Origin of the sequence: Paraburkholderia sp. SARCC-3016 (assembly GCF_031119615.1) — a bacterium.
Taxonomy (GTDB): domain Bacteria; phylum Pseudomonadota; class Gammaproteobacteria; order Burkholderiales; family Burkholderiaceae; genus Paraburkholderia.
This window is the reverse complement of record NZ_JAVHZD010000031.1, coordinates 1-108,073: the sequence shown is the minus strand read 5'-3', so window position 1 is coordinate 108,073 and position 108,073 is coordinate 1. Positions and strand designations below refer to the sequence as shown.

The window sequence follows — 108,073 nt, the reverse complement described above, 5'->3', positions numbered from 1 at the left end:
TGATTCGCGTTGATCGCGCCGACGACCTGCAGCGGCTTTTCGGCGGCGACTGCGGCGCGGAAGCGCGCGCCGGCGCTCGAGAGGGTCGAGGCTTTGCTAGTTGAGTTCATTGTTGATATCTCCGTGACGAACGACGGCTACGCAAGTAGTGGGCCAAACAATCTCGAAGACCCAACCCAATGATTTTTTTGAGATTTTTTGTTGTCCGTGTGAGATGTGGTTTCAAATATGAAATTTGGCTATTTCATAAGTGAATTCGTGCCGCGCGTCGAGTGTGTGTCATCGGATTTGCGATGACGCGACGAACACCCGCTACCCGATTGCCAGAAAGCGATCTTCCCGACTACCTCTCACGCAGGAAGCTTCATCCGGAAAAGCAGAATCGGATAGCGCACGGTGGACTTCCCGTGATGAAATACCGCCGCACCGTCAAGTTGCGGTACTGGTAAATAAATGTTTCCCAGGCCGTCGAGGAATGGAGCATCGACCCAGCGCAGACGTGCATCGCGCACAATCGTGCTGATCGTACCGTTGGCACTTCGCCGCTTTAACGAATTGTCGGCGAGGACGGTGTAGTAGAGATTGCCCTCGTCATCCATCGCCGTGCCGCCGACTGGCGGTAGATCGAACCACCGTCTGACGTGCCGTGCGAGGTCCGCGTCGCTTGTTTCGGCGTCGTCGAGATAGCGAGTTTCGATCTGGTACATCGGGCCGGAGAGCGGTCCGAAGTAAAGGTACTTCCCGTCGGGACTCAGTTCCAACGGATCGGCGTTGACATGGAGCGGCGTGTCGTCCGGCCCACGCACAACACGACCCTCCACGACGATCAGATCACCAGGCCTTGCGCGCGCAAAGCCCCTTCCATCGAAGCGGCGCTGCACGGTTCCTGTCTTTAGATCGAGCACAAGTATCGCGCCTTCGCCGGCATCGGTCAGATAGGCGCGTGTGCCGTTGATGCGGATATCGTCGATGTACGTGTGCTCGCGAATTGCACTGGCGGGAAAGCGGTAGATTCGTACCACGGCATCGGTACGCGGGTCGAGTCTGACGACTTTCGCGCCATTCTTTACCGGCCTCGCGCCAAACACCGGCGAACCCGTATCGACGATCCAAAGATCGCCATCGGTGCCGCGATGGATTGCGTTCACGCTCACGAACGCTTGCGCCGGGTCGCTGCCTGGCGTCCAGTTATTCCATTGAGCGGAAGGGTAAGGCACGAGATCGCCGCGTGGTCCAACGATTGCCACCTGAGGTCCGCGATTGCCGGTCCAGCGAGGAGAACTGACGAATGTCCGGCCCCGGCCGTCGAGAACTACGGCATTCCAGGGCATCTGGTCTGATCGCGCTACCGTAACGAGTGGACTATCTTCAGCGACCATAGGTTCTGCCTGACCGGGTCGCGCACCGATAGCGAGGTTCGCAGCTACGAGGAATGCCAAGGCCAATCGGCCCACAGTACTGTGCAATCGAGCCGTCATCCAATTCCCTTTCTGGGTCGCAGATAAGTGATGTGCAGGAACTCTACGCGAACCGGCCGGGCGCGTCTTCCGCTGGCGGCTGACGAGCATACGCGATCGTTCATCCACGATAGGACCGCATGCTTTCACGCAAGGATCGCCCCATCGATGCCTCAAACAAAACGTCGCTCGAGGACATTTTCACTCATGCAGTGAAACTTCTATCCGGCTGGATTGATTTTTCAATCGGCTCGTGCGGTGGACTATTCGACTACCGTTCTTGATGCCACGGCCCGGGTGGGCCGCAACCATGCTGAATTCCCTCTCCACACTGCTGATATGCCAGATGACCGGCGAACTCGTGGCACGAGCTGCGCACATTTCAATCCCGGGGCCGCTAATTGGAATGCTTCTGCTATTCGCGTGGCTGTTGCTAAGGGACGGCCCGTCGCAGGAGCTCGATCGTTTTAGTCGGGACCTGTTGTCCTGGCTCGCCCTGTTGTTCGTACCCGCAGCCACTGGCCTGGTCGCCGGTCTGAATCAACTCGCGGCCGACTGGTGGCGAATTGCTCTTGCCATCGTTGGATCGACGGTCGCAGGACTTGCGACGACGGCATGGGTGATGACTTCGCTCGACAGCATATTTTCCAGATCCGACAAGCAACCATGAAGACTGAAATTGCCGCTGCTATTCAAGACATCGCACATGTTCCCCTTTGGGGCCTGCTGGCTACGCTCGTAGCCTACCGCGCAGGATTAGGCGCTCAGCGTTTAGCAAGAGGCCATCCGCTCGCGAATCCCGTTCTCGTTGCCGTGCTCATGCTCGTCATCTTGCTGGCGACGTTGCACATTCCTTATTCGCTGTATTTCGACAGCGCGCAATACGTTCATCTGCTGCTGGGCCCGGCGACGGTTGCGCTCGCAGTTCCGATGTATCGCAACTTGCGTCACATACAGAGCAAGGCGCGTTCACTTGTTCCCGCTCTGGTTACCGGCTCGGTCGCAACCGCCGCTACGGCGATGCTGATCAGCAGATGGTCCGGTGCCGCGCCCGTGGTGACGTCCTCGCTTATCGCTCATTCGGCGACTACGCCGATCGCCATGAGCATTTCCCGGAACATTGGGGGCGATCCCGCATTGACGGCCACTTTTACGCTTTTCACTGGTATAAGCGGCGCATTGCTGGTTGGCGCGGTAATGAAGCTTCTGCGAGTTGCCGACATGCGGGCGCACGGACTTGCAGCGGGCACAGTCGGCCATGGCCTCGCCACCGCCAGGATGCTGATGGTCAGCGAGACGGCAGGCGCTTTCGGCGGTCTCGCGATCGGTCTCAATGGGGTACTGACAGCGGTGATTGCACCGTTGCTCGAACACGCATCGCGATGATGAAAGACGCGACATGGTATGGATTCCGCCCGGGCGATTAGCTTGGCTTAAGAACGCATTGGATGCGCTCTTACCCATGAATCAGCTAAAGGAAGACCATCTTCACTCTAAAAATGAAAGAGATATCTGGCCATTCCGATTACTTTGTCGGCCGTACCAGGACATGATGGAAGTGTGGATTGAATTGAATGCTTGCTGCGCAAGTGTGAAGGAGCTATACGATGAATCTCGCAGATACGGTCCAAACGAGACATACCGTCAAGGCTTTTGAACCTGGACGCGTCCTGCCACAAGCTGCTGTCGATCAACTGCTGGCGGTCTTGCAAAACAGTCCTTCTTCCGTCAATTCGCAGCCATGGCACTATGTCGTCGCATCAAGCCCGGAAGGGCGTGCTCGAATCGCCGCGGCGGCGCAGGGTCAATATGCGTACAACAGCCCGAAGATACTGCATGCATCCCACGTGGTAGTTCTGTGCATGAGCGTGGAGATGGACAACACGCATCTCGAGACGATCCTCCAGCAGGAGGACCGTGACGGGCGCTTTCATAACGCTGAGTCGAAAGCGCGCCAGGACCAAAGCCGCCGAACATACGTGGACCTCCACCGCTACGAACTGCGCGACATTCCGCAGTGGCTCGAAAAACAGGTCTATCTTGCACTCGGCGGACTGTTGCTCGGAGCAGCGGTATTGGGAATTGACGCGACACCGATGGAAGGATTTGATTCAGGCGTGCTCGATCATGAGCTCGGGCTTCGGCAACGGGGGCTGACGAGCGTCGTTCTTGCGGCCTTCGGTTATCGAAGCGATCAGGACTTCAACGCGACTTTGCCGAAGTCGAGATTGTCTCGCGAGAAGATTTTCACCTTCATATGATGCGTAAGGCGGTCGCTTGCAGCCTCAGCGAAGATATGAAAGGCGACGAGTAACTGTCCGAACACGAGCGAGATCTTCGATAGGGTACGCTCTACAGTGTGTAACGTACCCTAGCGGAAACTCTGTTTCGTCGTGCGTTTCTCTCGCACGCTTCGCTGGAGATCGGTCGGACTTTCCCCAAATTGCCGCTTGAATGCTCTGCTGAAGTGCGAAGCACTGACGAATCCGCACTGCCATGCAACGTCGCCTATGCGGAGGTCGTCGCCTCCATGAATCAGCATGCCTTTCGCTTTTTCGAGGCGCTGCTGTAAAAGGTAACGCATTACCGACGAGCCGTCCTGTTCGAACAGTCTCATCAATTGACGAGCGGACATTCCCATCGCGCTCGCCACCGAGTCCGGGTCGATATCCTCGTTTCCCAGGTTTCGCGCAATAAAACGCTTGACCTTTCTCAATCTGTCATGCGACCTCATCAGGCGCTTCGATGCTGTCAGGCTGTCTGTGAGTATCTCCAGAAGGTCGATGAAGTGCTCCGCGAACATTCTGCCGCCGTACGAACTACACTGCTCGCCATAAGCGGTGGCGCCTGCAAGCCATGACATGAGCAACGCAACGTCTGGTGACGAAGGATCGGGCGTCAAAATCTCGCGACTGGATAGCAACTTTCCCTTTCCCTCCAGCGCCGATCTCGGCAGGCGAATGATAACTGCGCGGGTGTCGGGTCCCGATGTCTGGGTATATTCGATGTTGGCGTCAAGTATAAGCAGGCCTTGTGCCTCCAGCTCGATGACCTCTCCCTGTTGTTCGATCTGGAGAAGTCCGCTTTCTGACATGAACAGGAGCAGCGTATGTTTTCTCCAGTCATCTACCCCGGAACCTGGCTGCCATTTCCACTGCTGTCTGGACAGATCCAGAGCATCAAACCGCAAATCCCCCATAGACCATGACGCCGTGCGTAGTTCGCGCTCAATTTCTCCGTCGAATTCACACTCCATGCTCCAGCTCCTTCCTACAAGTTCGGACCATTCCTCCTTCGAAATTTCCGGCTTGTTTTCAAGTGCACGTTTGACGAAATGGATCATGACTAGTAATAGCTTGGACTTCTGGCGTGTGGAGTAGTGAGTAAACGTTTTTGCTCGAAAGTCATTCCATTCTTCTTTCGCCAAGAGCAGTAGTCGGCGTTGTGAGAGCAAAGTGCCGTTCAAGCCTCGCAGTGCAACGTGCCTGCAAGCCTGCCGCGCGAGCGGTCACGCTTCTTTCTGTATCTGGAAGGTGGAAGTCGTCGGGACCTTGTGAAGGGGCGCTTCAGTACGAACTCGTGTGTACCCGGATTCGTTGAAGTATCTGCGTGGCCGCCTTCGTAAAGATATCGTCTGTATTCCAGACCGATAACAGTTCCAGACAAACCTGCGCATATATGTGATGGGGCGGAGAAAAAAGCGCGTCGTCCGTCAATATTCGCTTTGCCAGCCGCTTCGCTGCTTCGTGGCAAACGTTTTCGCTCTGAAAGCTCGATAGCGCTCTTAAGCATTCCGTGGCCCCACTGCCATCGAATTGTTTGAGCAACAGATCGTCGGCTAAGAGCCGATGAGATAGCCGTATTACCGCTCGGTAAGCAGTATTGCCGCCCAGGTTATGTAGAGCAATAAAACAGTTGATCACGTGCTTGGCGGTGAGCCGATTGCATACCGATGCATCCGACGCGAGGCGTCGCGAGAGCTTGGTTGCAGCGCTACGGCATAAGTCGTCCGATTTCCATCTTGCCAGTGCATCAAGGCAAACGGCTAAGTGCCTTCCGTTCAGATGATCCCGCAATTCTCCGTCATCACATACGCGCTTTGCGAGCCTTCGCCCTGCGACGCGGCACGCGTGCTCTGTACTCCATTTGCTCAAGGCGCCGAGGCAACTTGCTAGCCGGGTTCCATTTAATTGTCGTATCAGCCCTTCGTCGGTTGCGAGGCGATTTGCCAGACGCGTGACCGCGTCGAAACATACCCGATGCTTGTGCCACAAGCCAAGCGCCTTCATGGCGCCGGCCACCGCACTTCCATTGAGTCCGTCAAGCAGCGGTCGATCCGACGCAATGCGGCGCGTGAGCGCGATCCCCGCTCGCGTGCACGAATCGTCGTCATGCCATGTACTCAAGGCGTTCAAGCATATCGAAAGCTCGTGTCCGCTCAAACTGTTGCGAAGATTTGCGTCTGCTTCCAGTGTCTTTGCCAGTTCCATCGCCGCAGTTCGGCAGGCCAATTCCTTGTTCCATTTGCTTAACGTGCTGAGGCAGGTTGCAATGTCCGCGCCATCGAGCGAGTCGCGCAACGATTGATCGTTGCCGATCCGGGTGGCCAAAACCAATCCTAAGCTCTGGCATGCGTCTTCTCGATACCACTCGCGCAGTGTCGCCATGCAGTCAATCACCTGTCGACCGCTTAATGTGCTGGATGACTGTCTGGCTATCTCGAGAAGACGCTTGCTGAGGGTCACCGCAGCCTTTCGAGACGAGTCGCCGCTCTGCTTGCCAATCGCGTCCCAGCGTTCAGTCGATCCGGTTGCGTTGGATCCGCTGCGTTGATCGCGCTTGCTGAGACTTACTTCATCGTCATTCGCTAACAGCGATGGAAAAGCACTGTCGCCGCCATTCATCTGTCTTCCTCGTACGATATTCCGGACGACATGTTGTCCCAGCGATTTTCGCTGCGTTTGCTTATAGGCGACTTTCTTTTGCTCTTTGCCGACAACGAAGCTCTTTGATCTAAAGCGGCCCGCCTCGTTGCCGTCAATGCAGCCTGAGGCGGCGAGCAACGAATAAGTGTTCGGCCCTGCTCAATGTCGCCTTGTTCAGGATTAACCATTCTATGGAGCAGCTCATGCTTAGCATCAATAGCAATATTCCGTCGCTGGTCGCTCAGGAGAACCTGAACGCCTCGGGTAGCGCCTTATCGCAAGCCATTACTCGCCTGTCGTCGGGCAAGCGCATCAACAGCGCGGCGGACGACGCAGCGGGCCTCGCCATTTCCACCTCGCTGCAAACGCAGATCAACGGCCTGAGCCAGGGTGTATCGAACGCGAACAACGGCGTGTCGCTGGTGCAAACGGCCAGCACGGGCCTCTCCCAGATCACGGCAAGTCTGCAGCGTATTCGCCAACTGGCTGGGGAAGCAGCGGGCGGTACGTTGACGCCGGCGAACCAGGCAGCACTGCAGCAGGAAGTGAAGCAGCAGGAGAGCGAGATCAACCGTATCGCTTCTCAGACGCAGTTCAACGGCATTGGCCTGCTGAACGGCCAGGCCGGTATCGTCAACGTTCAGGTCGGCGCAAACGTCGGCCAGACCGTGGCGCTAGACCTGAGCCAGGGCGTTTCGGCGGCGTCGATCGGCGGCGGTGTCGTCGCAGCGGGCAACACGCTCGGCACGATCTCGGGCCTGAATCTGACCGCGTCAGGTGCGGTCAACACGAGTGGTAACCCGGGCGCGATCACGTCGATCAACATCATCTCGAACGGCAGCGGTGGCTTCACGTTCGAGGATCAGAACGGTGATGCGATCTCATCGGCGGCATCGGCGGCTCTGTTTACGACCACGACGACCAATGGCGTCTCGTCGCTTTCGGTACTCGGCACGGGCGCGCTCTCGCCTACGACGGAACTCACCGCGATCTCGAGCGTGGTCGCCGCTGGCGGCACGAACGCTGCATCGGGCACGGTCTTCGGCACGATCTCCGGCATTAACGTTGATCCGACGACTGGATCGAACGCTGCGGCCGACACACCAAATGCGGTCACCTCGATCAACATCGAATCGAACGGTAGCGGGGGTGTTAAGTTCGTCGATCAGAACGGAAACCAGCTTAGTGCGTCGGCGGCAGGGGCTCTCTTTAACGTCACTTCCGCAAATGGCGTGGTTTCGGGCATTGCGTTCGTGGGAGGGGCGCCAACCAGCACGATCGGTTCGGCGGTCGCGGGGGCACAGCCTGCCGGCAGCGCGCTCGCGAACATCAATTCGCTGAACGTGCCAACCGCTGTGTCGCAGATCGACGTCAGTACGACACTCGGTGCGAACAACGCGTTGCTGTCGATCGACAATGCGCTTGCCACGATCAACAACATTCAGGCATCCCTCGGCGCAGCGCAGAACCGCTTTACCGCGATCTCCCAATCGCAGCAGAACGAGTCGACCGACCTGTCGAGTGCCCAGTCGCAAATCACGGACGCTGACTTCGCGGCAACCACGGCGTCCCTGAGCAGCGCGCAAGTGCTGCAGCAAGCCGGTATCGCGGTGCTCGCGACAGCGAATGCGCAGCCGCAACAAGTGCTCAAGCTTTTGCAATAAGGTTGCCCTCCAACTAGTTCAGGCGCCATAGCGCTCCCGAATGAGCCGAATGCCTTTCAGCACGGCTCGTTCGCGGGCGCTCGTTGACAGGTCGACCCACTTGCGTGCACTGGCGCCGTGCGGGCATACGCCGACGTCCCTCTAGCAGGGCCATCGGACCGGTGAGGTATGGCCGCGGTCTGAAACGACTGAGACCGGCACAGCGCGACGCAGAAATCCCGATGTTCGAACCTTCGCCGGCTTGACCGGCCGCATGGAGCCTTTTGGATGAGTTCACCCGTTACCGCGACGGCTGCAGCCGCGGCAGCCGCCGCAGCAGCATCCGTCAAGCAGGCCGCTCAATCGTTGATTGCCGGCGCGACCGGCAGTCCGCTGGACGTCAGTTCACTCGTGTCCGCACTGGTGAAAGCGAAGACCGCCGGTCCCGCAGCCGCGATTACCGCGCAGGCCGGGAACGACAACACCGAAATTACCGGCCTCGCGACGCTATCCGCTGCAATGTCGGGCCTGCAGTCGGCCATCGCCCCGTTTCTGAACGGCAACGCGCTCTCGTCGTTCACTGCGACGATGAGCGGCGAAGGCATCACCGCGAAAGCGGGCGACGGCGCATCGGAGGCTAGCTACCTGCTCAACGTCACGCAAGTCGCGCAGGCTCAATCGATCACGTCCGGTTCGTTTTCGAATGCCGACGCCGCCGCGATGGGCACCGGCACGTTGACCATATCGCTGGGCGGCGACTCCGGCTCAAAGTCGTTTCAGGTCAGCGTCGATTCGTCGAACGACAGCCTGCAAGAAATTGCGGACGCGATCAATTCGGCATCCGGCAATCCCGGCGTCAAGGCAACCGTCATTACGGGCGCGAATGGCCAATCGATCTCGCTGCAGTCCGCAGCGGCTGGCGCGTCGAGAACGATCGGCGTCAACGTGGACACGACGAGCGGAAGCCCGCTGTCGAAACTGGCGGTCACGTCGTCGACCAGCACGGATCCCAATGCTCCGGCCGGCTCGTCGACGATCAGCTCCGCCGGCGCCTTCTGGTCGCAGACGACCGCCGCGCAGGACGCGCAGTTGACCGTCAATGGCCAGCTCGTCACGGCTTCGACCAACACGGTTAGCGGCGCGATCCCCGGCGTCACGTTGACGCTCGATCCCAACAACGTGACGACGCTCGGCAAGCAAACGCTTACGATTGCATCGGACGACAGTTCTGTCGAAGACGACCTGTCCGCTTTCGTCTCAGCCTACAACGCGGTGATCGACCAGTTGAATACGCTTGCTGCGCCGGGCGCTGCGGGCGTTCAGGGCAGCGGCGGCACGCTGCTCGGCGACGAGATGATCAACCAGATCGGCGCGTCGCTCGGCAGTATCGTGGGTAGCACAGTGTCGAGCGGCGGCTTGCAGGGCACGCTCGCTTCGCTCGGCATCACGTTCCAGTCCGATACCGGTGGCCAGCCATTCGCAGAGCTGCAAATCGATGCGGATGCAAACTTCCCCACGCTTGACGACGCCGTGACGAACAATCAGGCGCTGATCGGCGCGCTGTTCAACGATACGGGCGGTATTGCACAGCAGCTGAACGCGGTACTCGACGCGTACACGTCCAGTACCGGTATCATCGCGACGCGCACGACTTCGCTGACCGACGACATCACTGCACTTTCCAAACAGCAGGACGATCTGAACGATTTCGCCGCGCAACTGACGTCGATGTTTAATGATCAATTCACCGCGCTCAATACGCTGATGGCTCAGGCGCAACAGAATCAGAGCTTTCTGACGCAACTATTCGGCGGCGCCAACAGCAGCGGTACGCTCGCGCAGAACAGCAAGTGAGCGCTCCCAAGCACGCGAGTGCGACTAGAACCTCGATGTGCCCGGTTCGAATCCGAATAGCGCGCGGCCGACGAGTTCGAAGTTCGTGGTCGCTGCGATAGCGAGATGCTGTCCTGCGGCGTTGATGTCGCGAAAACAACGTTCCAGATGGTTGCCCTCGAAGAGTGCCGCACCGCCGACGAGACGGCGTGCGAGCGTGACCGCGTCGATTGCGCATTCGGTCGCATGAGTCGATGCGAGCCGGACTGCAGCGCGTTCTTCGAGTGACATCCTGCCCCCAGCTTGCGCGCACTCCCACAGCCTTGTGACCTCATCGAAAAGATAAGCGCGCGCCGCGCGCAGCAGTGCTTCCGCACGCGCCATATCCACCTGTGCGACGGCTTTCTCGCTTAGCAGCGTTGACGTTCCGCCAGCTCTTCTGGTCCGCGCGATCTCATGTGCGTCGTCGAGTGCGGCCCGTGCAATTCCCAGCACGACCGCTGCAATGCAGGTGACGAACAGACTCGGCATGGGAAGCGAGTACAGCGGGCCCGGGTCGCGAGGTATAGGGCTGAATCCCGGTATTTTCAACGTGTGTGTCTCGGGCACGAGGAGATCGTGCACCATGTAGTCGTTGCTTCCGGTTGCACGCAGACCGCTGACATGCCACACATCGATGATCTGCACATCGCGGCGAGGGAAAAGACAGATGCGGTATTCGGGCGCGCCGTCCGAACCGGCGAGGGGTACATCGCCTTCGTATGTCGTGCAATTGCCGAGTACCCAGTCGCTATAACCAATGAAACTGCCATAACTCCAGCGTCCGCTTACGCGATAACCACCGTCTGCTCGAGTGGCCCGGCCTGTTGGATTGAGCGTACCGGCGAGCACCGCTTGCCCGGTGAACACTTCTCTCGCGAAGCTTTCGTCGAGCATCCCGGCCAGCCAGGCATAGCCGGCGGATATCACCGCACACCAGCCGATGGAGCCGTCAAGCCGCGCAAGCGCTTCGACTACTGTCAGAAACGATCGGGGGTCAAGCTGCTGTCCGCCTAGGGCGAGCGGTACCAGCATGCTGAAGATTCGTGCTTCTTTTAGTGCGTCAACCAGTTCGACCGGCAACTGGCGTTCAGTGTCGAAACGATCTCGAGATGCGTCGACCAGCGGTTTGAGGCGATGCACGGCGGCGAGAAGTCCAGGTAGTTCTGAAGTGCTAAGCATGATAGATCGATGTCATTCGATGAAGAGACCTGCTGGTTATTCGAAGAGGTCACGTATTACCTGGATCTCTCAGTCTGTTCTGGCCAGGTTATGGATGCGGACCGATACTCCCTCTCTTTTTAGTGTCGCGTTGTTTCCGGTTTATGCGCGCGCTCCTTCCAATGGAAGAACGTCCAGGATCAACCGACTATTCCAATTCGTTTCGATAAGCTAAGTGTTGGTCACTCGAACACTTTCGACCTCGTTGAAGTCAGTCTAAATCACGCGCCATCATCCAGAATTGGACTTTCGATGCCTAAGAGTCGTGAAAGCCGATGTTCAGATTCGGCGCCGCGGCTTGACGCTCTGGCAGAGATTGGCGAGTTGTTTGTCGTTCCTGGTAAACAGGTTTCTGCACAATTTGAGTATGCTTATGTCATGCGTTGCCTCACCTCGTGCGTAACCGGTAATGTCATCAATGAACAATGACTTCTCGTTCCGGGATCACCTCTTGTCGTCCATCGGGCAAGCGCCGCAGTTCGATCCGCTAAGTGGGTTTCAGCGACAAACGCAATCGGAAATGGAGTCGCGCGCCCGAACGTTCTACGAAAGCATTGCGCGGCGACGTACGGTGCGCGACTTTTCAGCGGAGCCGGTTCCTGACGAGGTGATCAGGCTGGCATTGCGAGCGGCGGGCACGGCGCCCTCAGGCGCTAACCTTCAGCCGTGGCATTTTGTTGTGGTCAAGAGCCCGCTTCTGAAGCGTCGTATAAGATTGGCCGCCGAAGAAGAAGAGAGGACGTTTTACGACACGCGAGCGCCGCAGGAATGGCTCGATGCGTTGAAGCCGCTCGGAACCGATGCAAGAAAGCCGTTTCTCGAAATAGCACCGGTGCTGATTGCGATTTTTTCCCAGAACCATACTGAGTTGGAGGAGGATACACGTGTCAAACATTATTACGTGTCGCACTCCACGGGCATTGCGACAGGCTTCCTGATCACGGCCCTCCATGAGGCAGGGCTGGTGACGCTTACGCATACGCCGAGTCCGATGGGATTTCTCAACGAAATCTGCCAAAGGCCCGCCACCGAAAAGCCGTTCCTGCTTCTGGTCACCGGGTTCCCTGCCGACGACTGCCAGGTACCGCGATTCGGAGGTGTAAAAAAATCCGACGAGGAATTCTCGAGCTGGCTATAACGGAAAGATCCGTCTGCAGCCCGCGGCAGTTTCATCGCATCAGGTCGAGTTCGCTTTGCTTCAGCATCCTGTGCCGTGCGGAAAAAACAGGCGGTGCGTATTGCACGCGAACGTCTGACCATCGACAGGATCCTGACGCCCGAGGCGTTCGAGAATGCGATGCGCGTGCTGCTTGCGATCGGCGGTTCGACGAACGGCATTATCCATCTCGCGGCCATCGCGGGGCGCTGCGGACTCGAGATCGACATGAAGGCGCTCGATAGAATGGGCCGCGAAACGCCAGTGCTTGTCGATCTGAAGCCTTCCGGCCAGCACTATATGGAAGATTTCCATCACTCGGGCGGCATGGCGACCTTGCTTCGCGAACTGAAGCCCTTGCTCAATCTGAATGCCCTCACCGTGACGGGGCGCACGCTCGGGGAAGAAATCGAGCGCGCGGGCGAGGGTTCGCGCAGGACGTCGTCAAACCGTTCGACCAGCCGATCTATCCGCAGGGCGGTATCGCCGTACTCGAGGGCAATCTGGCGCCCGGCGGCGCGATCATCAAGCAATCCGCGGCCGATCCGGCTTTGATGGAGCACACCGGGCGCGCCGTTGTCTTCGAGAACGCCGAGGATATGGCCAATCGCATCGACCTCGACGATCTCGATGTCACCGCCGACGACATCCTCGTGCTGAAGAACATCGGCCCGAAAGGCGCACCGGGTATGCCGGAGGCCGGCTACATTCCGATTCCGCGCAAGCTTGCGCGTGCGGGAGTAAAAGACATCGTGCGCATTTCGGATGGCCGCATGAGCGGCACGGCGTTCGGCACCATCGTTCTGCACGTAACGCCTGAAGCGGCGGTCGGCGGCCCGCTAGCCTATGTGAAGACGGGAGACCGCATCCGGCTAAGCGTCGCGCAACGCAAGCTCGAATGGATGGTGTCCGGGGCGGAACTCGCCGAGCGCATGCGCGCCGAGCCGGTCGTGGCACCTACCGCCGGACGCGGTTATCGCAAGTTGTTCCTCGAAACGGTCACGCAGGCGGATCAGGGTGTGGATTTCGATTTCCTTCGAGCGGAAGAGGTGAAAGCGAAAATACCGCGCTCGTCATAAAAAGGCCGGCCTAAGGCCCGTTTAGCCGAGTCTCCACCGAGTTTCCATGATCTGTTAGCCGCGCACTCGGCCGCGGGCGATCGGATTCGTCGAAAACCTGCGCCTGTTGAGGGACGTTTTTTGACACGCTGATCTTCCCAACACGATGACCGGGGAGCTCGGCATCGGGTATGCGCCCGGCCTGAGCATTACTTCCGAAGGGCGATCTCGGCAGCCTTGCTGGCGTACCGGACGACGCACGTTGGCGGCTGTTCAATCGCTCGCGCCGCCGGCGGCGAGCCGTACCCTGCGTGCGGCATCATCGTCGATGCCGAGGTGGCAGCCGGCCGTTTCGGGTGCCATGAGAAGCGTGACGAACGTGATCGTCGACACCAGCATCAGCCACAGCGCAATTGGCCAGGGCTCGCCGCCCGACCAGGCGAGCCCCGCGGTCGCGATCAGCGGCGACGGTCCGCCAGCGACGATAGCCACCAGCTGAGCGCCGATCGACATGCCCGAGTAACGCACCTGCGGCTCGAACAGTTCGGCGAAATACGCTGCTTGCGGCGCATACATCGCTGCCCAGCCTATGGCCAGCGCGAGCACCAGGGCGAGCGCGACCAGCATCGGCTCTCCGGTGCGCAGCAGCGAGAAGAACGGAAACGCGAACGCCAGCGTAAACAGGCTGCCGCCGATGAATATCGGGCGCCGGCCGAAGCGGTCAGTCATCAGCCCGAACAACGGAATGGTCACAGTGGTGGCGAGCGCGCCCAACACGACCGCGCCGAGTATCACGCCACGCGGCACGTGAAGGTGCTGCGTCGCATACGAGAGGCTGAACACGCTGAAAATGAAAAACGATCCGTTTTCGGCAAAGCGCGCACCGATAGCAATCAGGATGCGCTTTTTTCTGCGCCGGAAAACTTCGATCACTGGAAAACGCGCAACCTGCTTCTTTCTTTCGATCGCCGCGAATACCGGCGTCTCTTCCACCGCGATCCGGATGAACAGGCCGACAGCCACCAGCACGATGCTCAGGACAAACGGCACGCGCCAGCCCCAGCTTTCGAACTCGCTTCCCGACAGCGCAGCCACCAGCGTGATCACGCCGGTCGACAGCAACAGTCCGACCGGCACACCCATTTGCGGCCACGCGCTATGCCAGCCACGGCGATGCGCCGGTGCATGCTCGACTACCATCAGCACGGCGCCGCCCCATTCTCCACCAAGCGCGATACCTTGCACGAGGCGCAACAACGTGAGCAGCACAGGCGCCCAGATGCCGATGGTTGCATATGTGGGCAACAAACCGACAAGGCAGGTGGATAGACCCATGATGCCGAGTGTGGCCACCAGCACCGTCTTTCTACCGAGGCGATCGCCAAAGTGCCCGAAGATGATGCCGCCCACAGGCCGCGCGACGAAGCCCACCGCGAAGGTACCGAAGCTCGCCATGGTCGCCGCGAACGGACTGGTGTTGGGGAAAAACAGATGTCCGAACACCAGCGCGGCGGCGGTGCCGTAGATGAAGAAGTCGTACCATTCAATCACGCTGCCGATCAGACTCGACAGACGTGCACGCCTGAGCGTAGTGGAGGGCAGCCGGATGCTGCCGAGCGATTCACCGTGGACATCCATTGCGCGCTCCTTCATGCGGATGCACCGCTTGTCGGGCCGGCACGCGCATACCGCCGCGCGACACCGGCGCCGTACGGGCCCTAGACCGGGAACTTGTTTTCCGTTGCGTCCTGAGCACCGCCGAACGCCTGTTTCAGGCGAATCACCGCGATCGTAATGTCGGCGATGAAGCGGTTGTACATGAACAGCAGGCCGGTCAAGCCCGCGATCTGCTCCGCCGTGAGCTGTTCGGTCATATCGCGCCACGCAACTCCGCCCGGCTTTGCAAACCCGCGAATGTGCTCGCGGGCGATCTTGCGGATTCGCCATGAAGTCTTGTCGTATTCGGCGCTCAACGCGACAGGTTTGAGCGCATCCTCATAGGCGATTTCGAGGTAGTCGGGCCATGCGGCGAGTACCCGGTAATCGCTCGCTGGCCCGTGATGCAGCGACGCATCGCGGATGTCCCGCAACACACGTTGCACCCGCTCGCCCGCAACGTCCGGATCGATCAGATGGAATTTATCGACCCCTTCGGGCAATCCGTACGGCAGCAACCGCGCGTCCGCGCCGCTCAACTGCCTGTCGGATCGGCCGCCGGCGTCGCGTTCATGCCATGCCTCGTTCCATGCGCTAATCAGAATCAGATACTTCGGATTCCCATAGTTCAGGGCGTCGAGCGCTGCCTTCAGCTTGTCGATATCCTGCATGCTCCAGCCGTTCTTCAACAACTTCGGCGTCGGGTCGGGCGGCGCGTCGCCGGGAATGATTGACGCCTCGCGAACCTTGTCGGCCCCCTGTTCCGCATACCGGGTCGAGATCTGCGGCTTGAGCGCCTCCCATGCGGCCGGGACGAAATGTTGGAACTGCGACATGACGCGGATACCGAATGCAACCCATGGTACCCGCAACGTGTTGTGAATATCTTCATACACTTCGGCAAGTTTGCCGCTCGCCTGATGGTGATCGACTTGTGGAAACTTCTGCAGAACCGGCCGCTGCGACATACAAACCTCCTCGTCAGTAGGTCTCGCTCAATTACGAGACTTATTGGTATCGTAATTGAGCGCGCGCGAATTTCAAGGCAATGTTGTGCGTCGACGAGGAGGGAACGCGACCGCAATGCAGCACGCCGGGTCGTTAAGAAGGATATCGAAGCGATCTTGATTTGCCGCGCAGAAGCCTGTCGAAGCGGCTGCGCAGCGTGTTGCTGTCCGTCGGTTTTCGCGCTGCTGCAGCGCGACGCCTCCACACGCGGAACATCAAAGCCGAACCACCTGGGACTTTCCCGCATCGGCGGGCTCTGCTTGTCCGGGTCGACAGCCCACCAGTGTTAAGCTGATGCATGAAAGGCGCGTCGGGCAGCGGCTATGCGCAAGGCGGCCGCGCGTTGGCGAACAGACATCGTCTATCGGACACACTGACCACCATGGCACATGGAACTGCATCCGCGCTGGAACAGGACGCCCCGCGCGCTGGCCGGCCGCGCAATCCCGAAACGGAGAAGCAGATCGTCCGCGCGGCGGCGCAGATTCTGTGCGATGAGGGCTACGACGGCTTGACGATGGAAAAAGTCGCGGCGCGTGCGAACGTCAGCAAGATGACCGTATACCGCCGCTGGAAGTCGCGTGCCGATCTTATCGCCGCCGTGCTCGATGAAGCGAACCTCGCATGGCCGATGCCGAACCCGCAGTCCAGCAGCCTCGCCGATGATCTCAGCATCCTGTATCGCAACTGGGTAAATGGCATGAAAGGGGCGGGCCGCGTTATTCCCGCGCTGATCGCCGAGGCGGTGCAGAATCCGGATCTCGCCACACTGCTGCACGAGCGCTTCATTCTGCCGCGACGGTTACTGGCGGTCGCAATCGTCGAACAAGCAATCCGGCGCGGTGAAATACCGGCCGGCGCCGACGCGCAAACCGCCATCGACATGTTCATGGGACGCATGTGGTACCGTCAACTCGTGACAGGGGCGAGTATTCGCGTGGCCGACGAGCAGAAAGTCGTCACGTTGCTGCTGAACGGCTTGCGCAACAGCGGCTAGTGTCGCGCGACTGCAGCGGCGTCACCGCATTCGTCAATGCCCGCTCGATGACGAACCGCAGATCAAGGTTAGCGATGGTGCTAAACCAGGCTGTCCGGTAACGCCGGCCGCGCGTAATGCGTTTCCCTAGCGCATGCGGTAGCGTGAGCCACGGAAAAACTGGATCGAAAAATCGATGAACTGGCGTACCCGGACCTGTTGTCTGGTCCGCCCTGAATAAACGATCGATACTCCATTTGCAAAGCTGGCGGGCGGCATATGAGACGGCAGCACACGTACTAACGTGCCGTGATGCAGTTCCTCGCTAATCATGTCCAAGGGGAGGAGGGCGATGCCCATTCCCTGCACGGCTGCGATGCGGGCGGACGAGTAACTGGGCACTCTTAGCACGCTGCGCAGCGGTTCGATCCGGAACATATCGCTACCGTCGGTCAGGTCCCATGTTCGTTGCGTCCGGTCCGCGACCATCAACAGGCGATGAACGGCAAGTGACGTCGGCGTGGTCGGAACGCCATGGTTGGCTAAATAGTCGCGAGACGCGGTGAGTCCTTCGTCGAACGTCAACAGCGTACGGGATATCTGCGACGAAGCAGGTTGATAACGCCTGTCGGTGAAGCTGACATCAAAGCGGTCAGCCCGGAAGTCGTCGGACGAATAATGGGAGCGTACATCGAAAGTCACCGGTGCCTGCGTTGCATGATAAGCCGCGAGCACATCGCATACGTGCGACGACGCCGACGCGGCAGATATGCCGATGCGCAGTACGCCCTGCTTCGCCCTGCTAGTCCGGATCAGTTTCGCGTCCATGTCATCGAGCATTCGGACCAGTTTCCGACAATCGTCGAGATACTGTTCTCCGATATCGGTCAACGAGACCGAACGGGTAGACCGGTTGAGCAGGCGGACATTAAGATGCGCTTCAAGCATATTGACGCTGCGAGTAACCGCCGCGGCCGACATGCCGAGTTCCTTCGCGGCTATCGAAAACCCTTTCGATTCGACTACGCGTATGAATACGCGCATTCCCAGTAGCTGATCCATTTGAGTAGCCTAGAGCGCCGACTCCACATCGAACGACATTGATTTGGATAAGGGAAGCGCCGGTCAATGCCCGCACCGTTGTCGACTTCCGGTTAGGGCGATGGCCAGGCGATCTCTGTAGTTCAATATTGTTAGTTCGGGTGGGCGCGTTGTCCGGTTACATCGAAACACGAAGAATCGCCAGGGCGCAGGCGTTGTCGCCAAGGCATCGGGCTTACGGTTGGGAGGGCCTCGAGGCGCTTCGCTGGTTGCGAGCGGTACGTGCACAAATTACCGGGCCTCAGACGCGCGGTGCGACGGTGCGTGCGCCGTCGCTGCGCCGTTTCTAACGATGGGACGATTGCTTGAATTCGACGCGCGTCGACGAGCGTACCCGCTCACCGGGCGATTGCAACCGATGTGTCAGCACCGAGGCCGTCTCATTCATCGTGCGGGCCCGATTTCTTTCGCCCCGGTTCGAATGGGCGACAACTCCATACCGCTGTGGCCGCGCCCGTGCCCGTCACCACCGGCCCCAGTAACCGAAGCGGAACGACACTGACGGCCCCCACCAGCCCGGCCAGCCATACCATGGGTAGGGGCCGTAGTACGGAGAGTAATAGGCGGGCGCGACGTAGACCGGCACCGGATAAACGTACGCGGCGCCACCCTGCGACGCCGGCGGGATGTTCTGTGCGTCGGCGCCGTTGGCGAGGCCAGAGCCTGGGACGGGCACCTCGCGCTGCGTAGCGTAGGCAGGCACGGCGGGATAGTAGCCGTACGGGTAATACCCGTATGGATAGTAGCCTGGGCCGACGTAGTAGCAGCCATACAGTGCAAGCAGTGCGGCAGCGCTACCTGCACGCACCGCCGCCGCGAAGGGTCCCATGACATGTTCCTGAATAGTCGCGATAGCTGGCGACGTCTTTCAAGCTTAGCCTGGCCGAATGTTGGCTGCCTGCTTTCCCTTCGGACCTTGCTTGATGTCAAATGTCACCTTCTGATTTTCCTGCAATGGTTTGAAGCCTTGTGACTGGATTTCGGAGAAGGTGCAAAGAGATTTTCACCGCCGTCGTCCGGCGTGATGAAGCCGTAGCCCCTTGCATCGTTAAACCATTTCACGGTGCCAGTTGCCCATTCTTTTCCTTTGATTCAAAGCGGGCAGGTCGTTAAACGACGCGCAACCCCAGCATTTCCCGTGCCCGGCCGGACGTGTGCCGCCACACGATTTTTCACCGTGTACGCTAGCGCTAACGCGAACGCGCGCCACAGATCGCACTCCCTCCGCGTCAAGCATCGCAAAGCGCCGGAGCAACTAGTGGTCGATCCGATTCTCGCGGCTGTCGACACGCGACCCAATCGATGCGTGGCTTGAGATCAGCAGATAGCGGATGTCGCGCAGCACATTCACGATGCCGTCGGCACACATGCAGCGGCATCGCCATCGTTTTGAAGGGAGTGGTACATGGACTGCACCAGAGAAAAGGTCGAAATTCCGGAGATCAGCGCCAGGCTACGGGAACGCGTCGCGGTGCTGGCCGACGAACCTTCAAGCCTCATCGACCGCTGCTACGGCGAGGTGTTGAGGATCGGCGAGTACGCAGACCTGAGCCGATCTGCGCGCGAGGACGTGCGCGACGTGATCGGCCTGTTCGTCGGGCGCTGGTGTGGTTCGATGCTCGAGCAACCGTCGCTCACGCATGCAGACCTGGAAGATTTCGGCGTCTGGGTCAGACGGCGCGTCCATCAGGGTATATCGCTCAATTCCATTTTGCGTGCATTGCGTCGCGCCATCGAGCAGCTTTGGCTCGCGCATCTTGCTCTCGTGGCGCACGACCGCCCGCTAGGCGACGAACTGCTATTCGTGCTCTCGCCTTACCTGCTCAGGTTCTCCGAGTCCATGAATCAATTGATCGAACGCGTATTTCTCGACGAGCGGTTCAAGGATTCCCGCTGGCGCGATGAACTGCGCTGCAAGCTTGGTGATTTGCTGTTCGATGAGAGGCGACGAAGCGCTGTTCTGCAACATCGGGCGTGGCCTCGGTTTCGATTCGACCACGCCTTGCACGGCAGTCGCCGTCGATTACGACACGGGCGCGCCGTCGGCAATCACCAGGGCAGACCCGCTGCAGAACGTTATTGGTGAATTCGCACGGCATTTCGAGGTACCGGTCGATCGCGTCGTCCATGTTGTGCGCCGCAATCGACTGCTCGTATGGGTTCCATGCACGCGCGAGACGACTCCGATTTTCAATCAGCGATTGTTGTCGGATTCGCTTGCTGCCTTTGCGTGCAGCGCGAACGAGGTCCGGGCTGTCGGCGTTGGACTGATGAACCACGGGGCGAAGGGATGGGCCATGTCGGCAGAGGAAGCGATAACGGCACTCGACCTCGCTCGTTGCTGCGAGAACAAAACGAAAGTGCACCTCTATTCCGATATCGCCGTCTATGAAGGCATTCGATGCAGCTCCAGCGCACTTCGTTACTTCGAGTCCGTGCTTGGTGAATTGACGCATGAGAAAGGACTGTTGAAGACGCTGGAGTGCTACTTCGATAAAAACCAGCATCGCAAGGCAACAGCCGCCGCACTTGAGATACATCCGAATACGCTGAACTATCGGCTCGACCGCGTCGAGGCGTTGCTCGGTGTCAGACTCGACGCGCCAAGCTCAATTGTTCCACTCTTCGTCGCACTAAAGATGCGGCATATCCCCAGACTTCACTAGCGTTTCGACGCGGCCAGGAAGCTGACGTCGCGGTAGGTCCCGCAAACGTCGCTTCGTTAACTCGCGGCTTCTTCCTCCGCTTCCTGGTAACGGGCAAACTTTGACGTTTTACCGATTCCGGGATTGAAGCAGTTGCACGGGTCGAGCCGGCGATAGAACTCGGCCAGCACCGGTTTGGCATAGTACAGATGGCCGACATTGTGCTCGGCAGGATATTCCGCGCCGCGCGCATCGAGCAGCTTCCACATTCGGTGTTCCACATCGAGACAATCGTACCCCTTCTCGACTATGTAGTCCTGGTGGAAGACGTGGCACAAAAAATGTCCGTAATAAAGCTTGATCGCGATCGGCTCCTCAATTTCTCGTGGCAGCTTCTCTACCCAATCCCGATCATTGCGCCGCAATGCGATGTCCAGTGCGACGATATCTTCCACCTCCCGCGCGTGAATCGCGCGATACCGCACGGCCGCGCCAGCGGCTGCAAAACGATGCAGGAACGCTTTCTCGCCTTCCTTGTCGGTGCACTCGAAGTAGCTTCCCGTGGCATGAGCGAAATAGCCCTGGAGATAGGCTTGCGCTTCGGCAACGCAATCCGCCGTCACCTTAAGAAGAAGGTGATGTTCGTATTTGTCCCGATACTCACGCATCCTGCGAGGCAAATGGTCCGGAAATAGCTTGCTTGCGAACTGCATAACGCGGTCGGTCAGATGGGCAGGCAGAAATCCCATTCGTTCGAACAGCGCATCGAAGCGGCTCTTCAACGCAAAGAGACCAGGAAGCCGCGACGTCCCAAGGTACAGGATCGCGAGGAAAGTGTCCTTGCCATAGACCGCAGCGATATCGAACGCGTCACGGTGAAGATACTCACCTGAGATCGGGAGCCTGGAGAAATTTTTCAGCACATGGCGACGGATGTCGGTTAGCTCATCGGGCTGATTGGTTCCGATGTAAAAGACCTTGCTATCCTGGTCGATCGGAAACGTGTCGAGGCGAACTGCAAAAACCATCAGCTTGCCCGCGGACCCGGATGCTTCGTACAGGCGGTGGGTGTCGGCGTTGTAGCGCGCGGGTGTATCGGCATCGATTTCGCGCACATGGCGCGCGTAATTGCGATCGGAGGCGGCACCCGCATCGAGCTTGACATCCTGATCCGAGAAATCGCGATTTTCCAGACGCCCGAGTATGCGCTCGGGCGTATCGCCGAGCTCAATGCCAAGGTGGTTGACCAGGTTCAGCTGCCCGTCTTCATCGATTTGCGCGTATAGCGCGAGCTGGGTGAAGGCGGGTCCACGATTGACGAGGGCACCTCCGGAATTGTTGCATATTCCCCCGAACACCGAGGCCCCGATGCAGCTCGATCCGATCACCGAGTGCGGCTCACGTCCAATTGGCGCGAGTGTCTTTTCGAGCTGGTCGAGAGTTGTACCGGGCAGACAGACAACTTGACGTCCATCGTCGATGACATAGAGCTTCCTCATACGGGTCGTACTGACGATCACTACCTCGCGGTCGTAGTCGTTGCCGTCCGGAGTGGAACCTCCGGTGAGTCCGGTATTCGATGCTTGTGTGATTACGATGACGTCGTTCGCTACGCATGCGCGCAGCACGTTCCATTGCTCGACAAGCGTGCCGGGCCGGACCACGGCCAGAGCATTGCCTTCTCCGAAGCGAAATCCCCTGCGGTACCGCCGGGTCTCCGACGCCGAGGTCAGTACGAACTTTGCGCCAACTATCTGCTTGAGATCTTCAATGAATTTTCCTTGGTCTTTGCGATCGCGAGATGACGCCACGCCAGTTCTTGCTTGACGGAATGTTGACATTACAGCTCCTGGTTGGTGAGCGTTCAATACGCCTTAGACTCATGACAAGTGATGGTTCTACTTCCGCAGACCGATCTGCGCTTTCAGATTTGCACTGACGTTTTGCCATCGGCTTTGAACCAGGCAAGATAGTCGAGGCGTTGCTGAGCGACGGCGTACGGAAGCACGACTAAAGGTTCCGCGCAGCTTGGGAAACGATTCTGTCGTGACGACAAGCTTTCCAGCGGCGATCTCCCATTCAAGTCGAATGCTCATCCCTTTGTGCTTAGCCATCCGTCGAACGTACGCGTTGATTTGCATGCCTTTGCGTTGACAGAATACATAGATGCGCTTACAAGCGAACGCTCGACTAGCCATACGGAGACATTTCCTTCTGGTCAGGATTTGACTGTATGACTTCAATTTCCTCTCGACTCCCTTTCGTTTTGTTATTTACCTGTACCGAACCATGCAGCACTCGACCGCCCTCTTCGTCGCCGCGAGCAGGGGACTGCGGCCTTCGCACAGGGCACTGTGCTTTCGTGCAAGCAGAGAACCGCTTTGTCATTGCGTTCGAACATCGAAATTTTCGTGAAAGCAATGCGCCAGTTTTCTTATTATTCAAATCAGGCGATCCGTGGTTCTAATGCGAAATCCTGGGTGCGTTTTCAATTGTCCCGACATTGAGATCACGTTGACTTTGGGCACTCCTCTTAACAATCGACCAGTCGACGAGTAGTCCTGTACAGAGATGGCTGGTGCTGGTTGAGCAAATTGTCTTGCTCCCGGTGGACGTTAACGTCCCATGTCGTCAGCCCGAACGCCGCAGCGAAACTGAAGGATCGGGAAGTGCATGGAAACGGTCTGACCGTCGGCGAGTGTGCATTCTCAGCGATGCGGACAACCGAAGTCGGGAATGACGAGGCGAAGCTACTGTCTGGAAGACAAACGGGTCTGGACTCGTGCGAATGGATCGCAACGCCTCTGCGAGGCCTCTCCCATCCGTATCCATCCCGCCTTCACGATTGGGCACAACTCGATTGTGAAAATGCACAATGGCGCGCCGTATGCCCGATGTATATCGTGTGTGACTACAGATATGTTCGAGCGTTAGCTTTGACGGCATGGCCGGCCACTCCATAGAGTCGGTACGCGGTTGAAGGGGCTACCGGCTCTCTCGGATACCTAACTCGATTCGCGTCGGCGTAGTCATTCCCCGTTCGTGTTCACGCGTAGGTCGCATTCCTGATGGACGCGATTATTGCCGCGGTTCTACCGCTATTCGATTTATGTTTTCCCATGCCGCGATGCATACGCGCGACCAGGACTTGCCAATGCTTCGATGCATATCAGGGCATGTGTCACGCATGGCATAGATGACCAGATGTTTACATAGGACCGTGCGCAACGCCTACGAACGACACGTATCGCTGCAGAGAGCCTCGCCTATCTATGGGAACCAAAAGCAAGATATTGATCGTCGAATGGGACACATCGAAGGCCGAAATACTGTGGGACGAAATCCAGCAGTCAGGACATGAACCTCTTGTGGCCTTCTCGGTTCAGCGAGCGACGCTGTTGATAGCGCAGGAGCATCCGCACGCCGTGCTTCTACGCTGGCGGATGCCGGACGCATCGGCCCTTTCGCTGATCGATGATCTGCGCAGGCATGTGACGACCAGCCGCTTGCCGATCATAGTGCTTGGAGAACAGGATGCGGGCGAGGACGAGTGCATTCGCGCGCTGGAGGCAGGCGCGCACGACTATGTAAAAGGTCCCTATGGCACGCGGGAATTGCTCGCTCGTATCGGGGTCGCGCTGCGCCCAGTCTCGTATCGCAATGCGCGCAACGAGGTGTCGATCGGGTTGCTGACGATGGATCTCGATGCACGCCGGGCGTTTGCGCGAACCGCACCGGATGCAGACGAGGTCGACCTACGGTTGGGACCAACCAGTTATAGGTTGCTGAGATTCTTCATCGAGAACACGCACAAAGTGCTTTCGCGCAAAGAAATTATCGACAGCATCTGGCTCGGCAGGTCGGTGCATGAAGGGATCGTCGACGTTTACGTCAAGTCACTAAGGGCAACGCTGCAGCCGATGCGAAAGAGCCTTGCGATCGAGACGGTGCGTGGGGCAGGCTTTCGACTGTCGTCTGTCGTTGCCGCGCCGCAGCCGCCGCGGCCTGCCGTTGGTTCGCCTCGACTGGGCAAATGCTCCCTCACCGGCGGTCGGCCGCACAACGGCGCCACGCGCAATGAACCTGTGCTTGTTTCCGATCTCAACGCCGCGATCGAGAAGATCCGGCGTCTGAAGGATCTGTTGCATGAAGCCGCCGAGGAAAACCGGCTTTTGCGCGATGAATTCGAGGCGACGCAGTCTGCAGCATCGGACAATCGTGGGCCTGTGCCGCCGTGAAAAAGGCCGGTAAGCGATGCGATGCCATGAATCGTAACGCGACGCTCTGAAAAACCTTATGCGTCCGGTAGTGTTATAAAGTATCGTTTGGGGATATGATCGGTTACGCGCAAGTTAGATCGAAGTAAAGGCAGCCGGATCCGGCAAGAAGTGAATTTGAAATAGTAAGTAATCCAATGTAAATGAAAGTATCGCTGTGGAGGTGCGCGTCGACCGCCATTTTTTCCCGCGTGATCCCCGCAAGTCCAGGCTGGCCTTGCCGCGACCAGGCAGGTCGGCTGGCGGTTTCGCGTGGAAAGCTTCGGCAATCTCCAGGTGGTTAACGGCCGCCGCAACGAAGTGCAGACACGTTGGCCAGGTCAACCGGCGGCCGATGCCGTTGCGGAGCTGATCGACGTCTCGTCGCAGTCAGCTAATGAACAGTTTTCTCTGGATCCGTGACCTTTTACGGCGCGGATCTCTTCGCCAATTCGTCAAGAGGTTGACTATGAAGAAGCGCATGTTGGGCAGGAGCGGACTCGAGGTATCGGCAATTGGCCTTGGATGTATGGGCATGAGCGGTGTCTATGGGCAGGCGGGCGAACGCACCGCAATGGTGTCCCTGATTCGCGACGCGGTCGACGAAGGCGTTACCCTTTTCGATACGGCGGAAGTGTATGGGCCCTTCATCAATGAGGAACTGGTCGGTGAAGCGCTGGCACGAGTGCGCGATAAGGTAGTGATCTCCACCAAGTTTGGCTACGCCCTCGAAACGGCAGTTGGAGGCGCATGGCCGACGCAGCTCAACAGTCGTCCGGACAATATCAAAGCAGTTGCCGATGCATCGCTCAAGCGATTGCGCACCGACCGTATCGATTTGTTCTTTCAGCATCGCGTGGATCCCGCTGTACCGATCGAGGAAGTGGCTTCGGCAGTGGGTGAGCTTGTCAAGGCAGGGAAGGTTTTGCACTTTGGCCTATCCGAGGCAAGTGCCGATACGATTCGTCGCGCTCACGCGATTCATCCTGTCGCAGCGGTTCAAAGCGAATACTCGTTGTGGTCAAGGGAGCCCGAAGAGGAAATCTTCGGCGTACTCGAGGAACTCGGAATTGGCTTTATCTCGTATAGCCCGTTGGGCCGCGGCTTTCTAGCGGGTGCCGTGAATGCCGAGACGAATTTTGGCGCCGACGATTTCCGAAGCTATCTGCCCCGTTTCGCGAGCGCGGCACGTCGGCAAAACTTGGCGTTGGTCGAAGCTCTCGCCAGAATTGCCCGGCGAAAGGATGCAACGGTGGCTCAAGTTGCATTGGCATGGCTGCTAGCGAAGAGACCGTGGATCGTGCCGATCCCCGGCACGCGCAAGCATTCCAGGATGATTGAAAATATCGGGGCGGTCAATGTCACGCTAACAGCGAATGACCTGGAGAGCATCGACCGTGACCATCCTGGGCGTGTTATCGGTGCACGCTACGGCGATTCGGATATGGCGATGGTGAATGGCTGATCTTGCAAAGGTGCCAAAGCATCGAAGCTGCGAGCGGGAATGCGTGCATTCTTCAGAGCGAATCGTGGTGCTGTAACCGGCTGATCGTGCCCGCGGCGCCAATTCATGGCGACGCGGACCGCCAGCGCGCTCACTCGCGGGCGCGCGCGTCACAGCAGATCAACACTGCCTTTCTGCGACTGAATCGCATATGAAGCATCGCAAGTCCATATCGAGGACAGCCGGTGCAGATCGTGGCTATCCTTGATTTATCACCTAACGGTCTGATGTAACCACAGTAAATTGCCGAGCGAAACGCTGCATAGGCGGCGCATCGCACGAGCGCAACAATGAGTAATAACAACATCGCAGCGACAAATCGAAATATCCCGGTATGGAATAAGGCGTCGGGTGTACGGAAAATGAAGGCAATCGGAAATACGAATAAGGCCTGGACTGCGATGGCTGCAATTGAAATCGTCTTCAAATAGGCGCGAACCATCTTTACCGTTTCATCGCTCATTTGCACTTGCGTAAGATGGGGCCGCAGCATCGCCCGTTGTGCCAATGCGTGCTACGGCACGCGGAGTTCAACTTCCAAAATAGAGATTGCAATAGCTAACGGGCCCACGCATCCTTCTACGATTTGTCTGGTCGGGCCAATATTGAATCCGGACGGATAGCGATCGGGTTCTTGATCTCGATGGACTTTCGCCGTCACGACACTCATTTTGTTTCTGGCGGCGCTTTGGTCAGACTCGTACGACCCTTGGACTTGAGCCCAGGAAAATTCGGGCAACAGCAGCGAGGTTAGCAGGACTGCTCGCATTAGCTTGTTGTGCCTCCATCTATCCTGTGAGATGCGGCGGGAAGGAGTGCGCACGCGCGCAATCATTTCTTTCATAGTTCACTCCAAATGGTAAAGGCAGGTGAAAATTCGAGCGGATATGGAAACGTTGCATGACTAATCAATCAATTCAAATATTGTCTGATGCGATGAATAAAAACATGGAAATACCGAACTTCGCAACGGTCAGGCGAACTGTGAATCGGGAAATTTTTAACGAGAAAATATAGAGATGCTAACTACGGTTCGCGAGTCGATCCGATTGATGTGCGGAAATTTGACGGTGATTACAGGCGAGCAGACGCGGACCGGGACCGGCGCGGCGTGTTCGCGTTAACGTTACGTGATGTGCCTGCAAAACTGCGTTATGAGTATCGACAATTCATCTATATCGAAATGCGACAGCGCCGCCTCAGCGGCGTGCCGTTCGCCTGGTGACTTCTCACAAGCCGATTGCGCATTTTTCCAGTTCCAAACCGCAACGATACGTGGTCACATGGTCACATAAGCGGGCCAGGGGTAAGTTCATCGGAGCCCGCAGTCACGCACCCCTTGCGCACGGACAGGCAAAGACGATGATGGGCGATTGAAATGGACTTGACTGCGCGAATGCCTGATCCTCCCGAGATCAGCAGCGAACTCCGAAACAACATCAGCGCGCTTTACGAAGAACCGGGGTATCTGATCGACCACTGTTATGCGACGGTGATGAGCGTCGAAGGATATGAAAAGCTGGGCCTGTCAGAGAGAAAAGATGTCTACGACTCACTGTGTCTGGTCGTCAGACGCTGGTGCAGCCAGGTCCTGGGTTGCGATCACACGCTATCCGATGAAATCGAACAGTTCGAAGCGGCGATCAGGCGACGTGTTCATCAGGGAATATCGCTCGTTTCGGTGCTGTGTGCATTCCGGTTGGGCGTGAAGGAGCTATGGCTTGCTCATCTCGGTCTTGCAGAGCACGAGCGAGCGCTGCGCGAAGAACTGCTATTTGCAATTTCGCCGTACCTCTACGAATACGCGGATTTCATGACGGACCTTATCCGGCGTATTTTTATAGACGAGCAGTTCCAGCACACGCGCTGGCGCGCCGAGATGCGCCGCCAGTTATTTGAACTCGTGTTCACTGGCGGCCTCGACGAACAGGACTTCGACAGGATTGCCCGCAGCTTGAGTGTCGATCCAACGTTGCCACGCGTAGCGCTTGCCATCGATTGGGAACTCATCGACGCGTCGAGGTCAAGCCCCGAAGACACAATAGAGCGTCTTGCACTTAACCTCGGCGGTGCGGTCAATGTCGAGGCCGAACACGTGGTGCATGGAATGCGCCATGGTCGTCTTATCGCGTGGATACCGTGCGCACGCGGCGACTCGCTGATCTTCAATCAGCGCGCGCTGTTAGGCTCGATCGTCGAGTTTGCGAACCGGACGTCCGGAGTCCGGCGCGTGGGCGTTGGACTGATGAATCGGGGTCCGAAAGGATGGGCAGCTTCTGCCGACGAAGCGACCTCCGCTCTCGACGTCGCCTTGCGAAGCAGTGACGCCACCAAGGTTTTGCCGTATGCCGACATTGCGATTGATGAGAGCATCCGCGCCAACCGGAACGCGCTTCGCTATTTCGAAGCGGTGCTGGGAGAGATTTTGCGCGAGAGGGACCTGCTGAAGACGTTGGAATGCTACTTCGATAGCCGACAGCATCGGAAGAAGACCGCAGCGACGCTTGGTATTCACCCGAATACGCTGAACTACCGGCTTGAACGGATCGAGGCGTTGCTCGGCGCCGAACTCGACGCGCCGGCCTGGATCACCCGGATATTTGTTGCGCTGAATCTGCGCAACGCAGCGGCTGCGAATCTGGGCGAACAGATCGAAGACCAGACATCCGGGGTGGCAAAGTGAATTCACGATGGCGGCCTCGGTTCGGCACATCATCGGCCGGGCCGATTGATCTCGCTGGGTCTCGAAGGTCGCCCGGACATTCCGCAATATGCGGTGCCTCTCTGAAAGCGGACGCACCGGCCGATGCCGTTTGGTTCGCGCAGGACGAACGTACGTCAGGGAAAGGGGGAATGACAGCGCATGCATGCCTTCTGCCTTAGACTGGCCGTTCATGAGCGTGCCCGCGGGCAGACACCGTCGTTGAAGCCTGATTGTCAGGAAAATGCAGGCTTCCATGTCGTCGCGCCTTTGGCAACGAAGACCGCGGCATAGGCATCCCGCTACCGGTGCGCTATCGAACCATTCACCAGGAGAGTCGGAATGAAAACCTACAGCCATTTCATCGATGGTCAATACGTCGAGCCAGCCGACGGGGAATGGATGGACACCATCAATCCGTACACGGGCGAAGCATGGGCGCGCATTCCCAAAGGCAGCGCGAAAGACGTGGATCGCGCGGTACAGGCGGCGAAACGGGCGATGTCGTCGGGGCCTTATGCCGCGATGACCGCATCAGAGCGCGGCAAGATGATGCTGCGCCTCGCCGATCTGGTCGCCGCGAACGCGCAGCGTCTGGCGGAAATCGAGGTGCGCGACAACGGCAAGCTGCTGTCGGAGATGCGCGGTCAGCTCAACTATCACCCTGAATGGTGGCGCTACTTCGGCGGCATCGCCGACAAGCTCGAAGGCGCTGTCGTGCCGATCGACAAGCCCGATCACTTCGCGTTCACGACGCATGAACCGGTGGGCGTGGTCGGCGCGCTGACCGCGTGGAATTCGCCGCTGCTGTTCATCGCGTGGAAGTGCGCACCGGCGATTGCGGCCGGTTGTTCAGTGGTGGTGAAGCCTTCGGAGTTTACGTCGGCCTCGACGCTGGAATTCGCGGCGCTGACCAAAGAAGCGGGCTTTCCCGACGGCGTGTTCAACGTGGTGGCCGGACTGGGACCCACGGTCGGTGCGGCGCTGGTCGAGCATCCGGATGTCGCCAAGGTTACGTTCACGGGCTCGGATGCGACGGGCGCGGCGATCTATGCGCAGGCCGCCAAAACCATGAAGCGCGTTACGCTGGAGCTCGGGGGCAAATCGCCGAATATCGTGTTCGACGACGCGGATCTCGACAAGGCCGCGAGCGGCGCGATTTCCGGTATCTTCGCGGCGACGGGGCAGACCTGTATCGCCGGCTCGCGGCTGCTCGTGCAGAACTCGATCAAGGATGCGTTTACGAAGCGTCTCGTCGAACTGGGCGGGTCGGCCAGGAAGGGCGATCCAATGGACCCGCAGACGAATATCGGGCCAGTCACGACGCCCGCGCAGTACCGGAAGGTGCTCGACTATATCGGCATTGCGAAGGCCGAAGGCGCGCACTGCGTGCTCGGCGGCGAGGCGGCAAGCGGATTACCCGGCGGCCAGTTTGTCGAGCCGACGATTTTTGTCGATGTGACGCCGGCCATGCGCATTGCGCGTGAAGAAGTGTTCGGCCCCGTGCTGTCGATCATCGGGTTCGACGACGAGGACGAAGCGATCCGCCTCGCCAACGACACGATCTATGGGCTCGCTGCAGGCGTATGGACGGAAAACATCGGACGCGCAATGCGAATGTCGAAGGCCCTGAAAGCGGGCACGGTGTGGGTGAACACCTATCGCGCGGTCAGCTACATGATGCCGTTCGGCGGCATGAAGCATTCGGGCATCGGCCGCGAAAGCGGCATCGAGGCCGTCCGGCATTACCTCGAAACCAAGAGCACGTGGATTTCCTACGCGGAAGGCGTGCCGTCGAATCCGTTTGTCATGCGCTGATGCTTTGCAGCGTCGCACGGCGACATTGCTACCGCGTTAAAGGGCCTGCTGCGTCGCGCCGCGGTGAGACGTTTCATTCCGAGGTGCGAGCCGGCCCATGCACCCGCTCGGCGTAGGGGGCATAAATTTGTAGGGCCTGTTGCTCGAAAGGCGACACGGATGCTTCCGGAGCGCTTTCGAGCTTCGCGCATGTGATCATGCCTTTCGCCAGCAAAAGGTCATCCCGCGAGAAATGACCGCGTGCCGCCTCGCCCATCTGCTCCCATTCGGCGGCGGTTACATGTTCCTCGACCGCTGGCAAGGCTCTCGATTCTTCCAGCGACATATGATCGAGCAGCGCCGGCATCAACTGCCTGATCGCTTGCGACAAAGCTGAACGGTGTTGTGAGCCGGCACCGCTGCGCCAGCTTTGCAACTCATCGTTTATGCGAGCGACGATTGTCGCGATGTCCAAGTGATGGTTCTCCATCAAAAGCGAAATCTCAGCCGTTTCGGCGGAGCCGCGGTCCTTCAGCCTGGGCCACAAGAACTCGTCTTCGAGTGTGTGATGCGCATGCAAAATGGCGCACAGGAAATGGATATGACCCGCTACCACGTCGGTCCGCGGCCGGTCGTCGGGCAGAACGCCGTCGACCAGCGCCGGAGCACGACGAAACTCGCGCCTGAACATGGCATGGACGTCGAGCATCGTTCGGGTATCGGCATAAGGCCCTTCAGGCGTCGTTTCTCTGCTCATGGTTCAACTCGGTTCCAAGAGTGCGCGTGCAGGCACTCGCAAAGGTGCGCCGATGCGATTCATACGGGGCAAGCGCGTCGCGGGAGCGCGGCCCCGGCTCGAAGCTTATGCGAGCGACGCGCGCACGCGGATCGGAAGCTTCGTTCGACGACCGTGCGTTTCGCGTCCAGGCCGTGCGAAACCGCTTGCCGTAGCGCTCGAACGGACGCAACCCGATGTGGTGCGGTGACAAGTGGCAACGGATGTGCCTGAAGCTGCAACAATGAATCTCGCCGCGCATGCTCATCAACGAGCGCATGCAGGTCTACACTGGGTCACCGGATGCGTACAGATGGATACGCAGCACGTTTCCTGGAGAGACAGTCATGAAAATCGCAAAGTTCGTCGTCGCAAGCCTCATGGCCATTCCGGCCGCCTTTGCGTTTGCACAATCGACGCCGCCTTCGATCAACGACGATGTGAGGGCAAGCATCGCGCAAGAGAAGATGACATATCGCTACGCCGATCGCGTCGACGAGACACAAGCTCAGATAAACGATGCGAAACGGGCCGGCCTGCTGCCGCATCGGATGGCCGAAGTCGACATGGGCCGTTATTCGCTGTCGGTCGTCCGCCCTTCATTCTGATCGACCCGCGGCTCGCTTCAGGTCTGTCCCGAACGCACGTCGACGAGCCGGTCGCGGATAGCGCGCCAGATGCGCGGCACGATCCGCAGGCCGGCGGTCATGCCGGGATCGTAGTAATGCACGATCAATGTGCGGCGCTCGCCTCGCTCGACATGAAGGTTTGCGTGCCGCGTCACAAAGCCATTGAACGCGTAGACATTGCCGGGCACGCACGCGATCCGGTCGCAACGTTGTCGCGAGAGATCGCGGCGCGTCTGTGCACGGCGGATGGCGAGCGGAAGGCGCCGCAGCGCGATCATCCAGGCCTTCGCAATCACGTTGGTCGCGGCCGACAGCTGCTGGCGCTGCCGGCGATAGACGATCAGATCGCCATTTTCCGCGGCGTCGTGCGCCGACCGCAGCGGAATCAGCAGTGTCAGGATATGTGAATCGTAGTGCCGCAGATGGCTCTGGGCGGGCAGCGTACGGTTTATGCAACGCAATACGCAAAGCGATTCGCCATCGACTTTTAGCCCCTTCTGTGCGGCCCAGCGTTGCGAGTGGACGCGGGCCTGCTGTTCGACACGCAGAAATTCGCCGCGCTGCCGGAGCAGCTCGACGACGCGCGCGGTCGTCTGGATCGCACGGCGGCCATCGGCCGGTAGCCACGTGTCGCGCGTTTCGTCGATGGTCGCATTGATCTCGTCGAGCACGGTCTGCGGCACGACGTTCTCGTACAGGCGCACGCGAGGCGGTGCGATATCGGTGTCGTCCTCAAGCATCTGTGGAGACTCCGGCAGGCACTGCCTCGCAAGGCGCTAAGCACGATAGCCGTCGCGCGGGCGGCCAGGCGATTGTCGGATCCGGGTAGGAGGAGGGGAGCGAAGTTCGAAGCAAAATCTTTCGGTAACCGGTCGGAATGCGTCCTTGTCACCTTAAGTCATGCAATGGCGGCCGAATAGACAAAACATATCTTCGATCCGCCACATTTCACCGCATCGGGCAATGCATGCGGGCGCCGCTGTTATGCAATGACCCGCGTCAGGAAATACGCGCGGCTATTCTCATGAACCGATTCGTCGAGCGCGATATCCTCGGCGCTCGCCCAGCGATAATCCGAATGCTGGTCGAGCGGCAGATGGGACAGGCGCTGGGGCACGCGGAAGCGATAACCGAGCACGACGTAATGGGTCGATATGCCTTCCTTGCCGCTGAAGTTATCGTCGTAAAAGTGTTCGTAGACGCCCATCAGTTCGGCATCGGAGCGATCGGCGCGATGCAAGCCCAGTTCTTCGAGCATGAGGCGTGTGAACGCATCGTCGAGACGTTCGTTCTTGCGCACGCGGCCGCCGGGGACGAACCATACGCCTTGCGCGGGACGATTGACGCGCCGCCCGAGCAGATAGCGGTCCTGGCTGTCATGCAGAATCAGGTCCAGCGCGATCAGCGGCGTGTTCGAGACGACATTGAGAAATTCGGTATTGCCAAGCTTTGCCATAGGGGGCTCCTCAAGCACTCAATCAGAGGTCGCGCTCACGCAGCCCGAGCGGGCTTTCCGCCGGTTCGACGTCGATGCAGCGCGCGCGCAGGGTCGACTCGAATTCGCCGAGCACGCTGTCGCGCGAGAGCGCGGCGAGCGCATAGTCGCGTCCCGCGCGGCCGAGGCGTTCGCGACGCACCGGATCGGCCGCGAGTGCCACGATCGATGCAACGAGCGGCTCGAGCGCTTCAGGCGGCACAACGACGCCGCGCGGCGCAACCGTGTCGAACAGTTCAGTGCCCTCATGCGCCATCGCGATCACGGGACGGCCGCTTGCAAGCATGCCGGTCAGCTTCGACGGCATCACGAGGTCGGCCGCGTCGGCGCGCTGCGGCAGCAGATGGATGTCGGCGAAATTGAGCAGCTCGTTGAGCTTGTCCATCGGCTGCAATGGAATGAAGCGCGTGTTCGGCAGATCGCCGCATACGGCCATCAGCGTGTCTCTCGCCGGCCCCTGGCCGCAAAATACGAAGACGATATCGCGGCGTTCGACGAGCGCAACCGCAGCAGCCCCAAGCACTTCGAGTCCTTGCTTCGCGCCCATGTTGCCCGAGTAGAGCACCACGTTCGCATCGTCGGGAATTTCGAGCTCGGCCCGCAGCGGGATCTTTGCACCGGCCTCGGCGTCGAGCGGATGGATGGCCGACGTATCGACCCAGTTCGCGAAGTGAACGACCTTGTTGCGCGGCACGCCCTTATGCAATGCATGCTCGATCATCTTGGCCGAGATCGTCGAGACGGTGTCGAAGCGACGCAGCAGATTGCGTTCGATCGCGAGTGCCATGCGCTTGCGCCAGTCGCCTTTGAGCACGCCTAGCTTGAACGCCGCATCGACCTCGTAGTCCTGGACATGCAGCCATGCATGCGCGCCGCTCAGTCGCGCGACGAGCCAGCCCGCCGGGGCGTTAAGCAGGCTCGGCGCGATGCTGAGCACGGCATTCGGCCGCCAGAAGACATGGCGCAGCAGCACGGGAAAACTCGAGAGCGCGAAGCTCGCAAGATGCACGAGGCGGCGCGCACCCTTGGGTTTTGCCGGCACCCAGAGCGGAGCGCGCCAGATATGCACGCCTTCGCTGCGCTCTTTGGCATAGCGAATCGATGAGAAACCGGGTGCTACCCGCCAGGCGGGATAGTAGGGCGGTGCGCAGACCACGCGCACATCGTGGCCGGCGGCGGCGAGCGACGCGGCCATGTCGGCGGTATAGCGACCGATCCCGGTGAGCTCCGGTGCGTAGTTGATGCCGTAGACGAGAATCTTCATCGGGCCTCACGATGTGTCGACGCAAGACGCATTGCGTGTGGAGCGCATCTTGCCCGCACTGCACCATCGGGACCCGCCAGGATATCGCCGTGCGCCGCCAATCGTGAAGCCCGCTCAGGCGGGCAGCTTCACGACGCCAAACTACCGTTGCTATCCGCCAAAAAAATTAATGCACTTGCGTTGTGTTTCGTCGAGGCGCTTTACTGCTGCTACGCATCCCCCTTTATTCATTTGCGAGATTTTTTCCATGTCGAAAACCGCGTTGATCACGGGTATCACGGGCCAGGATGGTTCTTACCTGGCAGAATTCCTCCTGGCCAAGGGTTATACCGTTCACGGCATCAAGCGGCGCACTTCGCTGTTCAATACCGAGCGCATCGACCATCTCTACCATGCTCCGCAGGACAAGGATCGCCGTTTCATCCTGCATCATGGCGATATGACGGATTCGTCGAACCTGATCCGCATCATCCAGGCGGTGCAGCCCGACGAGATCTATAACCTCGCGGCCCAGAGCCATGTGGCGGTGTCGTTCGAGGAACCGGAATACACGGGCAATGCCGACGGCCTCGGCACGCTGCGCATTCTCGAAGCGATCCGCCTGCACGGGCTGACGCGCAAGACGCGCTTCTATCAGGCGTCGACGTCCGAGCTCTACGGCAAGGTCCAGGAAATCCCGCAGAAGGAAACCACGCCGTTCTATCCGCGCAGCCCGTATGCGGTCGCGAAGATGTACGCGTACTGGATGACGGTCAACTATCGCGAAGCCTATGGCATGTATGCATGCAACGGCATCCTGTTCAATCACGAATCGCCGCTGCGCGGCGAGACCTTCGTGACGCGCAAGATCACGCGTGCGCTCGCCCGCATCTCGCTGGGCCTGCAAGACCGTCTGTATCTGGGCAATCTCGATTCGCTGCGCGACTGGGGCCACGCGCGCGACTACGTCGAGATGCAATGGATGATGCTTCAGCAGGACAAGCCCGAGGACTTCGTGATCGCGACCGGCAAGCAGCATAGCGTGCGCGAATTCGTCGACCTCGCGGCGCGCCATGTCGGCATCGAGATCCGCTGGGAAGGCAAGGGCGACGACGAACGCGGCATCGTGTCGGACGTCACGCTCGATCCGCGCGTGAAGGTCGGCGACGTCATCGTCGAAGTCGATCCGCGCTACTACCGCCCGACCGAGGTCGAGACGCTGCTCGGCGACCCGAGCAAGGCGAAGGAACGGCTCGGCTGGGAGCCGCGTACGAGCTTCGAACAACTCGTGCGCGAGATGATGGTCAGCGACCTGACCGAAGCCCGCAAGGACTCGCTTGTCCACCAGCACGGCTTCCCGGTTTACGAACGCCAGGAGTAAGGACGTGATCATTTCCAGACGCAAGCGCGTATTCGTCGCGGGGCACCGCGGCATGGTCGGCTCGGCAATCGTGCGGCGGCTCGAGGCCGACGGCAACGTCGACGTGGTCAAGCGCAGCTCGAAGGAGCTCGATCTGACCAACCAGTCGGCCGTGCGCGACTTCTTCAGTTCGCAGCGCATCGACGTCGTGTATCTGGCCGCGGCGCGCGTCGGCGGCATCCATGCCAACGATACGTATCCGGGCCAGTTCATCTACCGCAACCTGATGATCGAATCGAATGTGATTCACCAGGCCGCGCAGACAGGCATCGAACATCTGTTGTTCCTCGGTTCCTCGTGCATCTATCCGAAGCACGCGCCCCAGCCGATCGTCGAGGACGCGCTGCTGACCGGCCCGCTCGAAGAAACCAACGAGCCGTACGCGCTCGCGAAGATTGCGGGCATCAAGCTCTGCGAGTCGTATAACCGCCAGTACAAGGTCGATTACCGCAGCCTGATGCCGACCAATCTCTACGGCCCCGGCGACAACTATCACCCCGTCAACAGCCACGTGATTCCCGCGCTGATCCGCCGCTTCCACGAGGCGAAGGAAAGCGGCGCGCCGAGCACGGTGCTCTGGGGCACGGGACAGGTGCGCCGCGAGTTCCTGCATGTCGACGATCTCGCATCGGCCTGCGTGCTGACGATGAACGTGCCGAAGAGCGTCTACTATTCGGTCGCTTCGCCGCGCTGTTCGCATCTGAACGTCGGCTCGTCGACCGACGTGACCGTGCTCGAGATTGCGCAGATGGTCGCGCGTGTGGTCGGCTATACGGGCCGCATCGAGCACGATCTGACGAAGCCGGACGGTACGCCGCGCAAGCTCATGAGCAGCGAAAAGCTGGCCTCGCTGGGCTGGGAGCCGCGCATCGGTCTCGAAGAGGGACTGCGCGGCGCGTACGAGGACTTTCTCGAGTCCGAGGCGCTCGCTGTCGCGCAATGAGTCAGCGGGTACAGGCGATGGAAAGCCGCGGCGAGGTGTCTCATGGGCACGTGCAAGGTCACGCATTTCGCAGCCCGCCGTCGCCGGTACAACCGATGCAGCCCGTACCGCATCCGCCGGCGGATGCCGATGTCGAGGCGGCCACGGAACCGGGCCGCTATCTGAACCTTGCGCTGTTCAAGGTGCCGGCCGGCTTTCGCGGCCGGCCGGGCTGGTATGTGCAACTGTGGTGGGTCGTGCAGGCGCTGCTGTTCCGGCCGTCGCCGCAAATCGCCTATGGCTGGCGGCGCATGCTGCTGCGTTGCTTCGGCGCGCGCGTCGGCGTCGGCGCAATCATCCGGCCGACGGTGCAAGTCACGTATCCGTGGAAGGTCACGATCGGCGATCACGCCTGGATCGGCGACGACGTTACGCTGTATTCGCTCGGCCCGATCGACATCGGCGCGCATTCGGTCGTCTCGCAGAAGTCGTATATCTGCGCCGGCGATCACGACTACGAGACCGTCGATTTCGCGATTCGCGGACGGCCCGTGCGGATCGGCACGCAGGTCTGGATCGCGTCCGATGTGTTCGTCGCGCCCGGCGTGACGATCGATGACGGCGTTGTCGTCGGCGCACGCAGCACCGTGGTGCGCTCGCTGGAAAAGGGGTTCGTGTACGTGGGCAACCCGGCGCGCGCGGTGAAGCCGCGCAAGCCGAGCGTGTGACATGCGCGCGCGACGACGCAACGTTCGTCGTCGTGTCGCGCTGACTGCCTCCTCCCTGTATTACTCCTCGTCTTCGTCGTCCATGCACGACACCGCTGCGGCCGCGAGTGTGTCATCTCCCAACGACGCTACCCGTCGCGACGACCCGATAACTTCCCGTTGCATTCGCCCGATGGCGGCTAGCGCTTAGCGCCTATGCCACAGCCATCCATCCATCGTAAATGCCACGTCGTCGAAGGTGGGCGACGATCGCCGGCGCATCGGCGGCACTGCTGCTGATCGATCCACTTCGCTTTGAAGAAGATCCAGAAACCTGAGGCCCCTTTGCACCCGGGTGCAAAGGGGCCTCCCTCATCTTGGGCAACGATGCAAAACTTCGCGCTTGCCTACGACGTAGCTCTCGTCACGTCCTCGACCACAGCGGGCTTCCGCTCGGCCGGGAACAACGCGTTGCGAATCTTGAGGAAAGGAAACTCGATGGCTCGCGTCGTCACGTAGCCTAGAGCGATGGCGATGACAAACTGCGCCGCCATGATTGCCGCCCAGGCGGAAATCGCCGGCACATGCAGCGCGGTAGCCTTGCGAATCAGCATGTCCGCCGGCGCGAGCGCCAACGAATGCCACAGGTAAATGCCGTAGGAGTACACGCCGATCCACGCAATCAGCCGATAAAGCATCGTCTCGCGAATGGGCCGCGAATACTCCACCGTCAACACGATCAATGCACAGAATCCGATCGCCTGAATCGTATATCCGATGCTCCGGTCGAGCGGCACGTTGCGCGTGCCGAATACGAGCCACAGCACAAGGCCGAGCACCGCGGCGATCAGAAGACCCTTGCGGCCGGCGATCGCGCGATACGCCGCCGGCTTCATCCAGTACAGCGCCGCGAGCATCACGCCGAACAGCAGGCTGTCGATGCGATATTGCGTGTAGAAAGCAGTCTCGTCGATCAGACCGTCGTGGACAGCGACGCATCGGGCGATCAGCACCGCCACGCAGATCGAGCCGAGCACCACGAGCACGGTATCGATGCGCGCCCGAAAACGTGCCAGCAGGATCAGCAGCAGCGGCAGAAACAGATAGAAATGCTCTTCGACGGCAAGACTCCATGTCTGCGCGATCGACGAACCGAAGTAGTTCTGTGTATGCGTCAGGTTCTGCACGAGGAAGGTGTCGAGCGGATGCCGTCCCGCAATGACATGAAACAGAATCAGCACGTAATACGCGGGCCAGATCTTGAAGATGCGCCGCACGATAAAGCGCGTGGCGTCGATGCGCCCTTCCTGGGCGTACTGCTTCAGCAGCAATCCGCCGACCAGAAAGCCCGACAGCGTGAAGAACAGGTTCACGCCTTCCAGTCCGAAACTCTTCAACGGGTACTCGATCGCGGCAACCACCGCGCTGCCGGTCGGAAAAGAGTGAAAGTGAGTCCCCATCACCGCGATGATTGCGATTCCCCGAATAAAGTCGAGTTCGATCGATCGCTTGCCTCCGGGAATGCGTGTCGCGCCGAAAAGGCCCATGGTTCCCCCTACAAGATCGCACTGAGTATGAACGGCATCCCGCCTGCGCACATCATCGCGACCCGCCAGGATATCGCCGTGTGTCGCCAAGTGCAGGTCGGGTTTTCGGATGGCGTCAACCGTGAACGGCGAACGCGGGTCATTGTTTGTCCGCTGCGCCAAACCTGTAATTGTCGGTCGGCGGGACGTCGGTGGGCGACTTGTAGAGCGAATCGGCATTGCGCCCTATCTGGTCGGCACCGTAGGCGTAGTCGTAAAAGCTGTGCGGCGCCGAGCCGGCGGATGCGCCGCCGGTCGCCGTCAGTTTCAACTTCGGTGCTTTGCCGCCAGACGATCCGGAACTCGAACCCGACGCACCCGCCTGGCTGCCCGCCATGCCGCCGAGGCCTCGCGAACCTCCGCCGCCAGCGGATCCCATCGTCGAGCCTGCCGAACTGCGCTGCCCCAATCCGCCCGAGATGCCGCCGAATCCACCGCCCGACGAGCCGGACACGCGGCCGATGCTGCCCTGCGACGACGAACCGATGCCGCCCGATGAGCCCATGCGCAGCGACGAGGACATACCGCCTCTGCGGTTCTGATTGCCGTTCGTCGCTTGCGCAAGCGCAGTTGCGGGCGCGAGCGACATCAGGACGACGCTTGCCGTGCAGGCGAAACAGAAACCCGATAGCGCAGCCAGCCTCGTTAGGCGAGTCATCTCTTTCATGGTGTTAGCGCTTCCTTGAAGCGGACGCGAGATTCACGCTGCCGACCAGCTGGCGCGCGGCGGTCTCGATCCGGAAATGACGCTGGTAGCAGGCGAGCGCGGTATCGCGCATGGCCTCGCGCGAGGTGGCGGTCGTCTCGAGCGCCCAGCGCCGCAGCGCATCGGCCACGCTGTCGCGCGTGTCGTCGCACACCCAGCCGCCGCCGGAGGCTTCGATTTCGCGCCAGATGTTGACCTTGTTCGTGATGATCACCGGCGTGCGCGAGGCCAGCGCCTCGACGACCGCGATACCGAAATTTTCCTGGTGCGACGGCAGCACGAACACTTCGGCCGTGCGCAGTGCGCTCCATTTGATCTCGCCAGCGAGCATGCCGGTCCAGACGATGCGTTCAGCGATGCCGCGCGCGGCGGCCACACGCTTGAGCCGTTCGAGCAAGGCGGGCTCGCCTGGGCCCGCGATCACGAGGCACAGCTCGCTATCGAGCGCCGCGATATTCGCGAAGGCATCGATCAGCAGGTCGCATCCTTTCTTCTCGTGGATGCGCGAGAGGAACAGCAGCACGCGCTTGTTCCGGACCTCGGGGAACGCGTTGCGAAACGTCTCCGCCGGAACCTCGCCGCCATCGGGCACCGAGTCGATACCGAAGCCGTTGACCGCGAGCCGGTGCCGCGCGGTCAGAAACGGCCGGCGCGCGAGCTCGAGTTCGGTTTCGCAAGTGAACAGCACGCGCTCGGCGCGATTGAACACCCACCGTTCGAGCAAGGCCCAGTAGATCCGCTTCTTCAGATGCTTTTTCGGGTACGTGCGCTGAAACCAGGGGTCGAGCATGCCGTGCGGGAACACGAATAGCGGCGTGCGCGAGCCGATCACGCCGGACCACGCGGCGACGCTGTGAAATTGCCAGATGCCGTGCACCACGAATGCATCGAAGCGCGCGCGGTTCGCGCGCAGCCAGCGCACGAGCGGCATGCTCAAGCCGTAGAAGCCGCGACCCGGCCCGACGCGATGCACGGGCGCATCGACGCGCTCGAAAGCGGGGCCGTCGGGCGCATCGAGCGTCACGACTTCGCTTGCGCAGCCGAATGGCGTCATATGCCGGACCAGCTGCACGACCGCTTCGGCGACGCCGCCCATGCGCGGGTCCAGCGACGGCAGGATATGCAGCACACGCAGCGGCTGGCGGCTCGTCGAGGAAGTCGTTGCGATCGGGGGCGCGGAGGGCAACTGGTCGGCCGCCGGGGATTCGACTGGATTCACAGGTAGAACTCCTTGGGTCGCGGCGCATCGCCGCTCCGATGCCGGACGATCTGTTCGAAGTACGAGGCGCCGGCGCGCGCGGTCAATCGTTCGCGCGCCCATTTCACGCGAATCCGACGCGAGCCCATCGACAGCGCGCCGCTGCGTTCCAGGTCGGCAATCGCCGCGGCGATGGCGCGACTGTCGCCCGGTCGCACGACGCGGCCGTTGCGCGGAAGGTCGAGCAGGATCGACGCACCCGCGCAGCGCGAGGCGACGACTGCTGCGCCCGCCATCAAGGCCTCGCTGACGACCGCGCCCCAGCCGTCGTCCTTGCTGATCGACGGCAGCACGAGCACATCGAATTCGCGCATGCGGCGCTGAACCTCTTCGATCGGCAGCACGCCGCAGAACTCGGCGTCGATGCCGGACTCGCGCGCTTGCGCAACGAGACGCTCGCGCAACTCGCCGTCGCCGATCAGCGTGAGCCGCGCGCGAGGGGCGAGCTCGCGCATCGCCGGCAGCAGGAACTGCACGCCTTTCTTTTCGATCAGCCGGCCGACGTAGGCGATGCGCAATTGCGCGGCGCTCGTGCGCGGCGCATCGATTTCCGCGGGCGGCGGCAGGAAGTACGCGAACGGAAACACGCGATCGCGCCGGTAACCGACCGAACGGAACCATGGCGGACCATGCCGCCCGATCGCGAGTACGAACTGCACCTGGCGGCGTAGCGCGGCTTCGGTGATCCACGATTGAACGTAGCGAACCACGCCCGCGAGGCCCGCGTTGTCGCGCGGCTCCGACATGATCGCGAACGCACGCCGCTCGCGCCGCACGATCTCGAGCGCGGTCGTCAGCGTGCTGAACCAGCGGATTCCCGAGAACACGTGCAGGCACCGTTCGCCGCCGCGTTGCACGAGCGCGGCGATCTCCTCAGCGGACGGCGCGACCACGGTGGGCGGCAATGCCGTCGAACCGTCGCCCCAGCCGAGCGCCTGACGCTCCTCGGGTACGCCTTCGTGCGCGACGCAGCTCACTTCGACGCTCGGCCCGAAGCGTTCGGCGACTGCATTGATGAACGCCGACTTGTGCGGCGACACACACGGTTCCCAGAAAACGATGCGCGAATAGAGAGGCGATGGCGTGTTCATGTCAGTACGCGCTTGGCAATGGCCGGGCAGCCGGCGAGCAGCGTGTCGGCCGGATAGTCGCCGGCACGCAGCAGTGCGCCGGCCGCGAGAATCGACGCGCTGCCGACCGACGAGCCGCCGAGCAGCACCGAGCCGGTGCCGACCCAGCTGCCGTCGGCGACCGTGATCGGCAGCGAATAGCCTTCGCCCGCGCGCCGCCGCTGGTCGCCGATCCGATGCGAGCCGGTGTGAAAGATCACGCGCGGCGCGATGTCGCAGCGCGCGCCGATCACGATGGCCGCATCGGGGGCGACGATAAACAGCGTACCGAGGCCGACCCACGTGTCCTCGCCGATCGCGATCCGGCCGTGTCCATAGAACTTGACGCCGCCGGTCACCTTGCAGCCCGCCCCGATCTCGAAGCCGAGCGCATTGAGCAACGTGCGTTTGAGCGCGAAGCAGCGCGTCGCCGGCAGGATCGCAAGCGCGAGGTTGGCCACGGGGTTGCGCAGCGCGCGGAGGATGCGTTTCATCGTGGGCTCAGCTCCGGAGTAACGCCGAGGAATTCGACGAGACGCCGTCCGACCGACCGGCGGCTGCACCGCTCGACGATCCTGCGTTGCCCGGCCGCGGCAATCGCCGCATACCGCTCGGGATCGGTGGCGATCGCGGCGAGCAGATTCGCGAGCGTGGCGGCTTGCGCATCGGGCAGGATCGCCGCGGTGTCGCGGTCGAACAGCAACGGGATGTCGCTGATGTCGGTGGTCAGCACGAGCAGGCCGTGGCTCGCGAGTTCGATGACCTTCGACGGGAATGTCGTTGCATTGAACGCGCTTTCCGGCAGCTTCAGCGAGAGGCCGACGTCGGCGCGCGCGAGAATCTGCTTGTACTCGTCGGGGCCGGTGTCCTGACGCACGTCGAGCGTGAAGCCGCTCGGCTCGAGTTCGCGCGCGAGCGCGGCCAGCTTGTCGCCGCCGCCGAAACCGGTGACGACGAAATGCATGCGCGCGGCGAGTTCGGGGCGTTCGCGCGCCAGCGTGCGCAGCGCCGACGCGAACAGATCGAGCCCGGTGTCGGTGCTGATCGAGCCACCGTAGAGGAACGTGACGCGCGAGCCGAACGCCGGGCGGCGAAGCCTGACGTCGGGCACGATGTCGGGCGACACGCCGTTGACCACGCACGCGTGGTCGATCTTCATCACGTCGGCGAGCTGCCGCGAGACGACGATCGCGCGCGGGCTGCAGACGCGCGACATCAAACGCAGGCTCAAGCGGTTCACATAGCCGCGCAGATTCTTTTCGTCGGCGCGCGGACCGTCCTCGAGATCCATCACGATCCGGTCGCGGCCGAGCCGCCAGCGCAGGAAAGCCGCGACGGGCACGTATTCGGGGAAGTAGTTGTAGAACACCACGCCGTCGCCGCGGCGCATCTGGCGCAGCGCAAAGCCCACATAGACGAGCGCCGCGAACACGCGGTTCAGGCCGCGCACGCTGATCGCCGGCAGATACGCGCAGGCGAGCTGCTGGTCGCGGCAGACGAAGCCGCCGAAGTAGCGCCGTTTCGCGCTTGCGGTGACGATCGGCGAACTGACGATCAGCGACGCGCCGGCCTGGCTGCGTACGCCGGCCGCCATGCCCATGACCTTGTTGGACGCCGCGTTGACGGGGAAGGTCGTGCCGTTGTGGCGGTTATAACGGGGCAGGACGATCGGCGCGAAAAAGAATTGGCGTGGCTTCATGAGTTCTGAACCGAAGGGGTGGGCACGGCGTGCCGGTTGCCGGCGTCGTACAGACGCGGCTCCGTCAGACGGGTCAGCTCATGGAGATCCGTCGTTGCGCGCACCTGGCGTGCAACGTGTACCGCGAAGATCACCATGACGAGCTTGTCGAAGTCCGCCGTTACGCCGCTCTGGCAAAACAGCAGCAGCAGGAACAGCGCGCAGATGCCGCCGCCCGCCACGCGCAGCAGCATGCCGATCACGGCGAAGCCGAGCCAGCCATAGTTGAACAGCATGTTGAACACGCCGTTCTGAAACGGCGCATCTTCAAACCGCTGAGCCATGCCATGACGGATGAAGTATTCGAGCGCCGCAGTCTCCGGCACGCCGAACGGCGCCTCGAACAGGATGTGGCCGAGTATTTCAAACGGCTGGAATATGCGCAGGCCCGTCGATACATCATTGCCCGACAGGATCCGTTCGATCCGGCTCGGCTCGGCCGCGAACACCGGCAACGCGAGCGCTGCCAGCCCGAGCGCCGCGAGGCAGATCATCACGCTCTTGTTGATGTGGCGGTGGTAGAACGCCCCCATGACGGCGAGGTTCGCGACGAGCCCGAACATTGTCTGCGAGATCAGGCAGGCGGCCAGCGCCACGACGCTTGCGGCGAGCCGCGGGCGGCCGCGCAGCAGATGCAGGCACAGGAAGTTCAGGAACAGGCTCACGCCGCCGAGATACGAGGGCTCCGAGAAAGTCGCCGTCGAGCGAATGCTGAAATCGAGGCCATGTTCGGCCGCGTGCTGGGCCCACGCCGACGCAAGCGCGTTGTCGTTGCTGTTCACGAAGAAGCGCGTCGGCACGAACAGCGCAATGCCTTTGCGAGTCGCGATCGATTGCAGCAGCGCGAGGCCGGTCAGCGCGAGCAACATCAGCAACGGCCACCAGCCGTTGAACTTCGCGATGTTGTGGCGCGGCTGACCGTTGAGCCCCCAGGCGAGCAGCAGCATGCCGACGGCCAGCCGTGCTTCGCGCGGCATGTTGGGCATTTCGGGCAGGTAGATCGTGTTCCAGAGCAGGCTCAGCGACGTGGCGATCACGAGGATGCCGGTGGTCAGCGGCGTGATGCGCATGCGCGTGTTCAATGCGAGCGCAACGAAAAGGAGCGCGGAGACCGACGCGAAATAGTTGAGCCCGTACTGGATCGCGGGCACGAGCAGAATCAGCCCGTGCGCAAACGGATTGGCGCGGAAGTCCGCGCGCATGCGCGCGATCTGGTGTTTCATGAGGCGCCTCCCGGCGGCCAATGCATGGCAGCGTTCATGCGGTGACCTCGACCGTCTCGACATGCCGCATGCCGAGCAGCCGGCCGTACAGCGCCTTGCCGCCGCGTGCGCCGAGCAGGCCGATCGCGAGCCAGAACGCGGTGCGCTTCGAACCGCGGTCGGCGATCAGCGCGCGCACGAAGTAGTCGACCGAGGCGAGATAGCTCGAGCCGAGCCGCGCCTTGCCGTTCGCGATCAGCGCATCGACCTGGACGCGCCGCCGGAACGCCGCGAAGTCGGTGTGCGTGTTCATTTCGGCGCCCCACTTTTTTTCGATCGCGGCGAGGCCGGCCATGCGCCGCTGCAGGTTCACGCTCGTGCGGTCGCCGCCGTGCTGGATGAAGGTCACGAGCGCGTCGTCGACGTAGCCGAAATTGCCGAACGACAGGCAGCGCAGCCACATGTCGAAATCCTGGAAGCTCGGCAGCGTTTCGTCGAACAGGCCCGCCTCGACGAGCACGTCCTTCCTGACCAGCACGAGGCTCGTCGAGGTCGGGCATTCGCCGCCGAGCGCCTGCGTGCGCGTGAGCACCGGCGCGCTCGGGCGGCAGCGCCGCGCGTGATTGAACTCGACGTCGACGTCGATGTAGTGGCATAGCGCGGCGACGTACGGCGTGCGCTCGAGCAGCGCGACCTGCTCGCGGATCTTGCCGGGCATCCAGAGGTCGTCGTCGTCGAGAAACGCGATGCACTCGCCGCGCGCGCGCAGGATGCCCGTATTGCGCGCGCCGCACGCGCCTTTGGTGCGCGCATTGGCGATCACGATCACGTTCTCGCCGAGGCCGGCGAGCGCGTCGCGGACCGCCTGCTGCTCGGCGGGCTCGGTGTTGTCGTCGACCACGATGACCTCGAGGGCCGGATAGTCCTGCGCGAGCACGGTTTCGACGGCGCGGCGGACCATCTTCGCGCGGCGGTAGGTCGGGATGACCGCGGTGACCAGGGGCGAGTTCATCGATAGCTCCTCACGGTTCAGGCGAAGCGCAGCACGCGGCGCAGCGCAAACATCTGTTCAGGGTTGAAACGGTTGACGTGCCAGAGGCCATAGGCAGCGCCGACGAGGCCCGCCACGATCAGGCGCGCGAGCGCCGGCCAGTCGAGCGAGCCGATCGCGCGGCTCGCGAGCATCGCAAACAGACAGACGCCGACGCCGAGCACGACTTGCCAGCGCAGCGCGCGATAGAGCGCGCTGAACGGCATCTCGAGCAGGCGCGCCGTCACGCCGAGGTGAATCGGCGCGCTCGTCAGCGTGGCGACGAGATACCCCGCGGCGATGCCTTGCACGCCCCAGTGCGCGCCGACGAGCCAGCAGGCGATATGCAGTACCGCGACGCAGAAGTTCAGGATCAGCAGCCAGTCGGTGCGGCCTTTGACCATGAATACGGCGGGCGCCGTGCTCAACACCGACTGCACGAACCCGACCGGCGCGAGCCAGACGAGCAGCGTGGCGACGCCTGCCCATTTGGGGCCGAGCGCGACCGCGATAAACGGCTCGCGCAGCGCGACGAGGCCGCCCATCAGCGGCGCCGTGATCAGCGCGACGAACGACACGCTTTGCAGATAGCTCTCGCGCTGCTTGTCGGGGTCGGTCTGATGCGCGCTCAACACCGGGTAGAGCGCCTTGGACGCGACGAAGGCGATGCTCTGCAGCGGATAGAGCATGATCTTGAACGCGAGCGAGTAAGGGCCGAGCGCGATCGCGCCGAGCACCTTGCCGACGATCATCGAATCGGCATTGCGGTTCAGGTAGATCACGAGGTTCGACAGCGTCAGATTCGACGAGAAGCCGAAGATGTTGCGGACTTCCTTGCCGTCCCAGCGCAGCGTCGGGCGCCACGACGACGCGAGATACATCTGCGCCGACGACATCGTCGATTGCACGAGCGCCTGCACGACGAGACTCGTGATCCCGAGACCGAGGCGCGCCGAGACGATCGCCGCGCACATGCCGCTCGTGTACGAGAGCACGTCGGAGCGCGCGACCGTGCGGAACTGCGACGCGCGTTCGAGCAGCGCCTGGTGCGCGGCGCCGAAGGCCATGATCGGGAAGGTCAGCGCGAGCCAGCACAGCACGTGGCTCAGCGAGGCGGAGTTGAACAGCCGCGCGAGCGGCACCGAGAACGCGACGATCACGAGCGCGATTGCCGAGCCCGCGCTGAGGTTGACCCAGAACACCGAATTCGCGAGCGTCGGCGACATGTCGCGGCTGCGGATCAGCGCGGGGCCGGTGCCCATGTCGCGCAGCAGGCCCGCGAAGTTGGTGACGATGGTCGCGAGCGCCATCACGCCGAAGTCGGCGGGGCTCAGCAGGTGCGACAGAACCGACAGGCCGACGAGCTGGACCACGCTCTTGGCGATCTGCGCTGTCGCGAGCCAGCGCGCATTGCGTCCGACCGATGGCAAAGGTTGGGAAGTGGACATAGTCGGATCAGCTCGCATCGAAGAGTGGGCGGAACAGCGGGCTCAGCCGCCGGCTGCCGCGTTCGCTGAGGTGGTCGCTATCGATATAAAGCGGGATCAGCGCCTGCGAGCCGTAGCAGCGGGCATCGCGGCACAGCAAGGGCAGCGGATCGAGCGTCTTGACGCCGCAGCTCGCCGCGGCGTCGTCGATCGCCGCGCGCGCGACGGCGTTGCGCTTGAAATAAGCGGCCTCGGAGATCGACACATCGTCCGTATGCCTGCCGAGAATCAACGATTTCGCGAGCGTGTTCGGCACATCTTCGTTCATCTCGGGAATCGGCATCAGCACATACACCGGCCGGCTCTGCGCAAGCGTGCAGAGATCCCGGGTCAGGAAGCTCGCGAAGCGCGTGCGGCGTTCGGCCGGATCGGCGAGCGGTCGTTCGCCGTTGTAGCCGATCAGCATGGTCGGGTCGTCGACCGTGTTCTTGCCGTCGACATACATCGAGAACCGCGCGACGACGATGACCGGCACGCTCGGCGGGTACTGCTTGAGATCTTCGGCAACGTGCTTCGCGAATTTGCGGCACGGCTCCTCGGTGTACTTGCCGAACCGGCTCGCGCCGACGAAGGGCGGGCAGCCGGACGTGCCGTAGAACATCACGCTGTCGTGAGAGTCGGCGGCCGCCGCGACGACGCCGGGAATGACCGCGTTGCCGTGACTGTCGCCCCAGACGATTGCGCCGATCTTCGGCGAGTCCCCGTATTTGCAGCCGATCTCGCGCGAGCCGTCGAGCATGCGCTGCACGCTCCTGTTCAGGCATTCGACGCGGCGCGGATCGAAATCGGTGCTCTCGGCGGAAGCGAGCCGCGCCGCGCTCGGCAGTCGCGCGGCCGCGCCGTTCGAGAAGGTGACCGCCGTGCAGGCGAGCACGACGGCGACCGGCACGCTCGCGAGCGTGGCGATCCCGCGCGGGCCGAAGCGTTCGCGCAGGCCCGCGGCCCGGCGTTCGACGAGCTCGTACGAAAGGAAGCCGAGCAGCACCGAGAGCGCAAGCCCGCTCGCGATAACCGCCGGATCGCGATCCGGCAAATCGAAGTAGCGGATCAGCACGGTCAGCGGCCAGTGCCACAGGTAGATCGAATACGACCAGCGTCCGAGCAGTTGCAGCGGCTTGAAGGTCGAGAACGCGCTGTCGTTCGCGGACGCGAGGATGACGAGCGCCGCGCCGAGCGCCGGCACGAGCGTCATGACGCCGGGCCAGTCGTAGGCCTCGGTGAAGAGCATGCCCGCGCAGACGATCGCGGCGAGACCGATCGCCTGGAGTAACGAGGCGGTGCGCGCGTCGAACGTGAAGCGCCCAGCGTTGAGCATCACGAGACCGCCGGCCACCATCTCCCAGGCGCGCGTCGGCAGCAGGAAGAAGTTGGCCTCGGGTGCGCTGCGCGCGATCACCGGGTCGAGCGCGAACGAGATAAGCCCGATCAGCACCAGCAGCACCTGGAACACGCCGCGCTTATTGCCGAACACACGTGCGCCGAGCATCAGGATGATCGGATACACCATGTAGAACTGCCATTCGACCGCGAGCGACCACGTATGCAGCATCCACTTGGACTGCGAGGACGCGTCGAAATAGCCGGCTTCGCGCCAGAACACGAAGTTCGAGATGAAGGTCAACGACGCGCCCGCGTGCTCGGCAAGCAGCTTGTACGCGCGCTGGTCGAGATAGAACCAGCCGAACACCATCAGCACCGCGGCGAGCACCGCGAGCGCGGGCACGATCCGCGTAAAGCGCGCAACGTAGAAGTCCCACAGGCTGAAACGCGTCTTCTCGAGCCGGCCGACGACGATCGACGTCATCAGATAGCCCGAGATCACGAAGAACACATCGACGCCGATAAAGCCGCCGTTGAAGCCCGGAGTCTGGAAGTGGAACAGCGCGACGAGCGCGACCGCCACTCCTCTTAACGCATTGATGTCTCGTCTGAAGCGCATGATGCTGCGTGTTCCGTGTGAAAGACCTTGAGGGATCCTTGCCGGCAATGCGTGATGCCGTTGCCTGCTACGGCCGGTCGTGCTGCGTTTTCTGTGCTGCTGCGAGCCTGGTTAACCAACCAACCTCGCTGACTGCTGTTTACCTGCTGGCCGCCGTCGCGGGCCGCTTGCCGGCGCCCGCGGCATCGAGCGGGCGGAACGGCGACAACTGGAATCCCTCGTGCAGCGCCGGCGAAGACGGCGCGATCTGCAGATCGGCGAACGTGCTGCGTTGTCCGTCGGGCATCGCCTTCACGAAATTCACATCGCCTGCGCCGAACACCGGTCCGACGTCGATATACGGCGTCGCGCGCAGGTCGATCGAGGCCGCCTTGCCGCCGATCACCGCATTGCGGCGCAGGACATTGCCCTGCGGCGCGCCCGGCGCGTTCTCGAGCAGCGTCGCAAGGCTCGGGTAGCGGGTCGAGTAGGGCGGCTGGTTGTAGCGGACCAGTGCGAGCTGCTGTCGAAGCTGGCCGTTCGGATCGTTGGCGAGGCCCTTCTGCCACGACAGTCCGCGCGAATCGATATGGATCGCCGGCGTGCAGTTCACGAACAGGTTGTCCTCGACGAGGTTGTCGCGCCCGCCGCCGATGAAGATCGCCTGATTGACCTTCGAGAACACGTTGCGGCGGATCGTCGTGCCGCCGCCCTGGTCGTCGAGATAGATGCCCATCGTCGCCTGCGGTTGCGCGGCGCTGCCGATGTCGTGCAGGAAGTTGCCTTCGATCAGCGTGCCGCGCGCGGTCCAGTCGCGGCCCGTGTAGATCGCGCCCGTGTCGTCGGATTCCTGTGCGACGTGGTCGATCTCGTTGCCGGTGATCACATGGTCGTTGCCGCCGAAAATGATGGCGGCGTGCGGACCGTTGTAGATATGGTTGCGCTCGATCCGGTCGCCGACGCCCGTCACGCTGATCGCGGGCCGGTACGCGCGCGAACGCAGCGCGTAATCGTGTATCACGCTGTCTTCGATCGTGACGTTGCCGGCCGCGAGGGTCTGGCGGTTGCCCGCGAAAACCACGAAGCCGCCTTCGCCCGTGTTCGACACGTCCATGAAGCGGTAATGGCTGTTGCTCGCGGTCGACCAGACTGCAGTGCTGCCCGCGTTGCGCACCTTCGCGTGATCGATCTCGATGTTCTGGCCGCCGACGATCTCGATTGCGTTGCCGCGCGTGTCCTCGAAGCCGAGGTCGTGGATCGTCAGATTTCCCGCGGCGCTTGCGACGAGCAGCTGATTGGTGACCGACGCTTCGACGTCGCCGTCGGAGAGCGGCGCGGGCGGCCAGAAGTAGACCGTCATCGACGCGCGGTCGAGATACCATTCGCCGGGCCGGTCGAGTTGCGACAGCGCGTTCTCGAACACCATGCGCTGGCCGGCTTTCATGCCAAGCATGGGCGCCGGCCCGGCGAGCGTGACGATCCCCGAGGACGGGTCGACCGATTCGACGGGCAGCGTCGTATCGGCCCAGTTACGCGCCCAGTAACCCATCGCGCGCAACTCGGGTTCGGCCTTCAGCGCGTCGAGCGGCGCGCCCGTGACCGTGAAGCTCGTGCCCTTCTCGCCGCCCGGCAGCGACGCGATCGTCGCAAAACCGTGGCTTGGCCAGCGCGCGAGCGTCTGCGGTTCGCCGCGATAGAACAGTTCGAGCGGCGCGGGCGTGACGCGAATTCCAAAGCCCTGGCGCTCGAAGGTGCCCGCATCGTCGATGCCGCTATCGGCGAGCTTCGCGACGAGCACATGACTGCGCGCGGCAGCCGGCAGACGCACCGCCGCCGTGTCGTTTCCGTCCGGCGCATGAAAACCGCGCACGATCTTCGCACCCGACAAGGTGGTGCGGTCCGCGCCCGCGCCCGACAGGCTGACCGGCGTACCGCGCCAGCTCGGGTCGAACCGGATCTGCAGCGGTTGCGCGAGCCGGTAGGTGCCCGGGCCGAGCACGATGTCGAGACGATCGGCCTTGCCGCCCGCGAAGCGCGACTTGCTTGCGGCGAGCACGGCCACCGCCGCGCGCAGCCCGAGCTCGCCGCTTGTCCGGGTGGGCGCGGTGGCGGCGCTCGCCTGTTCATCGGCCGGCGTATTGGTGGCGGCGGCGCTCACGTGAAGCGTCAGTGCGCTCGCGACGGCCGGCAGCAGGCACGCGCCGAGCCCGAACCAGCGGGCCGCGCGCCGTGCCGGACCTGCGGTGTGCGATGAAGTGCAAAGCGTCATGGTCAGGCCTTCGCGTGGGCACGCGGCGCGCCCGGATAGGCGTAGGTGCCGTAACCATAGGTTTTGTCGCCAGGCCGCGGTTTCACGTCGTTGAGCACGAGCCCGTCGAGCATCACGCCCACGTGCGCGAGGCGTTTGGCCGATTCCTTGATCTGCGCGACGGTCGTCGAACCCTGGCGCACCACGAGGAACGCGGAGCCCGCGAGCTGACCGAGCGAACCGACGTCGGCGACCGCAAGCACCGGCGGCGTGTCGATCAGCACGACGTCGTACTGCTTCGCGATTTCCGCGACGAAGTTCGTGAAGCGCCTGCTCATCAGCAGTTCGGACGGATTGCTCGGCGCGACACCGCGTGCGAGCACGTCGAGGCGCGGCAGCAACGCGCGATGAACGACCTCTTCGAACGGCTTTTCGAGCGCGATCAGCTCCGCGAGCCCCGGGCCTTCGCGCTGGCCGAAATGGCGATGCAGGTCGCCGTCGCGCATGTCGGCGTCGATTAGCAGCACGCGCTGCTGCGAGTTCGCGAGCACGGCGGCGAGATTGGCCGAGGTGAACGACTTGCCGACACCAGGCGTCGGCCCCGACAGCAGCACGACATTGTTGCTCGCTTCGAGCAGCAGAAACTGGAGCGCCGTGCGGAAGCTGCGCAGCGCCTCGATCGGCAGGCTGTCGCTGTCGGTGTGCGCGAGCAGCGTGATGCGGCCGGCTTGCGCCGGCGACCACATGCGTCCGTACGCACGCGTGTCGCGCGCCTGCTGCAGTTTGCTGTGCGGGATGCTCGCATAGACGGGCAGGCCGGTATCGCGTTCGATATCGCGCGCATGCATGACAGCCTGCGACAGTTGCCGGCGGAACCATGCGATCAGGCAGCCGCCGAACAGGCCTACCGCCGCGCCGAGCACCACCACGAGCTTGCGGTTCGGCTTGACGGGAATCTCCGAAACGACCGCGGTATCGACGAGCCGCGCGTTACCGGTCTTGCCCGCGCGCGCGATTCGCAACTGTTCCGCGCTGTTGAGCAGGCCCGTATAGAGATCGGTGTTGACCTGCACGTCGCGCTGCAGCCGCAGCTCGTTCTGTTCGAGCTGGGGCAGCTGGCGCGTTTTCGAATCGATCTGCGCGAGCCGCTGCCTGAGCACGGTCTCCTGATTCGTAATCGCGATCACGGCGGGGTGATCGTTGGTGAAGCGTGCGATCAGTTCGTTGCGCTTCTGTTCGAGATCGGCGAGCTTGTTCTGCGCGTCGACGGTCTGCTGAAGCACCGCCGCGCCTTCCTGCGTGAGGTCGATCGTCTGGTTGGCGGCGCGGAACCGGTTGTATGCGCTCTCCGATTCCTCGAGCTGATGCTTGAGTTGCGGCAACTGCTGGTTGAGGAACGCCAGCGACTTCTCGGCTTCGGCGGACTTGCGCTCGATGTTCTGGGCGATGTACTGCCGGCCGATCTCGGTGAGTACCGCGCTCGTCTGATGCGCATCGCGGCCTTGCAGGCTCGCCTGGATCACATCCGAGTCCTTGGAGGTCTGCGCGATGCGCATCGCCCGTTGCAGTGCTTCGACGGCCGTCACCTCGGAGACGCGCTTGAGCCAGAAGGTGCCGCCTGGCTGTGCATGGAGACTCGTGACATCGGCCGTCAGCGGACCGTCCGCGGTCTGTGCCGTAAGCGGCTCGCCGACGTGGCCGGTCACGCGGATGCCGGCCTTGTCGTTCACGATCGTGTACTGGCCGTTCGGACCCGCGATCAGCTTGAACGGTTTGCCATACAGCGCTCGCGGCGGGTCGAAGGTCGCGACCTGCGCCTGCTCCTGCGCCCATACGTAACCGCCATAGCCGAAGAAGCCCGGCGTCGAGAGGCCCTTCTGCATGGTCGACCACCAACGGCCGAATATCGGGAAGCGTTGCGGCTCGACGTCGATCGTGAGGCCCTGGCTGCGCACCGCGGGCGTGAGCACGAGCCGCGACTGCAGGATTTCCATCTCGTCCGAGGCCTCGGACTTGATGTCGAACATCTGCGACACGCTCGACAGCGTGTCGGTCGGCGAATTCGGATTGTCCTCGACCTGGATCAGGATGTCCGACTGGTAGATCGGCGCGGCGAGCACCGCATAGCCGATCGCGACGGCCGTCGTGACGGCGGTGATGCCCGTGATCATCCAGCGGTTGTCGTAGAGCGTATCGATAAACGCGCTCGCATCGACGATGCTGCCCGCCGGCTCGGCGGCGGGCGCTGGATGGAGGGTGGCGACTTTCAGGCCGCGCCTGTCGTTACCGGGCTGCTTGTAAGACGGGTTAGTCGGTCGGTCCACGGTACGGCTCCTGCTTCAATGAGTTGCAACGTCTGTGGCGCAGCGCGGAATCGCCGCTGGGCCGGTTTCACCGGGAATGAGGACGAGGATCGTGTTGCGCGCCTCGGCTCATCCGCGGGCGGTCGATCAATTGCCGTACGCCGACTTGCTGTAGAACGCGGCCTGTGCGCTCGGCACGACATTGTTGATGACGCGGCCCCAGCGGACGACCGCGGCCGTATCGACGAACACGACGTCTTTCGCCTTGAGCTCGAAGTTCTCGGCGAGCGCGAGCGCGCTCGGGTTTGACGCGTCGAGGTGGAAGATCACGTGCTTGTCGGCCGTGATATTGCGCACGACATAGACCTGTTTCGCGTCGGCCGTGTTCTGGCTCACGCCGCCGGCATCGCCGAGCGCCTCGTTGAGCGACAGCTCGCCGTTGCGCAGGAACAGCGTGGTCGGGCGCGTGACTTCGCCCATCAGGAATACCTTGCTGTCCTCGCGTGCGAACACGCGGACCATGTCGCCGTTGCGCAGCATCACGTCCGACGGATTGATGCCTTTGTCGACCAGCGCCGGGATATCGACGATGACCGACTTGCCGTCGCGGATCACCGCGATATTCGCGCGGTCGCCGACCGCGGTGAAGCCGCCCGCGCGATTGATCGCCTCGGTCAGCGTCATCGGCACGTCGTTGAAGATCTGCAGACCCGGCGAGCGCACTTCCCCGTCCATGTAGACGCGCTTGCTCCGGTACGACTGCACGCGCAGCGTGATCTGCGGGTCGCGCACATATTTGCCGAGTTGCGCGGCGAGCGCATTGCGCGCCTGCATCTCGGTGAGTCCGCCGACGTGAACCGCTCCGGCATAGGCGAACTGGATCAAGCCGTTGGTATCGACGGTGTAGCCCGTCGATACCGAGGCCGAACCCGTGAAGTCGATCCCGACCGTCTGCACGTTCGTGGTCGGCAGGTTCAGCTCGGGGTGGTCCCATACCTCGATGGCGAGCACGTCGCCGGGGCCGATCTTGTAAGGCGACGGCGTGGCGAACAGCGCCTGTACATCCGCCGGGATGCGGGTCGGCGCGGCGAGCCGCTCGGCCTTGATCAGCGCGGGGGTGATCTCGGTCAGCGCACCGGGAGGCGGCTGATCGCTGTTGGCCGCGCCCGAGCCCGTGGTGTGCGCGGCGGGCATGCCCGACACGGTCGTGCCGTAGGTATCCTGAGTCATGCTGCTGAAATGCTGGCCCGGATCGAGCCCGCAAGCGCCAAGCGAGAGCAGCAGCGACAGCGCGCCGCCAAGCCCGAGCGCGCGCGCCGCACGCCTCGGCCATTGGAGGAACGTGTGAACCGGCGAAGATGCCGGCAAGGAAGCGGTATGTCCGATCTGATTCATCTAGTTCGTAGCTGAACGACTGAAGGCCGGCAGACGTGATCCGCCGGATGAGCCACCTGTAGAGGAGTCAATAACCGCTCAGGAAGCAGCCTGGTTCTGGCGGTTCTGCAAGCGATATTCGGTTGGCGAGACGAAGAGCCGCTTGCGAAAAATCTTTGCAAGCCGGTCGCCGTTGGCCATGCCGATGCGTCGTGCGATCTTGTCGACCGGCAGGTCGGTTTCGATCAGCAGACGGCACACCATGTCGAGGCGTGCGCGCAACAGATACTCGGACGGCGTGATGCCGATTTCATCCTTGAAACGGCGCAGATAGTTGCGCTCGCTCATTGCCGCGACCTGCGCGGCGTCGGCGACCGATATGGATCGCTCGCAGTTGTCCTTGAGCCAGCGTGCGGACGCGCGGACCTTGTCGGCCACGCTGGTGACGCCTGCTTCGGCGAGCAGCATGGCGAGCTTGGCGCCGGTGCCGGGCAGGACCTGTTCGCCGACTTCGCGCGCGACGTCATGACCGAGGTCGTACTTGACGAGCATCAGCGCGCTGGCCATCGCCGAAAAGCAGTCCTCGTCGCTGTCGGCATCGCCGTGGCTGCCGAAGCCGGGCCTGTCGCCCGCGCCCAGCAGGCCCGACGAAGTGGAGTTCGAGCGCGCGCCCGGTGTGCTGCGCAACGTTCCGCTCGCGTAGCCGAAGCGCATCCGGCCGAGCAACGCTTCTTCGAGCGAGGCATCCTGCGCGCCTTTGCCGCCGCCGATGAACAGCGCGTCGAAATTCTGGTACTGGCGTACGTCGAAGCGCTCGGTCCACAGATGGACGGACGACGAGCACGGCACGTTGCCGCCGGCGAGCGACAGCATCTTGACGGTATATATCCAGTTCACCGCGCTTCCCGCGACGGCCAGCTGGTTCGCCTTGTTGAACACCTCGGCGACGATGCCGGCGCGCAGCAGCGAAAAGCCCTCGAACAGGACGATACCGATCTGGCGCGCGGGACCCCGCGCCGCCGTCCACGGTTCGGGACTATTGCCGGAGACCGTCTCCACTTCCTTGACGAGGCGGGGAACGATACGGTCTGACTCTACAAGCTGTGCAACGTACGGCATGTCGCGTTTCCTCAGAAACGTTTCCCCGGGATGTCGTCATTTTGTTTTGTACATCGTGCTGCATGTGCTGCTTACTGCTTCATATCGGGCTGAGTTGCTCCTGTGCCCCGTCTGACGGTTGAAGCGCCTTCGGCTGGCTCCGGTTCGAGCCGTCGGCCACGGGCTTCAACCGTGCGGGATTGATGTTGTCCATGCAGCGCGCGTTGACCGCGACCATCTCTGTACCATCCGGCATCTCGCTATAAAAGAACGTCTCGACGCCGCAGACCGAACAGACCTGGTGTCTGCTCGCGCGCCTGTTGAAACCGTATTCCTGCGTGTTGCCGCCGGCGGTCACCCGGAAACGCTCCGGCGCCGCGAACCAGAAGATCAGACCGCGCTTCCTGCAGTTCGAGCAGTTGCACGAGATCGTGTGGTCCAGGTCGAGATCGATGGTGAAGCGCACGGCGCCACAGTCGCAACCGCCCGCGTAGTGCTGCTGTGCCATGTCTCTCCTCATTCGCGTCAAACGCGCCTCGGGTCGCAGGCGATGCGGTGATCGACGGATGCCGCCGCAACTCCTGACGCACTTGCGCACCGCGCAGGCTCCAAGGCACGTGCAGTATATCGAGAACAAATGATTGCACACGCAACGGGACAGCGAAATTGCAAAATTAATTCCGAACGAATGCCCCGACCGTCGTCAGTTCACATTCGGTTCACATTTGGAAAATTATTCGGGTTATTTGGATGCATGCTGCATTCAATGGTCGAACAAATTTTGCGTTTTGTCGTTATAAAAATGTCGTAAAGCCTTGCTACGTCCTGGTCTCGGGTTGTTGCAAAAATCCTGGAATTCGAGTGCATGGTTGGCTACGCAACGACATGATTTATTCAATAAATTCGTGATAAATGTGCTGCTGTGGCGCATTTCGGCATGGTATGCAATCGCGGACAAAAGACGGTCCTGGCGGATAAAGCTGGCGGAAAAAAGCTAATAATTTAACTTCCCCAAACCACTGCCGTACTTTAGATTGAGCGACGCCGCGTCGGCCGGCCGAGCCGGCCATGGCGGCGGCACGGCCGCCGGCAGCATGTCGGGTGAGAAGCCGACCGGCGAAACCCCATTCGGAGAAGAGCGCATGAGCAACGGGGACATCGAGACGCCCGCCGGGCGCGTGTCGCCGGGGCGCAGTACGGGCGCAGCCAATCGCGCAACCGGTCCCGTGCGCATCGCGATCGTTCATGACTGGCTTGTGACCTATGCGGGCGCCGAACACGTCCTCGAGCAGATCATCGCGTGCTTTCCAGACGCCGACCTGTTCGCGCTAGTCGACTTTCTGGAAGACCGCTCATTTCTGCGCGGCAAGCCGGTCAGGACCACCTTCATCCAGAAGCTGCCGCGGGCGCGCGCAAAGTACCGCGCGTATCTGCCGCTGATGCCGTTTGCCATCGAGCAGTTCGATCTGTCCGCGTACGACGTCGTGATCTCGAACAGCGTTGCGGTCGCGAAGGGCGTGCTGACCGGCCCAGACCAGGTGCATATCAGCTATGTGCATTCGCCGATCCGCTATGCGTGGGACCTGCAGCACCAGTACCTGAACCAGCCGAAGCGGACGAGCGGACTCAAATCCGTATTCACGCGGCTTCTCCTGCACTATCTGCGAACCTGGGACGTCCCGCCCGTCAACACGGTAGACTCGTTCATTGCCAATTCGACGACGAGTGCACGCCGGATCTGGAAGGTCTATCAGCGTGACGCGGCAGTGATCTTTCCGCCGGTGGATGTCGAAGGCTTCCCATTGCATGTGCAGAAAGAGGATTTCTATCTGACCGCGGCGCAGCTTGTGCCCGACCGGAGGATCGACCTGATTGTCGAAGCGTTCGCGCGGATGCCCGAACGGCGGCTCGTCGTGATCGGCGACGGCCCGGAGATGCACAAGTTGAGTGCGATGTCGGCGCCGAATGTCGAGGTGATGGGCGCTCAGCCGTTCGCGGTGCTGCGCGACTGGATGCGGCGCGCCAAGGCATTCGTGTTTGCCGCCCAGGAAGACTTCGGCACCGCGGTCGTCGAAGCGCAGGCATGCGGCACGCCGGTGATCGCGTTCGGCAAGGGCGGTGTGCTCGAAACGGTGCGGGGTCTGTCCGACGCGCACCCGACCGGCATGGTGTTCGGCGAGCAGACGGCGGAAGCGATCGTCGCGGCGGTCGAAGACTTTGCGGCGAATCCGCGTCGTTTCTCGCCGATCGATTGCCGGGCAAATGCCGAGCGTTTCTCGGCGGCGCTGTTTCGTACGCGCTTTTTCGCGCACGTGCGCGCGAGGGTTCCGGCGTTGCGAGACGCGGCGCTGCCGTTGCTCGAGGCGCCTCGCCAAGGGGGAGTGCGTTGAATTACGTTTCGTTTGACCGGCAATGGCGCTTCGACAGTTCGAGGTCGACAGCGCCGTCGTGACTGGCCGGTCGCCAGCGGCAACGTTGCAATCGAGTACCAACCCCTGCTCCGGCGTCGCGCATCGCAAACGGTGTCATGCGGTTCAGACTCCCGCGAACCAGTCGTATCCCTGCTTCTCCCAGTACCCGCCCGGGAACGAGTTGGTCACCTCGATGGCCTCGATATGCTTCGCGCTCTTGAATCCAAGCTTCGTCGGAATGCGCAATCGCACCGGCGCGCCCCATTGAGGCTCGAGCGCTTGCGAGTCGAAATCGAGTGCGAGCAGGGTCTGCGGATGAAGCGCGCTTGCCATGTCGATACTGGTGGAATACCCGTCGAAGCAGGTGAACGCGACATAGCGCGCGCTCAGATCGGCGCCGACGTGACGGAGAAACACATGCAGCGGCACGCCGCTCCATTGCCCGATCTGGCTCCAGCCTTCAATGCAGATATGCCGCGTAATCTGGCTCTCCTGCGGCAGCGCCATCAGCGCCGCGAGTGTCCACGGCCGCTTCTCGGCGACGCGTCCCGCGACCTTGAGCAGCCAGCCGTCCGGTACTTCCCGCACCTGCCACTCCGGGTAATACGCGTTGAAGCGGAACGGCCGTGTGATCGCGCTAGCCGGATACGTTTGCACGAGCCGGTCGCGGCTGAACAGCGCCGCCTGAACCCGATCGTCGAAGCGAAGCACGGATTCGAGTGCCGCGTCGACGCCGGAATGAGTCGAGAGGTCGCAGCCGCTCAACAGCGCGAGGCCGCCCAGCGAAAGCGTCCGACGCAAAAAGCCTCGCCGGCTGGCACGGGCCAGCTCCGTTCTGATTTCGTCGGCATTCACCGCAACGTGATTGCGTTGGTCTTTCATCGCTGTTCCTCCGTTTCGCGAGGCTCGGCGAGGATCATCGATTTCAATGTCCGCGGGTGGATCGCGACGAGCGTGACGTGAACGACCGCGAACGCGACAATCCCGAACATGATCGCGAGATGGATATGACGCGCGAGCGGATAGCCGCCGAATACGTACGCAAGCCAGCCGAACTGCACCGGCTTCCAGATCGCGAGTCCGGTCGCTACCTGCAACACGACGGCGACGATCACGCCCACATAGAGGCCGCGTTGCACCGCGTTGTAATGCCCGAGCCGGTGCGCAAGCCGCAGACGCAGCGCCGCGATGAGATCGCGTGCGAACGCGCCGATCGAAGGCGGCCGCAGATCGTCGCGGAAATGGCCGGATACGAAGCCGTAAAGCAGATACGCGAGCCCATCGGCGCACAGCAGCCACATCGCGCTCAGATGCCATGCAAGGGCGCCGCCGAGCCAGCCGCCGAGACCCGTCCAGGCCGGAAAGACGAACGGCAGATCGGGCGATGCGTTGTAGATTTCCCAGCCGCTGAAAATCATGCATCCCATTGCGTAGACGCCGATCCAGTGCATCACGCGGATCGGAACCGGATGAGCGGGTCGCGACGACCCATGAGCATGGCGCATCGGCGTCTCCTCAGAATGAAGTTGGCGTGACGGAACACCCGGTGGGGCACCGGGTTGCGGTTTACATCGGGGGCTTCACGCCGCCGATGCCGACAGCGACGAGACCGGCCGTCGCCTGGCCGCCATTCGTCACCGCCTGCACGAATACCGATGCGCCTTGCGTCAGGTCTGCCGTCGTGCCGGGACGAAACGTGACGATCGGTGCGGTCGGCGGCACGAGGATGCTTTGCTCGCCGCCCTTGTAGGAAACAGTCAGCTTCTTTACGCCGTTCTGCGCGGACGACGCGCTGACGTTGCCGTTCGTCATCGCGCTGTTCACCGTCGCGCCGGAAGGCGTGGAGACCGATGCGACATTGCCGTTCGTCATGGCACTCGACGTGGTCGAATGACTGCCGGCGAGCGTCGTATCGGGCAGCTTGTCCCATGCATAGTGACCTTCGCCGACACCCTTCATCGCGGGCGGAAAGACGACGACTTCGAGCGCGACCTGGGACGGGCCGACGCTTTTGGTCGCCGTACCGATGTAGCTGCCTTGCTCGATCTTGTCGAGACTCGAATTGACCACGCCCAGGTATTTCGTGTCGGCGGTGAGCGCGATCGGCAGATCGTCTCCTGCCGTCGTATGCACGACGATCTTGCCGGCCTCGACCGACGAGATGGTGCCGCGAATGCGCGAAGGGGCGGCAGGCGGGGCGGCGATGGCCGTTACGCTGGAGAACAGGAGGGCGGCAAGCGCGACGCTCATTCGTTTCATCGTTGTTCCTTTTTCAGACGGGTAGAGAGTGGATCGGCAGGCATCGGGATGCGCGTATTTGCATCGAGCCCGTGGACCACAGCATGGCGCCGCGCGGGCTTTGCCGGTATCGGTCAAATGTCCGATGCAGGCGATTCCCTGACCAGAACGGCTGGCGCCGCTGAAAATTGCGCGGGCAAAAAAAAAGACCGGGGGGGTGCCCCGGTCTGCGTGCCGCGCCAAGCGCCGATATGCCGACGCGCATTGGCGCGCGCCGGCTATCCCGCCTTACGCCGACATCACGGTCACCGACTTTGTCACGAGGTACGGTTCGAGCGCTTCCGGGCCGCCTTCCGAACCGTAGCCCGAATCCTTGACGCCGCCAAACGGCATTTCCGGCCACGGCGTGGCGGGCTGATTGATCCACAGCATGCCGACTTCGACCGAATTCGACAGCAGATGCACATTGCGGAACGAACGCGTGAATGCGTAACCCGCCAGACCGTAAGGTAGGCGGTTGGCTTCCGCGATCGCGTCCTCGAGCGAATCGAAGCCGCGAATCGCCGCGATCGGACCGAACGGCTCTTCGTTGAACACGTCGGCGTCGAGCGGCACATCGGTCAGCACGGTCGGGCGGAAGAAGTTGCCCGCATCCGAGAAACGCTCGCCGCCCGTCGCCACGGTCGCGCCTTTCGCGCGCGCGTTGGCGACGATGTTTGTCATCGCAGTCAAACGGCGCGGATTCGCGAGCGGTCCGAGCGTCGTGCCTTCGGCGAGACCGTCGCCGAGCTTCAGCCCTTCCGCGTGCTTGACGAGCGCACGCGCGAACTCTTCGCGCACGCTGTTGTGCACGAGGAAGCGCGTCGGCGAGATGCACACCTGGCCCGCGTTGCGGAATTTGGCGCCGCCCGACGCGCGCACGGCGAGTTCGATATCGGCGTCTTCCGCGACGATCACCGGTGCATGGCCGCCGAGTTCCATCGTCGCGCGCTTCATATGCTGGCCGGCGAGTGCCGCCAGTTGCTTGCCGACCGCAGTCGAACCCGTGAAGGTGACCTTACGGATAACCGGATGCGAGATCAGGAAGCGCGAAATCTCGGCCGGGTCGCCGTATACGAGGCCGACCACGCCGGCCGGCACGCCGGCATCGACAAACGCGCGCAGCAGCTGTGCCGGCGATGCGGGCGTTTCTTCCGGCGCTTTCACGATGAAAGAGCAACCGGTGGTCAGCGCCGCCGACAGTTTCCGCACGACCTGGTTGACCGGGAAGTTCCACGGCGTAAAGGCCGCGACCGGTCCGACCGGTTCCTTGATGACCGTTTGCTGTGCGGCGGGATTGCGCGGCGGCACGATGCGGCCATATACGCGGCGGCCTTCGTCGGCGAACCAGTCGATGATGTCGGCGCCCGACATGACTTCGATGCGCGCTTCGGCAAACGGCTTGCCCTGTTCCTGCGTCATCAGCCGGGCAATCGAATCGGCGCGTTCGCGCAGCAACGCGGCGGCCTTGCGCATCATCGCCGCGCGATCGAACGCCGGAATCTTGCGCCAGGTGTCGAAGCCGCGCCGCGCCGCTGCGACCGCACGCTCGAGGTCGGCGACGCCGGCGTGTGCGACCTTGCCGATCACATTGCCGGTCGCGGGATTGACGACGTCGATGGTTTTGCCGCTTGAGCTGGCGCACCATTCGCCGTCGATAAGCAAAAGGGTATCGGTGTAAGTTGCGGTATCCATATTTCTCCGTTCTCGTGGGAGTAAAAGGCGGCGCGACCGCTGCTTGGGCGGTCGGTCGGGCGCGGTGAGGGATGCTATGTGTGCAGAGGAACAGGGGTCTTCATCCCTTAATGGTACAGAGAGTTCGGGTGGCCTGCTGAAGGTGGGCTTGCCGGGCGGGTTTTAACGCCGGTTTTTAGGCCGTGTTTCAAGCGGCGCAATCGGGCATTGCGGCGTCGGCGTGATAAAAAGAAGACCTGGCAAATATCACGAGGCGACCGCGAGATGACGATCGACACCCATCTGGCAAGAATCCGCGCAAAGACGGCCAACGGCGAGCGCCTGATCATCGGGCTGACCGGTGCGCCTGGCGCGGGCAAGTCGACGCTTGCGCAGAGGCTTGTGCAACATCTGGGCAGCGATGCCGTCGTCGTGCCGATGGACGGCTATCACCTCGCGAATAGCGTGCTTGCGCAACTGGGCCGCGCGGATCGCAAGGGCGCCGAAGATACCTTCGACAGCGCAGGCTATGTGGCGCTACTGCGTCGCTTGCGCGCGCAGTCCAAAGATGAAATCGTCTACGCGCCGATGTTCCGGCGCGAGATCGAGGAGCCGATTGCCAACGCGATTCCGGTGTTGCCGGACACCCCCGTCGTCATTACCGAGGGCAACTATCTGCTGCTCGATCGCGGCCATTGGCGGCATGTGCGCGAACTGATCGACGAAATCTGGTTCGTCGACATCGACGGCGATCTGCGTCGCGAGCGGCTGATCGCGCGGCACATGCAGTTCGGCCGGTCCGCCGAGGCCGCAAAGGAATGGGTCGAACGCAGCGACGAAGCCAATGCGCGCCTGATCGACGCCACGCGAGACCGGGCGGATTACGTGATCGATCTCGAGCCCGGCAAGCGATGAGCCGGCGCGCATACGCATCGATCAGTGCGGCATGCCGGCGAATTGCGGCAAGTCGGGATGCGTCATCCAGTCGAAGCGGCGCTTCGTGAACATCTCGACATTCGGTTCAACGCGTTCAGGCTCGTCAAGGCTGCCGAGCGCCACGAACACCATGCCGGGAAAGGTTTCCAGATTGCTGCTGAAGAGCCGCGCACCGCAATCGGGACAGAAATTGCGGTCGAGTCCCTTTCCCGATTCGGCAACGTAATGGAATGACTTCGGCGTGCCGCTAATCAACGTGAAGTCCTCTTGCGGAACGCCGAAGAAGGTCGCCATCGCACCGCCGCCCGACTTCTGGCAGTCCTTGCAATAGCAGTCGGCGATAAATGTCGGATCGCTATCGAACTCGAACCTGATGGCGCCGCACGAGCAGCGCGCTGTGTACTTCTTCGCCATGACTGTCTCCTCGTCGATCAGGGGGAAAACAGTCTGTGCAAACTTCTGCTGATCGTCTTGCCTGCGCGGCCAAATATTTGAAGAACGAACGATTCGCCACGGACTGTCTTTAGCGGGACGCGCGGCGGCCGGGCCGTGATCCACGCGCACGATCGGCCCTTCACCGGGCACATCGCCGCGACGCCAGCGGCGCGCTCGCATGCTGCATCGCGACATGAAAACCGATTTCCATGTTCGATTTTGGTTGATATAGTTTTGTTATGTTTGATCTTGTTCGTTTTTGCCTTAATTCGAACACAAACATCGGTTCAAACATCGTTTGGGCACCCCAACTACACAATCAAAGGAGACGTCCGATGAAGAAGAGTCTTGCCTGTCTGCTCGCTACCTCCCTCTTTGCCTTTGCGGCAGGGGCGCATGCCGGCGACAAACCGCTGCGTTCGGTCGGCGTGACGGTCGGCGATCTGGCCAACCCGTACTTCGTCGCGGTCGGGCAAAGCGTAACGCGCGAAGCGCACAAGATCAACCCGAATGCACAGGTGACGGTCGTGTCGGCCAAATACGATCTGAATACGCAGGTCGGGCAGATCGACAATTTCATCGCGAACAAGGTGGACCTGATCATCCTCGGCGCGGCCGATTCGAAAGGCATCGGGCCCGAAGTGAAGAAAGCCGAGAAGGCCGGCATCGTGGTCGTCGCGGTGGACGTGAGCGCCGAAGGCGCCGATGCGACCGTCATGTCCGACAACACGATGGCCGGGCAGGAGTCGTGCAAATACATCGCGCAGCAGATGAACGGCAAAGGCAATCTCGTGATCGTCAACGGGCCGCCGGTCTCGTCGATCATCGATCGCGTCACGGGCTGCAAGGCCGCGCTGGCCAAGTATCCGTCCATCAAGATTCTTTCCGACAACCAGGACGCGGGCGGCAGCCGCGACGGCGGTTTGACGTCGATGTCGAACCTGCTCGCCGCGTATCCGAAGATCGACGCGGTGTTCGGCGTCAACGATCCGACCGCGATCGGCGCCGAACTCGCCGTCAAGCAGGCCAAGCGTTCCGATATCAAGCTGATCGGCGGCGTCGACGGCGGTCCCGATGGCGTGCAGGCGCTCAAGACCCCGCAGTCGCTGTTCGTCGTCTCGCCCGCGCAGGATCCGAACGGCATGGCCGCGCAAGCGGTCGACGTCGGCTATGCGCTGATGAACGGCAAGCCTCCGAAGGACAAGGTCAAGCTGCTGCCCACGCCGCCGATCACGCGCGCAAACGTCGCTACGTATCAGGGCTGGATTCGCGACTAGGCGGCCTCAGCCGTAATCCGGCGACGGCGAGCGGCCCGTTTCGACACTGCGCGCTCGCCGTCCGCGTTTCGAGGACGACGATGACCAATCCAGTTTTGCAAATGACCGGCGTCGACAAGTCGTTCGGCGCGACGCGTGCGCTGGCGGGCGTGAAGCTGACCGTCCATGCTGGCGAGATTCACGCGTTGATGGGCGAGAACGGCGCCGGCAAAAGCACGCTGATGAAGATTCTTTCCGGCGTCTACCAGCCCGATGCGGGCGAGATCCGCATCGACGGCAACACCGTGCGCCTTGCGAACCCGGCCGCGAGCCGCGCGTTGGGCGTGAGCCTCATCTATCAGGAGCTCGCGGTCGCGCCGCATATGTCGGTGGCGGAGAACGTCTTTATGGGCAGCGAGCCGCGTTCGCGGCTTGGCTTCACCGACCGTGCATCGATGCTGCGCCGTACCGACGAAGTGCTGCGGCAGCTCGGCGCGAAGTTTCGTGCGTCGGATCGTGCGGGTGCGCTGTCGATCGCCGAACAGCAGCAGGTCGAAATCGCGCGGGCGCTGATTCATCACGGCCGCGTACTGATCATGGACGAGCCCACGGCCGCCTTGTCGGACCGCGAAGCCGAGCATCTGTTTTCCGTCGTGCGCCGGCTTCGCGACGAAGGCATGGCCGTTATCTACATCAGCCACCGCATGGCCGAGGTCTATGCGCTCGCGGACCGCGTCACGGTGCTGCGCGACGGCAAATACGTCGGCGAACTCGCGCGCGACGCGCTCGACTCGACAAAGCTCGTGCAGATGATGGTGGGCCGGCCGCTCGACGACTTCTACCGGCACGAGCGGCATGCGAATACGGATCGCGATGCCGCGCCTGAACCCGTATTGCGAGTCGAAGACGTCGGCGGCGACGGAATTCAGCCGGCCACATTCACGGTCCATCGCGGCGAAGTGCTGGGTCTCGCGGGCCTCGTCGGCGCCGGCCGCACCGAACTCGTGCGTCTGATTTTCGGCGCGGACGCAAAGACGTCCGGTTCGATACGGCTGAACGGCAAACCGGTCGACATACGCGATCCGCGCGCCGCGATGAACGCCGGCATTGCCTATGTGCCGGAAGACCGCAAATCGCTGGGGCTGTTCCTGCAGCTCGGCGTGCGCGAGAACGCGATTCTCAATGTCGCGAGCCGCCACGCGCGCTTCGGCCTTGTCGACCACAAAGCCTTGCGCAAGCGCGCGAAAGGCGCGGTCGCGCGGCTCAACGTCAAGGCGTCGCATCTCGAACTGCCGGTCGGCCGTCTGTCGGGCGGCAATCAGCAGAAGGTGCTGCTCGCGCGCTGGCTCGAGATCGGCCCGAAGGTGCTGATTCTCGACGAACCGACGCGCGGCGTCGACATCGGCGCAAAGAGCGAGATCTATCAAATCGTTCATGCACTCGCCGAATCGGGCGTCGGCGTGATCGTTATTTCGAGCGAGCTGCCTGAAGTGGTCGGCATCTGCGATCGCGTGCTCGTCATGCGCGAAGGGGCGATTACCGGCGAGCTTACCGGCGACGCGATCACGCAGGAAAACATCATGCGCCTTGCGACCGATACCGATGCTGTCGCGGCGTCACATCATGCAAGTGTGGGAGACGACATTCACCATGGCTGAGACAACTGAAACGCGGGCCGGCCCGCCAATGGGCGTCGATACGAACGGATCGGGCAAGCACGCCGCTTTGTCGGCGCGCGCGCTGCTGCATCGCATGGGCATGTTGCCGGTGCTGGTCGTGCTGTATGTCGTGTTCTATTTCCTCACGGTGCATTTCAGCGCCGACGGCACATCGAATTTCGCCACTGCCGCCAACACGATGAACGTGCTGCGGCAGGTTGCGATCAATCTCGTGCTGGCGGCCGGCATGACCTTCGTCGTGCTGACGGCGGGCATCGATCTGTCGGTGGGTTCGATTCTCGCGGTGTCGGCCGTGCTCGGCATGCAGCTGTCGCTGATGGGCGGCCTTGCCGCATGGTCGATTCCGGCGTTCATTGCGTCAGGGCTCGTGATGGGCGCGGTGAACGGCGTGATGGTCGCATTTCTCGACATCAATCCGTTCGTCGTCACGCTCGGCACGATGACCGCGTTTCGCGGTGCCGCATATCTGCTGTCGAACGGCACCACGGTGCTCAACAACTCGATTCCGAGCTTCGAATGGATCGGCAACGACGATTTCCTGCATGTGCCGTGGCTGATCTGGATCGCCGTGGTCGTGGTGCTGGTTTCGTGGGTCATCCTCAGAAAGACCGTGCTCGGCATTCATATCTATTCGGTCGGCGGCAGTCCGCAAGCGGCGCGGCTCACCGGTATCCGCGTGCGCGGCGTGCTGCTGTTCGTCTATTCGATCAGCGGGCTTTTTTCGGGACTGGCCGGCGCGATGTCGGCGAGCAAGCTTTATGCGGCAAGCGGCAACTGGGGCAGCGGCTACGAGCTCGATGCGATCGCGGCGGTCGTGCTTGGCGGCACGAGCCTGATGGGCGGTGTGGGCACGATCTGGGGAACGGTCGTCGGCGCGCTGATTATCGGCGTGATGAACAACGGGCTCACCATTCTCGGCTTGTCTTCTTTCTGGCAGTACGTCGCCAAAGGCGTCGTGATCGTCCTCGCCGTGATTCTCGATAAATGGCGCCAAAAGGGAGCGGCAAACTGACATGGCGAACCGGGACGAATCCACCTTTGTGATCGGCATCGACTTCGGAACCGATTCATGCCGGAGCGTCGTGGTCGACGCCGGCACCGGGGAACAGCAGGGCAGTGCCGTTGCGTTCTACCGTCGATGGAACGAGGGCCGTTACTGCGACCCCGATCGCGGCATCTACCGGCAGCATCCGCTCGACTATATCGAGGCGCTCACGCAAGCGGTTCGCGCGTCGCTCGACGCGGCAGGCGAGGCGGTGCGGCAGCGCGTGAAAGGGCTCTCGATCGCGACGACAGGCTCCACTTCTGTCGCGGTCGATCGCGACGGCATGCCGCTGTCGCTGACCGGGCGCTTTCGCGACAATCCGAACGCGATGTTCGTGCTGTGGAAGGACCATTCGGCCGTGCGCGAGGCGGACGAAATCAACGCGCTGGCGCACGGCTGGGAAGGCGAGGACTTCACGCGCTACGTGGGCGGCGTGTATTCGGCCGAATGGTTCTGGGCCAATATGCTGCACGTGTTTCGAGTCGACGCGGACGTGCACGCGCAGACATACAGCTGGGTCGAGCATTGCGACTGGATGCCGGCGCTGCTCACCGGAACGACGGCGCCCGCGCAACTGCGGCGCAGCCGCTGCGCGGCAGGGCATAAGGCGATGTGGCACGAGGCGTTCGACGGTCTGCCGAGCGACGCATTCCTGTCGCGTCTCGATCCGCTGCTGTCGGGTATGCGCGAGCGGCTCTATCGCGACACGTACACGGCGGACGTTGCCGCCGGCCGTTTGACGGGCGAATGGGCGCAGACGCTCGGGCTTGCGACCGACGTGATCGTCGGAGTCGGCGCGTTCGATGCGCATATGGGCGCGGTCGGCGCCGGCGCGCAGTCGCATACGCTCGTCAAGGTGATGGGCACCTCGACGTGCGATGTCGTCGTCGTGCCGACCGAGGAGGTCGGCGATCGCGTCGTAAGCGGCATTTGCGGACAGGTCGACGGTTCGGTGATTCGCGGCATGACCGGACTCGAGGCGGGGCAATCGGCTTTCGGCGACGTCTACGCGTGGTTTCGCCGGCTGCTTTCATGGCCGCTCGGCCTGCTTGCCGAAGCCGATATGACGCAGCAGCAGCGCGACGAACTCGCCTCGCGCATTCTGCCCGCGCTCGAACGGGCGGCCGCGAGTGAAGATCCGCTGCTCACGGGCATCGTCGCGGTCGATTGGCTCAACGGGCGGCGCACGCCCTATGCCGATCAGAGCTTGCGCGGCGCGCTGTTCGGCCTGTCGCTCGGCAGCGATGCGCCGAAGGTCTATCGCGCGCTGATCGAAGCCACCGCATTCGGCGCGCGCGCCATCATCGAGCGGTTTCAGGAGGAAGGCGTCCGCATCGACGACGTGATCGCCGTGGGCGGCGTCGCCCGAAAATCGCCGCTCAATATGCAGATCGCCGCCGACGTGTTCGGCAAGGAAATTCGCGTGACCGCGGCCGACCAGGCCGTGGCGCTCGGCGCGGCGATGTTCGCGGCCGTTGCCGCCGGCATTCACGGCACCGCGCAACAGGCGCAACGCGCGATGGGTGCGGGCTTCGAGCACGTCTACCGGCCCGATGCGAAGTCGAGCGTCGTCTATGAACAGCTGTATCGCAGGTACCGCTCGTACGGCGCGCTCGTCGAGCAGGCCGGACGCGAGATGCGGCATCACGTATCGGAAACAGAAGACACATCATGTTCACTGAACTGAAACGCGAGGCCTACGAGGCGAACCTCGAGATTCCGAAGCAGGGGCTCGCCATCTACACATTCGGCAATGTGAGCGCGTTCGATGCGGCGCGCGGCGTGTTCGCGATCAAGCCGAGCGGCGTGCCTTATGAGGTGTTGACGGCCGACTCGATGGTGGTCGTCGATCTCGATGGGGAAATCGTGGAAGCGGGCGGCCGCCCCTCGTCGGATACGAAAACGCATGCGGTGCTGTATCGCGCGTTCGACGGCATCGGCGGCATCTGCCATTCGCATTCGATGTATGCGGTTGCCTGGGCGCAAGCGTGCCGCGAAATTCCCGTATTCGGCACGACGCATGCCGATCATCTGACCGAGCCGATTCCTGTGACGGAACCGATGGACGACGCCGCGATCGAGCGCGACTACGAGGTCGAAACCGGCCATCAGATCGTCGAGCGGCTGCGCGGGCTCGATCCGCATGAAGTCGAAATGATCATCGTGGCATGCCACGGGCCCTTCACGTGGGGCAAGTCGGCGCAAAAGGCGGTATATAACAGCCGCGTGCTCGAAGAGATTGCACAGATGGCTTATCTGACCCGCACGATCAACCCGGTCGCGCCGCCGATCAAGCAGACGCTGATCCGCAAACACTATCTGCGCAAGCACGGCGCCGGCGCCTATTACGGGCAGGCGGGGCAGGCGGAAGCGCCCGACGTGGTCGACGGATTAAAATAGCTCGTAGATAACCCGCGCGGCATGCGTTTTCGTGGCCGCATTTCGGACCCGGATTCGATGCCCACGCCTGAGAAAACCACAACGGATAGCGTACTGGCCGATCACCGTCGCGAGCTGATTCTCGACGCGCTGGCCAAAGGCGGTCAGTGCCGGGTGACCGACCTCGCACAGCAGTTCTCGTTGTCGCCGATGACCGTGCGGCGCGACCTGCAGGTCCTCGAAGAGCAAGGCCGGCTGCGGCGCGTGCACGGCGGCGCGGTGCTCGTCGATTCCGAAATCGACTACCCGCTGCGCGCGCGCGAAGGGCAAACGCAGAAGCAGCGCATCGGCCAGCAGGCCGCGGCGCTGATCCGCAACGGCATGGTGGTCTACCTCGACTCCGGCACGACGGCCATGGAACTTGCGCGCCGCATTCGCGAAGGGCTGCCCGATGTGAACCAGCTGTCGATCGTCACGCATGGCATCAATCTGGCGATGGAACTGGCCGGCCATCCCGCGTACGATGTGCATCTGATCGGCGGCGAGCTGTACCGCAACGGGCTCGCTACCGTCGGGCCGGTGGCGCTGGCGCAGGTCGGGCAACTGCATTTCGACCTGTTTTTCATGGGCGCGCGCGGCATCGACCTCGAAGCCGGATGGACCAATGCCAACCAGCTCGAAACGCAGCTCAAGCACGCGGCGATCGAACGCAGCCGCGACGTATGCGCGATCGCGGACAGCACGAAGTGGGGGCAACGCGGTTTCGTCTCGATCGTGCCGTTCGAGCGCGTATCGGCCTGGGTGTGCGACAACGAGTTGCCGCAGGCCGCACGCGTTGCCGCCGACAACGCCGGCATCGAATTGCTGATTGCGAGCTGATGTCGCCCACCCTGCATGGCCGGGCGAAGGCGCGCGAATATTGACGAAGACACGACTCAATGCATCGACAACTGGACTCTCTGCGCTGTAAATGTGTGCTGTTCGATATGGACGGCACCCTGCTCGATTCGCGTGCGCCGATGCACCGCGCGTACACGGAGTGGGCCAACCGCTACGGGCTCGATCCTTCGCTCGTGATCCGCGAGGCGCAAGGGCGGCGCACGATCGACACGCTGTGGGCGCTCGCGCCCGCCGGTACCGATGTCGAAGCGGACGCGGTCGCGCTGATGCAGCGCGAGTACGAAGACACCGAGGGCATCGTCGAGATTCCGGGCGCGGGCGACCTGCTGCGCGCGTTGCTGCCCCATCGCTGGGCCGTCGTGACGTCGGCGGACCGTGCGCTTGCGCAAAGACGTCTCGCGGCGGCCGGCTTGCCCGCGCCGCAACTGCTGATCAGCGCCGAAGACGTGGTGCGCGGCAAGCCTGCGCCGGACGGGTTCGAACTCGCAGCGCGGCGCATGGAATTCGACGCGCGCCATGGGGTGGTGTTCGAAGATGCGCCGGCCGGTATCGAGGCCGGCGTCGCGGCGGGCGCGAAAGTGGTGGCCGTCGGCTTTGCCTCGGCCGCGGCGGGGCTCGGCGAGACCGTTCGCGTGCACGACCTGCGCGGCATTCGCGCGTCGATGGATGGCGACGACATCCTGCTTCAACTCACCGCGTGAGTGCCAGGTAAATATCGCGCCCATGCCGCGCGGACGTCGCGGCGGGTAAGCCCTGGCTGCCAGCCGGCCTCCCGGCAGGATCATTTCGATTCAGAAAGCGTTATCCTTCGCATCAGTGCGTGGGGGCCTGCGGCGGCGAACCGGCCGCGGGCGTGCCGGCTTTGCCGCGAAGCCGATCAGCGATCTTTTGAACGAACGAGATGAGAGACGATCCGTTGCCGCGCATTGTTGTCGTCGGGAGCGTGAATATGGATCTCGCGACGTATGTGCCGCGCTTCCCGCGACCGGGCGAAACGCTGAAAGGGAGCCGGTTTCTCGTCGCGCCCGGCGGCAAGGGCGGGAATCAGGCGATTGCGGCGGCGCGGCTCGGCGCGCAGGTCGCGTTGATCGCCTGTGTCGGCAACGATGAATTCGGCGCGCGGCTCATGGCGAGTCTCGAGGCGGAGGGAATCGACTGTTCGGGCGTCGCCGTCAGCGAGCACGCCGCGAGCGGTATCGCGATGGTCGTGGTCGACGAGGCCGGCAACAATTCGATCGTCACGGTGCAAGGCAGCAACGGCGATCTGACGCCGGAACTGGTCGCCCGGAATCTTCAGATGCTTACCGTCGCGCGGATCATCGTGTGCGACCTGACGGTGCCGCTCGCGACGGTCGAAAGCGTGCTTTCCATCGCGGAGCGCTTTGATATTCCCGTTCTGTTCAATGCTTCGCCTGTGCAAAGCGCGCTGCCTGCGCGGCTGCTTCGACAGGTCGATTACCTCGTCGTGAACGAAGTGGAAGCCGCGACGCTCGCGGGGTGCCGGCTCGATTCGATCGACGACGCGATCAGGATCGCACGCGCGCTGCACGACGCCGGCGCGCCTCATGTACTCGTCACGCTCGGCGCGCGCGGCGTGGTCGCGTATTTCGCCGACGAAGGCGGTACGCAGGTCGAATTCTTCCCGGCTGCCGCCGTGACCGCGATCGATACGACCGGCGCCGGCGATACGTTCGCCGGCGCGTTTGCGACGGCCATCGTCGCGGGTGCGTCGGGACCGCGCGCCGTCGCGTTCGCGCAGGCGGCCGCGGCCACGTGCGTGACACGTGCCGGCGCGGCGCCATCGATTCCCTATCTGCACGAGATCGGCATCGATATCTGATGCGGGCGATGTGGGGCGCTTATTGGCGCTCAGCGGCGCCGCCGCGATCGTGAATCGACGCGTCCTGCACGCAGTGCGCCGATCTCGCGTTCCATCGTTTCACGGACCAGCTTCAGAAATGTCTCCACCACGGGGTTCGCGTGCTGTAGTTGCGGACACAACGTAAACCCACGAAACAGGATAGCCGGCGTAAACGGCCTGAATGCAATACGGCGCGGATTCGCATCGAGCGCTGCGAGCGGGTTCACGATACCGATGCCGAGGCCGCGCGATACCAATGCGCAGATCGTCGCGCCATAAGGCGTTTCCACTGCGGGCACCTGGTCCGCGCCGGCGGGCCGCAACACGCGATCGAGCGGCGCCCGCGTGTCGTCCGCGTACGAAGGCAGGATCAGGCGTTCGCCGCGCAGATCGCCGGCATCGATGCTTGCGCGCGCCGCAAGCGGATGCTTCACCGGCAGCGCACAGAGTCCCGGCAGCCGGTAGAGATCGGCGCTCGTCACGCCGAATGCATCGGGCGTCACTGTCGCAAACCCGACGTCGCAGTATGCGGACGACACCCACCGTTGAATGGTCGCTTCGCTGCGCATTTCGAGCGACACGATCACGCGCGGATAGGCAGCAAGAAATCGCTCGATCACCATCGGCAGGAACGAAAGGGCGATCACCGGCGCCGCGACGATGCGCAGACGCCCGGTGCCGAGCTGGCGAATCTCGCGCGCCGAATGCTCGAGCTTCTCGAGCCCGACGAAGCTGCGGTCGACTTCACGATAGAACGCGCTTCCCGCATCGGTCGCGCGAATGCGGCCGCCGATCCGTGTGAAAAGCGCGAGGCCGGTGGCCGCTTCGAGTTCCGCGATCAGGCGGCTGATGCTCGGCTGCGAGGTGCCCAGTTCCTGAGCCGCGGCTGTCATCGAGCCTCGCAGCATGACGAGGCGAAATGCTTCGACCTGCCTGAGATTCATCCATCCTCCGCTAGTGAACGCACATTGAATCGTTAGCTTGCCATATCAGAAATGAATAGAAGCCCTTTTTGGCGCTATTTGACCGGATGATGCGCGCAAATCTAGACTGGCCTCAACCTTGGTCCTCTCGCCCCGTACACCGCCCGAAGCAAGCCCATGCGCCCTGACGCGTTGCTGTTCCACGAAGCTTTTCGCTGCGCTCCGTACTGGTGGGACGCGGCACCCCCTGAAAGTGCGCCGCTGCCGCTGCCGTCCAGCGTGGACGTCGCGATTATCGGCAGCGGCTACTGCGGGCTGTCGGCTGCCGCGCAGGCCGCGCTGCACGGCGCGCGCGTGGCCGTGCTCGATGCGGCCGAAATCGGCGCGGGCGGCAGCACGCGCAGCGGCGGCATGGTCTCGAGCGGACAGAAGCTCGCGCTGACGAACGCGATTCGCGGTGTTTCCGCCGAGCGGCTCGCGCGCCTCATGCATGAATCGATGGCGAGCTTCGACTATCTGCAGCAGCTCGTGATCGGCGAAAGGCTCGACGCCGATCTGCGCATCACCGGCCGCTTTTTCGGCGCTTTCACGCCCGGTCATTTCAACGAGTTGCGACGCCAGGGCCAGTTGCTGGGCGAGAAGACCGGTGTGACCGTTCATGTGATCGAACGCGACGCGCAGCGTGCGATCGTCGGTTCCGACTATTACTACGGCGGCATTCTTGTCGACGAATACGGCGGATTGCATACGGCGAAGTATCATCGCGCGTTGCGCGAACTCGCACGGCGTCGCGGTGCAACATTACATTCGCATGCCGAAGTAGAGCGTATCGAAAGAACCTCGGCGTTCCCTTCCGGTAGCGCGCGATTTCGTCTGCATACGCGTCGCGGCACGCTCGATGCGAGGCACGTGCTGGTGGCGACCAACGGCTATACGGGGCGGCTGCTGCCGTTCTTCGCGCGCCGCGTGCTGCCGGTGGCGAGCTACCAGATCGCCACCGAGCCGCTACCGGCCGGCCTCATGGATGTGCTCAATCCAGGGCGGCGGATGATCAGCGATTCGAAGCGCAATCTTTTCTATACGCGTCCTTCGCCGGACGGCATGCGCATGATTTTCGGCTCGCGGCCCGCGATACGCGAACTCGACGAACGCGGCGCGGCGCGCCATCTGTATGCGAAGCTCGTGCAATTGTGGCCGGCCCTGCGCGATGTGCGCATCACGCATGCGTGGAAGGGCTACGTGGCCATGACGAGCGACAAGCTCGCGCATACGGGCTCGCACGACGGCATTCACTATGCGCTTGGCTGCAACGGCAACGGCGTCGCGCTGATGAGCTATCTCGGCCATCGCATCGCGAAACACATGCTCGGCATCGAGCGCGACGCCGGTGCGTTCGGCGAAGGCGCGTTTCCGTTGAGCGGCGCGGGTATGGCAAGGCAGCTCGCCGTGCCGCTCGGCAGCGCGCTTTACCAGCTCGACGACATGTGGCGCGGCCGCGTGCGCGCTGCGTTGTCCTGAGCGTCAACCGAACAACAAGGGTATGGCTCGCGCAGCCACGAGCCGGTTCTGGTTTCGTTCACCACCGTTTCTTTCGGGAGGAGCCTCATCATGCGTTTCAGTCACTTTGCACGCTGTCTTGCGATGGCGATGTCGCTGTGCGTCGCCGCGGTATCGGCCGCTCATGCCGAGGACGTGGGCACGCTGACGCCGGGCAAGATCGTGGCCGGCGTCGATGCGAACAACAAGCCTTACTCGTACATCGACAATGGCAAGATGACCGGCTTCGACGTCGAGCTGATACGCGCGATCGCCGCGAAGCTCGGCCTCACCGCCGACTTTCGTGCACAGGACTTCTCGGGACTGCTGCCGAGCGTTGCGAACCAGCAGATCGACCTTGCAGCGGGCTCGATTTCGATCACGAAAGACCGGCTCAAGATGGTCGATTTTTCCGAAGGGTATCTGACTGGACTGCTCAGCGTCGCGACCTTGCCGGGCACCACGATTTCGAGCGACGTCGGGTCCGTCAAAGGAAAACGTATCGGTGTGATTCAAGGCACGATCGAAGACACCTATTCGTCAAGCTACCTGCCGGACGCGCAGATCGTGCGCTTTCCGAACCTCAATGCCGGCTTCCTTGCGCTGCGCAATAAATACATTGACGGCTACTTTGTCGACAAGACGCTCGTCGAGGGCTTGCAAAGCAAATACCCGCAGATGAATATCGCGGACAAGCTCGACATCTCCGCGGTGAACTTGCCGGCCGGCTTTCCGGTCCATAAAGGCAATACGAAACTCGAAGCCGCCCTCAACAAGACGCTGGGCGAACTCGTCGCCGACGGCACATGGATGAAGCTCTATCTGCAATTCCATCCTGGTTATCCGAAGCCCACGAGCCTGCCGCCGTACGAGATGAAAGCGGGCACCTGATCGGGCAAGCGCGCGGGCGCACGCGCCGGCGCACGAGAGGCCACGAGACGGGACGGACTTGAGTCGACCACGCTTTTCCGGAGCGCGCGCATATGGACGCCTTTTTGCAGAACTTCCTCGACTGGCCGCTTCTGATCGATTCGCTGCCGAGCCTGCTCGGCACGGGTCTCGTGAACACGCTGATTCTCTCGGTGTTTTCTACCGTGCTCGGCATCGTCGCGGGCCTCGTGCTTGCCTTGATGGTCGTGTCGAATATACGGTGGCTCATGCTGCCCGCGCGGATTTATATCGACGTGTTCCGCGGCCTGCCGGCGGCGCTCGTGATTCTCGTGGTGGGACAGGGGCTTGCGCCGGTCGGACTCGCGTTGTTCGGGCCCAATCCGTATCCGCTCGCGATCGTTGCGCTCGCACTGATTTCGTCGGCCTATATTGCCGAAATTTTCCGCTCCGGCATTCAGAGCGTCGGCCATGGCCAGTTATATGCGAGTCTCGCACTCGGCATGACGTACTGGAGCAGCATGCGCTACGTGATCGTGCCGCAAGGCATCCGGCGCATTCTGCCGGCGCTCGCGAATCAGTTCATCGCGATTGTCAAAGATTCGAGCCTCGTTTATTTTCTCGGGCTTCTTACGTCGCAACGCGATCTGTTCACGATCGGCCAGAACACCGCGGTGAACACCGCGAATCTGTCGCCACTCGTGGCCGCGGGCGTCGTTTATCTGCTGATCACGGTGCCGCTCACGCACGCGATCAATCATATCGACCGCTGGACCAACCGCTTCGCGAACCCGAACATGCGCACCAATAGCCGCGCGGCGCGCCCGTCGCGGCGCGCGCAGGCGCTGCAATCGCAGGCCGCCGCGGCCGCCGTCGCCGAGCGGCACCACTGATACCGCCATCGACACAACGCACAACGCACAACGCACAACGCACAACGCACAACGCACAACGCACAACGACAACATCATCATGGGACCACAAGTCGACATCGTCGCCGACGATATCCAGATACCTGAAGAAACCGATGTCGTCGTGATAGGCGGCGGCATCATCGGCGTATCGACCGCGCTGCATCTGAGCGACAAGGGCCTGCGCGTCGCGCTCTGCGAGAAGGGTCACATAGCGGGCGAACAGTCGAGCCGAAACTGGGGCTGGGTGCGCGTCACGCGGCGCGATCCGCGCGAGCTGCTGCTGAGCATCGAGAGCCTGAAAATCTGGCGCACGCTCGATCGCACGCTTGGCATCGATACCGGCTTCAACGAGTGCGGCATTCTCTATGTGTCCGACGATGACGAAACGCTGCAACGGCATCGCGACTGGCTATCGCGTGCGCGCGAGATCGCGGGCGCCAGGCTCGATACGCGCGAAGTCGACACGCTTGCGATTGCGCAGTTGCTGCCGGGCGCGTCGCGCAGTTTTCGCGGCGGCATCTTCACGCCGAGCGACGCACGCGCCGAGCCGCAAAAGGCCGCGCCGGCGATCGCGAATGCGCTGCGCCGCCGCGGCGTGAAGATTCTGACGCCATGCGCGGTGCGCGGCGTCGAGACGAGCGGCGCTCGCGTGAGTGCAGTGGTAACCGAGCACGGGTCGATTCGCTGCCAGGCCGTCGTCGTCGCGGGCGGCGCGTGGACGCGATATTTCTGCGGCAATCTCGGCGTCGACTTGCCGCAATTGCTGACGCGCGCGTCGGTGCTGCGTACCGAGCCGCTCGAAGGCGGCCCGACATGCAGTGCGAACAACGAGGAATTTGCGTTCAGAAAGCGCGCGGACGGCGGCTATACGGTCGCGTACGGCATGCGCACGCATACGGACCTGACGCCCGATTCGTTTCGCCTGTTCTTCAAGTACATCGAGGCGCTGAAAAGCCAGATGGGCGCGCTGCAGATTCACTTCGGCAAACGCTTCTTCGACGAGCTCAAGCGGCCGCGCCGCTGGTCGCTCGACCACCCGACCGTATTCGAAGCGGTGCGCACGCTTGACCCCGATCCCGTCGTTCCTTATGTCGATAACGGCTTGCGCGAGTTCGTCAGTGTTTTTCCGAAGCTGGCCGATGCGCGTATCGCGCAACGCTGGGCCGGCTATATCGACGTGACGCCCGATGCGATTCCGATCATTTCGCCGGTCGAGCGCGTGCCCGGTCTGTTTATCGGTACGGGTTTCTCGGGCCACGGCTTCGGCATCGGACCGGGCGCGGGCCGGCTGATGGCGGACCTGGTCAACGGCGATGCGCCGCTGGTCGATCCGCATGCGTTTCGCCTGAGCCGCTTCAGCGACGGCACGAAGATCACGATCGACGCTGGCTTCTGATGCCCGGCGCGGAAAGCACTTTACGAAAGGAAGCAACCGATGACGAAAGTGGCGATGATTTCCGGTGCGAACCGCGGCATTGGCCGCGAGATCGCGCTCGAGTTGCATAGGCGCGGATATCGGCTTTCGCTGGGCGTGCGCGAGCCGGCTTTATTCGATAACGACCTGGATGCATTCGTCTGTGCCTATGAAGCACGGCATACGGATGCGGGGCGGCAGTGGGTGAACGCCACGATCGAGCAGTTCGGCCGTCTTGACGTATTGATCAGCAACGCGGGCATCTGCAAGATGATCTCGTTCGACAACGGCACTGACGATTTGCTTGAAGAAACGCTGGATATCAACGTCAAGGCGCCGTTCAGGCTCGTGCAGGCCGCGCTTGCGCATCTGAAACGCTCGGGTGCCGGGCGTTTCGTCCAGATTGCGTCGTTATCCGGGAAACGCGTAAAAAACCTCAACGTCGGTTACCAGATGTCGAAGCACGCTGTGATCGCTTTGACGCACGCGGTGAGGCGCGCGGGCTGGGACGACGGCGTGCGCGCGACGGCCGTGTGCCCCGGCTTCGTCAATACCGATATGGCCGCGAGTCTCGCGGACCTCGAACCGTCCGCGATGACGCAGCCGCGCGATATCGCGACGATCATCGCCAATACGATCGAACTGCCGAACTCGGCGAGCATGGCGGAGTTGCTCGTCAACTGCCGGTTCGAGGACATGCTTTAAGCGGCAAGCCTGGCCGCCGCCTACGCGGGTGCGATGTTCGCTGCGCGCGACGACATGCGACGGCTCATCGAGGCTTTGCGACGATCGCCTGTATCAACCCCGCTCGCCCTTCGCGCAGATTGCGGGCGAGATTCTTCGTCATCTCGCCGAACCCCGGCCCCATCACGACTTGCAGGCCAAGCGCGAGCGCGGGCGTGCCGGACCTCGCTGCGCGCGCTTTCTGCACTTCGGCAAACCAGTTGATGGCGGCTTCGGTGCAGTCGGTCCATGAGACGATCTCGAAGTTCTGCTCGAGCAGCAGGCTTTGCATGCGGTCCGCCGTGACGAGGAAGCTTGTTTCCGGCGTGGCTGCCCACGGAACTGGATAGTGCAAAGGCTCACCCGACGCGGCGACCACATCGTATATCGCGAAGCGGCCGCCTGGACGCAATACGCGATGGGCTTCGCGATACAGCGTCGCGCGGTCCGCGACGTTCATTGCGACGTGCTGGGTCCATGCAATGTCGAATGATGCGGCTTCGAAGGGAAGCGATAGTGCATTGGCGCGCGTGTAATCGACGCGATCCGCCAGGCCGGTGCGCTCGGCGAGAAAACTTGCTGCGTCGACATAGGCCTCGCTGAGGTCGATTCCGCAGACGTTGCAGCGGTATGTTGCGGCCAGGTATCGCGATGGTCCGCCCAGACCCGAGCCGATATCGATCACGTTTGTTGCATCGCCGATGTTCAGTGCTTGCGCGAGTTCTACAGTGGCTTGCAGGCCTCGCGAGTGAAACTGGTCTAGCGGCGCAAGGTCTTCCGGGTGCAGCGTTCTGTCGTCGAGTCCGTCTGCCTTGAGCGCATCGCGCAGGCGTTCGATCAGGCTCGCCTGCCCGTAGTGCTGTTCAACTTTTGCTGCGTCGATCATGCTGTTCTCCTGCTGACGCTCGCTGTCACCATCGAGGCTGCATTATAGGATTGCGAAGGCCGCTTTATCAGTTCGCGGGTAACCACTGAATGCTATAGAGGAATACGAGCAACCATTTCCTCGTTCAACCCACATGTACCGCGCGCGACACTTGTCGCGATATTAGGGCACGGTCACTTGCTGGCAGTGGACCAACTTAGCTAAGTTGGCTAAAATGGTGTCGTTCCATGGAGCGATGTCATGCAAAACGCCAACATTCACGAAGCCAAGACGACTCTGTCGCGGCTTGTCGACGCAGCGATGGCTGGAGAAGAGGTCGTTATCTCCAAGCGGGGTAAGCCGGCGGTCCGGCTCGTACCCGTCGAATCTGAAAAACCTCTCCGGCGCTTCGGCGTAATGCGCGACAGCATCCGCATCGCCGACGACTTTGATTCGCCGCTGCCCGACGACATTCTCGCCGCTTTTGAGGGACGGTGATGCGCCTGCTGCTCGACACGCATATTTTCCTGTGGGTGGTCGCCGACGACGCAAAATTGAGCGCCGCGGCCCGCGCGACAATCTCAGAGGCGGCGGAAGTGTTCGTCAGCAGCGTGAGCATTTGGGAGGCCTCCATCAAGGCAGGGCTGGGGAAGCTGGACGTCGATATTGACGAGCTGGTGAGCGCCATCGAGACGAGCGGGTTCAACGAATTGCCCGTCATCGCGGCGCACGGTGCTGCGGTACGCCATCTTCCCGACTACCACCGTGATCCATTTGATCGGCTACTCATCGCCCAGGCGAAACATGAGCCGATGCATTTCATGACGGTTGACGGCCATCTTGAACAGTACGCGCCTGATCTGGTCATGAAGGTCTGATGCGCGTAAGCCACGTCATTCGCACAATCGGCACGGAAGAGATGCATATCTTGGCTTAGGTAGCCACTTCCCGCTTCTTCTTATTCCGTTTGGCCTCATACATCGCGACGTCCGCCGATTCGAGCACCGTATCGATCGCGCTACCGTCGCCCGTCACCGACGCGATACCAATGCTGGCGCCGATGCTGACCGTGACATCGTCGCTCAGGTGAAATGGCCTTTCGATCTCCTCAATCACGCTATTCGCAAACGCACGCGGCTCAGCCGCATACGGCGGTTGATCGACGATGACGAACTCGTCGCCTCCCATGCGGGCAACGAGGGCATTCGGCCCCGCGAGCTGGCGAAGTCTTGCCGCGACCTCGATCAGCAGCCTGTCGCCGCACTCGTGTCCATAAGCGTCGTTGACCGCTTTAAAGCCATCAAGGTCGATATAGAAGACGGGTGCGCCGGCTCCTTGTCGAGCCGCGTCGGAAAGCTCAAAGGTGACGGCGTGGAAAAACCCCGCGCGGTTAAGCAATCCAGTCAAGCCATCGTGACGTGCGCGGCGGTCGTTCTCGCGCTCGGCCTCCATCGTGGATATCAGCATCACGTTCAGTTTTTTCGCGGCGACGCTCATGGCGAACAGATAGAACGGGATCTGAACCAGCGTCAACAGAAGCACGGGTTCGCCCGACAGCACGGCGCCGATACAGCATGGACCGAGCGACAGAAAAATCATGATGGCCACGAGGCGCGGCGCAGCGAAGTTTCTGAAGCAGATTCCGCCCACCATCGCGGCGGCGGAAAGGAACGATAGCGTAGCGGCCACCCAGTCCCCGCTGGTTGCACTGATCAGCGCGCCATAGCCGACAGTCGCGCCCCATAGCGGCGCCAGAAGAATGTAGAGGTCGGTCGGCGTCGGCTTGCGCTGCCGCGCGCGCCGATGCGAAAGCATCAGCAGCACAAGGCGCGTCAGGCAAACCGCGACTTCCGAGAACAGCCAGAACAGGAACGGCGGACTCGGATGGCGATACGCGAGCGCTGCGGCAACGGCGATGGTATTGAATACGCCACCGAGGAAGATCGGCAAGGTGCCGAATAGCGTCGAAACGAGCGCCGCACGAATAGCGAGCGGCGTGTCTCTGCCGGGATAGACGAGCCAGTTCGCCAGTTTCCCTCGCGGCATGGTGAACGATTCGAAAGACCTCCTCACCTGAACACCTGCGAATTGTCGTGGGACAATGAATGGTCTCCTCTTTCATGCTGTGACGCTAAGGGCTGAGACAATAATGCGTCATAGGTTAACGGCGCCTTTCGGAAAAAATTGAATAGCTTTATCATCGCGCCGGTTGTCAAGAACGACGCATACGTTTGCGCGCGTATTCAACGAAACGCTTTATTGCGCCATTATTATGCGCCGTGCCCGGTGACGAGCGATTCCGCGGTGCGGTTAAGCGAGCAGGCGACAGCAGCTCGAAATATACCGCGCGGTCCTGGCGGTAACGAGCGGACTTTTATGGTTTGCGTAGGTGCCCGGTAAGCCGGTGCTGACGAGCAGTGGCTTCACGTATCGGCATGACGGCTCCGGCACGCCGTGTATCGGTGAGCGGATTTCACGCCTGTGAATTTCAAGCCCGATTCGCAGCCTTCACCGCCAGCGCGGCCGCAGCCGAACGCGTTTCCACATGCAGCTTGTGGAACAGATGCTCGAGATGCTTGTTCACGGTACGCGGCGCCATGCTCAGAATCTCGCCGATGTCGCGATTCGTCTTGCCGCGCGATAGCCACAGCAGCACTTCCGCTTCGCGCGTGGTGAGCCCGAATTGCGTGCCGAGCGTCGTGGCATGCGCGGCGTCGTCGAATTCCTCGAGGATCAGCATCCATTCGCCGCGTGCCGGGTTGCCCGACACGCGGGCGGTGCAGCGCACACCGTGCGTCGTGCATTCGAACATTGCCTGCGCGTCGCAGCCACGCGCAACCCAGCCGGTGAACCACTGCAGCAACGGCGGCGGCAGGCTCGCCGGCGCCGGCGATATATCGTCTTGCACCGTCGCTTCATAGCGACGCAAGCGCAGTGACGCCTGCGGATTCAGCCAACGGATCGTACCGTCCGCAGCCGCGATCAGCGCGGCGCGCGCATCGAGACCGAGCACGGCATCGGCATAGCGCTGCGCCTTCGAGCGCTGCACGTGTGCGGCAATGCGCGCACAGACCTCGTTTGGCTTGACGGGCTTCGTCACATAGTCGATTCCGCCGACGCGAAATCCTTGCACGACATGTTCGGTCTGCGTCAGCGCGGTCATGAAAATAACGGGCAGATGCGCATGACGTCGATCGAGCTTCAGGCGGCGGCAGGTCTCGAAGCCGTCCATGTCGGGCATCATCGCATCCATCAATACGACATCGGGCGTGACGCGCGCGAGGCACTTCAGCGCCGCTTCGCCGTTCAGCGCGACGAGCACCGTATGGTCGGCCGCTTCGAGCGTGGTGGACAGCAGCGCGAGATTATCGGGCGTGTCGTCGACGATCAGCACGACGCTGCGGTTGCTGGCGAAGTCGAGCGTGGCGGCTTCGGCGAGGTCAACGTAGTCTTCGGCCATCGGAGTCGTCGGAGAGTAGGGCGAGCCGGCGGCCGAATGCCGCCAGCTCGAAACGCTGCGCGAGGGCGCGCAGCGACGCGAATTCGTCGGTCAACTGCGGCCATTGCAGCGTGGCCTTGTCGAGCTGTTCGACGATGCCTTGCACGTAGCCCATTTCGAGCAGCGCCTCGAGTGCATCGCGCAAGGCGCGCGGCAACGCGGGCCGCGCCTCGATCGCCGCAGGCGGCTTTGGCGCACCGGTCGGGGCGGCGCTTTCGGGCGTGACGATCCATTCGATGTGCAGCAGCCGGGCGAGCTTTTCGAGCAGCAGCGTTACCTGCAGCGGCTTGACGAGATAATCGTCGCAGCCGATCGCCGTTGCACGCTCGCGATCGTCGGCGAAGGCGTTGGCCGACAGCAGCATGATCGGCGCGTGGCTCAGCTGGCTGTCGCGAATCAATCGGCTCGTTTCGTAGCCGTCCATGTCGGGCATCGAGATATCCATGATGATCGCGTCCGCGCCATGAATGCCGAGCCAACGCAGCGCATCGGGGCCGCTGCCGGCTTCCGCGACAGTAAAGCCGAGCGGCGCCAGCACCTGGGCGACGATGGCGCGCTGATCGGGCAGATCGTCGACAACGAGCACCGTGCGTCGCGCGCCGTGATAGCCGCCGATGCCGCCGGTGGCGGCGGGCATATCTTCCACCGCATGCACTTCCGGCGCGAACAGCTTGACGACGAAGCGCGTGCCGCGGCCAGGCGCGCTGTCCACCTCGAGGCTGCCGCCGAGCGCCTGCGTCAGCAACTGGCAGATCGTGAGCCCGAGGCCCGCGCCATGGTCGTGGTCGCGCGCCGCGTGGCCGCGTTCGAACGGCATGAAAAGCCGCTCGATATCGGCGGGCGCGATGCCGGGCCCCGTGTCGCTCACTTCGAACGTGACGGTGTCCCACGCATGGCTCACGCGCAGTGTCACCGATCCGGCCGACGTGAAACGTATTGCGTTGCCGATCAGGTTGATCAGAATCTGCCGCATGCATTTCTCGTCGGAGCGGACGATGCGCGGCAGGCGGCCGACGGTCTGCACGTCGAAGTCGAGCGCCTTCTCGGCGGCCTGCGGGCGCAGCATCGCGGCAAGATGTTCGATGAAATCGGTCAGCGGCACCCTGGTCACGTTCAGCTGCAGTTTGCCGGCTTCGATGCGCGCGACGTCCAGTAGCCCGTCCACCAGCGCGAGCAGATGTTCGCCGCTGCGCTGGATGGTCTGGATCGCGTGATGGCGCGCGGCCGGTATCTCGTCGCGTGCCTGCAGCAGCAAATGCGCGTAGCCGAGGATGCTGTTGAGCGGCGTGCGCAGTTCGTGGCTCAAGCCTGTCACATAACGGCTTTTCGCCTGGTTGGCGGACTTGGCCGCCTCGGTCGCGCGTTTGAGTGCGGCATCGGTTTTCTGGTGTGCGTCGATTTCGACCATCAGCAATTCGGTCTGGCGCTGCGATTCCTCCTGCGTGACGCGCCGGTTTTCGCGTTCGAGCACGAGCCACCAGGCGCCGATGCAGCCGATCAGCGACAGCGCGAAAAAGATCGTCACGTAACTGTGCGCGAGTTCCTTCCACGCGAGCGTGTCGAGCGGCGCGAGAGAACGCGTGCTTTGCGACCACACGAGATAGAGCACGAGGCCGAGCAGCGCGAGCATGGCCGCGACGAGGCTCAGGTAGCGCGCAAGGCGCAATGTGGTCGGCCCGAGCGCCGCATCCGGAAACAGCCGGTGCACCGCGTCGTTCAACTGCGTGCCGAAGCGTGCGTGCGGCTTGCAGCGGTCGTTGCAGCGCGAGTCGAGCGAGCAGCACAGCGAGCAGATCGTGCCGCCGTACGCGGGGCAATGCGCGGTGTCGTCCGGTTCGAAGTCGTTCTCGCAAATCACGCAGCGCCGCGTCTCATGACCGTCGGGCGCTTGCGCTTCGCGTGCGAGGTAAAAGCGGCCGCGCGTCGCGATCGCGATCGCCGGTGCGCAAACGAACGCCACGCCGAACGCGATATACGAAGACATCGCCTGCGCGAGCACGCCGAGCATGCCGACGTGCGCAAACGCGGCCACCACCGCGGCGATCAGCATCGCACCGACGCCGACCGGATTCACGTCATACAGATGCGCGCGCTTGAATTCGATATGCCGTGGGCTACAACCGAGCGGCTTGTTGACGACGAGATCCGCGAACACCGCGCCGATCCACGCGATCGCGATGTTCGCGTAGAGCGACAGCACTTTGCCGATCGCTTCGAACACACCCATTTCGACGAGCAACAGTGCGATCAGCACGTTAAACACGAGCCAGACGACGCGGCCCGGGTGGCTGTGGGTGAGGCGCGCGAAAAAATTCGACCACGCGAGCGAACCTGCGTACGCATTGGTCACGTTGATCTTCAACTGCGAGACGATCACGAACAGCGTCATCGCCGGCGCCGCCCAGGCGGCGAGCCCGAGCGGATCGAGCAGATGGTGATACGCGATCAGATACATCTGCGTGGGCTGCGCCGCATGCCCGACGTCGATCTCGTATTGGACCGCGACGAAAGCGAGAAACGCGCCGCCGAGCATTTTCAGCGCGCCGGGCACGATCCAGCCTGGACCCGCCGTCAACAACGCGATCCACCAGCGCCGTTTGTTGTGCGCATCGAGCGGCGGCAAAAAGCGCAGATAGTCGACCTGCTCGCCCACCTGCACGATCAGGGCGAACACGACGGTGCACGCCTGCCCGAATGCAATCACGCTGAATTCGTGGCCGCCCGGCGCGAGGCCGGCGAAGGTGGTCCAGTCCGAGAGCAGGCCGGGGCTGTGCCATAACACGGCTGCGTATGGCAGCACGAACAGCACGAGCCACAGCGGCTGGGTCCAGCTTTGCAAACGGTTGATCAGCGTGATGCCGAACATCACGACCGGAATCACCGCCAGCGAGCTGATCACATACGCGACGTCGATCGAAATGTGAAAGTACAACTGCAGCGCGAGCGACATGATTGCCGCTTCGAGCGCGAAAAAGATGAACGTAAAGCTCGCGTACAGCAGCGACGTCAGTGTCGAGCCGATATAGCCGAAGCCGGCGCCGCGCGTCAGCAGGTCCATGTCGACGCCATAGCGCGCCGCATAGTAGCTGATCGGCAGGCTCGTCAAAAAGATCAGCAACGAAACGGCCGCGATCGCGCAGACCGCGTTGGCGAAACCGTAATTGATCACGAGCGCGCCGCCGATCGCCTCGAGCACGAGAAACGATACGGCGCCGATCGCGGTATTGGCTACGCGGAATTCGGACCAGCGCCTGAACGAGCGCGGTGTGAAACGCAGCGCATAGTCCTCGAGCGTTTCGTCGCCGACCCATGCGTTGTAATCGCGCCGGATCTTGACGATGCGCTGGGTCGTGACGGGCAGCGCTGCGGTCTGGTGCGTCTGGGCCATATTCGCTGATCCAGTTTAGTGCGCGGACTACGCGGGTCGATGCATCGAGCAAGTTACGTTCCAATTTTTTCGGCGGATATACGTCAATCGACGTATATCGAATCCGAATTTGTCCTCCTACATTGCGTCCACGCAGCGCCGAACACTGCCGGCGCTTTAACCCACGACGCGGATCAGACAAGGAGAACAACGATGGCCGTAGACGATCGATTCGAAGACCCCGCAGCCGGTTTTGCGGCGACGGACGCAACAGCCGCGGCACCGCAAGCGCCTTCGCCGTTGCGCCGGCGCCTGCTCGGCGGCCTCGCCGCGGCGCCGCTGGCCGCGCTCGGCATGCCGGGCCTGTCGTTCGCGCAAGGGGCGCCGACCGCGAAGGTCAACACGACCGGCCTCGCCGTGACCGATACGACCGTGACGGTCGGCCAGCTGCATTCCGCGACCGGCACGATGGCGATTTCCGAAACCGGTTCGATACAGGCCGAACGCCTCGCCATCGAGCAGATCAACGCAATGGGCGGCGTGCTCGGCCGCAAGATCCAGATCATTCAGGAAGACGGCGCATCCGACTGGCCGACCTTCGCCGAGAAGTCGAAGAAGCTGCTCGAAAACGATCATGTCGCGGCGGTGTTCGGCTGCTGGACCTCCGCGTCGCGCAAGGCGGTGCTGCCGGTGTTCGAGAAGGATAACGGCCTGTTGTACTACCCGACCTTCTACGAAGGGCTCGAGCAGTCGAAGAACGTTTTCTACACGGGCCAGGAAGCGACCCAGCAGATTCTGTGGGCACTCGACTGGGCATCGAATACGAAGAAGGCGAAGAGTTTCTTCCTCGTCGGCTCCGATTACATCTGGCCGCGTACGTCGAACAAGATCGCGCGCCGCCATATCGAGCAGCATCTGCATGCGAAGGTGGTCGGCGAAGAGTACTACCCGCTCGGTACCACCGAGTTCAACTCGCTGATGAACAAGATCAAGCTGGCGCGCCCGGACTGTATTTTCGCGACCGTGGTGGGCGGCTCGAACGTGGCGTTTTACAAACAGCTGAAGGCCGCCGGCATCACGCCGCAGAAGCAGTTCCTGCTGACGCTGTCGGTCACCGAAGACGAAGTGCTCGGCATCGGCGGCGAAAACTTCGCGGGCTTCTACTCGTCGATGAAGTATTTCGAATCGCTGACCAACGACAACAACAAGAAATTCGTCGCGGCCTTCAAGGCCAGATACGGCCAGCACGCGGTGATCGGCGACGTCACGCAGGCGGCCTACCTCGGCCCGTGGATCTGGAAGGCCGCGTGCGAGCGCGCGGGCAGCTTCGACGTCGACAAGGTGGTCGCCGCGTCGCCGAACATCGAACTGAACAACGCGCCGCAAGGCTACGCGAAGGTCGATGCGAACCACCACCTGTGGAGCCGCTCGCTGATCGGCCAAGGCCAGGCCGACGGCCAGTTCAAGGTCGTCGCGCAGTCGGATGCGCCGATCAAGCCGGATCCGTTCCCGAAAGGCTACATGTAAGCCGCCTGAATGGGCCGTGCGACGGCGGGCGCGAACCCGCCGAACCTGGGAGAACTTCGATGTCACCAACCGACATTCTCAACATTACGTTGATGCAGGGTTTCGCCGGCTTGAGCCTGTTCAGCGTGCTGCTGCTGATGGGGCTCGGGCTCGCCGTGATTTTCGGCCAGATGGGCGTGATCAATATGGCGCACGGCGAGTTCATGACGATCGGCGCGTACACCGTGTATCTGTTTTCGCTGTTCGCGCAGAACGTGTGGCACGCGTTTGCGCCGGTGTACTTCTTCTTTGCGATCGTGGCCGCGTTCTTTATCGCGTTCGCGGCGGGCTGGCTTGCCGAGTGGGCGCTGATCCGGCATCTGTACCGGCGTCCGCTCGATACGCTGCTGGCCACGTGGGGCTTGAGCCTCGGCATGCAGCAGCTGTTCCGCTCGACCTTCGGCCCGAAGGAAGTGAGCCCGGCGCTGCCCGACTGGCTGATGGGCTCGTGGGAGCCGGCGCAGGGCCTCGACATTCCGGTGAGCGGGATGTTCGTGATGGGCCTCGCACTGCTGATGACGGGCGGCCTGCTGCTTGCGCTATACCGCTCGCGCTGGGGTCTGCGGGTGCGGGCCACGGTGGTGAACCGGCCGATGGCCAACGCCGCCGGCATCAATACGAAGCTGACCGACCGCGCGACCTTCGCCATTGGCTGCGGCGTGGCCGGTGTGGCAGGCGCCGCATTCACGGCAATCGGCTCGACCGGGCCGACCAGCGGCTCGCTTTACATCGTCGATTCGTTTCTCGTGGTGACCTTCGGCGGCGCCGCGAGCCTGCTCGGCACGGTCGCATCGGCATTCGGCATCGCGCAGACCCAGTCGATCAGCGAGTTCTTTCTGTCGGGCTCCACGGCGCGCGTGCTGACCTTGTTGACGGTCGTGATCATCCTGATGTTGCGTCCGCAAGGGCTTTTCGCTTCGAAGGTGCGGCGCGCATGAAACTGAAGCACGCGCTGCACCAGCTTGACGCCTCCTTTGAGTTTGCCCGATCAACCTGTTCGGAGAGACGGACATGGAACCTCTGAATCCCTCTGCCGGCGCGGCAGCGGCCCGCGGCCAATCAGCTGCCGCGCCCGTCGGCTGGCGTGCGCTTGCCGCGCGCATCGAGGCATCCGGATACGGCGGCATCGTGCTGCTCGCCCTGCTGATCCTGATCGTCTTCCCGCTCGCACTCGACGCGTTCCGTTTGAACCTGATGGGCAAGTACCTGACGTATGCGTTCGTGGCGATCGGTCTCGTCATCGCATGGGGCTACGGCGGCGTGCTGAGTCTCGGCCAGGGCGTGTTTTTCGGTCTCGGCGGCTATGCGATGGCGATGTTCCTGAAGCTCGAGGCATCCGATCCGATTGCCACCAGAACGCAAACGACGCCGGGCATTCCCGACTTCATGGACTGGAATCAGATCACCGCGCTGCCGTACTGGTGGAAGCCGTTCCATTCGTTGCCGTTTGCGATACTCGCGTCGCTGGTCGTGCCCGTCGCGGTCGCGTTGATCGTCAGTTATCCGATGTTCAAGCGGCGCGTCGGCGGTGTGTACTTCGCGATCATCACGCAGGCCATTGCGTTGATCCTGTCGGTGCTGATCATCGGCCAGCAGGGGTTGACGGGCGGCGTCAACGGCATTACCGATCTGCGCACGCTGCTCGGCTGGGACATTCGCACCGACCACGCCAAGCTGATTCTTTATTTCGTCAATGCGGTGCTGCTGCTCGCGGCACTGATCGGCTGCCGCTGGATCCAGCGCAGCAAGCTCGGCACGCTGCTGCTCGCCATGCGAGACAAGGAAGACCGCGTGCGCTTTTCCGGTTACGACGTGTCGATGTTCAAGGTGTTCGCGTTCTGCGTGGCAGCGCTGCTCGCCGCGATCGGCGGCGCGATGTTCACGCTGCAGGTCGGCTTCATGTCGCCTTCGTTCGTCGGCATCGTGCCGTCGATCGAGATGGTGATCTATGCGGCGGTCGGCGGGCGCATGTCGCTGGTCGGCGCCGTCTACGGCGCGATTCTGGTCAACCTCGGCAAGACGTGGTTTTCCGAGAGCTTTCCGAACCTATGGCTGTATCTGATGGCCGCCATGTTTATCGGCGTCGTGATGGCGTTCCCGAACGGACTGGCCGGACTGTACGAGCAGCACGTGCGCGCGCGGCTGCAAAGGGCGCTGCGCGGCTCCGCCTTCAAGAGGAGTGCCGGCGATGAGCAATAGCGATTTCCTGCTCGCAATCGAAGACCTGAGCGTGTCGTTCGACGGCTTCAAGGCGATCGATTCGCTCAACCTGTACCTCGAGCGCGGCGAACTGCGCGTGGTGATCGGGCCGAACGGCGCGGGCAAGACGACGCTGCTCGATCTGATCTGCGGCAAGACGCGCGAAACCGCCGGCAGCATCAAGTTTCGCAACGAAGAGATCACGAGCCTCGCGGAATTCCGTCGCGTGCGCAAAGGCATTGGCCGCAAATTCCAGACGCCGTCGATCTACGAAAACCTCAGCGTTGCGCAGAACCTCGAGGTGTCGTTTCCGCGCGGGCGCAGCGTGTTCGGCGCGCTCGCGTACCGGCAGGACACCGAGGTGGCCAACCGCGTGCAGTCGGTAGCCGACGAGATCGGCCTTGCCGCATCGCTCGATCTGGAAGCGGGCTTGCTCTCGCATGGGCAAAAGCAATGGCTCGAAATCGGCATGCTGCTGATGCAGGAGCCGGAGCTGCTGATGCTCGACGAACCGATTGCCGGCATGAGCGTGCGCGAGCGCGAGGTGACGGCCGAATTGCTCGACCGCATCTGCGAGAACCGCTCGATGATCGTGATCGAGCATGACATGGCCTTCGTCGAACGCATCGCGCACAAGGTGACCGTCATGCATCAGGGCAAGATTCTCGCGGAAGGGCCGATGGCACAGGTGCAGGCCGACCCGCGCGTGATCGACGTTTATCTCGGGCATTGAGGGGGCGCACATGCTGCAAGTCGACGATCTGGCAGTGAACTACGGGCAAAGCGAGGTGCTGCACGGCATCGGCTTCGACGTGGCGAGCAAGGAGACCGTGGCGGTGATGGGCCGCAACGGCATGGGCAAGACCACGCTGTTCAAGACGCTGATCGGCATCCTGCCGGCGAGGCGCGGCTCGGTGCGCGTCGGCGGTGTCGACGTGACGGGCGAAGAAAGCTATCGCCGTGTGGCGAAGGGCATTGGCTATGTGCCGCAAGGACGGCAGATCTTTTCGACGCTGACCGTCGAGGAAAACATTCAGACGGGGCTGGAGAACGCGAGCAGCCGGCAGGTGCCCGACGATATCTACGCGCTTTTCCCGGTGCTGTTCGATATGCGCAAACGCAAGGGCGGCAACCTGTCCGGCGGGCAGCAGCAACAGCTGGCGATCGCGCGAGCGCTCGTGACGAATCCGAAAGTGCTGCTGCTCGACGAGCCGACCGAAGGCATTCAACCGTCGGTGATCAAGGATATCGCGAAAGCGCTGAACGAAATCCGCAAGACGCGCGACATCGCGATTCTGGTATCCGAACAGGTACTCAGTTTCGCGCTCGATGTGGCCGACCGCCTGTTCGTCATCGAAGGCGGGCGTTTCGTGCATCAGAGCACGCGCGATGCCGGCGACAGCGAGCGGATTCGCGAATACCTGTCTGTCTGACCGGCCCGCCGACGAGGCCGTGGCGTGCGGCGGCACGAGCCGCCGCGCATGTTCGAGTGATTGAAACGAGGAGCGTGTGAGATGCCCGATACCCTGATCAAGGTCGACCTGAACCAGTCGGCTTACGAAAACGAAAACGTCCACAACCGCTGGCACCCGGATATTCCGATGGCCTGCTGGGTCAATCCCGGCGACGATTTCATTCTGGAGACCTACGATTGGACCGGCGGCTTCATCAAGAACAACGACAGCGCCGACGACGTGCGCGATATCGACCTGTCGATCGTGCACTTCCTGTCGGGCCCGGTGGGCGTGAAAGGCGCGGAACCGGGCGACCTGCTCGTGGTGGATCTGCTCGACGTGGGCGCGCGCCCCGATTCGCAGTGGGGCTTCAATGGCTTCTTTTCGAAGTCGAATGGCGGTGGCTTTTTAACCGATCATTTTCCGCATGCGCAGAAGTCGATCTGGGATTTTCACGGCCTTTATGCGAGTTCGCGGCACGTGCCGGGCGTGAATTTCGCCGGGCTGATCCATCCGGGGCTCATCGGCTGCCTGCCCGATGCGAAGATGCTCGAAACATGGAATGCGCGCGAAGCGGCGCTGATTGCCACCGAGCCCGCGCGCGTGCCGCCGCTCGCGAATCCGCCGTTCGCCGCCACCGCACATATGGGCAAGCTCAGCGGCGACGCGAAGGCGCAAGCGGCCGCGCACGGCGCACGTACGGTGCCGCCGCGCGAGCATGGCGGCAATTGCGACATCAAGGACCTGTCGCGCGGCTCGAAGGTGTATTTCCCCGTCTACGTCGATGGCGCGGGTCTCTCGGTTGGCGATCTGCACTTCAGCCAGGGCGATGGCGAAATCACGTTCTGCGGCGCGATCGAAATGGCAGGCTGGGTGCATATGCGCGTCAATCTGATCAAGGGCGGCGTCGAGAAATACGGCATTCGCAATCCGGTCTTCAAGCCGAGCCCGATCACGCCGAACTATAACGACTACCTGATCTTCGAAGGCATCTCGGTCGACGAGAGCGGCAAGCAGCATTACCTCGACGTGCATATCGCTTACCGGCAGGCTTGCCTCAACGCCATCGAGTATCTGAAGAAATTCGGCTATTCGGGCGCACAAGCGTATGCCGTGCTGGGCACGGCGCCGGTGCAGGGGCATATCAGCGGCGTGGTCGATATTCCGAATGCGTGTGCAACGTTGTGGCTGCCGACGCAGATCTTCGACTTCGACATTCGTCCGAATGCGCAGGGTCCGGTGAAGCACGTGCACGGCGGCGTGGATGTGCCGCTTTCGTACGATCTCGCGCGGTCCTGATCGTCAGCGGTCAACACGGGGAGCCAGTCATGCCGGTTTACGACTTTGAATGCGCGAGCTGCGGCCCGTTCGCCGTGATGCGCAGCGTCGCCGCGCGCGATCTGCCGCTGCATTGCCCTGATTGCGGCGCCAGTGCGTCGCGCCTGATCAGCGCGCCGGCGCTCGCGCTGATGGCGAGCGGCGAGCGCAATGCTCACGCGACTAACGAACGGGCCGCCCATGAGCCGCGCCAGACGAACGGCGGCGCGGCGCGCCATCCATCGGGTTGCGGCTGCTGCAGCGGCTCGCGCGTCGCGTTGGCGGGCGCGAGCAGCGGCGGCACGCAGCGCGATGGGTTCAAGCGTCCAGCGGGCAGCAGCCGCCCATGGATGATCAGCCATTGAGCAGCGAGCGGTGCGCAGCGCGCGCCGTACCGTTGCAAGCACAACGTTCGCCGCACGGTGAGCGGCGATGGGTCAGCCTGAATCGAAACTGGAGGAACAGCGATGCGACATGGTGACATTTCGAGCAGCAAGGACAGCGTGGGCGTAGCCGTAGTCAACTACAAGATGCCGCGTCTGCATACGAAAGCCGAGGTGCTCGACAACGCCCGCAAGATTGCGGACATGGTAACGGGCATGAAGCAGGGTCTGCCGGGGCTCGATCTGGTGATTTTCCCCGAGTATTCGACGCACGGCATCATGTACGATCGCGACGAAATGTTCGAGACCGCGGCGGTGATTCCAGGCGCGGAAACCGAAGTGTTCAGCGCGGCGTGCCGCAAGGCCAACGTATGGGGCGTCTTCTCGCTGACCGGCGAACGTCACGAAGAGCATCCGAAGAAGGTGCCGTACAACACGCTCGTGCTGATCGACAATCATGGCGAGATCGTGCAGAAGTATCGCAAGATCATGCCGTGGACGCCTATCGAAGGCTGGTATCCGGGCGATCGCACGTATGTGTCGGAAGGGCCTAAAGGGCTGAAGATCAGCCTGATCATCTGCGACGACGGCAACTACCCCGAAATCTGGCGCGATTGCGCGATGCAGGGCGCCGAGCTGATCGTACGCTGCCAGGGGTACATGTACCCGGCGAAGGAGCAGCAGGTGATGGTGTCGAAGACGATGGCCTGGATGAACAACACCTACGTCGCCGTCGCCAATGCGACGGGCTGGGACGGCGTGTATTCGTATTTCGGGCATTCGGCAATCGTCGGTTTCGACGGGCGCACGCTTGGCGAATGCGGCGAGGAGGAAATGGGCGTGCAATACGCGGAATTGTCGTTGAGCCTGATTCGCGACGCGCGGCGCAATATGCAGTCGCAGAATCATTTGTACAAGCTGCTGCATCGCGGCTACACCGGCCTCATCAATTCAGGCGAAAGCATGCATGGCGTGGCGGCGTGCCCGTTCGGCTTCTATCGCGACTGGATCGCCGATCCCGACGCGGCCCGCAAGAAGGTCGAAGCGATGACGCGTAGCGCGCCGGGTACGCCGGAATGCCCGATCGAAGGTATTCCCGTGCGCGCCGCGACAGGGGAAGGCTGAGTAGACGGGGTCAGAATTGCCGCTCATTTAGTCCTCATTTTGCACGGGCATACTGCTTCCATCGGATCGGCAACGAGGGGCGGTCATGGAATCGAAGGAGGAAGCGGCGTTTCGACCCTATGTCGACGTGCTGCTCGATCAGTTGGAAAGACGTGCCGACGGCACGGTGCTGCGCTATCTGGACGAAGACGTAACCGGTAATGCGTTTAGCGCCTCGATCTTTCGTCATGCGCGCGCGCTTGAGACGCTCGGTATCGGGCGCGGCTCGCTCGTCGCGCTCTTTGCGCCGAACTGCCCCGATGCACTCGCCATTCGCTATGCGGCGAACCTGCTTGGCGCGGCAGCGATGTTCCTGCCCGCCGTCGCGTCGGCACATCATCGTGCGGCTTTGGTGGCTCGCCTTCAACCTGCGCTGCTGGTTGCCTTCGCGCAGACGGCGCATCTCGTGCCCGCGGGCGTCGACACCCGCGTCGTCCATGTCGATGCGGGCCCGGTCGATGCGCGTTTCGATCGGCTCGTGCGCGTGCAATCCGAGCTTCCGATGCGCTGTTGCGCGAGCCCCGACGATCTTGCGGTCATTGTTTCGTCGGGCGGCTCGACAGGTGTGCCGAAAGCGAGCCGGCGCAGCTTCGCTGCCTATTCGATGCTGGTCGGCGCGCCGAGTCCCGAGGACCGTCGGCAGCTCGTCAACGGCGCGCTCGCTTATCTGTCGCAAGTGCTCGTCGACAATACATTGACAGGCGGCGGGACGGTCGTGTTGAAGCCTCGCCACGATGCGGCCGACACGCTGGCGACGATCGAAGCCGAACGCATTACCGACGTGCTGCTCGTCGAGCCGCAACTGTTCGATACGATGGATCACCCGGACGTGCGCCGGCGCGACCTCTCTTCGTTGCGCTCGATCACGCATATCGGCGGATCGGCGCCGGCGATACTGCGGCGCCGCGCGATTGCGCGGTTCGGCCCGGTGCTGACGCATACGTACGGCGCGAGCGAAGCGGGGCTCGTGAGTGCGCTGTCGCCGTCGGACTATCTGTCGGATCCGCACCTGCTGCATTCCGCGGGACGTATCCGGCCGGATGTCACGGTGCGTATTCGCCGCACGGACGGCACGCTCGCGCACGCTGGGCAGACTGGCGGCATTGAAGTGCAGTCGGCCGCCGTCGCGCAAGGCTATTACCATCAGCCGGTCGAGGAAGCGCACAAGTTCAACGACGGATGGTGCGTGACGGGCGACGTGGGCTTCGTCGACGAGAAGGGCTGTTTGCATGTGCTCGGCCGCGCGGCCGATGTTGCGACGGTCGATGGCGCCGATATCGGCCCGGCGCAAATCGAGTCGCCGTTATGTGCGCTGCCCGAAGTGCGCTACGCGGTGGCCCTGGCGGCGGCGCCCGAAGATGTCGCGCGTGGGCATGTCTGGAACGCCGTGGCTGTGCCGTGGCCGGGCAAGCACATCGATGTCGCACGCTGTACCCGGAAGCTCGAAGCGGCGTGCGGCGTGAACGTCGCGCGCGCGGTACGGGTGCTGGCGGCACGGCACGTGCCGCTTACCGAGCAGGGCAAGGCGGACCGTGCGGCGATCGGACAGATGGGTTGGCTTGCCGGCGCCGTGCCTGGGGCGATTTGCGCGTGAGCCGGTTGAATGCATAACACGTAACAGGCCCCGCATGCGCGTTGCGGAAACAGCGAACCAAGCTACGGCCGATTGAACGGCGACGCGTGCCTCAATTGGGCTGTACCTGCTGGCAATCTTCGGCATACCACTGGTCGACGCGCTTCTGTGCGGCTTGAAGATCGGCCGGATAGTACGGATCGAAGCCCCACGACGGGTTGTAACCCGCGGCTTCGAGGGCCGCGAGCTGGCTCAGGTTGCGCTCGCGCGTGAGAGGCTCCTTGTTTCGAAGCGCGGTCAGGTCGCGGCATTGTGCCGGGCTCAGATGCGTGCGCGCGCCTTGCTGCGTGCCGCCGCCGGCGGCGGCGCAGCCGGCTAGAGCGAACGCCAGTGCCAATGCCGATGCCGGAAGAATTAGCCAGAGTTTCAGCGAGTGGTTCATGTCACGTCTCCTTCAATGAGATAACGCTCATCACGCATCGGTTGTTCCCAACGTTGCGTGCGCATTCGTCTGATTGTGTCCAGTCGGAGTACGGGATCCTGGCATTACGTCATTGCCGGCGCGCATGCGTGCGCATGTCGACTTCATTGAATATACGCCGTTTGTGCTGATTCCGACGGCGCTGCGCGAATACGCAGGCAGGTCCCGGACATCGCTTCGAGGACTCGGCGCAGCGTATGCGGCGGGGCGTATTCGCTATTTGCGCGGCTTCGTTCTGGCAGTGGCGCGGCCGGCCGCAGGCTGATGCGTTTTGTCCCGCTCGATGCTCCATTGCTCGAGCAGCGTGCGCGTCTGTTCGCGTATGGTCGACTTCAGCAACTGGGCCTTCTCCGCGTCGATGTTTTTCCAGCGCAGCATCGCGAGCGTCGAGCGATGCGCAACGTGAAAGATCACCATTTGCCCATTGAGGCTAAAGCTACGGATCAGCGTGGTCGGATCGTCGGCGGCAAGCCCGGAAATGCGCGCGATGAGCGCCGCGCACGCCTGGTTCAGCGGCTCCCGTATTTTGCAAACGAGGATTTCCGAAGCGCTTTCGGGTTCGTAGCCGGCCTGCTCGCGTGCGAAGAACATGCGCCGGCCCGGTTTGCTTGTTTTTGCAAAGGCGGCATCGGCGATCGCTTCCTGAATGCGCAGGAACGCGTCGATCAGCACTGACGTGTCGGCGTTTTCGCGCAGCACGTGCTGTGCGTGCTCGACTGCCGGTCCGAAGGTCTTCCACGCTTCGTCCGCCAGCGCTTCGACGCACGCGCGATACACCCCTTCCTTGTTCTCGAAGTAGTACTGCAGCGCCGGTGCGTTGACGCCGGCGCGCGCCGCGATATCGCGTGTCGACGCGCCATCGAAGCCGTATTCGCCGAACAGCTCGACTGCGGCATCGATGATGCGGTGGCGCGTTTCGTCGCCGCGCGCATACCCGCCATCGGGCGATCTGCGCAGCTTCTTTGCGGGGTTCATGCGTTTCTCTCCGTTGCTCCCGAGAAATATAACACTTGACACAATTTTAACGACTGGAATAATTATGCCGGTTGGAAAGAATTGGACCATAACAATGTCGACGACCGCAGGCTCTCCTTCCCGCCCTCTGCCGGGCGAACCAGCCGGACATTCTCCCGCATCGGGCGCGAAGCGCCCCAGCCGGCGTACGGTGCTGATCGTGCTGGGCACCGCCGCGCTGATCGTCGGCGCGCTTTGGCTCGTGCGCTGGTGGACCGTGGGCCGCTTCATCGAAAGCACGGACGACGCGTATTTGCAGGCCGATAGCGTGACGGTCGCGCCAAAAGTGGCCGGTTACGTCACGAAGGTGTTCGTCGGGGACAACCAGGTCGTCAAGCCCGGCGATCCGCTCGTGCAGCTCGATGCCCGTCAGTACCGGGTCGCGCTCGATCAGGCGCTCGCCACGGTCGACGCGCGCCGCGCCGACATCGCACGCGCGCAGGCCGACATCAAACAGCAGCAGGCCAATATCGCGCAGGCGCTCGCACAGCAGCAGGTCTCGCGCGTGAGCGCGCAGCATGCCAGCGATGAAGTGCGGCGCTACGCGCCGCTGATCGCAACCGGCGCCGAAACCAGCGAACGGCTTTCGGAACTGACGAGCAGCCGCGATCAGGCCAATGCCACACTGGCCGCGAACGCGGCTGCCGTGGACGCCGCACGTTCGCAGATCGCTTCGCTCACCGCGCAGCTCGCGCAGGCCAACGCGCAACTCGAAGCGGCACAGGCAAGCGCGGCGCAATCGCAGCTCGATCTCGACAACACGATGGTGCGCAGTGCGCTCGGCGGCAAGGTCGGCGACCGCACGGTGCGTGTGGGGCAATACGTGCAGCCGGGCACACGGATGCTGACGGTCGTGCCCGTGCAAAACACCTATCTCATCGCCAATTTCAAGGAAACGCAGGTGGGCCGCATGCGCGTCGGCCAGCCGGTCGATATGCACGTCGATGCGTTGCCCGGCCACGATCTGCACGGCGTGATCGACAGTTTTTCGCCGGGCACGGGTTCGCAGTTCGCGTTGCTGCCGCCCGAGAACGCGACCGGCAACTTCACGAAGATCGTGCAGCGCGTGCCTGTGCGGATTCGTCTCGAGACAGGCCCTGAAACGCGCAGCGTGCTGTTGCCGGGGCTCTCGGTGACGGTCGACGTCGACACGCGTTCGGCGCGCGACCGCGATGCACGCATCGACGCCGAGAACCATCGTGGCTAATTCATCCGCCGCATCGCACGCCGAACCGCGCGCCAGCGCGAGCGACTGGATCGCCGTCGCGGCGGGCGCGCTCGGCGCGTTGATGGCGACGCTCGATATTTCCATCACGAACTCGGCGCTGCCGCAAATTCAAGGCGAAATCGGCGCAACGGGCACCGAGGGCACGTGGATCTCGACCGGCTATCTGATGTCGGAGATCGTGATGATTCCGCTTGCCGCATGGCTCACGCGCGTATTCGGCTTACGCAATTTCCTGTTCGCGAATTCGGCGCTCTTCATCGCGTTTTCGATGATGTGCGGCTGGTCGCACACGCTGCCGATGATGATCGCCGGCCGCATCGGGCAGGGCTTCACCGGCGGCGCGCTGATTCCGACCGCGCAGACCATCATCCGCACGCGGCTGCCGATGTCGCAGTTGCCGGTCGGCATGACCATGTTCGGTCTGATCGTGTTGCTCGGGCCGCTGCTCGGGCCCGTGGTGGGCGGATGGCTCGCGGAAAACATCAGCTGGAGCTGGTGCTTCTTCATGAATCTGCCGATCTGCCTTGCGCTGATGACGCTGCTCGTCGTCGGTCTGCCATCGGATAAGCCGCATTGGGAGGCTTTCCTGAAGGCAGACTGGCTCGGCATCGTCGGTCTTGCGATCGGGCTCAGTTCGCTGACGGTGGTGCTCGAAGAGGGGCAGCGCGAACGCTGGTTCGAGTCGTCGACGATCGTCTCGCTGACGTGCGTATCGGTGTTCGGCATGCTTCTGATCGGCGCCTCGCAGTTGACTGCGAGGAAACCGATCCTGCGCCTGAGCCTGATGCGCAATCCGAACTACGCAAGCGTGATTGTGATCGTATCGGCAGTGGGCGCGGCGCTGTATGGCGTGTCGTATCTGCTGCCGCAGTTTCTCGGCATCGTGGCCGGATATAACGCGGAGCAGTCGGGCGCGATCATGCTGCTTTCCGGCTTGCCTGCTTTCATGATCATGCCGGTCTTGCCGCGGCTGCTCGCGAAATTCGACTTTCGCCTGCTCGTGATTACCGGGCTGCTGCTCTATGCGGCCAGTTGCCTGCTCGATATCGATCTGACCGCGCAGAGTGTCGGGCACGACTTCGTCTGGTCGCAACTGATACGCGGCACCGCCCAGATGCTCGCGATGATGCCGCTCAACCAGGCGTCGATGGCGGCCGTCTCGCGTGAGGATTCGGGCGATGCCGCGGGTTTGTACAACATGGCGCGCAATCTCGGCGGGTCGATCGGCCTTGCGATCATCGGCACCGTGATCGATCGGCGCACGACGTTTCATACCGCGATGATCCGCGAGTCGGTCAGCGCGAATTCGCTGATCGGCCAGGAAAACCTCGCCACTAATGCGGCCGGCTGGTTCGCGCATACGGGCGATATGGCCTACTCGCGGATGCGCGCGCTCGGGCAACTCGCGACGCAGATCCAGCGGCAGGCTACGGTCATGACTTATTCGGAAACCTTCTATCTGCTCGGTATCGCGCTGCTTGCATGCATTCCGCTCGCGCTGCTGTTGAAAACGCCGCGCAGGAATGCGCCCCCGCCTTCGTCGGCCGGGCATTAATGTCTTTTGATCCCATCATGACGTTCAACCGTCCTTCGTGTTTTGCACGCACGCGCGCTGCGCTTTTGCCGGCGCTTCTGCTTGTGTTTGTATCGTCGGGCTGCACGGTCGGCCCCGACTATCGCGGTGCGCCGGCCGTCGCGCAAGATTCGACGAGCAACAAGACGTTCGTGCGTGCGCCCAACTCCGGTACGACCGCCACCTCCGCGCCTCCGAACCAGTGGTGGCTCGCATTCGGCGATCCACAGCTGAACGAACTCATCGCGGCCGCTTTTGCGCATAGTCCAGACGTGCATATCGCGCAGGCGCGCTTGCGCGAATCGCGCGCACAGCTCGATCAGCAACATGCCAACGAGTTGCCGAAACTGTCGGCGAATGCGGCCGCGCTGCGCACGCGCGAGCCGGATCTGAGCGCCTTCACTAATGGCAATAACGGCGGCAATGGCAATTCATCGTCGTCGGGGCGTGGCCCGTTGCAGTTCTATACGGCCGGATTCGACGCGTCGTGGGAAATCGATCTGTTCGGCGGCACGCGGCGCGCGATCGAAGCGGCATCGACGAATGCGCAGGCCGTCGACGCGGATCTTGCTGATACGCAAGTGTCGCTCGCGGCCGAGGTCGCACGCACCTATATCGAACTGCGTGACGAGCAGACGCGTCTCGAACTCGCGCAGCGTCAGGCACAGACCGAGCAGACAATATTGACGCTCACGCAGCAGCGCCGTGCGCGCGGCACGGCTGCCGACGTCGATGTCGAACGTCTGACCACGCAGGTCGAGAACACGCGCGCCACGCTGAGTCCGCTCGACGCGCAAGTGACCGATTCGCTCGATCGTCTCGCGGTGCTGACCGGGCGCGCGCCAGGCGCACTCGATGAACAGCTGGGCGCCACGCGGCCGCTGCCTGCGTTGCCCGAGACGGTCGCCATCAGCGATCCGTCGGCGCTGTTGCAGCAACGCCCCGATATTCGCGCTGCGGAGCGGCGGCTCGCGTCGAGCAATGCGCAGATCGGCGAACATGTTGCCGATTTCTTTCCGAAGGTCACGCTGCTTGGCGATATCGGCTTTAGCGCCAGCGATCCGGGCCATTTGATACGCAAAAGCAATTTCAGCTGGGTGGCCGTACCGTATCTGCAATGGAATGTATTCGATTTCGGCCGCACGCTGGGCAGTGTGCATGCGGCCGAGGCATCGCGCGACGAAGCCGAAGCCCAATATACGAAGACCGTGCTCGAGGCGCTGCAGGACGCGAATTCGTCTCTTTCGCGCTATGGGCATCAACGTGAGCATGTCGTCACCTTGCAGAAGGTGGAAGCGTCGGCCACTCACTCGGCGGTACTGATGCGGCAGCGCTATACCGCGGGTGTATCGACATTGATCGATCTGCTCGACACGCAGCGCCAGGAATTCAGCGCGCAGCAGAATGTCGTCGCGGGGCAAGCCGAGTTGCTGAAGGATTTTGTGTCGTTGCAGAAAAGCCTGGGGCTTGGCTGGCAGCTTTGAATGCGGTCGGGGCGCTGCGCGTCAGTCGGCGCCTTTGCCAAGCGCAAGCACGATCTGCTCGTGCATCGCATCCACGGCTGGCGAGCGCACCGACTTCTTACCCCGGACCAGCGCGACATCGAGCTCGGGCAGATCGGGCAAGCCATGCCGCGCATCGAGAATCTTCAGCGTGGGCGGCACGCTGCAGCGTGTGAGCACGGCGATTGCCATGCCGCTGGCGGCCGCCGCATGCTGGCCCGCGACGTTCGGGCTGTGATACACGATGCGATAGTCGCGTTTCTGGGCAGCGAGCGCTGACAGTGCAATGGCGCGCGGCAGACTGCCGGCTTCGTGCACGGCAATCGGCAACGGGTTGCGGCGCCACGCTTCGTGTTGTTCATCGCCCACCCACACCAGACCTTCGCGGAACAGCAGCGTGCCGCGCTCGGGATGATCGCGTGTGACGACGGCGAGCTCGAGTTCGCTGCGATCGACCTTCGGGATCAGTACGGTGGACTGCTCGCACACGAGCGTGACCTCGATGTTCGGATAGCGCGTCGAAAACTGACGCAGCACGGGCGTCAAATAGGCCATCGCGTAGTCGTCGGGTACGCCGAGGCGAATGCGGCCCGTGATATGGGCGCCATGAATGGCGGCCAATGCTTCCGCTTGCAATTCGAGCATGCGGCGTGCGTAAACGAGCAAGTCCGCACCGACGGGCGTGAGCGACACGTGCTTCGAATCGCGGGAAAGCAGCGGTTTGCCCACCACCTCCTCGAGTTTCTTGATTTGCATGCTCACCGCGGATTGAGAACGGTAGACGAGCCGAGCGGCGGCAGTGAGCGAGCCGGTGTCGACGGCCGCCACGAATGCGCGCAGCCAGTCCGTCTGGAGGTCTTTGGGTAACATCGCATCTATTCGATTTTCGAAGGATTAAACCAATATAAATTCGCTTTTGCGATGTCGTCAATGCGCACAGAATGCGCTGCATGAAATCTTCGACATCGACATCGACATCGACGTCCGGCGTCATAAGTACCGGGCAAGCCACCGACCCGCAACGCGCTGCCGGCCATGAGCGAGGCGGTACCGTTTTGATGGTGCTGGGCGGTGTCATGCTTGGCACCATCGGTATCTTTATCGAGGAGGCGGCGCAGGATCCGTTCACGACCGTTCTGTTCCGATGCGTCTTCGGCTGCCTTGCGCTATCGCTTTGGGGCATTGCGCAAGGGCGTCTCGCGGAGCTGCGTCTGAGCGGGCGCGCGTTGCGCTGCGCCGTAGCGGCGGGGCTGCTGATGGTCGTGAACTGGGGACTCTTTTTTGCGGCCATTCCGCGCACGTCGATTGCCGTATCGACCGTGATTTTCCATGTGCAGCCGTTCTGGGTCATCGCGATGGGCGCGTGGCTGTTGCGCGAAAGAATTTCGGCGCAACGCGCGATTGCGACGGTCGTCGCACTCGTCGGACTCGTGCTGGCGACGGGCGTGTTGAATCGCTCCGATCAGCCGGATGGCGGCGTATCGGCGGACTATTGGAGCGGCGTGGCGATGTGCCTCGTCGGCTCATTCGCTTACGCGGGCGTCACGATGATCGCCAGGATGGCGACGCAGGTCAGCTCTTTCGCGCTCGCATGGTGGCAATGTCTGATCGGCATGTTGGCGACGGGCTGGTGGCCGATGCTGCATGGTTTGCCGCGTTGGGGCGCTACGTGGGGATGGCTTGCGGGTATCGGGGTGATTCATACGGGCCTTGCCTATGTCGTGCTCTATGCGGGCATGAGCCGATTGAGAACCGGCAATATCGCGGTGCTGCAGTTCGTTTATCCGTTGACCGCGATTCTGGTAGATAGGGTGGCGTATGGACACGCGCTTGGTTCAACCCAGATCGTCGGCGTGTGCGTGATGGCGGCGACGTTGTGGTGTGTCAGACGAATGCGTTGACGGGGCGTGCGTGTCGAGTGGCGCGATCTGCGTTTCGTCTCGGCTGATACTCGATGGCCCGCATGAAGCACGCATGGTCGACGCGTGGTCCTGCTCGATCCGTTCGATCGTTGCGTCCGCATTTGTTTGCGTGTTGCCTGAGAGACCGTGCAAGCGGAGAAGCCCAACGCGCGATATATACTTCGCGGCGGCGTGTGACTGCACCGCAGTCACGATGCCCTTGGCAAAGCATTCAGACCAACGCGAACGATAAACTCAAAGAGCATGATTCCGCTATCCAACCTGTACACCTGCCTGCTTGCAGTGTTTCTCGTGCTCGTGATGCCTGGCCCGACCAACACGCTACTAGCGGCGGCGGGCCTCGAGCATGGCTTTCGCCGTGCGGCCAGGTTGACGGTAGCCGAATGTTGCGGATATCTGATCGCGATCTCGTTCTGGGGCATGTTTCTGCTCGAACTCGCGCGAGCAGTGTCCTGGTTGCCGTGGGCAGTGCGCCTTGTGAGCGCGGTCTATATCGCGTGGCTTGCGATTCGCATGTGGAGCGCGACGCTCGAGCTCGCGGGCGGGCAGCGGAGAACCGTGAATATGCGGATGCTTTTTGTCGCGACGCTGTTGAACCCCAAGGCGATCCTGTTTGGCGGAACGCTGTTTCCTGCGGCGGCGTTTGCCAGTGTGGCGGGCTACATGGAAGTGATGGGAGCGTTCGTTGCGTTGCTTTTTCCGATCGGCTCGTTATGGGTGGCAGTGGGCGCGCAGTTGGGAAAGGGGCGACTTGCATGGCTTAAGCCGGTATATGTGCTGCGGAGTGCGGCTATCGTGCTTGGCGCGTTTTCGGTGACGGTAGCGTGGTCGGCACTACTGCCCACAGCTAGCCACTAACCGCGCCATCGGGCAAGCGCCGCTCCGACGGAAGCGATCGTCGCATTCTGGTGCTTTCCGTCGATCGGATCGCCGGTCAGATAGATCGATATGAAAAGCGGGCGGCTTCCTTCCGACGGCCAGACGACTGCGACGTCGTTTGTCGTGCCGCGTTCGCCTGCGCCGGTCTTATCCCCGACTCGCCATTCGCGCGGCAGTCCCGCGCGCAGTCTCGACCCGCCGGTTTTATTGCCGATGAGCCATCCGCTTAGACGGTCTCGCGACGTTCGCTGTAGCGCGTTGCCCGTTACGAGCTCGCGGAGATTCGACAGCATGGCGGCCGGTGACGTCGTATCGCGCGGATCATCGGGAAGCGCCTCGTTCAGTTCAGGTTCGATCCGGTCGAGACGCGTCACCGTATCGCCGAGCGAGCGCGCATAGGCGGTGAGCGCTTTGGGTCCGCCGATGCTTGTCAGCATGAGATTGCCCGCCGTGTTGTCGCTATAGGTCATGGCCGCTTCGCATATTTCCGCGAGTGTCATGCCCTCCGGACCCGACCTGTTCTGCGTAACCGGAGAATTCACCACCACATCGCTCGCCGCGAAACGAATGCGGCGGTCCAATCGATCGTCGCCGCGGTCGATCCGGGAAAGCACCGCGGCGGCGGCTAACAGCTTGAATGTGCTGCACATCGGAAACCGCTCGTCCGCTCGGTAACCCGCGCTTTTACCGGTCTGCGTGTCGAGTACCGCTACGCCCAGACGGCCTCCGCGCTCGGCTTCGATGTTCCGCAGGGCAGTCGATAGCGCATCGGATGCTGCTTTGTCGTTTTGGGCAAGCGCCCTTGCCATCGGGCAAAACATCACGAAAGAACACATACCTGAAACAGCCAGAGCTGCTTTTGCAAAACCGCGACGATCAGTCATTCCACGTTCTCCACGATCAGGAACGCTACTGTCTCCGGGGCGAGGCCCGATCGACAAGCAATGAAAAATCGCGAGAGCCAATAGTTAAACCTGGCCTTCGATGCGCAGCGGGGCAAGTAAGCGCTTCGCTCAGGTCAAGGCTTGGAAAACGCTGACGCGATTGGCTAAAGTGATTTTCATGGCCGTCACCCTCGTATGGCGGCATGCGAAGCGGAGGAAAGTATGGCCGACCTTCAATTCGATGCGCCCCCGACCCTTCGCACCGTTGCAGCTCTGCCATGCCCGCGAGGCGTACCGCTGCTAGGCAATCTCTTCCAGATGGCGCCGGCGAAGCTGCACCTGACGTTGGAGCAATGGGCGAAGCAATTCGGTTCGCCATACCGCGTTCAACTCGGCACGATTCCGGTCACCGTGTGGACCCAGGCCGATTTGTTCCAGATCGTCATGCGCGAGCGTCCGCATCTGTATCGACGATTTGCGCCGATGGAATCCGTTATGGCGGAACTGGGCGGGAACGGCGTATTTTCGGCGGAAGGCGCGGCGTGGGAGCCGCAGCGCCGGCTCGTGATGCGCGCGCTTTCCTTTCCCAACGTCAAGGGCTTCTTTCCTACTCTGGCCGCTATTACCGGCCGATTTCTCGTTCGCCTTCAGGAAGTCGGATCGTAGCCATGTCGTTCTGTGAGCCAAGGAGTTGGTAGAATGTTTTGTCTTCCTAAGACCGCTTGGCC

The 108,073-nt window shown here is 62.4% G+C and carries 94 protein-coding genes and 3 pseudogenes; 52 read left to right on the top strand and 45 right to left on the bottom strand.

All coding sequences use genetic code 11. From position 1 onward, the window contains the following. Nucleotides 1-350: 350 nt before the first annotated feature. A complete protein-coding gene (locus tag QYH69_RS27475; RefSeq protein ID WP_308834869.1) occupies nucleotides 351-1,439 on the bottom strand; it encodes an L-dopachrome tautomerase-related protein in 1,089 nt (362 codons plus the stop codon). Between the two features lie 328 nt (nucleotides 1,440-1,767). On the opposite strand from QYH69_RS27475, the gene QYH69_RS27470 reads away from it, so the two are divergent. From QYH69_RS27470 to nfsB, 3 genes are all read left to right on the top strand, one after another. Further along, the gene (locus tag QYH69_RS27470) at nucleotides 1,768-2,127 is read left to right on the top strand and encodes a CidA/LrgA family protein (RefSeq protein ID WP_308834868.1); all 360 of its coding nucleotides are present in this window, start codon (nucleotides 1,768-1,770) and stop codon (nucleotides 2,125-2,127) included. After that, a complete protein-coding gene (locus QYH69_RS27465) occupies nucleotides 2,124-2,843 on the top strand; it encodes an LrgB family protein (protein WP_308834867.1) in 720 nt (239 codons plus the stop codon). The genes QYH69_RS27470 and QYH69_RS27465 overlap by 4 nt, the downstream gene beginning before the upstream one ends. 221 nt (nucleotides 2,844-3,064) lie before the next feature. Beyond that, complete coding sequence (nfsB, locus tag QYH69_RS27460; protein WP_308834866.1) at nucleotides 3,065-3,718, top strand: oxygen-insensitive NAD(P)H nitroreductase; 654 nt, start codon at nucleotides 3,065-3,067, stop codon at nucleotides 3,716-3,718. A 110-nt stretch (nucleotides 3,719-3,828) separates the two neighbouring features. Here nfsB and QYH69_RS27455 read toward each other — a convergent pair whose 3' ends face one another. Then, nucleotides 3,829-4,884, bottom strand: coding sequence for a helix-turn-helix domain-containing protein (locus tag QYH69_RS27455; RefSeq protein ID WP_308834865.1), 1,056 nt, complete (start codon nucleotides 4,882-4,884; stop codon nucleotides 3,829-3,831). 139 nt (nucleotides 4,885-5,023) lie between these two features. Continuing rightward, nucleotides 5,024-6,520: a hypothetical protein gene (locus QYH69_RS27450; protein WP_308834864.1), complete on the bottom strand. Its 1,497-nt coding sequence runs from the start codon at nucleotides 6,518-6,520 to the stop codon at nucleotides 5,024-5,026. Nucleotides 6,521-6,585: 65 nt separating this feature from the next. Here QYH69_RS27450 and QYH69_RS27445 point away from each other — a divergent pair, with 65 nt between their 5' ends. Together QYH69_RS27445 and fliD are read left to right on the top strand one after the other, a co-directional pair. Next, the gene (locus QYH69_RS27445; protein ID WP_308834863.1) at nucleotides 6,586-8,046 is read left to right on the top strand and encodes a flagellin; all 1,461 of its coding nucleotides are present in this window, start codon (nucleotides 6,586-6,588) and stop codon (nucleotides 8,044-8,046) included. A gap of 267 nt (nucleotides 8,047-8,313) precedes the next feature. Beyond that, a complete protein-coding gene (fliD, locus tag QYH69_RS27440; RefSeq protein WP_308834862.1) occupies nucleotides 8,314-9,879 on the top strand; it encodes a flagellar filament capping protein FliD in 1,566 nt (521 codons plus the stop codon). Nucleotides 9,880-9,903: 24 nt separating this feature from the next. On the opposite strand, the gene QYH69_RS27435 is transcribed toward fliD, so the two are convergent. Beyond that, on the bottom strand, nucleotides 9,904-11,079 hold the full coding sequence (locus tag QYH69_RS27435) for an acyl-CoA dehydrogenase family protein (RefSeq protein WP_308834861.1): 1,176 nt from the start codon (nucleotides 11,077-11,079) through the stop codon (nucleotides 9,904-9,906). A 457-nt stretch (nucleotides 11,080-11,536) separates the two neighbouring features. Here QYH69_RS27435 and QYH69_RS27430 point away from each other — a divergent pair, with 457 nt between their 5' ends. Together QYH69_RS27430 and QYH69_RS36155 are read left to right on the top strand one after the other, a co-directional pair. Continuing rightward, on the top strand, nucleotides 11,537-12,256 hold the full coding sequence (locus QYH69_RS27430) for a nitroreductase family protein (RefSeq protein ID WP_308834860.1): 720 nt from the start codon (nucleotides 11,537-11,539) through the stop codon (nucleotides 12,254-12,256). Between the two features lie 75 nt (nucleotides 12,257-12,331). Then, nucleotides 12,332-13,353, top strand: a pseudogene (locus QYH69_RS36155) (dihydroxy-acid dehydratase). A gap of 252 nt (nucleotides 13,354-13,605) precedes the next feature. Here the strand turns inward: QYH69_RS36155 and QYH69_RS27415 are convergent. Then, nucleotides 13,606-14,970 (bottom strand): MFS transporter, encoded by a 1,365-nt coding sequence (locus QYH69_RS27415; protein WP_308834858.1) that lies wholly within the window; start codon nucleotides 14,968-14,970, stop codon nucleotides 13,606-13,608. An 80-nt stretch (nucleotides 14,971-15,050) separates the two neighbouring features. Further along, the gene (locus tag QYH69_RS27410; RefSeq protein WP_308834857.1) at nucleotides 15,051-15,956 is read right to left on the bottom strand and encodes a halocarboxylic acid dehydrogenase DehI family protein; all 906 of its coding nucleotides are present in this window, start codon (nucleotides 15,954-15,956) and stop codon (nucleotides 15,051-15,053) included. Nucleotides 15,957-16,294: 338 nt separating this feature from the next. Here QYH69_RS27410 and QYH69_RS27405 point away from each other — a divergent pair, with 338 nt between their 5' ends. After that, on the top strand, nucleotides 16,295-16,993 hold the full coding sequence (locus tag QYH69_RS27405) for a TetR/AcrR family transcriptional regulator (RefSeq protein WP_308834856.1): 699 nt from the start codon (nucleotides 16,295-16,297) through the stop codon (nucleotides 16,991-16,993). A gap of 126 nt (nucleotides 16,994-17,119) precedes the next feature. On the opposite strand, the gene QYH69_RS27400 is transcribed toward QYH69_RS27405, so the two are convergent. From QYH69_RS27400 to QYH69_RS27390, 3 genes and pseudogenes are all read right to left on the bottom strand, one after another. Next, a complete protein-coding gene (locus tag QYH69_RS27400; RefSeq protein ID WP_308834855.1) occupies nucleotides 17,120-18,034 on the bottom strand; it encodes a LysR family transcriptional regulator in 915 nt (304 codons plus the stop codon). Between the two features lie 502 nt (nucleotides 18,035-18,536). Next, nucleotides 18,537-18,902, bottom strand: coding sequence for a hypothetical protein (locus QYH69_RS27395; RefSeq protein ID WP_308834854.1), 366 nt, complete (start codon nucleotides 18,900-18,902; stop codon nucleotides 18,537-18,539). Between the two features lie 45 nt (nucleotides 18,903-18,947). Then, nucleotides 18,948-19,165, bottom strand: a pseudogene (locus tag QYH69_RS27390) (cold-shock protein). Nucleotides 19,166-19,478: 313 nt separating this feature from the next. On the opposite strand from QYH69_RS27390, the gene QYH69_RS27385 reads away from it, so the two are divergent. Further along, nucleotides 19,479-20,159 carry a hypothetical protein gene (locus QYH69_RS27385; protein WP_308834853.1) on the top strand — a complete coding sequence of 227 codons (681 nt, stop codon included), beginning with the start codon at nucleotides 19,479-19,481 and terminating at the stop codon, nucleotides 20,157-20,159. Further along, a complete protein-coding gene (locus QYH69_RS27380) occupies nucleotides 20,041-20,739 on the top strand; it encodes a helix-turn-helix domain-containing protein (protein WP_308834870.1) in 699 nt (232 codons plus the stop codon). The genes QYH69_RS27385 and QYH69_RS27380 overlap by 119 nt, the downstream gene beginning before the upstream one ends. 56 nt (nucleotides 20,740-20,795) lie before the next feature. Here the strand turns inward: QYH69_RS27380 and dld are convergent, their stop codons facing one another. Beyond that, nucleotides 20,796-22,559: a D-lactate dehydrogenase gene (gene dld / locus QYH69_RS27375; RefSeq protein WP_308834852.1), complete on the bottom strand. Its 1,764-nt coding sequence runs from the start codon at nucleotides 22,557-22,559 to the stop codon at nucleotides 20,796-20,798. Between the two features lie 1,431 nt (nucleotides 22,560-23,990). Between dld and QYH69_RS27370 the strand changes: the two genes are divergently transcribed. The 3 genes from QYH69_RS27370 (at nucleotide 23,991) to QYH69_RS27360 (ending at nucleotide 26,439) form a co-directional block, all read left to right on the top strand. Next, on the top strand, nucleotides 23,991-24,956 hold the full coding sequence (locus tag QYH69_RS27370) for a response regulator transcription factor (RefSeq protein ID WP_308834851.1): 966 nt from the start codon (nucleotides 23,991-23,993) through the stop codon (nucleotides 24,954-24,956). 291 nt (nucleotides 24,957-25,247) lie between these two features. Continuing rightward, entirely contained in the window at nucleotides 25,248-25,397 is a 150-nt protein-coding gene (locus QYH69_RS27365) for a hypothetical protein (protein ID WP_308834850.1), read from the top strand. A gap of 46 nt (nucleotides 25,398-25,443) precedes the next feature. After that, nucleotides 25,444-26,439: an aldo/keto reductase gene (locus QYH69_RS27360; RefSeq protein ID WP_308834849.1), complete on the top strand. Its 996-nt coding sequence runs from the start codon at nucleotides 25,444-25,446 to the stop codon at nucleotides 26,437-26,439. A gap of 130 nt (nucleotides 26,440-26,569) precedes the next feature. On the opposite strand, the gene QYH69_RS27355 is transcribed toward QYH69_RS27360, so the two are convergent. Next, nucleotides 26,570-26,941, bottom strand: a complete 372-nt coding sequence (locus QYH69_RS27355; protein ID WP_308834848.1) for a hypothetical protein — start codon at nucleotides 26,939-26,941, stop codon at nucleotides 26,570-26,572. Between the two features lie 51 nt (nucleotides 26,942-26,992). After that, nucleotides 26,993-27,322, bottom strand: coding sequence for a hypothetical protein (locus QYH69_RS27350; protein ID WP_308834847.1), 330 nt, complete (start codon nucleotides 27,320-27,322; stop codon nucleotides 26,993-26,995). A 552-nt stretch (nucleotides 27,323-27,874) separates the two neighbouring features. On the opposite strand from QYH69_RS27350, the gene QYH69_RS27345 reads away from it, so the two are divergent. Beyond that, nucleotides 27,875-29,161: a helix-turn-helix domain-containing protein gene (locus QYH69_RS27345; protein ID WP_308834846.1), complete on the top strand. Its 1,287-nt coding sequence runs from the start codon at nucleotides 27,875-27,877 to the stop codon at nucleotides 29,159-29,161. Between the two features lie 360 nt (nucleotides 29,162-29,521). Continuing rightward, a complete protein-coding gene (locus tag QYH69_RS27340; protein WP_308834845.1) occupies nucleotides 29,522-30,997 on the top strand; it encodes an aldehyde dehydrogenase in 1,476 nt (491 codons plus the stop codon). A 73-nt stretch (nucleotides 30,998-31,070) separates the two neighbouring features. On the opposite strand, the gene QYH69_RS27335 is transcribed toward QYH69_RS27340, so the two are convergent. Continuing rightward, the gene (locus tag QYH69_RS27335; RefSeq protein WP_308834844.1) at nucleotides 31,071-31,733 is read right to left on the bottom strand and encodes a hemerythrin domain-containing protein; all 663 of its coding nucleotides are present in this window, start codon (nucleotides 31,731-31,733) and stop codon (nucleotides 31,071-31,073) included. Between the two features lie 365 nt (nucleotides 31,734-32,098). Between QYH69_RS27335 and QYH69_RS27330 the strand changes: the two genes are divergently transcribed. Then, on the top strand, nucleotides 32,099-32,359 hold the full coding sequence (locus QYH69_RS27330; RefSeq protein ID WP_308834843.1) for a hypothetical protein: 261 nt from the start codon (nucleotides 32,099-32,101) through the stop codon (nucleotides 32,357-32,359). Between the two features lie 17 nt (nucleotides 32,360-32,376). On the opposite strand, the gene QYH69_RS27325 is transcribed toward QYH69_RS27330, so the two are convergent. The 3 genes from QYH69_RS27325 to QYH69_RS27315 form a co-directional block, all read right to left on the bottom strand. Continuing rightward, a complete protein-coding gene (locus tag QYH69_RS27325; protein ID WP_308834842.1) occupies nucleotides 32,377-33,120 on the bottom strand; it encodes a hypothetical protein in 744 nt (247 codons plus the stop codon). 242 nt (nucleotides 33,121-33,362) lie between these two features. Further along, nucleotides 33,363-33,836: a GDP-mannose mannosyl hydrolase gene (locus QYH69_RS27320; RefSeq protein WP_308834841.1), complete on the bottom strand. Its 474-nt coding sequence runs from the start codon at nucleotides 33,834-33,836 to the stop codon at nucleotides 33,363-33,365. Between the two features lie 22 nt (nucleotides 33,837-33,858). Then, nucleotides 33,859-35,139, bottom strand: a complete 1,281-nt coding sequence (locus tag QYH69_RS27315) for a glycosyltransferase WbuB (RefSeq protein WP_308834840.1) — start codon at nucleotides 35,137-35,139, stop codon at nucleotides 33,859-33,861. A gap of 247 nt (nucleotides 35,140-35,386) precedes the next feature. On the opposite strand from QYH69_RS27315, the gene gmd reads away from it, so the two are divergent. Genes gmd through QYH69_RS27300 form a run of 3 tightly spaced genes read left to right on the top strand, consistent with a single transcriptional unit; the run spans nucleotide 35,387 to nucleotide 38,188 of the window. Beyond that, the gene (gene gmd, locus QYH69_RS27310; protein ID WP_308834839.1) at nucleotides 35,387-36,499 is read left to right on the top strand and encodes a GDP-mannose 4,6-dehydratase; all 1,113 of its coding nucleotides are present in this window, start codon (nucleotides 35,387-35,389) and stop codon (nucleotides 36,497-36,499) included. Nucleotides 36,500-36,509: 10 nt separating this feature from the next. Further along, the gene (locus QYH69_RS27305) at nucleotides 36,510-37,481 is read left to right on the top strand and encodes a GDP-L-fucose synthase family protein (protein WP_374992510.1); all 972 of its coding nucleotides are present in this window, start codon (nucleotides 36,510-36,512) and stop codon (nucleotides 37,479-37,481) included. Further along, nucleotides 37,478-38,188, top strand: coding sequence for a putative colanic acid biosynthesis acetyltransferase (locus QYH69_RS27300; protein WP_308834837.1), 711 nt, complete (start codon nucleotides 37,478-37,480; stop codon nucleotides 38,186-38,188). Before QYH69_RS27305 ends, QYH69_RS27300 begins: the two co-directional genes overlap by 4 nt. Nucleotides 38,189-38,574: 386 nt before the next feature. On the opposite strand, the gene QYH69_RS27295 is transcribed toward QYH69_RS27300, so the two are convergent. The 15 genes from QYH69_RS27295 to QYH69_RS27225 all read right to left on the bottom strand — a co-directional run bounded on the left by QYH69_RS27295 (nucleotide 38,575) and on the right by QYH69_RS27225 (nucleotide 57,732). Next, the gene (locus QYH69_RS27295; RefSeq protein WP_308834836.1) at nucleotides 38,575-39,714 is read right to left on the bottom strand and encodes an acyltransferase; all 1,140 of its coding nucleotides are present in this window, start codon (nucleotides 39,712-39,714) and stop codon (nucleotides 38,575-38,577) included. 139 nt (nucleotides 39,715-39,853) lie between these two features. Next, the gene (locus tag QYH69_RS27290) at nucleotides 39,854-40,420 is read right to left on the bottom strand and encodes a hypothetical protein (RefSeq protein ID WP_308834835.1); all 567 of its coding nucleotides are present in this window, start codon (nucleotides 40,418-40,420) and stop codon (nucleotides 39,854-39,856) included. Nucleotides 40,421-40,424: 4 nt separating this feature from the next. Next, nucleotides 40,425-41,678: a glycosyltransferase gene (locus QYH69_RS27285; protein WP_308834834.1), complete on the bottom strand. Its 1,254-nt coding sequence runs from the start codon at nucleotides 41,676-41,678 to the stop codon at nucleotides 40,425-40,427. Then, nucleotides 41,675-42,808, bottom strand: a complete 1,134-nt coding sequence (locus QYH69_RS27280; RefSeq protein WP_308834833.1) for a glycosyltransferase — start codon at nucleotides 42,806-42,808, stop codon at nucleotides 41,675-41,677. Before QYH69_RS27280 ends, QYH69_RS27285 begins: the two co-directional genes overlap by 4 nt. Beyond that, nucleotides 42,805-43,320, bottom strand: a complete 516-nt coding sequence (locus QYH69_RS27275; protein WP_308834832.1) for an acyltransferase — start codon at nucleotides 43,318-43,320, stop codon at nucleotides 42,805-42,807. Before QYH69_RS27275 ends, QYH69_RS27280 begins: the two co-directional genes overlap by 4 nt. Further along, nucleotides 43,317-44,525, bottom strand: a complete 1,209-nt coding sequence (locus tag QYH69_RS27270) for a glycosyltransferase (RefSeq protein WP_308834831.1) — start codon at nucleotides 44,523-44,525, stop codon at nucleotides 43,317-43,319. Before QYH69_RS27270 ends, QYH69_RS27275 begins: the two co-directional genes overlap by 4 nt. Next, complete coding sequence (locus QYH69_RS27265; RefSeq protein WP_308834830.1) at nucleotides 44,522-45,787, bottom strand: hypothetical protein; 1,266 nt, start codon at nucleotides 45,785-45,787, stop codon at nucleotides 44,522-44,524. The genes QYH69_RS27270 and QYH69_RS27265 overlap by 4 nt, the downstream gene beginning before the upstream one ends. A 34-nt stretch (nucleotides 45,788-45,821) precedes the next feature. Continuing rightward, nucleotides 45,822-46,778, bottom strand: a complete 957-nt coding sequence (locus QYH69_RS27260) for a glycosyltransferase family 2 protein (protein ID WP_308834829.1) — start codon at nucleotides 46,776-46,778, stop codon at nucleotides 45,822-45,824. A gap of 17 nt (nucleotides 46,779-46,795) precedes the next feature. Then, the gene (locus QYH69_RS27255) at nucleotides 46,796-48,244 is read right to left on the bottom strand and encodes a lipopolysaccharide biosynthesis protein (RefSeq protein ID WP_308834828.1); all 1,449 of its coding nucleotides are present in this window, start codon (nucleotides 48,242-48,244) and stop codon (nucleotides 46,796-46,798) included. Nucleotides 48,245-48,251: 7 nt separating this feature from the next. After that, on the bottom strand, nucleotides 48,252-50,222 hold the full coding sequence (locus QYH69_RS27250) for an acyltransferase family protein (protein ID WP_308834827.1): 1,971 nt from the start codon (nucleotides 50,220-50,222) through the stop codon (nucleotides 48,252-48,254). A gap of 139 nt (nucleotides 50,223-50,361) precedes the next feature. Beyond that, nucleotides 50,362-52,470: a right-handed parallel beta-helix repeat-containing protein gene (locus tag QYH69_RS27245; RefSeq protein WP_308834826.1), complete on the bottom strand. Its 2,109-nt coding sequence runs from the start codon at nucleotides 52,468-52,470 to the stop codon at nucleotides 50,362-50,364. Between the two features lie 2 nt (nucleotides 52,471-52,472). Further along, nucleotides 52,473-54,773, bottom strand: coding sequence for a polysaccharide biosynthesis tyrosine autokinase (locus QYH69_RS27240; protein ID WP_308834825.1), 2,301 nt, complete (start codon nucleotides 54,771-54,773; stop codon nucleotides 52,473-52,475). A gap of 126 nt (nucleotides 54,774-54,899) precedes the next feature. Then, nucleotides 54,900-56,147, bottom strand: coding sequence for a polysaccharide biosynthesis/export family protein (locus tag QYH69_RS27235; protein WP_308834824.1), 1,248 nt, complete (start codon nucleotides 56,145-56,147; stop codon nucleotides 54,900-54,902). Between the two features lie 78 nt (nucleotides 56,148-56,225). Next, nucleotides 56,226-57,245, bottom strand: coding sequence for a helix-turn-helix domain-containing protein (locus QYH69_RS27230; RefSeq protein WP_308834823.1), 1,020 nt, complete (start codon nucleotides 57,243-57,245; stop codon nucleotides 56,226-56,228). Between the two features lie 79 nt (nucleotides 57,246-57,324). Continuing rightward, nucleotides 57,325-57,732, bottom strand: a complete 408-nt coding sequence (locus QYH69_RS27225; protein ID WP_308834822.1) for a GFA family protein — start codon at nucleotides 57,730-57,732, stop codon at nucleotides 57,325-57,327. A gap of 718 nt (nucleotides 57,733-58,450) precedes the next feature. Between QYH69_RS27225 and QYH69_RS27220 the strand changes: the two are divergent. Beyond that, nucleotides 58,451-59,578: pseudogene (locus QYH69_RS27220) on the top strand (glycosyltransferase family 4 protein); the annotation flags it as partial. Nucleotides 59,579-59,758: 180 nt separating this feature from the next. On the opposite strand, the gene QYH69_RS27215 reads toward QYH69_RS27220, so the two are convergent. From QYH69_RS27215 to QYH69_RS27200, 4 genes are all read right to left on the bottom strand, one after another. Then, nucleotides 59,759-60,517 carry a molybdopterin-dependent oxidoreductase gene (locus QYH69_RS27215; protein WP_308834821.1) on the bottom strand — a complete coding sequence of 253 codons (759 nt, stop codon included), beginning with the start codon at nucleotides 60,515-60,517 and terminating at the stop codon, nucleotides 59,759-59,761. Beyond that, the gene (locus tag QYH69_RS27210; protein ID WP_308834820.1) at nucleotides 60,514-61,140 is read right to left on the bottom strand and encodes a cytochrome b/b6 domain-containing protein; all 627 of its coding nucleotides are present in this window, start codon (nucleotides 61,138-61,140) and stop codon (nucleotides 60,514-60,516) included. The genes QYH69_RS27215 and QYH69_RS27210 overlap by 4 nt, the downstream gene beginning before the upstream one ends. Nucleotides 61,141-61,201: 61 nt before the next feature. After that, nucleotides 61,202-61,894 carry a hypothetical protein gene (locus tag QYH69_RS27205; protein ID WP_308834819.1) on the bottom strand — a complete coding sequence of 231 codons (693 nt, stop codon included), beginning with the start codon at nucleotides 61,892-61,894 and terminating at the stop codon, nucleotides 61,202-61,204. Nucleotides 61,895-62,161: 267 nt separating this feature from the next. Then, the gene (locus tag QYH69_RS27200; protein WP_308834818.1) at nucleotides 62,162-63,607 is read right to left on the bottom strand and encodes an NAD-dependent succinate-semialdehyde dehydrogenase; all 1,446 of its coding nucleotides are present in this window, start codon (nucleotides 63,605-63,607) and stop codon (nucleotides 62,162-62,164) included. Nucleotides 63,608-63,871: 264 nt separating this feature from the next. On the opposite strand from QYH69_RS27200, the gene QYH69_RS27195 reads away from it, so the two are divergent. Continuing rightward, the gene (locus QYH69_RS27195) at nucleotides 63,872-64,501 is read left to right on the top strand and encodes a nucleoside/nucleotide kinase family protein (RefSeq protein ID WP_308834817.1); all 630 of its coding nucleotides are present in this window, start codon (nucleotides 63,872-63,874) and stop codon (nucleotides 64,499-64,501) included. A 21-nt stretch (nucleotides 64,502-64,522) separates the two neighbouring features. Here QYH69_RS27195 and QYH69_RS27190 read toward each other — a convergent pair whose 3' ends face one another. After that, nucleotides 64,523-64,936: a GFA family protein gene (locus tag QYH69_RS27190; RefSeq protein WP_308834816.1), complete on the bottom strand. Its 414-nt coding sequence runs from the start codon at nucleotides 64,934-64,936 to the stop codon at nucleotides 64,523-64,525. Between the two features lie 356 nt (nucleotides 64,937-65,292). Here QYH69_RS27190 and QYH69_RS27185 point away from each other — a divergent pair, with 356 nt between their 5' ends. From QYH69_RS27185 to rbsK, 8 genes are all read left to right on the top strand, one after another. Further along, nucleotides 65,293-66,234 (top strand): ABC transporter substrate-binding protein, encoded by a 942-nt coding sequence (locus tag QYH69_RS27185; protein ID WP_308834815.1) that lies wholly within the window; start codon nucleotides 65,293-65,295, stop codon nucleotides 66,232-66,234. 80 nt (nucleotides 66,235-66,314) lie between these two features. Continuing rightward, on the top strand, nucleotides 66,315-67,871 hold the full coding sequence (locus QYH69_RS27180; protein ID WP_308834814.1) for a sugar ABC transporter ATP-binding protein: 1,557 nt from the start codon (nucleotides 66,315-66,317) through the stop codon (nucleotides 67,869-67,871). After that, on the top strand, nucleotides 67,864-68,904 hold the full coding sequence (locus tag QYH69_RS27175; RefSeq protein ID WP_308834813.1) for a ribose ABC transporter permease: 1,041 nt from the start codon (nucleotides 67,864-67,866) through the stop codon (nucleotides 68,902-68,904). Before QYH69_RS27180 ends, QYH69_RS27175 begins: the two co-directional genes overlap by 8 nt. A gap of 1 nt (nucleotide 68,905) precedes the next feature. Next, a complete protein-coding gene (locus QYH69_RS27170) occupies nucleotides 68,906-70,624 on the top strand; it encodes a ribulokinase (RefSeq protein WP_308834812.1) in 1,719 nt (572 codons plus the stop codon). Further along, a complete protein-coding gene (araD, locus tag QYH69_RS27165) occupies nucleotides 70,609-71,337 on the top strand; it encodes an L-ribulose-5-phosphate 4-epimerase AraD (RefSeq protein WP_308834811.1) in 729 nt (242 codons plus the stop codon). The genes QYH69_RS27170 and araD overlap by 16 nt, the downstream gene beginning before the upstream one ends. 57 nt (nucleotides 71,338-71,394) lie before the next feature. Further along, the gene (locus tag QYH69_RS27160; protein ID WP_308834810.1) at nucleotides 71,395-72,195 is read left to right on the top strand and encodes a DeoR/GlpR family DNA-binding transcription regulator; all 801 of its coding nucleotides are present in this window, start codon (nucleotides 71,395-71,397) and stop codon (nucleotides 72,193-72,195) included. A gap of 59 nt (nucleotides 72,196-72,254) precedes the next feature. Beyond that, a complete protein-coding gene (locus QYH69_RS27155; protein ID WP_308834809.1) occupies nucleotides 72,255-72,917 on the top strand; it encodes an HAD-IA family hydrolase in 663 nt (220 codons plus the stop codon). 200 nt (nucleotides 72,918-73,117) lie between these two features. Further along, nucleotides 73,118-74,056 carry a ribokinase gene (gene rbsK / locus QYH69_RS27150; protein WP_308834808.1) on the top strand — a complete coding sequence of 313 codons (939 nt, stop codon included), beginning with the start codon at nucleotides 73,118-73,120 and terminating at the stop codon, nucleotides 74,054-74,056. 29 nt (nucleotides 74,057-74,085) lie between these two features. On the opposite strand, the gene QYH69_RS27145 is transcribed toward rbsK, so the two are convergent. Continuing rightward, entirely contained in the window at nucleotides 74,086-75,021 is a 936-nt protein-coding gene (locus QYH69_RS27145) for a LysR substrate-binding domain-containing protein (protein ID WP_308834807.1), read from the bottom strand. A gap of 156 nt (nucleotides 75,022-75,177) precedes the next feature. Between QYH69_RS27145 and QYH69_RS27140 the strand changes: the two genes are divergently transcribed. The 5 genes from QYH69_RS27140 (at nucleotide 75,178) to QYH69_RS27120 (ending at nucleotide 80,457) form a co-directional block, all read left to right on the top strand. Then, nucleotides 75,178-76,518, top strand: a complete 1,341-nt coding sequence (locus tag QYH69_RS27140) for an FAD-binding oxidoreductase (protein ID WP_308834806.1) — start codon at nucleotides 75,178-75,180, stop codon at nucleotides 76,516-76,518. A 90-nt stretch (nucleotides 76,519-76,608) separates the two neighbouring features. Next, nucleotides 76,609-77,427, top strand: coding sequence for a transporter substrate-binding domain-containing protein (locus QYH69_RS27135; protein WP_308834805.1), 819 nt, complete (start codon nucleotides 76,609-76,611; stop codon nucleotides 77,425-77,427). A 92-nt stretch (nucleotides 77,428-77,519) separates the two neighbouring features. Next, nucleotides 77,520-78,317: an amino acid ABC transporter permease gene (locus tag QYH69_RS27130; protein WP_308834804.1), complete on the top strand. Its 798-nt coding sequence runs from the start codon at nucleotides 77,520-77,522 to the stop codon at nucleotides 78,315-78,317. A 79-nt stretch (nucleotides 78,318-78,396) separates the two neighbouring features. After that, the gene (locus tag QYH69_RS27125) at nucleotides 78,397-79,734 is read left to right on the top strand and encodes an FAD-binding oxidoreductase (protein ID WP_308834803.1); all 1,338 of its coding nucleotides are present in this window, start codon (nucleotides 78,397-78,399) and stop codon (nucleotides 79,732-79,734) included. Between the two features lie 39 nt (nucleotides 79,735-79,773). Beyond that, a complete protein-coding gene (locus QYH69_RS27120; RefSeq protein ID WP_308834802.1) occupies nucleotides 79,774-80,457 on the top strand; it encodes an SDR family NAD(P)-dependent oxidoreductase in 684 nt (227 codons plus the stop codon). Nucleotides 80,458-80,521: 64 nt separating this feature from the next. Here QYH69_RS27120 and QYH69_RS27115 read toward each other — a convergent pair whose 3' ends face one another. Continuing rightward, a complete protein-coding gene (locus QYH69_RS27115; protein WP_308834801.1) occupies nucleotides 80,522-81,361 on the bottom strand; it encodes a methyltransferase domain-containing protein in 840 nt (279 codons plus the stop codon). Between the two features lie 240 nt (nucleotides 81,362-81,601). On the opposite strand from QYH69_RS27115, the gene QYH69_RS27110 reads away from it, so the two are divergent. Together QYH69_RS27110 and QYH69_RS27105 are read left to right on the top strand one after the other, a co-directional pair. Beyond that, nucleotides 81,602-81,838 (top strand): type II toxin-antitoxin system Phd/YefM family antitoxin, encoded by a 237-nt coding sequence (locus tag QYH69_RS27110; RefSeq protein WP_075159888.1) that lies wholly within the window; start codon nucleotides 81,602-81,604, stop codon nucleotides 81,836-81,838. Continuing rightward, nucleotides 81,838-82,218, top strand: coding sequence for a type II toxin-antitoxin system VapC family toxin (locus tag QYH69_RS27105; RefSeq protein ID WP_308834800.1), 381 nt, complete (start codon nucleotides 81,838-81,840; stop codon nucleotides 82,216-82,218). The genes QYH69_RS27110 and QYH69_RS27105 overlap by 1 nt, the downstream gene beginning before the upstream one ends. 55 nt (nucleotides 82,219-82,273) lie before the next feature. Here the strand turns inward: QYH69_RS27105 and QYH69_RS27100 are convergent, their stop codons facing one another. The 3 genes from QYH69_RS27100 to QYH69_RS27090 all read right to left on the bottom strand — a co-directional run bounded on the left by QYH69_RS27100 (nucleotide 82,274) and on the right by QYH69_RS27090 (nucleotide 88,227). Further along, the gene (locus QYH69_RS27100) at nucleotides 82,274-83,413 is read right to left on the bottom strand and encodes a GGDEF domain-containing protein (RefSeq protein WP_308834799.1); all 1,140 of its coding nucleotides are present in this window, start codon (nucleotides 83,411-83,413) and stop codon (nucleotides 82,274-82,276) included. A 415-nt stretch (nucleotides 83,414-83,828) separates the two neighbouring features. Beyond that, nucleotides 83,829-84,800, bottom strand: coding sequence for a response regulator transcription factor (locus QYH69_RS27095; protein ID WP_308834798.1), 972 nt, complete (start codon nucleotides 84,798-84,800; stop codon nucleotides 83,829-83,831). After that, entirely contained in the window at nucleotides 84,781-88,227 is a 3,447-nt protein-coding gene (locus QYH69_RS27090; protein WP_308834797.1) for an ATP-binding protein, read from the bottom strand. Before QYH69_RS27090 ends, QYH69_RS27095 begins: the two co-directional genes overlap by 20 nt. 192 nt (nucleotides 88,228-88,419) lie before the next feature. Between QYH69_RS27090 and urtA the strand changes: the two genes are divergently transcribed. The 9 genes from urtA (at nucleotide 88,420) to QYH69_RS27045 (ending at nucleotide 97,883) form a co-directional block, all read left to right on the top strand. Then, on the top strand, nucleotides 88,420-89,733 hold the full coding sequence (gene urtA, locus QYH69_RS27085; protein ID WP_308834796.1) for an urea ABC transporter substrate-binding protein: 1,314 nt from the start codon (nucleotides 88,420-88,422) through the stop codon (nucleotides 89,731-89,733). 59 nt (nucleotides 89,734-89,792) lie between these two features. Further along, entirely contained in the window at nucleotides 89,793-90,710 is a 918-nt protein-coding gene (gene urtB / locus QYH69_RS27080; protein ID WP_075159893.1) for an urea ABC transporter permease subunit UrtB, read from the top strand. Between the two features lie 73 nt (nucleotides 90,711-90,783). After that, on the top strand, nucleotides 90,784-91,971 hold the full coding sequence (urtC, locus tag QYH69_RS27075; protein WP_308834795.1) for an urea ABC transporter permease subunit UrtC: 1,188 nt from the start codon (nucleotides 90,784-90,786) through the stop codon (nucleotides 91,969-91,971). Continuing rightward, nucleotides 91,961-92,704: an urea ABC transporter ATP-binding protein UrtD gene (gene urtD / locus QYH69_RS27070; protein ID WP_219803067.1), complete on the top strand. Its 744-nt coding sequence runs from the start codon at nucleotides 91,961-91,963 to the stop codon at nucleotides 92,702-92,704. The genes urtC and urtD overlap by 11 nt, the downstream gene beginning before the upstream one ends. 10 nt (nucleotides 92,705-92,714) lie before the next feature. Next, a complete protein-coding gene (gene urtE, locus QYH69_RS27065; protein WP_075159896.1) occupies nucleotides 92,715-93,404 on the top strand; it encodes an urea ABC transporter ATP-binding subunit UrtE in 690 nt (229 codons plus the stop codon). 81 nt (nucleotides 93,405-93,485) lie between these two features. Continuing rightward, a complete protein-coding gene (gene fmdA / locus QYH69_RS27060; protein WP_308834794.1) occupies nucleotides 93,486-94,724 on the top strand; it encodes a formamidase in 1,239 nt (412 codons plus the stop codon). Nucleotides 94,725-94,753: 29 nt separating this feature from the next. Continuing rightward, complete coding sequence (locus QYH69_RS27055) at nucleotides 94,754-95,107, top strand: zinc ribbon domain-containing protein (protein ID WP_308834793.1); 354 nt, start codon at nucleotides 94,754-94,756, stop codon at nucleotides 95,105-95,107. 102 nt (nucleotides 95,108-95,209) lie between these two features. Beyond that, complete coding sequence (locus tag QYH69_RS27050; RefSeq protein WP_308834792.1) at nucleotides 95,210-96,250, top strand: aliphatic amidase; 1,041 nt, start codon at nucleotides 95,210-95,212, stop codon at nucleotides 96,248-96,250. Nucleotides 96,251-96,335: 85 nt separating this feature from the next. Then, nucleotides 96,336-97,883, top strand: a complete 1,548-nt coding sequence (locus QYH69_RS27045) for an AMP-binding protein (protein WP_308834791.1) — start codon at nucleotides 96,336-96,338, stop codon at nucleotides 97,881-97,883. A gap of 91 nt (nucleotides 97,884-97,974) precedes the next feature. Here the strand turns inward: QYH69_RS27045 and QYH69_RS27040 are convergent, their stop codons facing one another. Further along, the gene (locus QYH69_RS27040) at nucleotides 97,975-98,304 is read right to left on the bottom strand and encodes a DUF4148 domain-containing protein (RefSeq protein ID WP_308834790.1); all 330 of its coding nucleotides are present in this window, start codon (nucleotides 98,302-98,304) and stop codon (nucleotides 97,975-97,977) included. Between the two features lie 124 nt (nucleotides 98,305-98,428). Here QYH69_RS27040 and QYH69_RS36150 point away from each other — a divergent pair, with 124 nt between their 5' ends. Next, a complete protein-coding gene (locus QYH69_RS36150; protein WP_374992509.1) occupies nucleotides 98,429-98,608 on the top strand; it encodes an MAPEG family protein in 180 nt (59 codons plus the stop codon). Here QYH69_RS36150 and QYH69_RS27035 read toward each other — a convergent pair. Further along, complete coding sequence (locus QYH69_RS27035) at nucleotides 98,560-99,318, bottom strand: CerR family C-terminal domain-containing protein (RefSeq protein ID WP_308834789.1); 759 nt, start codon at nucleotides 99,316-99,318, stop codon at nucleotides 98,560-98,562. The two genes, QYH69_RS36150 and QYH69_RS27035, sit on opposite strands and share 49 nt — an antisense overlap. A 94-nt stretch (nucleotides 99,319-99,412) precedes the next feature. Here QYH69_RS27035 and QYH69_RS27030 point away from each other — a divergent pair, with 94 nt between their 5' ends. The 3 genes from QYH69_RS27030 to QYH69_RS27020 are packed head-to-tail and all read left to right on the top strand — an operon-like array spanning nucleotide 99,413 to nucleotide 103,642. Next, nucleotides 99,413-100,564 carry an HlyD family secretion protein gene (locus QYH69_RS27030; RefSeq protein ID WP_308834788.1) on the top strand — a complete coding sequence of 384 codons (1,152 nt, stop codon included), beginning with the start codon at nucleotides 99,413-99,415 and terminating at the stop codon, nucleotides 100,562-100,564. Then, entirely contained in the window at nucleotides 100,530-102,140 is a 1,611-nt protein-coding gene (locus QYH69_RS27025) for an MDR family MFS transporter (RefSeq protein WP_374992508.1), read from the top strand. Before QYH69_RS27030 ends, QYH69_RS27025 begins: the two co-directional genes overlap by 35 nt. Before the next feature lie 17 nt (nucleotides 102,141-102,157). Next, nucleotides 102,158-103,642, top strand: coding sequence for an efflux transporter outer membrane subunit (locus QYH69_RS27020; RefSeq protein ID WP_308834786.1), 1,485 nt, complete (start codon nucleotides 102,158-102,160; stop codon nucleotides 103,640-103,642). 21 nt (nucleotides 103,643-103,663) lie between these two features. On the opposite strand, the gene QYH69_RS27015 is transcribed toward QYH69_RS27020, so the two are convergent. Further along, nucleotides 103,664-104,530: a LysR family transcriptional regulator gene (locus QYH69_RS27015; RefSeq protein WP_308834785.1), complete on the bottom strand. Its 867-nt coding sequence runs from the start codon at nucleotides 104,528-104,530 to the stop codon at nucleotides 103,664-103,666. An 80-nt stretch (nucleotides 104,531-104,610) separates the two neighbouring features. Here QYH69_RS27015 and QYH69_RS27010 point away from each other — a divergent pair, with 80 nt between their 5' ends. Both QYH69_RS27010 and QYH69_RS27005 read left to right on the top strand, forming a co-directional pair. Beyond that, entirely contained in the window at nucleotides 104,611-105,561 is a 951-nt protein-coding gene (locus QYH69_RS27010) for a DMT family transporter (protein ID WP_308834784.1), read from the top strand. 264 nt (nucleotides 105,562-105,825) lie between these two features. Further along, the gene (locus QYH69_RS27005) at nucleotides 105,826-106,440 is read left to right on the top strand and encodes a LysE family transporter (RefSeq protein ID WP_308834783.1); all 615 of its coding nucleotides are present in this window, start codon (nucleotides 105,826-105,828) and stop codon (nucleotides 106,438-106,440) included. On the opposite strand, the gene bla is transcribed toward QYH69_RS27005, so the two are convergent. Continuing rightward, nucleotides 106,437-107,345 (bottom strand): class A beta-lactamase, encoded by a 909-nt coding sequence (gene bla / locus QYH69_RS27000; protein ID WP_374992507.1) that lies wholly within the window; start codon nucleotides 107,343-107,345, stop codon nucleotides 106,437-106,439. The genes QYH69_RS27005 and bla overlap by 4 nt on opposite strands. A 222-nt stretch (nucleotides 107,346-107,567) precedes the next feature. On the opposite strand from bla, the gene QYH69_RS26995 reads away from it, so the two are divergent. Then, nucleotides 107,568-108,011, top strand: a complete 444-nt coding sequence (locus QYH69_RS26995; protein WP_308834781.1) for a cytochrome P450 — start codon at nucleotides 107,568-107,570, stop codon at nucleotides 108,009-108,011. Nucleotides 108,012-108,073 lie beyond the last annotated feature (62 nt).

Bases quoted from the DNA above. Each gene is read 5' to 3' on its own strand.
- QYH69_RS27445 (WP_308834863.1), top strand. From the start codon at position 6,586: ATGCTTAGCATCAATAGCAATATTCCGTCGCTGGTCGCTCAGGAGAAC.
- gmd (WP_308834839.1), top strand. From the start codon at position 35,387: ATGTCGAAAACCGCGTTGATCACGGGTATCACGGGCCAGGATGGTTCT.
- QYH69_RS27135 (WP_308834805.1), top strand. From the start codon at position 76,609: ATGCGTTTCAGTCACTTTGCACGCTGTCTTGCGATGGCGATGTCGCTG.
- QYH69_RS27155 (WP_308834809.1), top strand. From the start codon at position 72,255: ATGCATCGACAACTGGACTCTCTGCGCTGTAAATGTGTGCTGTTCGAT.
- QYH69_RS27410 (WP_308834857.1), bottom strand. From the start codon at position 15,956: ATGTCGCAGCGGCCGGTTCTGCAGAAGTTTCCACAAGTCGATCACCAT.
- QYH69_RS27110 (WP_075159888.1), top strand. From the start codon at position 81,602: ATGCAAAACGCCAACATTCACGAAGCCAAGACGACTCTGTCGCGGCTT.
- QYH69_RS27315 (WP_308834840.1), bottom strand. From the start codon at position 35,139: ATGAAGATTCTCGTCTACGGCATCAACTACGCACCGGAGCTCACCGGG.
- QYH69_RS27045 (WP_308834791.1), top strand. From the start codon at position 96,336: ATGGAATCGAAGGAGGAAGCGGCGTTTCGACCCTATGTCGACGTGCTG.
- QYH69_RS27040 (WP_308834790.1), bottom strand. From the start codon at position 98,304: ATGAACCACTCGCTGAAACTCTGGCTAATTCTTCCGGCATCGGCATTG.
- QYH69_RS27200 (WP_308834818.1), bottom strand. From the start codon at position 63,607: ATGGATACCGCAACTTACACCGATACCCTTTTGCTTATCGACGGCGAA.
- QYH69_RS27360 (WP_308834849.1), top strand. From the start codon at position 25,444: ATGAAGAAGCGCATGTTGGGCAGGAGCGGACTCGAGGTATCGGCAATT.
- QYH69_RS27330 (WP_308834843.1), top strand. From the start codon at position 32,099: ATGAAAATCGCAAAGTTCGTCGTCGCAAGCCTCATGGCCATTCCGGCC.
- QYH69_RS27470 (WP_308834868.1), top strand. From the start codon at position 1,768: ATGCTGAATTCCCTCTCCACACTGCTGATATGCCAGATGACCGGCGAA.
- urtA (WP_308834796.1), top strand. From the start codon at position 88,420: ATGGCCGTAGACGATCGATTCGAAGACCCCGCAGCCGGTTTTGCGGCG.
- QYH69_RS27250 (WP_308834827.1), bottom strand. From the start codon at position 50,222: ATGCGCTTCAGACGAGACATCAATGCGTTAAGAGGAGTGGCGGTCGCG.
- QYH69_RS27335 (WP_308834844.1), bottom strand. From the start codon at position 31,733: ATGAGCAGAGAAACGACGCCTGAAGGGCCTTATGCCGATACCCGAACG.
- QYH69_RS27095 (WP_308834798.1), bottom strand. From the start codon at position 84,800: ATGGCCGAAGACTACGTTGACCTCGCCGAAGCCGCCACGCTCGACTTC.
- QYH69_RS27260 (WP_308834829.1), bottom strand. From the start codon at position 46,778: ATGAACTCGCCCCTGGTCACCGCGGTCATCCCGACCTACCGCCGCGCG.
- QYH69_RS27290 (WP_308834835.1), bottom strand. From the start codon at position 40,420: ATGAAAGAGATGACTCGCCTAACGAGGCTGGCTGCGCTATCGGGTTTC.
- QYH69_RS27105 (WP_308834800.1), top strand. From the start codon at position 81,838: ATGCGCCTGCTGCTCGACACGCATATTTTCCTGTGGGTGGTCGCCGAC.
- QYH69_RS27055 (WP_308834793.1), top strand. From the start codon at position 94,754: ATGCCGGTTTACGACTTTGAATGCGCGAGCTGCGGCCCGTTCGCCGTG.
- QYH69_RS27035 (WP_308834789.1), bottom strand. From the start codon at position 99,318: ATGAACCCCGCAAAGAAGCTGCGCAGATCGCCCGATGGCGGGTATGCG.
- QYH69_RS27215 (WP_308834821.1), bottom strand. From the start codon at position 60,517: ATGAAAGACCAACGCAATCACGTTGCGGTGAATGCCGACGAAATCAGA.
- QYH69_RS27015 (WP_308834785.1), bottom strand. From the start codon at position 104,530: ATGTTACCCAAAGACCTCCAGACGGACTGGCTGCGCGCATTCGTGGCG.
- QYH69_RS27210 (WP_308834820.1), bottom strand. From the start codon at position 61,140: ATGCGCCATGCTCATGGGTCGTCGCGACCCGCTCATCCGGTTCCGATC.
- QYH69_RS27190 (WP_308834816.1), bottom strand. From the start codon at position 64,936: ATGGCGAAGAAGTACACAGCGCGCTGCTCGTGCGGCGCCATCAGGTTC.
- QYH69_RS27385 (WP_308834853.1), top strand. From the start codon at position 19,479: ATGGACTGCACCAGAGAAAAGGTCGAAATTCCGGAGATCAGCGCCAGG.
- QYH69_RS27400 (WP_308834855.1), bottom strand. From the start codon at position 18,034: ATGGATCAGCTACTGGGAATGCGCGTATTCATACGCGTAGTCGAATCG.
- QYH69_RS27355 (WP_308834848.1), bottom strand. From the start codon at position 26,941: ATGAGCGATGAAACGGTAAAGATGGTTCGCGCCTATTTGAAGACGATT.
- QYH69_RS27295 (WP_308834836.1), bottom strand. From the start codon at position 39,714: ATGGGCCTTTTCGGCGCGACACGCATTCCCGGAGGCAAGCGATCGATC.
- QYH69_RS27340 (WP_308834845.1), top strand. From the start codon at position 29,522: ATGAAAACCTACAGCCATTTCATCGATGGTCAATACGTCGAGCCAGCC.
- nfsB (WP_308834866.1), top strand. From the start codon at position 3,065: ATGAATCTCGCAGATACGGTCCAAACGAGACATACCGTCAAGGCTTTT.
- QYH69_RS27130 (WP_308834804.1), top strand. From the start codon at position 77,520: ATGGACGCCTTTTTGCAGAACTTCCTCGACTGGCCGCTTCTGATCGAT.
- QYH69_RS27415 (WP_308834858.1), bottom strand. From the start codon at position 14,970: ATGGATGTCCACGGTGAATCGCTCGGCAGCATCCGGCTGCCCTCCACT.
- QYH69_RS27025 (WP_374992508.1), top strand. From the start codon at position 100,530: ATGCACGCATCGACGCCGAGAACCATCGTGGCTAATTCATCCGCCGCA.
- QYH69_RS27195 (WP_308834817.1), top strand. From the start codon at position 63,872: ATGACGATCGACACCCATCTGGCAAGAATCCGCGCAAAGACGGCCAAC.
- QYH69_RS27270 (WP_308834831.1), bottom strand. From the start codon at position 44,525: ATGAAGCCACGCCAATTCTTTTTCGCGCCGATCGTCCTGCCCCGTTAT.
- QYH69_RS27115 (WP_308834801.1), bottom strand. From the start codon at position 81,361: ATGATCGACGCAGCAAAAGTTGAACAGCACTACGGGCAGGCGAGCCTG.
- urtE (WP_075159896.1), top strand. From the start codon at position 92,715: ATGCTGCAAGTCGACGATCTGGCAGTGAACTACGGGCAAAGCGAGGTG.
- QYH69_RS27370 (WP_308834851.1), top strand. From the start codon at position 23,991: ATGGGAACCAAAAGCAAGATATTGATCGTCGAATGGGACACATCGAAG.
- QYH69_RS27140 (WP_308834806.1), top strand. From the start codon at position 75,178: ATGCGCCCTGACGCGTTGCTGTTCCACGAAGCTTTTCGCTGCGCTCCG.
- QYH69_RS27275 (WP_308834832.1), bottom strand. From the start codon at position 43,320: ATGAAACGCATCCTCCGCGCGCTGCGCAACCCCGTGGCCAACCTCGCG.
- QYH69_RS27225 (WP_308834822.1), bottom strand. From the start codon at position 57,732: ATGGCACAGCAGCACTACGCGGGCGGTTGCGACTGTGGCGCCGTGCGC.
- QYH69_RS27405 (WP_308834856.1), top strand. From the start codon at position 16,295: ATGAAAGGCGCGTCGGGCAGCGGCTATGCGCAAGGCGGCCGCGCGTTG.
- urtC (WP_308834795.1), top strand. From the start codon at position 90,784: ATGGAACCTCTGAATCCCTCTGCCGGCGCGGCAGCGGCCCGCGGCCAA.
- QYH69_RS27030 (WP_308834788.1), top strand. From the start codon at position 99,413: ATGTCGACGACCGCAGGCTCTCCTTCCCGCCCTCTGCCGGGCGAACCA.
- QYH69_RS27010 (WP_308834784.1), top strand. From the start codon at position 104,611: ATGAAATCTTCGACATCGACATCGACATCGACGTCCGGCGTCATAAGT.
- bla (WP_374992507.1), bottom strand. From the start codon at position 107,345: ATGACTGATCGTCGCGGTTTTGCAAAAGCAGCTCTGGCTGTTTCAGGT.
- fmdA (WP_308834794.1), top strand. From the start codon at position 93,486: ATGCCCGATACCCTGATCAAGGTCGACCTGAACCAGTCGGCTTACGAA.
- rbsK (WP_308834808.1), top strand. From the start codon at position 73,118: ATGAGAGACGATCCGTTGCCGCGCATTGTTGTCGTCGGGAGCGTGAAT.
- QYH69_RS27430 (WP_308834860.1), top strand. From the start codon at position 11,537: ATGAACAATGACTTCTCGTTCCGGGATCACCTCTTGTCGTCCATCGGG.
- QYH69_RS27265 (WP_308834830.1), bottom strand. From the start codon at position 45,787: ATGAAACACCAGATCGCGCGCATGCGCGCGGACTTCCGCGCCAATCCG.
- QYH69_RS27125 (WP_308834803.1), top strand. From the start codon at position 78,397: ATGGGACCACAAGTCGACATCGTCGCCGACGATATCCAGATACCTGAA.
- QYH69_RS27185 (WP_308834815.1), top strand. From the start codon at position 65,293: ATGAAGAAGAGTCTTGCCTGTCTGCTCGCTACCTCCCTCTTTGCCTTT.
- dld (WP_308834852.1), bottom strand. From the start codon at position 22,559: ATGTCAACATTCCGTCAAGCAAGAACTGGCGTGGCGTCATCTCGCGAT.
- urtD (WP_219803067.1), top strand. From the start codon at position 91,961: ATGAGCAATAGCGATTTCCTGCTCGCAATCGAAGACCTGAGCGTGTCG.
- QYH69_RS27160 (WP_308834810.1), top strand. From the start codon at position 71,395: ATGCCCACGCCTGAGAAAACCACAACGGATAGCGTACTGGCCGATCAC.
- QYH69_RS26995 (WP_308834781.1), top strand. From the start codon at position 107,568: ATGGCCGACCTTCAATTCGATGCGCCCCCGACCCTTCGCACCGTTGCA.
- QYH69_RS27395 (WP_308834854.1), bottom strand. From the start codon at position 18,902: ATGGGACCCTTCGCGGCGGCGGTGCGTGCAGGTAGCGCTGCCGCACTG.
- QYH69_RS27020 (WP_308834786.1), top strand. From the start codon at position 102,158: ATGACGTTCAACCGTCCTTCGTGTTTTGCACGCACGCGCGCTGCGCTT.
- araD (WP_308834811.1), top strand. From the start codon at position 70,609: ATGTTCACTGAACTGAAACGCGAGGCCTACGAGGCGAACCTCGAGATT.
- QYH69_RS27255 (WP_308834828.1), bottom strand. From the start codon at position 48,244: ATGTCCACTTCCCAACCTTTGCCATCGGTCGGACGCAATGCGCGCTGG.
- QYH69_RS27300 (WP_308834837.1), top strand. From the start codon at position 37,478: ATGAGTCAGCGGGTACAGGCGATGGAAAGCCGCGGCGAGGTGTCTCAT.
- QYH69_RS27325 (WP_308834842.1), bottom strand. From the start codon at position 33,120: ATGCTTGAGGACGACACCGATATCGCACCGCCTCGCGTGCGCCTGTAC.
- QYH69_RS27435 (WP_308834861.1), bottom strand. From the start codon at position 11,079: ATGCTTAGCACTTCAGAACTACCTGGACTTCTCGCCGCCGTGCATCGC.
- QYH69_RS27120 (WP_308834802.1), top strand. From the start codon at position 79,774: ATGACGAAAGTGGCGATGATTTCCGGTGCGAACCGCGGCATTGGCCGC.
- QYH69_RS27170 (WP_308834812.1), top strand. From the start codon at position 68,906: ATGGCGAACCGGGACGAATCCACCTTTGTGATCGGCATCGACTTCGGA.
- QYH69_RS27245 (WP_308834826.1), bottom strand. From the start codon at position 52,470: ATGACGCTTTGCACTTCATCGCACACCGCAGGTCCGGCACGGCGCGCG.
- QYH69_RS27345 (WP_308834846.1), top strand. From the start codon at position 27,875: ATGCCTGATCCTCCCGAGATCAGCAGCGAACTCCGAAACAACATCAGC.
- QYH69_RS27145 (WP_308834807.1), bottom strand. From the start codon at position 75,021: ATGAATCTCAGGCAGGTCGAAGCATTTCGCCTCGTCATGCTGCGAGGC.
- QYH69_RS27205 (WP_308834819.1), bottom strand. From the start codon at position 61,894: ATGAAACGAATGAGCGTCGCGCTTGCCGCCCTCCTGTTCTCCAGCGTA.
- QYH69_RS27180 (WP_308834814.1), top strand. From the start codon at position 66,315: ATGACCAATCCAGTTTTGCAAATGACCGGCGTCGACAAGTCGTTCGGC.
- QYH69_RS27005 (WP_308834783.1), top strand. From the start codon at position 105,826: ATGATTCCGCTATCCAACCTGTACACCTGCCTGCTTGCAGTGTTTCTC.
- QYH69_RS27235 (WP_308834824.1), bottom strand. From the start codon at position 56,147: ATGAATCAGATCGGACATACCGCTTCCTTGCCGGCATCTTCGCCGGTT.
- QYH69_RS27320 (WP_308834841.1), bottom strand. From the start codon at position 33,836: ATGGCAAAGCTTGGCAATACCGAATTTCTCAATGTCGTCTCGAACACG.
- urtB (WP_075159893.1), top strand. From the start codon at position 89,793: ATGTCACCAACCGACATTCTCAACATTACGTTGATGCAGGGTTTCGCC.
- fliD (WP_308834862.1), top strand. From the start codon at position 8,314: ATGAGTTCACCCGTTACCGCGACGGCTGCAGCCGCGGCAGCCGCCGCA.
- QYH69_RS27280 (WP_308834833.1), bottom strand. From the start codon at position 42,808: ATGAACACGCCATCGCCTCTCTATTCGCGCATCGTTTTCTGGGAACCG.
- QYH69_RS27230 (WP_308834823.1), bottom strand. From the start codon at position 57,245: ATGCCGTACGTTGCACAGCTTGTAGAGTCAGACCGTATCGTTCCCCGC.
- QYH69_RS36150 (WP_374992509.1), top strand. From the start codon at position 98,429: ATGCGTGCGCATGTCGACTTCATTGAATATACGCCGTTTGTGCTGATT.
- QYH69_RS27090 (WP_308834797.1), bottom strand. From the start codon at position 88,227: ATGGCCCAGACGCACCAGACCGCAGCGCTGCCCGTCACGACCCAGCGC.
- QYH69_RS27350 (WP_308834847.1), bottom strand. From the start codon at position 27,322: ATGAAAGAAATGATTGCGCGCGTGCGCACTCCTTCCCGCCGCATCTCA.
- QYH69_RS27465 (WP_308834867.1), top strand. From the start codon at position 2,124: ATGAAGACTGAAATTGCCGCTGCTATTCAAGACATCGCACATGTTCCC.
- QYH69_RS27175 (WP_308834813.1), top strand. From the start codon at position 67,864: ATGGCTGAGACAACTGAAACGCGGGCCGGCCCGCCAATGGGCGTCGAT.
- QYH69_RS27050 (WP_308834792.1), top strand. From the start codon at position 95,210: ATGCGACATGGTGACATTTCGAGCAGCAAGGACAGCGTGGGCGTAGCC.